This window comes from Croceitalea dokdonensis DOKDO 023 (genome assembly GCF_001306415.1).
GTDB lineage: Bacteria > Bacteroidota > Bacteroidia > Flavobacteriales > Flavobacteriaceae > Croceitalea > Croceitalea dokdonensis.
The window spans coordinates 576,149-691,491 of sequence record NZ_LDJX01000002.1; the positions used below are offsets into that span (position 1 = coordinate 576,149).

Sequence of the window (115,343 nt, forward strand, 5' to 3'; positions counted from 1 at the left end):
AAACCTGTATCAAGGCCCGTATGTGATAAAAACGTAGCTATAGGGTTTTCAAGAATAAAGTTAGTAGCACAAAGTAGCGTGTTGCCCGTTAAAAGCGTATCTGCTTTATCTTCATAATAAAACTCTGTATAAGAGGTAATAGTGCTCCTAACATTGACGCTAATGGTCAAAACGAAAACGATAAGAAATAGTAATTTATATAGTCTCATAATCAAAAAAATAAAAACGCCCAATGTTTTCATAGGGCGTTTTAATAGGTGGCTTACCTGTAATTATCCATGACGGCATCAATGTTTTTTTGATGACTTGCCATTTCATCGGCCGCAAACTTTTTCTTTCTCCATATAGTCTTAGAAAAAATACTTTTGGCCGCCTTCTCATTAACTACGGCAGTTTTAGAGCTTTTATGGACAGCCACGGTTTCTTGCCAACCTTCAACGCCGCGCAAATCTGACAAATCTAGGATTTCACCAGAAAGGTCAATTTTGTTTGCCTTTTTGGAAAAGGCTTTTTTTTCCTTCCAACCTTCAATGTTGATTTTTTTTAACACATCTTCAATGTCCATTTCCAAATTCATTACTTGGTAATTTCCGTCCCTTAATTTTACCACTTTTCCTTGCTGTGTACTTTCAAAAGAAAACAACGTTAAGGATAGGACAATCCCTACTGCTAGAATTACATTTTTCATACTAATATTTGATTTAAACTAAAACGCACCTATGCAATTTTTGGGCTGCTAGATACTTGCAATACGCCAAGAATTCCCATCAATCGGTTTAATTTTTTTTTCTAATGTTGGCTCCATATATTTTTATTCTACCAAAGAGGTGTTCATAGCCATCATTGTTTAAATCTTCCCGAATTTCTTTGGTTCTTTATTTTTTGGGGACAGTTGATTATTAAGACTATTTCCCTAAAAAAGTCTGTTCTACCATTTTCCCAGATTGCTTTAATGCCTTTATGGCCCTATTGATGCTTAAGGTGGCCTTTACCTGTCTTGCTACGGAATGGCTATCTATTTCCTCTAAAATCTGAGGTACGCTCACCATTAAAATTTTAATGTTCTCTTCAAGGATTTTAAATTCATCCTTGGGTTCGGCCGCCGCAATGGAAAGTTCCTCAGCTTCATTTGCGTCTTCAGTTTCCGTTTCACCCTCGCCATCGGCATCGCCTAAAATCTGGTTATCCTCTGCGTTGATTTCCGATACCATACCGTAATGAAAATCGAATGTGGTGTTGTATATCTCAAAAGCAGCGGCCACAAATTGGTCCACACTTTCAATGTTGGATTTGGCCTTTGGTGGGGTCAACCTTTTTTGTGCCTGTACCCAGCCCAAAAAAAATAAGCTGAGACAGCAGATGATGGTATTTTTCATTTTTCTTGATTTTTATAAAAAAATGGGGCGTATCATAGAAAGAATACAGTACGCCCCCGTCTTTGCAGAAACGTGCCTATTTGGCGTTAATTCTATATTTGAACCTATTGGCCACAGATCTGTTCTTCATGGCCACGGTAATCACCTTGCCTTTTACTCCCGTCAACGTAAAGGTCTTTGTTTTTCCGTTCCTATCATTGGGAAAAGTATAGGTCTTAAGGTTCCGGTTAACCCCGTCCCGTCCATGGGAACAGATAACCACTTTGGTCTCTGCCCTACCATCAAACTTGTTGATGGTAATCTTAACCGTATTATTAAATGAAGGTGGGGTTACAAACGTACTTTGGGTTTGGCCGGTAATACTTCCGGTTTCATTTCCCCCATCTATTTCCAAATACCTAGGGCCAATGGTAGCGGAACGGTTGCCTGCAATATAGTTCCAGGCCCGCTTCACTTTCTTTACTTTATTTTTAAAGGGAACTAGAGAAATATTGGGCTGCCAAGGACCAAATTTTTCCCACGTACGATCCGCCATACGCTCCCCATTACTGCAACTTTGCGCTTGCACGTTAGCTACCAAAAAGAATAAAAATACGGTACTTAAAAGAATTGAATTTTTCATGATTTTAATGATTTTAATGATGACCGCAAGGTATAGGAAGCATAGCCACTGAACATCCATCTAATCTGGTACCCATAAAAAATCCATGAATTCTGGTAACAAAAAAACCCGCTGTGAATACAGCGGGTTTTCTTTCTTTGAGTTTAAGTGCATCAATCTGCCAACACAATGATTTTGTTGGCCTTCATCTCAATGGTGCCGCTAGAAATGGCCAAGATGGTCTCCCCGTTATTGCCGATGGTAAACTTGTGTTGAAAATCTTCATCTATTTTAAGGTCTCCCTGAATCTTTACGTCACCTGCCTGTAATAATGAAAGAACGGGGGCGTGGTTCTGTAACATCTGGAACTCACCATTGACTCCAGGAACGGTAACTGAACTTACCTCACCGGAAAATAAAGTGGCTTCTGGGGATACGATTTCTAAATACATATTTTTTATCATTTAGAGTGACGAATTTAGTGTGAGTGGAGTTCCAAAAACCCTGAATTCCAAACCCTATCTTAGATTATGCCTCAGCAAGCATTTTCTCACCTGCTTCAATAGCCTCTTCAATAGTCCCTTTTAGGTTAAAGGCTGATTCTGGCAAGTGGTCCAATTCGCCATCCATAATCATGTTAAACCCTTTAATGGTTTCCTTAATATCCACCAATACCCCGGGGATACCGGTAAACTGCTCTGCCACGTGGAAAGGCTGAGACAAGAAACGCTGTACACGTCTCGCACGGCCTACAGCTAACTTATCTTCTTCAGAAAGTTCCTCCATCCCCAAAATAGCAATGATATCCTGTAGTTCTTTATAACGTTGTAACAACTCTTTTACCCGTTGTGCACAACTATAATGGTCTGCACCCAAGATTTCCGGCGTTAAGATACGGGAAGTGGAATCCAATGGATCTACCGCTGGATAAATCCCTAACTCTGCAATTTTTCTTGAAAGTACGGTAGTGGCATCCAAGTGGGCAAAAGTTGTTGCCGGTGCTGGATCTGTTAAATCATCCGCAGGCACGTAGACCGCTTGTACGGAAGTAATGGAACCTCTTTTGGTGGAGGTAATGCGCTCTTGCATGGCCCCCATCTCGGTTGCCAAGGTTGGCTGGTACCCTACGGCAGAAGGCATACGACCCAATAGCGCCGACACCTCTGAACCTGCTTGGGTAAAACGGAAAATATTGTCCACAAAGAACAGAACGTCCTTTCCTTGTCCGTCTCCAGCACCATCACGGAAATACTCAGCAATGGTCAATCCCGATAGTGCCACTCGTGCACGTGCGCCCGGTGGTTCGTTCATCTGACCGAACACAAAAGTGGCTTTTGATTCTTTCATGGCCGTTTTATCCACTTTGGACAAATCCCAACCACCTTCTTCCATGGAATGCAAGAAGTCGTCCCCGTATTTAATAATACCAGATTCCAACATCTCACGTAGCAGGTCGTTACCTTCCCTGGTGCGTTCACCTACACCTGCAAATACGGAAAGTCCACCATGGCCTTTGGCGATATTATTAATGAGCTCTTGAATCAAAACGGTTTTGCCCACACCGGCTCCACCGAACAATCCAATTTTACCCCCCTTGGCGTAAGGTTCAATAAGGTCTATCACCTTTATTCCTGTAAACAGCACCTCGGTAGAGGTAGAAAGGTCTTCAAATTTTGGGGCCTCGCGGTGAATTGGCAATCCATTTTCACCTGCCTTTGGCAAGTTCTCCATACCGTCTATGGCATCACCGATTACATTGAACAGACGTCCGTAGACCTCTTCCCCAATGGGCATCTGAATGGCGCTACCGGTAGCTACCGCTTCTGCACCCCTGCTAAGACCGTCCGTAGAATCCATAGAAATGGTCCTTACCGTGTTCTCGCCTACATGGGACTGGACCTCAAGTACTAATTTATAACCATCTGCTTTAACGATTTCAAGGGAATCGTAAATCTTAGGAATCTCTGTACCGGATTCAAATTCAACATCAATAACGGGTCCGATGATTTGGGCAACTTTACCTGTAACTTTAGCCATTACTTGCTTATTTCTTTTTATTCGATTTGTTCGCTGGAAAAAGGCTTGTTTTTCCGGCTGCAAAGATAGGTTTTTCGTTTTGTAAATTGAAACTTAGGGTTTGCTTTTTTTCTACAACAAAAAAGGCATCCAAAACTGGACACCTTTTTATACTTAAATATAGTTACGTTTTAAGGATTTATGGTCCAGGAGACATAGTACTGTGCACCAATAAAACCAGTCCCAACGGCGGTAAAGTACTCTTGGTTCAATAGGTTGGCGCCACCTACTTTAAAGATGGAATCTATGCTAGGCACCGCAAAGCTTACTTGGGCATCCAACACGCTGAACGAAGGCACGTCACCATCAGCAAAAGCATTTTGCCAAAGGAAGGTATCCGACCAGCGATAGTTGATATTAAACCCAACGTTTTTAAACACTTGGGTATTCCCAAAGGAGGCTTTTACCTTATGCTCCGGGGTGTTAAACTGTGGTCTAAAATCCGGATCGGCCGCTTGGTCAAATTCAAAATCCGCCCAAGTATAATTAATGCCAAAATCAAAATCACCAAAAACCTTAGCTTCAACCCCGATGGTGGCCCCATAGGACTCCACTTCTGTTAAGGAATTCGTATATACTTGAAAAACCTGCGTGTCTTGGTTACCTAATGCCTGTAAAGAGAGGGAATTATCTCCAACCTGTCCGTAAAGTGGAACAATGACGTTTCGTTGTGAGATAAAATCATTAAACTGGTTGTAATATACATTTCCATCAATGGTCACCTTACCTATTTGGCCTCGATACCCCACCTCTAATGCAACAACCTGCTCAGGCTGAACTAGATTTGTATTTGAAGCTTCTATTCGCCCTTGTTGAAGTGCACTTGCTGAAAAGGCATTTTCATACGCATCCCTACCCGTTAGGGTCACGTTAGACAAACCGGTATCTATTTGGCCTTCTGGAGAAACTGGTAATGTTATGGAATAACGGTCTAAATTGGACGGTGCTGAACCCACCAATATGGCAGCCCCTGCATTTAAACCAATAAACAAATCCTGAGTTGTTGGGTTTCTAAATCCTGTCTGCCATGATGCCCTAAAGTTGTGGTTTCTATTTTCACCTGCGGTATAGGTTAACGAAGCTCTTGGGGAAAAGAAGCCATCAAAAAATTCGTTTTTGTCATAACGTACGGAACCGGTGAATTTTAACCTATCATCCAAAAATTGCTTTTGAATCTGGGTATACAATCCGAATTCGCTGTAGGAAATTGGACCATCAATATCCGTAAAAATAGTTCCTTGGGAATTGAGCTCATATTCCCTAAAAGAACCACCCACCTGAATGTCTGCAAAATCAGCCGTTAAGTGACTAAAGTTGTAATTGGCATCCACATGCCTAAGTTTTGTCCTGTCTATAAATCTAGAGCCTGTGGTCAAATCCCCATCGGAGGTTACCGCGTTAAAAGCACTTTGAAATTCTGGTGTACCAGGCAACAAACGTCCTGTATCAGCGGCAGCTCTTGCAGCAGCATGTGCCTGTTCATCGGTAGCCAAAAGACCACTGCCAATACCTAACTTGGCCCCAATAAAAGTCTGGGCATATTGTTGAAACCATTGTTGATCACCTTTCCATCGTCGGTTGATATTGATGGCCGTAAATCGGGTATCATAGGAATCTCCTGCATTTTCCGAGGTAATATAACCACGGACAAAGAAATTATCGTTTCGTATCTCTAGCTTGTGTTGCTGCAAGGAAAAGTTATCGATATAATAGCGGTTGGCTCCTTGGTAAAGCGTAGAACCCCTTCCAATTCTGCTGTTCCAAACAATTTCCAAATCATCTCCAAAAGGACGATAATGTACAGCACCATCAAATTTAACACTTTGGGCGTCGTAATCGGTCAAATCACTTTCTAAATAACCTGTTCTAGTTACTCTGGCACTCCCAAGCGTTCCGGAAGGAAGCCCTGCCAATGCATCGAAGTTTAAGGGGATGGAGAAGTCATCTCCATAAACATTCAAACCATCATACGCCGGATTGCTGCGATCTGCACCTGGATTGCTTAAATCGGTCTGATTCACCGCAAACCAATCCGTTCCTTGCATGTAAGAGAAGTTTGCTTTTACCGCAAATTTATCGCTAAAGGCATGGGCCGCGCGAATGCCCACATCATAATATGGATTGTCCCCAGCAGCCTCTTGTGAGGTTAATCCGGTTTTAAAATAAGAGCTAATGCCTTGAAAATCAAAAGGGCTCTTACTTCTCATAAATAAAATCCCATTAAAGGCATTGGCCCCGTAAAGCGCGGAAGAAGCACCTGGGAGAATTTCTACGCTCTGAACGTCCAAATCATTCATGCCTACCAAGTTTCCAAGCACAAAATTTAACGCCGGAGAGGAATTATCCATTCCATCTACCAACTGCATAAAACGGGTATTGGCAAAGGATGCAAATCCCCTGGTATTGATGGACTGGAAGGTTAAACTGTTGGTATTGATGTCCACCCCTTTTAAATTTTCAAGTCCGCCATAAAAAGAGGCTGCAGCGGTATTTTGAATTTCCTTGAGTCCAAAACGCTCCACGGAAACGGGGGATTCAAACAGGCGCTCCGGAGTCCTTGAGGCCGAAATCACAATTTCATCAAGCATCGTAGAAGATTCATTTAAAGTAACGGTAAGGGTTTGGTTATTGGCCGTTACGGTGACCTCAGCATCCGTATACCCAAGGCTCGTCACCCGTAAATTAAAAGGAGGTGCCTCATTGGTGGTCAAGGTAAAGTTGCCATCAAAATCTGCAACGGTACCCTCAGATTTGCCCACAACAATGACATTGGCACTTGGGACGGGCTGGCCGCTATCATCGATTACCTTACCGGATACGGTGGTTTGGGCATAGCTAAGCCCCCCTAGCATAACAAAGAATGCTAAAATTAAATTTTTCATTAGACTTGAATTTTGAGTTAAGTTAGTTTTCAGTGAGTCCTGCAATTGAATGGGAAATATACATTTTTTTGACTTTACACACACTAAAATCTACCGCAAATTATGCATGCATAATAGTTTTCACGCAAAAATTACCTTGTAGAAGTATGAAATCAATAAAAAAGTCGCCCTTTTAAGGCGACTTTTATAATATCTACGGCTTGGTTTCTTTATTCTACGGTAACCGATTTTGCCAAATTTCTTGGCTGGTCCACATTACAACCACGCATTAACGCAATATGGTAGGAGAGTAGTTGTAAAGGTATAGTGGTCAACAAGGGCGTAAGCGGTTCTGAGGTTTCTGGTACCTCTACCACATGGTCTGCAAGTTCTTTAACGCTTTCGTCTCCTTCTGTGACCACGGCTATAATACGGCCGCTCCTAGATTTGATCTCTTGGATATTGCTCACCACTTTTTCATAATGGCCCTTTCTTGTGGCAATAACCACCACGGGCATTTCCTCATCAATAAGCGCTATGGGGCCGTGCTTCATCTCTGCGGCAGGATAGCCCTCTGCATGTATATAGCTTATCTCCTTTAATTTTAGTGCACCCTCTAGGGCGACAGGAAAATTATACCCACGACCCAAATATAAACAGTTGGTACTGTCCTTGTATTCTGTGGCAATAGTTTCAATAAGGGCGTTGGATTCCAATGCTTTTTCAACCTTTGCCGGAATACCCTCCAACTCTGTTAGGTAACCGTGAAATTCGGCCTCGGAGAGCGAGCCCTTCTCTTTGGCCAATTTTAGCGCAATGAGCGTTAATACCGTTATCTGTGTAGTAAATGCTTTTGTGGAGGCCACGCCAATTTCTGGACCGGCATGGGTGTATGCCCCAGCATGGGTTTCCCTTGCTATGGAACTACCTACTACATTGCAAACACCAAAGACAAAGGCTCCTTTTTCCTTTGCCATTTTAATAGCGGCCAAGGTATCTGCGGTTTCGCCAGATTGTGAAATGGCGATTAAGACATCATTCTCCGTAATTACCGGGTTTCTATATCTAAATTCCGAGGCATATTCTACCTCCACAGGGATTCTGGCCAAATCTTCAAAGATATACTCTGCCACCAATCCAGCATGCCAAGAAGTACCGCATGCCACAATGATGATACGGTTTGCATTTAAAAACCGTTCCATGTTTTGGTCTATTCCCGCCATTCTAACGATACCCTCATCTGCCAACAATCTACCTCTGTAGGTGTCTTTAATGGCTCTGGGCTGTTCATAGATTTCCTTGAGCATAAAATGGTCATAACCCCCTTTTTCAATTTCTTCAAGATTCAGCTGTAGTTCAAGAATATTGGGGTAGGCAATGGCATCATTCTTTATTTTACGGAGTTTTATTTCCTTGCCTAAGCGGATTATTGCCATTTCCCCGTCTTCCAGATACACGGCATTGTTGGTAAATTCAATAAAGGGTGAGGCATCAGAAGCTATAAAATATTCACCATCCCCGATTCCTATAGCCAATGGGCTGCCCAATTTGGCCACCACAATTTCATCTGGCTTGTTCTTGTCAAAAACCGCAATGGCATATGCTCCCACAACTTGGTTCAAAGCAATTTGGACCGCTTTTCCCAGCATGACACCTTCTTTGTTCTTTACCTCTTCTATAAGATTGACGAGGACTTCTGTATCCGTATCCGAATGAAATTCGTACCCACGGTTAACCAATGCCTTTTTGACGGACTCGTAATTTTCAATGATTCCGTTGTGGATAATGACCAAATCTCCGGAGTTGGAATAATGGGGGTGGGAATTAACGTCATTGGGAACCCCATGGGTGGCCCATCTGGTATGCCCAAGTCCTAATTTGCCATTGGTAGAAATAGAGACTTTACTTTTACGCTTTAAATCTTCTACTTTACCCTTGGTCTTGGATAAGTTGGTATTCTCACCATCGAATAATACAATACCTGCACTATCATATCCCCGGTACTCGAGTCTTTGTAATCCTTTAATAATAATGGGATAGGCTTCCCTATGCCCTATATATCCGACGATGCCGCACATAATCTGTTGTGTTTGTTTGACTTTTGCAAAGGTAACCCCAAATAGAAACTAGCGTTACGTTAACTAGATATGCTAACGTAAAAAATCTATAAGTGGTATTCTGCACATCTAAAATTAGTTGGGTTCCGTGTAGAATAATTGAAGTTTTAGCTTTTTGTCCTCATCTTCAGGGGCCACATTAGCACCAAAAAGCACTGTTCCCAAGGGGTTTATCGTAGAAAACACCGGTAAAAATTGCAGGCCATCCGCTATTTGGGCCTCCAATCGTTGTGGTTGGCCCAAGTTAGAGGTAAGGCTAAGTCCAAGTGTCACATTTGCTTCACCACGCACCACTAAATCATTGATGTACTCTGTAATCCTAACGGAATACTTAAACCCGCGGCCCGCCTCATCCCGCTCCAGCACTCCATCATAAATGGGAAACTGCCTTAGGGTAAAATTAGAATTGGACAGATCATTTGCACTTGTTAATGGTTGGCCTGTTTCCAGTTCAAACAAATACAGTCTTGGAGGCTCATTGAGGGAATTGCTACTTGCAAAGCCCTCTTGATCTACAAAAAACACAAGATTAGCCTCGTTGATGATCCAATTGTTATCCCTGATTTGGGAAATGACAGAAGTGCCGTTTTCATCATCGAACAAATTGAGTTCTGCATAAGCCCCGGAACCGCCTTTTAAATAAATTCTTTCCGCGTTGTTTGATGCATCCAAGGCTGTTTGTATATTGGTTGGATACGGTTGGTCCACAAAGGTATTAACGGCATTGCCTGAAGTAGTCCTGGTTTGATTATTGACCTGCAAAAAGGATAGTACCACATCATCTTCCTCCACCTCTATACTACTGGTATCCGTTTCATTGTCCGTTACAAAATCATCGTACTCATAGGTAACGGTAATTCTTGCCTGCGTTAAATCCAACAAAATCATTAAATCATCCGCTTGGCTTGGGGTCAAGCTTAGGTGAATGCCCCTAAAGAAATTACTAAAATTGGTTTGGCTGAATAATTCTGATTGTCCTTCTTTATCCAACAACTTCTCTTGGAAAAATTGTGGGTCTAACTTAATACGTATACCCGGGTTCAGTCTTTCTACATTTAAGGTAGATTCATCAACATCTTCCGTTTCTGGATCATCTTCCTGTAAAAAAAGGTACTCCTGATTACTGATGGTTACGGTAGTATCTGCAAGTATGGCCCCGGAAAAGCTGGGTATATTCGTGTTGGAAAAATACGCTTGATCTTCAAGAAAGTTGGTGTTGGGGTCCAAATCACGCAGAAAAAAAGTAGATTCTTCCACCCTTATATTTAATTGCGACCCCACAATTTGGTCTGATGGTATGGAACTGGAAAAGATACTATCCAACCCAAAGAGGTTTGGAAAGGGCCTAGGTGAAAAATCTTCCTCTTCACCGGTTTCGTTGGCATCTAGTGGGTTTGAGTTGCGTCTGGTCTCCTCCGCATCACTTACCCCATCATTATCACTGTCACTGTTGGCATCGTTTGGGTCAACGTCCAATTCATCAGCAACGCCATCCCTGTCCCTATCATTAAGCTCATCCGGGACCAATTGGTAGGGCAAGTACAAAATCACTTCCTTTACCCTTTCATTCTCTGGAATGGTATTGTCATTGTCATCCGTGGCAGCGGTAGCTTCCGTTTCTTGTGTAAAACTACCAAATGAGTTCCTAAGGGCGCCGGTGGTTTGGTTGATCGGTAAACTAACTTGGGAAGTAATGGTAGCTTCCCTCCTGCCAAATACAGGGTCATTGTAGACTCCTAATTGATACAACGGCAATTTGTTGGTCTGGACCGCTTCAATATTCTTATTGGCCACAAACACATCAAATTCCGCAACGTTGGTTTGGAAGGGTTGGCCTCCAATTACCCCCGATCCTAATGTTTCCAACTCTTCTTCACAGGCAGACAATGCCGCAACCAGTACCAATGCCTTGACCAGGGTCAATGCATATTTTGTAATAAAACCCATTCGTTTTACTTTAAAACCTCTGTATTATAGAAATTGGTGTAGGCCTCCTCCGTTTCCTGAAAGGAAACATAAGGCAAGGTGGGCTTACCCGCTTTGGAAATGTGTTCTGCCAGTTCTGGTGACACCCCTTCCGAGGCTAAAATAATGGCATCGGAATAATCCACTGCCACCTTTAACAAATTATTATAGTCCGGGTCACTCAATGCTTGGGCTTTGTCCTCTGCGATGCCATCAAATGCTATTTTTCCCAACATTTCTTTGTTAAGGCTGCCTTCGTAGCCTTTTTGGTAAACGGAGGTTACGATCTTGCTGTCCGCAAAGATGGGTTCATCTGCGTAATACTCCCTTAAATAGAGTGGAAGTAAAGAGGACATCCATCCATGGACATGTATAATGTCCGGAGCCCAATTTAATTTTTTAACGGTTTCCACAACGCCTTTTGCAAAAAATATGGCCCGTTCATCATTGTCAGGGAACAAGTTCCCCTCTTTGTCCTTAAAAGTTCCCTTTCTTTTAAAATATTCCTCGTTGTCTATAAAGTATACCTGTATTCTTTCCCTAGGGATTGAAGCTACTTTAATGATCAAGGGCATGTCCATATCATTGATGACCAAATTCATTCCCGAAAGCCTAATCACCTCATGTAATTGATGTCTTCTTTCATTTATGTTGCCATATCTAGGCATAAAAATCCTAATTTGGCCCCCTTTGCTATTGACCATTCTTGGGGATTCATAGGACATTAAAGAGACCTCGTTCTCTGGTAGGTAGGGTACTAATTCTGAAGATACAAACAATATCTTTTTGCCAGTCATAAAAGGTAGTTTAACTTTTAGAAAAAAACGTAGCCGCAAAAATACGAAATTTATACAGATTACCAGTATTTATGGTATTTTTGCACGCTTTTGCAGCTTGATTATGATGGTTTTAAGACAAAAAAGGGGATTACATGGGTTTTTAAACACGCTAGATCCCAATCATTCGCTAGGCCTTGTGCCAACTATGGGCGCATTGCATTTTGGGCATTTGTCGCTTATCAAAAAAGCACTTGTGGAAAATGAGACCGTAATCGTCAGTATCTTTATCAATCCTACCCAATTCGACAACCGGAACGATTTGGAGAAATACCCCGCCGATCTAGAAAAAGACATCGCCCTTTTGGAAGACCTTCCTGGTGATCTAGCTGTATTTGCGCCCCATAAGGATGATATGTACGACGGACAAGTTGCGGCCGCATCCTATAAATTTAACGGTTTGGACAAAGTTATGGAAGGAACGTTCAGGGAAGGCCATTTTCAAGGGGTTGCCACCATAGTAGAACTTTTGCTGCGCACTGTTGCCCCCAAAAGGGCCTATTTTGGGGAAAAGGATTTTCAACAGCTACAAATCATAAAAAATGTGGTTGCACAAAAAAATCTTCCCGTAACCATTGTTGGCTGCCCTATTGTAAGGGAACCCAATGGCCTGGCCATGAGTTCCAGAAACGAAAGGTTGTCTGCAAAGGCTAGGGAGCAAGCGGGTTTCATCCACCAAACGCTGTTGACTGCCAAATTAAAATTTGGCACGGAAAATGCTCAAGAAATAAAGGATTGGGCTTTGGGAGTCTTTAACAAAGCAGAAGGCTTTAGATTGGAATATTTTGAAATTGTGGATGAGACTACCCTAACCCCGATACAAGCAAAACAGAAAAACCTAAAATATAGGGCTTTTGTTGCCGTTTATGTAGAAGACGTTCGGCTCATAGATAACATGGCCCTCAACTAAAAGTCATGTACGTAGAAGTAGTAAAATCAAAAATACACCGGGTAAAGGTCACTGGGGCAGATTTAAATTATATTGGCAGTATAACCATTGATGAGGACTTAATGGATGCTGCAAATATTATTAGGGGAGAAAAGGTGCAAATTGTAAACAACAACAATGGGGAGCGCCTAGAAACCTATGCCATACCCGGACCTAGAAATTCTGGTGAAATTACCTTAAATGGCGCAGCAGCACGTAAAGTTGCCGTGGGTGATGTACTCATTTTAATTACCTACGCACAAATGGATTTTGAGGAGGCAAAGACTTTTAATCCATCATTGGTTTTCCCGAACGAGGAGAATAACCTATTGACCTAGCTTTGAAAAACTCGACCAAAAAAGCCTTAAAAACAATCATCCCCATTGCATTAGGGATTTTTTTGGTTTGGTACTCCTACCAATCCACAACAGTGGAGGACCGTAAACAAATTATAGAAAACATTGGCAATGCCAATCCTTTATGGATAGGCCTTTCTATACTCATTGGGTTTTTAAGCCATCTTTCCAGGGCCATCCGTTGGAACTATGTATTGTTGCCCTTGGGATACAGCCCTCGCATCAGCAACAATTTATTAATTGTTTTTATCTCATATTTTGCCAATCTGGGCATTCCCCGGTCAGGGGAATTTTTACGGGCCACGGCACTTACCAGCTATGAGAAGGTTCCGTTTGAAAAAGGCTTTGGTACCATTGTAACAGAACGTGTCATTGATCTCATTATGCTCCTACTGGTCATCGGCATTACGTTGGCACTGCAAACGGACATCATCGTCTCTTATCTCAATGCAAGTGGATTTGGGCTATTGCTATCAGGTATTGTGTTGTTCCTTGGTATTTTTGGACTGTTCATTGTGGTAAAGCTTATCAGGAAATCAAAATCTGGCCTCGCCATTAAAATCAAATCGTTCTTATCCGGATTGCTAGATGGTGTTTCCAGTATTTTAAAAATGAAGGATAAATGGGCGTTTATAGCGCATACCATATTTATTTGGGCATGTTATGTTGGTATGTTTTGGGTCATAAAATTCACGGTAACGGACACCATCTCCCTAGATTTCTCAGAGCTTTTAGTAGCCTTTGTAGCAGGGGCCTTTGCCATGACCGCCACCAATGGTGGCATTGGAGCCTATCCTATCGCCGTTGCAGCAGCGCTTGCTTTATTTGACATCTCGGACACCTCTGGAAAAGCGTTTGGGTGGATTATGTGGATTTCCCAAACCCTGATGGTGGTGGTTTTTGGGGCAATATCATTCCTACTGTTACCGTTATTGAACAGAAACCGATAACCCTAGACCCATGACCCGTATTTTACTCGTTTTTATTGGTGTGGTATGCCTTAGTGCCAAGGCACAGGTAACCAAAGAAATTTTTGAGTCGTTTAAACTTCAAGAAAGACGGGACGTCTCCTACTATTACCCAGAAGACTACACAGAAGATAAAAAATACCCTCTAATTATTGTTTTGGATGCGGATTACCTTTTTGATATCGTAGTGGCAAACACCAAATTTTATAGTTCACAAGGCAGAATGCCGCAGGCCATTGTGGCTGGCATTCACCAAAGCAAGGAGGAACTTCGGTGGTATGATTGTGCCTTTGATGAAGAAAGTGGCCTACCGGATGAGAAAGCAAAACTATTCTACGAATTTATAGGCACGGAGCTAATTCCTTATCTGGACCTTAACTATAGCACAGCCCCGTTTAAAATGATCGTAGGTTATGATATCACGGCCAACTTTAGCAATTACTTTCTTTTTAAGGAACGTTCACTGTTCAATGCCTATTTAACAATTTCTCCCCTACTCGCACCAGAAATGGAAAATAGGGTGCCATCCAGGTTACTGGACCATGAAAAAGAAATTTTTTACAATTTAGTGTTGGAAAAGGAAACTACGGACCACAGGCAACGTCTGCTTCAAATGAACAACGCGATCGCCTCCATACAAAAAGAGAATATCCATTATTTCTTTGACCAGTATGAAGAACCAGACCATGTGGCCATCGCGGCCTATGGCATCAGCAAGGCCTTTGACAATATTTTTAAAAGTTTTAGACCGATAAGCAAAACGGAATACAAGAAGGAACTCTTACTTTCCCAAGAACCTGCAATAGATTATTTGACCAACAAATACGATATGATCAAAAAACTCTTCGGATTTGAAAAAGAGGTACTTCTTAATGATATCATGGCCATTTATGCAGCATCCTTAAAAAAGGAAGATTATGAATCCATGAAACCCTTGTCCGAAATCTGTAAGGCGCAATTTCCCGAAACCATGTTGGGCTTCTATTTTGAAGGAGAATATTTAGAACTGATCGGGGAGCCCAAAAAAGCTTTTAAAGCTTTTGAAAAAGCGTTTCAAATGAATGAAATTGATTTTTTGACCAAGGACATGGCACTCAATAAAATAGATGCCCTAAAAGCTGACTTCGGCTATTAAAACGCTTTATTTTTAAACATTACACTTATCTTTAGCCAAACTCCAACCAGATAAAATGGCAAAGGTAAAGACCGCTTATTTCTGTCAAAACTGTGGTGCACAACATCCAAAATGGATAGGGCAGTGTTCTTCCTGCAAACAATGGAACACCGTTGTGGAGGAAGTGGTACAAAAAGAGGACAAGAAAGCGTGGAAACCATCTTCCACTGGGCAACAAAAAGTATCTAAACCCTTATTGGTAAAAGACATCAGCAACGATAGGGAAATAAGGCTAAACACCTTAAACCACGAATTTAACCGTGTTCTGGGCGGTGGCCTGGTTCCTGGTTCATTAACCTTGTTGGGCGGGGAACCTGGGATAGGAAAGAGTACGCTCTTGCTCCAAATTGCGCTTAAACTGCAATACAGAACCCTGTACGTTTCTGGAGAGGAAAGTCAAAAACAAATAAAAATGCGGGCAGACCGTATCCATCCCAATGCGGAAAACTGCTTTATCCTTACGGAGACCAAGACCCAAAACATTTTTCAACAGATTTTGGCCCTACAGCCAGATATTGTGGTCATCGATTCCATACAAACACTACATACGGATTATATAGAATCTGCCGCGGGCAGCATATCCCAAATACGGGAATGTACGGCAGAGCTGATCAAATTTGCTAAGGAAAGCGGTATCCCTGTCATTCTTGTTGGGCATATCACCAAGGATGGAACCATTGCAGGTCCAAAAATATTGGAACACATGGTAGATACCGTGCTCCAGTTTGAGGGAGATCGCAATTACGTATACCGCATATTGCGTTCCTTAAAAAACCGCTTTGGTTCCACGGCAGAGCTGGGCATCTATGAAATGCAGGGCAGCGGACTTAGGGAGGTCAACAACCCATCTGAAGTATTGATTTCTAAAAACGACCAGGATTTAAGTGGTACGTCCATTGCAGCCACCGTTGAGGGGATGCGGCCGTTGCTTATAGAAATCCAAGCTCTTGTGAGCACCGCGGTATATGGAACCCCACAACGCTCTGCTACCGGGTTTAATGCCAAACGGTTGAACATGCTATTGGCGGTGCTGGAAAAGCGCGCTGGGTTTAAACTTGCGGCCAAAGATGTTTTTTTAAATATCACGGGAGGAATTTCCATAGATGATCCAGCCACAGACTTGGCCGTTATTGCGGCCATTTTATCCAGCAATAGCGACATCTCCATTGAAAAGGGGGTTTGTTTTGCGGCAGAGGTTGGTCTCGCTGGTGAAATAAGACCAGTGCAACGGGTAGACCAACGTATCATGGAAGCTGAAAAGCTGGGCTTTCACACCATTTATGTTTCCAAAAACAATAAAATAGGTCTTAAAAAAACATCTATCCAAGTGAAATTAGCTTCCAAAATTGAACAGATTGTGATAGAGCTTTTTGGCTGAGTGGCTGGCCTTAAATACCCTTGATTTGAAGATATCAAGGAGACGGGTTGGGAATATTTTCATGGATTTCCTGTATCCCCTTGAGCACCTCATCATTTAATTCCACGTTGATACTTGCTATGTTCTCCTTTAACTGTTCCATGGTGGTGGCGCCAATGATATTACTGGTCACAAACGCCCTACTGTTTACAAAAGCAAGAGCCATTTGCGTGAGGGACAGTCCATGTTTTTGGGCAAGATCAAAATATCTTTCCGTGGCCCTTACCGCATTTTCATTACTATAACGGTTAAAATTTGGAAATAGGGTCACCCTGCCTTTTCTTGGTTTTTTCCCGCCAAGATACTTCCCGCTCAAAACGCCAAAACCTAGTGGAGAATAGGGCAATAAGCCTATTTTTTCACGGATGGCCACTTCTGCCAAGCCAACCTCAAACAAGCGGTTCAATAAACTATAGGGGTTTTGGATAGTGAGCATCCTAGGCAAATCTTGGTGTACTTTGGCCTCTTCCAGATAACGCATGGCTCCCCACGGGGTTTCATTGGATAAGCCTACGTGCCTAATCTTCCCTGCCTGCACCAAATCCCTCAGGGTCTCTAATATCTGGTGGATGTTATCCTCCCAAAAATCAGCTTTATCGGCATTAAAACCCCGTTGACCAAAAAAGTTGGTATTCCGTTCTGGCCAATGTAATTGGTAAAGGTCTATATACTCTGTACGTAGCCGCTTTAAGCTTCCTTCTACCGCAGAAGTGATGGATTCCTTACTGAACCCAGTGGTTCTGATGTGCTTGGTGTAATCACCTGGCCCCGCAATTTTACTGGCCAATACCACTTTTTCCCGGTTTCCAGTTCTTTGGAACCAATTACCAATAATTTCCTCTGTAACGGCATAGAGTTCTTTTTTGGCGGGCACGGGATACAACTCCGCAGTATCAAAAAAATTAACGCCCTGCTCCAAGGCATAATCCATTTGTTGGTGTCCCTCTTCCTCACTGTTCTGCCTACCCCAGGTCATAGTGCCCAAGCAAATTTTACTTACTCTAATATTGGTATTTGGTATGCGGGTATACTTCATAAAAACTGAAAATCTTGCTGTAAAATTAAGGATTTTGATTAGGTCTTTCCCTAATCTCGCGAGTTTATTCCACCTCCAATAAAATAGGACAATGGTCACTGTGCTTTGCATCGGAAAGTATCACGGAACGGTGTAACCGCTCTTTCAAGGAGTCGTTGACCATCCCATAATCCAAGCGCCAGCCCTTATTGTTGTTTCTGGCATTGGCCCTATAGCTCCACCAAGTGTAGTTATGCGGTTCTGGATTAAAGTTTCGGAAACTGTCCACAAACCCGCTTTTAATAAAATTGCCCATCCATTCCCGTTCCACGGGCAAGAAACCGGAAACATTCTTGTTTCTTACGGGATCATGGATATCAATGGCCTCGTGACAGATGTTATAATCTCCGCACACGATAAGATTTTCCCGCTCCTTACGCAACTCGTCAGCATATCTCTGAAAATCGGCCATGTATTTTAGTTTAAACTCCAGCCGGTCCATATTGGTGCCGGATGGTAAGTACATGCTCATGATGGAAATATCACCAAAATCCGCACGGATGTTCCTACCTTCAAAATCCATATACGCTATCCCCGTTCCATATTCCACATGATCGGGTTCCTTTTTACATAAAAGCGCTACCCCGCTATACCCTTTCTTTTGTGCGCTGTACCAGTACGTATGCCCATAGCCGGCCTCGGCAAAAACCCCTAGGTCTAGCTGCTCTTTCATGGCCTTGGTCTCTTGAAGACAAATCACATCTGGCCCAACGGCCTGTAACCATTCTATAAAACCTTTCTTTAGGGCAGCACGTATACCGTTGACATTGTAAGAAGCTATTTTCATTCTTTTTTTGTTAAAAATAGACATTGTTTAGGCTCCAAAGAAACGGTACAACCAAAAAGCATGGCTTACCAAGGCATAGGTATTAAAATTAAATACTACCTTGTACCTAAACTTAAATCCCAAACACAAACTCCAATGGCAACTAAATTTTCTAAATTTTTTATGGCATTTAGCTTACTTATTTCCTTGGCCACTAGCGCACAACAAAACAATATGGATGGGGACTCAGCAAAAAATGAGATTAAGCTCAACGCTTCCAATCTCATTGCTTTTTCATTTTTGGACGGTTCTTATGAATACCTGATCAATGAAGAATCCTCTTTTGGCATTGGTATTTTGGCAAGCTTTTCCGATAGCGAAATCAATGATGAATACCGTACTTTTTCTTTGACTCCTTACTATAGACAATATTTTTCCAAAGGTTATGCCAAAGGCTTTTTTGTCGAAGGTTTTGGCATGCTGAATACCGGCGAGGATGATTTTTTTGATTTTAATGAAGTAACACAAACAGGTACGGAACGCACGGAAACGTATACCGATTTTGCCCTTGGAATTTCCCTTGGGGGGAAGTTTGTGACCAAAAGAGGCTTTGTGGCCGAAGTTTATGGAGGTATCGGCAGAAACTTGCTCGGCAACAGTTCCTTTACGGAAATTGTTGGTAGGGGCGGTATTTCCTTGGGTTATCGGTTCTAAGGTTTACCTTTAAAACAATGAAAAAGCCGCAAAAAACCAGCACGTATAATAAGGGGCGGGCATTTGCCTTTAGTGGTATCCTGTGCACCACCCTTGGCCTTATTACCTATTATCTAAAGGGAGCAATGTTTTACTACGGCATCTTATTTTTAATGGGAATGCTCCTAGGTTTTATAGGAGCGTTTTTTATCCTAATGTCTATCCGTAAAGGTCAAGATTGAATGCACAGACCCACATTCTTACTCCCTTTTTGTTTTATCCTATGCGCACTCTTTTTTGTTCCAAAAACCTACGGCCAGCAAAGAGCTGATAGCATCACCAGCCTGGATGAAGTAATACTGCTAGAACAGTTTATCAAAAAAAAGGCCATTGGTATTACCCCCTCCTCAAGTTTGGGCACTAAAGATCTAGAACAATACAGTCCTATAGATTTTGCGAACGGGTTAAATGAAATTACAGGTCTCTACGTATTGTCAGGGGCACTGAACACCAACCGCATCACCATTAGGGGCGTTGGTGCAAGAACGCCGTTTGGTACGGACAAGTTGCGGATGTATTTCAATGGAATTCCGGTGACCAACGGTACCGGTGTTTCCGCCATAGAAGCCTATGATTTTGAAAATATGGGCCGTATAGAAGTGGTAAAAGGTCCTAAAGGCACCTCATTAGGTGCCAATCTGGGTGGTGCAATCCTATTGAATACCAAGGCCCCCGAGGTGGGCACCACTTTTTTGAACAACACCTTCACCCTTGGTTCTTATCATATGGTCAAGGATAACCTGTCCTTTAGGCATTCTGAACAAGGTTTTAACCTGAATCTAAGCTATAACCATTTGCAGACCAATGGCTTTAGGCAAAACAATAGTTTTGAACGGAACGGACTGTTATTAACCTCATCTGTAAAACTTTATCCAAAAGGAAAACTGGATTTTTTGGTGAACCATATTGGTTATTCCGCGGAAATACCCAGTGCCATCAACGCTACAGATTTTAGGGAAGACCCTAGGCGCGCCGCAGCCAACTGGTTGGCAGCAAGGGGTTTTGAACGCAATGCATATACCTTGGCAGGGGTGTCACATAGCCACTTTTTCAAAAATGGGTTTAAAGCTACGACTGGAATTTTTTACACCTATTTAGACCATTATGAACCAAGGCCGTTCAATATTTTGGACGAATTTACCAATGGTTTTGGGTTCCGTTCCGTACTGGAAGGCAAACTAGGGCAAGGGGACCTCACCCTTGGCACGGAACTCTACCGTGATGAATATAATTGGAGCACCTTTGAAAACGAATTTCGGGACAATAATGGCAACGGGAGTTTGCAAGGCAACCAAATAAGTGATAACAAAGAGTTCCGTAGCCAGTGGAATTTTTTTGCCACCTACACCTTGGCCATCACTAAACGGTTAACGGCCCAAGGTGGTCTGGCTTGGAACACTACCCGTTTTGATTTTAGGGACTTGTTTAACCAAGGAACGGACAATACATCGGCCACAAGGGATTTTGACCCCATTGTCCTACCTAGTTTGGGGTTAGCCTATACCGTTAAAAAAGGGAGTTTATTTGCCAATATTGGGCGTGGATTCTCCAATCCCGGCCTTGAGGAAACGTTGACCCCAGATGGCGTCATCAATCCAGAAATAGAGCAAGAAAAGGGAGTGAACCTTGAATTTGGAGGAGAGTTCACATGGTTTGCAGATAGATTGCATATGGGGATAACTGCGTACCAAATGAATATTAAGGACCTTTTGGTAGCAGAAAGATTGGACCAAGATCAATTTATTGGAAGAAATGCGGGGCAAACCAGACATCAAGGTATTGAACTAGACCTTAGGTACCATCAAAAACTGGGCGCCAACTGGTTGCTTTCGCCAAGGTTTGGCTACAGTTTTAGCAACCATACCTTTATCGATTTTGTAGACGGGGACAACGATTTTTCTGGTAACGCCCTGGCCGGTGTGCCAAGACACCGCTTGAATTCTGGCATTACATTAAGGAAGGCAGACAAATTTGTGATTCACCTTACACATCAATTTGTTGATGCTATGCTGCTGAACGATGCCAACACTTTAAGTAGTGATGCCTTTAACGTTTATAACTTTTTAAGCCGCTATCATTTCACACTTTCCAAACAGCTGGGCATCGGGTTACATGTTGGAATAAACAACCTGTTTAATCTCAACTACGCACAATCGGTGCTGGTCAATGCACGCGGATTCAACGGTGCAGAACCCAGGTTCTTCTATCCTGGCAATGCTCGTAATTTCTTTGCAGGTGTAAGGCTCAACTATATGTTGTAGTTTTTTTATTTTTGAATCTGTTGTGGATTTTGATATGTTTTGTCAGTTGGATAGTCATCGATTGAGGAGGTTGGAACACTAAGTGAATTGATAGTGTATCTTTTCCATTTTTAAGTTCATCCTACTTTAAAACAATTCTAAGGAGGAAATAATACTGATGTAGGAAATAAAATTTTATTTGCTTGCCGGCGGCCAGGTCTAGAGTAAAATTAGGAAGATTAAAAACTGTTTGCCATACTATGTTTCGTTCCTCAAAATAGCACTGATATGTTGTTGTTTAGACCGTTTAAAATGGACAACGAATCTTATTAAGTCAAATCGCACTAAAACAAGGAATAAATGAAAAAATACATTGCTGTACTTATTTTTATGACTGTTTTTATTGGATGCAAACAACCGCCAAAGGAAACCATTGAAAAACAACCACAGGGAGCGGACAACATTGCTTATAAATGGGGTGAAATGGCCTTGGAAGCCACTGCTTTGGACACGGAACGGTTTTCCCCCAGACCAACCATAACCTCGCGCTATCTGGGGCTGATATTTACCGCTGTTTTTGATGCGTGGTCCCGCTATGATGCCAAAGCGACTCCGGTGTATTTATCTGGAGTGGAAAGACGGGCAGCCGCCGAAAGAAGTATAGCAAACAAGGAAGTAGCCATCAGTTACGCGGCTTTGAGAACCCTACAAGAATATTATTACTCAGACAGTGCGCTGTTTAAAAAATTCATGAAAGACGAACTTGGTCTTGACCCCGATGACAACTCATTGGATGCCACCACGGCCGTAGGCATTGGCAACTTAGCTGCAAAGGCTGTCATTGAGGCCAGAAAAAATGATGGTGCCAACCAGTATGGAGAAGAAGAAGGCTCCAATGGTGAGCCATACTTTAACTACGTGGGTTATGAACCGGTAAATTCTGCCGATACCAATGTGGACATTAACCGCTGGCAGCCAAAATACTTTTCTGATGGTAAGGGAGGAAAATTTGCGCCAGGATGTTTGACCCCATTTTGGAACAAGGTAAAACCAATTGCCCTTAAGTCAGGGGACCAGTTTAGACCGGGCCCTCCACCCTTGGTAGGCTCTGAACAATTACAAGAAGAGATTGCCGAGGTTGTGGAACTGCAGGCCAACCTAACGGATAAAGAAAAGGCTTTGGTAGAATTCATGCGCGATGGTCCCCAGTCCGTGCAACAAGCGGGGCATTGGTTAAAGTTTGCCCAAGATGTTTCCCGAAGGGATCACCACACCCTTGACCAAGATGTTAAAATGTACTTTTATAACCAGGTTGTAGCCATGGATGCCTTTATTGCATCCTGGGATTCCAAAATGTTCTATGACTATGCTAGGCCGTATGCCTTGGTACATGAATATTATGGAGGCCAGACCATAACCGCTTGGGGAGGCCCTGGTAAGGGAATGATAGAAATGGACGGTAACCAGTGGCGCCCTTATTCGCCAGATATTTTTTTATGTCCGCCATTCCCAAGCTATACTTCCGGACATAGTACCATTAGTGGAGGCTGTGCGGAAGCCTTAAAACTATGGACGGGCAGTGATGAATTTGGCGAACATGTGGAACTGGTGGCGGGTGCGCTAACAGAGCCAGATGATTTGGGCAAAACAGTGACCATCCACTTCCCTACCTTTACAGAAACGGCTGAAATGGCGGGAATGTCTAGGGTAATGGGCGGTTACCACATACAAGCCGATAATGTTGCGGGGCTAAAATTAGGCCGTGATGTAGCCCATGAAGTCTGGAAATTTTACAAAAAACATGTTGGTGAAGAATAGCGAGCTTGGCTTAGTGACCAAAATAGTGCCTATTTCTGGCCGGGGCTTTTTTAGATCTGAAGGCATAACCCTTCCACCCTGTTTTGCCCTCGGTTCCACCGGTATCACCACACCACAGTCCCTAAATACTATCTGGCGTACATTACCAAAGTTAAACTAAGAAGAATTTATGAGCATCCCTATCAATTATATCGAATTTAAATCCACTGACCTTGACGCTACCAAAGCATTTTATAGTGCTGTTTTTGGCTGGACGTTCACAGATTATGGTGCTACGTATACCGCTTTTACAGATAGTGGTGTTGAGGGTGGTTTTGAATTTACCAACGAACCCATAGTCAATGGAGTCTTAGTGGTGTTGCATCATGATCAGTTGGAAGCTGTTAAAGAGAACGTCCTTAGAGCAGGTGGAACAATATCCGTTGATATTTTCTCTTTTCCGGGAGGAAAACGTTTTCAGTTTTTAGACCCCTCAGGTAATGAACTTGCTGTCTGGTGCAATGCGTCATAAATGTTACAAGGAATCCCCAAGAGGCATGTTTTGACAATAAGGTTCTGTGGCGGGACATGTCCCCAGTTATTTTAATTGTTGGCTAGGGCATGGGCCATAAAAAAAGCATCCTGATTTTCATCAGGATGCCTTCTTTTTCATAGCAACAGTATCGCCTATTTTCTTAAATCAAAGCGGTCTAAATCCATTACCTTGACCCATGCAGCTACAAAATCATGCACAAATTTATCTTTGGCATCATCTGTTCCATATACCTCTGCAATGGCCCTTAACTCTGAGTTAGAACCAAAAATCAAATCGGCACGTGTACCGGTGAATGTTACATTACCTGTAATTCTATGGCTGCCTTCAAAATACCGATCATCTTCAGAAGTGGCCTTCCAAGTGTAGGTCATATCCAAAAGATTGGTAAAAAAATCGTTGGTAAGAGTACCTACATTATCGGTAAACACCCCATGGTTAGAACCATCATAGTTGGCCCCCAATACACGGAGACCTCCCACCAACACGGTCATCTCAGGCACGGTCAAGGTCAACAAGTTGGCCTTATCCACTAAAAGGTCCTCGGCAGCTATTTGCAAATCGGACTTGATGTAATTTCTGAATCCGTCCGCCAAGGGCTCCAAGTAATTAAAAGATTCTATATCCGTCTGTTCTTGGCTGGCATCGCCACGGCCTTGGCTAAATGGAACACGTACCTCGTGTCCCGCCTTTTTGGCCGCCTCTTCCACACCAACATTCCCGGCCAATACAATTAAATCTGCCATGGAAACCTCACCACTAAATTGGTTTTGGATTCCTTCCAAAACATTTAGAACCTTATTTAACTCAGCAGGGTTGTTAACCTCCCAACTGCGTTGAGGCTCTAAACGAATCCGGGCACCATTGGCACCACCACGTTTATCGGAACCTCTAAAGGTTGAAGCAGATGCCCAAGCGGTAGTCACCATTTGGGAAATGCTTAGACCAGATGCCGCAATCATTTTTTTCAACGAGCTGATATCCGCTTCGCTCAGAGTATAGTTTACTTTGGGAACCGGATCTTGCCATAATAATTCCTCACTAGGCACTTCCGGACCTAAATAACGATCAATTGGCCCCATATCCCTATGTGTTAATTTGTACCATGCACGGGCAAAGGCGTCCTCAAAGGCCTTATGGTCTTTATGGAAGCGTTTTGATATTTCTAGATACGCTGGATCTGTCTTCAACGCAATATCCGCAGTTGTCATCATTAAGGCCTGCTTACCGCTGCCGTCTGCAGTAGGTGCCATTTTAGCCTTAGATTCCGCTGTTGGTGTCCATTGGTGTGCACCAGCAGGACTTTTGGTCAATTCCCAGTCATAGTTCAACAATACATCAAAATAATCTGCATCCCATTTCGTAGGATTGGGTGTCCAAGCGCCTTCTATTCCACTGGTAATGGTATCTTGTAGCACTCCTGATTTATAGGTGTTTTTCCATCCAGTACTCATTTCTTCAATAGATGCGCCAGCAGGTTCTGCACCCACATATGTATTTGGATCCGCGGCACCATGTGCTTTACCAAAGGTATGCCCACCAGCAACCAGAGCAACGGTTTCCTCATCATTCATGGCCATACGTCCAAACGTTTCCCTAACATCATGGGCAGAACCCATTGGGTCTGGATTACCGTTGGGTCCTTCTGGGTTTACGTAGATCCAACCCATCATTACAGCTCCAAGGTGACCTTCCAATTCCCCATCAGAATAACGTTCCTCGTTGGCGCCCCATTCCGTTTCGCTACCCCAATATACATCTTGCTCCGGTTCCCAGATATCTTCCCGGCCACCGGCAAAGCCATAGGTTGGGAAGCCCATGGATTCCAAGGCACAGTTTCCGGCGAGAATCATCAAGTCTGCCCAGGAAATTTTACGTCCATATTTCTTTTTGATGGGCCACAGCAATAACCTCGCCTTATCCAAGTTTCCGTTATCTGGCCAACTATTGATCGGCGCAAACCTTTGGTTACCTCCTCCGGCACCACCACGGCCATCACCCACACGATAGGTACCGGCACTATGCCATGCCATCCGTATCATAAAACCACCATAATGCCCATAGTCCGCAGGCCACCAATCTTGGGAATTGGTCATTAAATCTGTGACTTCCTTTTTTAATGTAGCAAAATCAATACTGTTGAATTCCTTCGCATAATCAAAATCTTTCCCCATGGGATTTGAGGCTTCTGAATGTTGGCGTAGAATATTCAGTTTTAACTCATTGGGCCACCAATCACGGTTTTTAACGCCTTGACCAGCCGTTTTTTTGGTTGTACCAGCAAAAAAGGGACATTTATTGATGTCTCCATTTCCATTGTGTGGATCACTCATAGTATATAGATTTTTATTTTGTACAATTAGACCCTTAAAAGTAATGCTCTTATTCATCTAAAAAACCGTTCTTTTATTTTTTTGCGTTATATTAACATTGGTAATGCCTATACTCAGTTCCTTTGAGTATTGTTTTTGATTATATTAGAAGGGTGAAATACCCTTAAAACGACATGTATCTAAAAACTTTCATTCTCCTCTTTCTTTCGGCTTGGGTTAACCAGGTCATCGGACAGGAGAAAACCAACACCATCCCTAAATTTGAATTAGGGAAGGATTTACTATTGGTTCATTACGATTGTAAAACCGATGTAGATGACCTGCACTCCGCTGCGGCATTTGCGACCTTATTAGCAACATCTAAATACAGCAAGCTAAATTATCACGTTGTTGGGGGAACTTATGGGATGCAAAAAGGTCTATACGTTCCGCCTGAAGCACTGTTGGATTTAGCTTTTGGCAGCCAGTGGAGTGATGCCCATAACAACTACGAAGAAGTGTTAAATAGCGTAACGCAACTAGCCACAAAAACGCTTAACGGCAATGGAGCTATTTGGATTGCGGAAGGCGGACAATCAGACTTTACCTTTGATTTGATGAAAGCCCTTAAAAAGAGCACTGCAGCTATTGATACCAAACGCATACATGTTGTACAGCATAGCGATTGGAACGAAAAAGTAACTACACCAAAAAAACTGGACTACGTTAAAGAGGTGGCTTCCTATCACAAAATACCGGATGGGAATACCGCCCACAATGGTACCCCTGGTTTTCGTTCAGAAGAAATTGTGCCTTGGGAAAACAACATTACGGACCCACAATTAACCAAAGTCTGGAAGCTTGCCCTACAACTGGGAAACCAATACAATGGCAAGGAAGGGAGGTACCTAAACAAAGCCATTGAAAAAGGGGGACTAGACTTCTCTGACTTTGCAGAAGTATGCTGGATTCTTGGGCTAGAAAACTTGGAGGACGCCAGCGCTTATTTTCAATTTGTAGCTTACTAAATGTATTTGCGTCATAAATAGGCTAAATCTATAGGCTTTACAACGCACGAATACAGCTAAATGAAGTGGGGCATAAGGTTCAAAACTTTTGTTTTATGAACCCAACCAATAACGGTTTAGCTCCCTTACATACATAATAAAACTATATAATGCGCACCTAAACCCCCTTAAAACCTAAAGCTCATTGTTAAAGGATTTCCGAATCAACTGGGCCTTACTGTTGATCTTTAACGTTTTGTAAATGTTTTTGATATGGCTACGAACAGTATCTAGCGACACACACAAATCATCGGCAATCATTTTATAGCTTTTTCCGTCAACGATGCCGTCCACAATCTCCTTTTGCCTTGGTGTTAGTTGATGCATTGGGCTGCGGTTTGGTGCAAACCTATTTACAATCTTTCTGGCAATCGAAGGCGACATATAGGAGCCACCCTTGTACACCACTTCAACAGCTTCCCGTATTTTTTTTAAGGGTGTTTTTTTGGTTAGGTATGAGCAAGCACCAGCAGACAAGGCACTGAATATTTTGTCGTTGTCCTCAAAGGTGGTCAACATCATAATATCCGTGTCCGGTAACTTTTCCAATAATAAAGGAATACCTTTAATGCCAGAGATTCCCAAAAGATTAATATCCAAAAGAATAACATCCGGTGCCTCAATTTCCGGAATGGATTCTATAAAATCCTCCACGGATGATGCAATCTTTTTTAAGTGGATATGTTTTTGCCCACCAAAGAAGGAGTTCAAGCTTTCTTGAATCAATATATCATCTTCTATGAGTGCTAGTTTAATCATAGTCATTTTCCAAGCCTGGGTGTTTCCAAAACTTAGTTCAATTTACCACTGTATTAGGTTATGCAGGCTGGAAATGACACCACAAAGCAGAAATTTATTTAACTATAGGCTCCAAAATGCCAGAAGATTTCCGTAGTTGAAATTACGCTTTTACATGGTGGCCCCCAATCACATCTACATGTGAAATTATATAGTAAAGGGCAATTCTAGGTGCACACTAAAACCATTGTTGTTTTGAAAGCGCAAGTTACCTTTTAAGTTTTTGGCACGCATGCGCATATTCGATAGGCCCAAGCCAGAGGATTTGTAGGTGGTTTTTTCGCTCCCGTTATCCTGAATACTGAGCTTACATCCATTGAATTGATTGGTTAGACTAATTTCCACAAAAGTAGCATCCGAGTGCCTCACGATATTGGTCAAAGCCTCCTTAAAAATCAAAAAAATGTCTTGCTTGGTCTGTGCCGGTAATTTTTTATCCAAATTTTTGATAGTTGAAGCATCCATCGTGAAGGCAATGTCCTTTGGCAACAACAATTCTTCTACTAACTCTCGCATACGCTCAATTAAATCGGCAATGGTTTCCCGTCTGCTGTCTATGCTCCAGACCAAGTCACGCATTTGGGATACGGCATTTCTGCTGATGGATGCAATTTTTTGCAACCTAGTTTTGTCTGCTTCACTGGCATTGGCTTCCAAAAGTTCTGTTTGCATGGCCAAACCGGATAATAACGAGCCCACCTCATCGTGCAAGTCGCTCGAAATTTTTGTACGTAAGCGTTCCATAGCTAAGACCTGTTGCAATCGGTATCTAAACATCGAATATACCAATGCTGAAATTGCTATGAGAACTAAAGCAATAAACCACCAACGCCTGTAAAAAATCTGCTTAACGGTTATGGGCACAGAAAGCATATTAGCGCTTTCGCTACCCTTGGCATTTGCTCCCTTTACCTTGAGCACATAATTACCTGCGGGCAATTTGTTATATCTTACCGAGGTGGCGTTACCTTGATAAAACCAGCGGTTTTCAAAACCCTCAAGTTTTGTGCTAAATGTATTTTTGGTGTTCTTAAAATAGCTGGGTAACAGCCAACTGACTTCAAAATATTGGTCATAAGGCGAAGCTGTAAACGCCTTTAGGTCTTTTTGGGCATAATCCTTTTTATAGTTTTGCTGTGTTTTGCTGTTATAGCCCGAGATGCCCAAAAGCTGAATATCCGGTGGACTTACCGCTTCTTGCAAGGTTTTTGGATTAAAGACGTTAACACCGTTCATTCCGCCAAAATAATAAAGGCCGTTACTGCCCTTGAAAAATGAGGAATAATTAAACTCATTGTGAGATAGGCCATCCTCGGTATAAAAGTTTTGAAACTCTTTGGTGGTCTTATCGAATAGGGACAGGCCGTTGTAGGTGCTTATCCATAACTTGTTTGGGCCTTGGGGTAAAATCGCTACCACATTATCGTTTGCTAAACCAACTACGGTGGTATAATTTGTTATAGATGTTCCGTCTGCCGAAATATGGCTGAGCCCACCGCCATAAGTACCTATCCACAGGCTACCATCCGTATCTTCCTCAAGGCAGAGGATATGGTGTTTCCCTAACTTTGGTGTTGATGAGGTATTAAAGGTTTGTAACCGAGTTCCGTTCAGGTTTACTTTAAGAATACCATCGTCTCTTGTACCTATCCAAACACAATTTTTATCACGGCTTTCTTCAAAAAACAAAAAGTTTCTTATGTTGGTTTGTTCATTTATGTTATTAAAAACAGTTTGGTGCTCTTTGGTTTTAGGGTTAAACACAGTGAGGTATTCTAATGTAAAACCAAATAGTAGTCGCCCATCATTCAATCCTAAAAGTGGGTTTGGCCCATGGATATTGTTATTAGCCTTAAATTGGTCATAAACCTGTGCGAGCCCTGTTTTTAAGTCTATCTCACAGATGCCATTTCCTATGGCGTAGGCTTTGGTTTTGCTACTGTCGGTTACCATAAAACTGGCATCGTACATTAAGTTCAATGGTTTTCCGGACTTGGTTTTTAAGGATAACGAATCAACTTTTCCCGTTTTAGTTTGGTACCACAATTGATGTTTAGTTTCACAAAGTGAAAATAGGCGTCCCTTGGCATCTTCAAATATACCGCGCATGGAATGGCCCCAACCTTCTTTTTTGGATTTAAAAAGGTTGGCAAACAATTGTTTTTGTGTTCTTATCTTAAACAAACCATTGTCGGTTGCTACCCAAAGCAGACTGCTTTTGTCAATAAAAAGATTATTGATTTTAGAGTAATCCAGTTTTGACTTCAACAGGTTTGTATAATCACTAAAAAGACCATCGGTATTCATACAATAAAGGCCAGTATCACTAGCAAACCAGATGCTACCTTGTTCATCTTCCTTGGCACGGCGTATAATTTCCTTTGTTTTATAAATTGTTTGTGATGCTCTTGTGCTTGCGTCATAAATATCAATACCACCTCGAGAAGGCGGAAAATAATAGTGGGTATTATGACTATCAAAAAATTGTGGTAGGTAATGTATATCATCGCCATTCCAATCATACGTATCTAGTATGTGCTCTTCCAACAATTTGCCTTTGGGACTGTACTTATTTGTGCCTCTGGTAGTGGCCCACCATACAGAGCCATCAGCGGCAAAGCTTAGATTGTTAAAAATATACTTAAAACTATCCACCGTGGTTACGGTATTGAATTTTCCGTTTTCAAATTTCTTTAGGTAAAGTTTTGGATTTTTTTTATTGGATTGCCAATAATCATCCGTTACTGCCCAAATAGCATTGTCTGGTGCCATGTAAATTTCTAGGACCCGATTGTTTTCAAGCCCTTGGTAATCAAAAGCAGTAACGGAATCTTTAGAAATGTCCAGCGCAAATAGTCTGTCATTGGCCAAGAACCATACGTAATTAGCAGCAGCATCATAAAGCATATTGGTCTCTATGAAATCTTCCTCAATAAAAAATGGATTTTGTTTATCATTGGTGTAGGCCTTAAAATTTGTTCCGTCATAGCGGTTAAGGCCTTGTCTTGTACCAATCCATAGTAAGCCTTTGTTGTCCTGGACAATGTCAGACACGTCCCTAAACAACAGACCATCCCCTGTAGTCAACACATCAATTTGTGACGGGTTTTGAGCATTTAGCGCTTTACCTAATAAAAGGAAGCCCAATACTAAAGAATAGGTAATACGTGTGGTCAGAAGCTGCAAAAGTTAGGGTTGTTGATAATAGCCTACTGCTAAATATACGAAAGTCACTGGCAAATACCACATGAAAATGTGATTGAACGCGGCTCACTAATCCACTAATTTGCAAACAATTAAAAGCGTTTAGGTGTTGTATGCCTAGGCTGTAACCGTAAAAACTGGATAGGTTAACATACCCTAGGGCTTTGGATAACGCACAACCAAAACATATGTTTTTAAATCCCTGTACTACGTAATGTAATCAATCCCGATCTAGAATTTTTTTTCCAATGAGAACACTTAATATTCTTTAAATCTACCCTGATTTGTTTAGAGATGTGATGGTAGAATTTCAGCTTTAAACCAATAATTAGGACTTGAGTATAACACAATTCTAAACAAAATCAACAAACAAGAAAACAGAATGAAAAAACAAGTTTCCATACTCCTTGTGCTATTTGCTTGGTCTTTTACCTTTCTAAGTTGCGAACAACAAAAAGGAGAAACCAAAACAATTGAAAAAGAAGCAGTAGTTGAATCCAAAAAACCGGAATACTTCCAGCTTAGACCTGATGTAGAAAGGGCCTATGGCTACAGACATGCCGTAAAGATTGGAAAGAATATCAAAATTTCGGGAGCAGTAAGTATGGATGGTGAAGGCAACCCAACGGCCATTGGTGATATAGAACAACAGATGAAAAACTGTTATGCCGATTTAGAAAAGATTTTAAAGCACTATGGATGCACCTTTGACGATGTGGTTAAGGAGGACATTTTCACTACCGATATGGCTCAAATGTTGGAAAAATCGGCCTACCGGGCAGAGGTTTATAAAAACGGGTTTCCCACCGGTTCTTGGCTTGAGGTAAAAGGGTTGGCACTACCTGAATTTATGGTGGAAATAGAACTTGAAGTACATAAAGCTGAATAAAAGCAGGAACGCTCAAGATGGCGTATTTTACATAGCCCGTTAACCAGGCACATTACTCTTTACGGGTGGCTGTGCTTCATTATAACTACCCTTAAAGCAATGATAAAATTCTTCCGAAAAATCCGGCAAAAACTACTCGCTAAAAACCGTTTCTCAACGTACCTGCCCTACGCCATTGGAGAAATCATCCTAGTGGTTATTGGGATTTTAATTGCGTTGCAAATAGATAGTTGGAACCAAGACAAGAAAGACAAAAAGTTAGAAGCTCAATATTATTGCAGATTATTGGAGGATGTTAATCAAGATTTTACAAATTATAATAATTATATGGCTCTATTAAACGAAAGGATAGACGACAATAACACCTTAATCCAAAGGCTACAAAACCATATAATGCCTTTAGACAGCATTTCACCGCTTATTCTAAAATCTGTAAAATACGCCAATAGAAATATTACTGCCACTACAGATGCTTTTGAAGATATAAAGCACAGTGGAAACTTAAATATTATCAAAGATTTATCCGTAAAAAATCAATTAGCAGACTATTACAAGACTTTAGCAAAAACAAGTGCTGTTATAGAAAGTAACGGTAAGTCAATTACAGATAAACGCTTTTTAGAAATTGAAGATGTCATAAGTTCTGGATGGATAAAACTCCTAGAAAACATTAATGCAATTGACGCGTCAAAAGTTAATCTAAAATCACTGAAATCAAATATAAATTTTACTAATGATGTAAGGTTAAAAATGACAAACGATGCTGTCTTTTATTTAGGAATTAACTCTAGAAACAAACAACTGTTGAAATTACTCGAAACCGAAATTCTATCCATGATTGATTTACTCAATTCAAAATGTCAAAAGCATAGTGATTAAATTCTTCCGAAAAATTAGGCAAAAACTGCTCGCTGAAAATAGGTTCAGCAAATACCTTCTATATGCCATAGGTGAAATCGTTCTCGTAGTCATTGGAATCTTGATTGCACTTCAAATCAATACTTGGAGTGAAAATCAGAAAATAAAACAAGAAGAAAAAATACTCATCACGGGTTTAATACAAAATATAGAAAGTGACATTAGGAGTTTAATAGCAGTGACAAAAAGTGATAGCACTTTAATAGATGCCAATAGAATACTATTGAGCGCATTCAAGAATGATTTGATACGAAGAAATAAACCCTTGCTAAAACAGAGAATTTTAGAAGCCTCAGGTACGAGCAGTTTCATACCCAGTCAAATCACTTTTAATCAAATGCAATTTTCAGGTAAGCTCACTTATATCTTAAACGATTCCATTAAAAATAAAATTCAATCTTATTATGATAATGTTTCAAACGTACTCGACTATCAGGAATCTAACTTAAAATTAATATACGGTACGGCCATTGAACTTGCTCCTTTCCTTGATATCAATTCGGTGTTGCAAATAGCTTTACCGGATTTCGCAAAGATGGAAGTGGACGCCTTTGATAATTCGTTTTTTTATGAAGATATACAATCTGATAGGGTAAAAGAATTTGCCGATAAATCTACTCTCAAACAAGCGTTGATGGTACCAGTGTACAGGACGCACAGTGAATTACTTCAAGAAGGAATAGCATTAAGGGAAAGTTTGATTCAGTATATAGATGAAAAATAACGAACCCACAACAACCAATTCTGCATTATAACCAACCACTAACCAATGATAAAATTCTTTCGAAAGATTAGGCAAAAACTGCTATCTGAAAATAAATTTAAGAAGTATCTAATTTATGCTATTGGAGAAATCATTCTAGTAGTCATTGGAATTTTGATTGCATTGTCAATCAATAATTGGAACCAAAAACGTATTCAGAAACTTGAAGAACAGACTATTGTTAAAAACATTCATATTGAATATTTGCAAAACAAAACGAGGGTAAAAATAAAAATTAAAGAAGCTGAATTATGTGAGGCAGCGCTAAGACAATTAATGAAGATGATAGGTAAAGACGAAGATTATATTAAAAAACAAAATGTCGACAGTTTACTTTTTTATGCCCTTGACCCTCCTATCTTCAGACCTTCGGAAAACACCATTTCTGGTCTCATACAATCTGGGCGTTTGGAATTGCTCCAGAATCAGGAATTGGTTGATTTAATATATGATTGGGGACGAACGATGAAGGCATTGACAGATAGAACAACAAGATTTACCGCAAAATTAGACAACGAGATTTGGCCGTATTTATCAAAAAGATATTCCTTTAAAGATATGGATGCCTATGGCCCATTAAATTGGAAAGAAAAATCGAACCTGAAGGTAAATAAACTTCAAATCTTTAAAGAGATTGAATTCGAAAACAATACTGACGAATTTTTATACTGGATTGCAGATAACAAAAACCTATTGTTAGAATTAGACCTATTGATTGATAAAATTCTTATGGAAACCCAGTATGATTAAATTTTTTAGAAAAATTAGACAAAAATTACTTTCTAAGAATAAGTTCAGCAAGTATCTGATATATGCATTCGGCGAAATTATTCTCGTGGTCATTGGAATCTTGATTGCATTGAGTATCAACAATTGGAACGAAAAACAGAAAGACTTGGTCAAGGAGCAATTAATTTTAAAACAATTATTCAGTGAATATCAAAGTAACCTAAAGCAACTTGATGAAAAAATACTGATGCGCAATCAGGCACTTGAGGCCTGCAATAATTTGCTAAAGCAAATAGATAATCCCACCTCGGCAATTGATGAAAACGCGTTTTATCGATCATTGTGGATCATATTTAGGGACCCGACCTTTGACCCCATAAAAAACGATATCGTTGGTTCAGAAAATCTTCGCCTCATACAGAATGACAGCTTGGTAAGGTTTTTATCCAATTGGTCTTCTGAGGTCTTTCAGGTTCAAGAAATGGAGTTGGAGTACCAAAAATTTCGAACGGAGATCGTAGGGCCGTGTTATTTTCGATTGGGTATTGCGAGAAACGTAAATAATAACTTATGGAAAGACGGATACACGCCCACCGAGGCATTGGACAAAAAATCAAACCGCAAATTCACCATTAAACCAACAAAAAAAAGTGTGGATTTGACAAAGGTTCTTGCCGATGTTGAATTTGAGGGCATTGTGAGCCAAGTAATCACAACGCATCAAGTTACAAACATTCAATCGCAAACGTTGCGCAATAGAATCCTGCACATACTGGACATCATAGCACAAGAAATTGAAGAATAGAAGCCAACACGCAATAGTCAAGCCATGATCAAATTCTTTAGAAAAATCCGTCAAAAACTACTCGCTGAAAATAGGTTTTCAAAATACCTGTTTTATGCTGCAGGCGAAATCATCTTAGTTATGGTAGGTATTCTTTTGGCACTACAAGTAAATGACTGGAATACCAAGCGATTATTAAAGTCCAAAGAGCAAGTCTATTTACAACAAATTAGAATTAGCTTAAACAATGATTTGGAAAACATAAAAGAAACAAAAGAATTTAATGCTTTAAAAGCGTCTTATATAGACTCAACCTTCATTGCATTAGAACAGTCTTCTAATCCTGAAAAATATGTGCCTACAATTACTAATTATATTCCTAGAATGACTGAATTTGCTGTTTTTTATCCTAACAGCATTGCTTTTGAAAATATGACAGCTTCAGAAAATATAGACCTTATTACCAATACGGAGTTAAGAAAAGACCTTTCAATATATTACAAAATAGATTTTGTGAATAGCACCCAAGAGCGTATTAAAGAGCAAACGCGCCAATTTGCAGATGATATCTTTCCAAAATTGGGCAACAAACAAACTTTAAAACAATTTGCACAACACGACTCTCATTTACGCGATATTTCAGAGGTTAGCATACATACTGACGTACAAGTCTATACGCACCTTTTAAATATGGCTTTTATTATGGATAGTCAAAATGAGCTTTTAGATGCTACTATTGAAGACATAAAACGATTACTGGATTTAATTAAAGCTAATCTAAAATCATAAGTATGATTAAATTCTTTCGCCGTATCCGGCAAAACTTGCTCTTGGAAAACAAAACTGGTAAATACCTTAAATACGCCCTTGGCGAAATTGTGCTCGTGGTGATTGGAATTCTCATTGCATTGCAGATTAATAATTGGAACAATACCCAGCAAAACTTAAAAAAGGAACAAGAAGTATTAAAAAATTTAAAAGCTGAAGTCCTACAGAATTTAGAAGAGATTAAAAGAGACCATGAATTTAATGTAGAATGTTTAGATGCTTGTTACACCCTTTTAGAAATCGATAAAGCCAAATCAGTTAATCCTCATAAAATAGATAGCTTAATGGGTACGGCATTAGACTACGCCACTTTCGATGCGCGTTTAGGTGTTGTTAATGATGTTATTTCTTCAGGTAAGCTAGAGCTCATAAAAAACGAAGATTTGAGACTTTTATTAAATCAATGGACTGGCGAATTAGGTGATTATGTAGAGGATGCAATGGTGCGAAGAAATTTTATTTCTAATAATTATGCCATTTTGACTAGGTACATACCTGTAAGAAATGGAGATAAAACACAGGATAGGTCCGATTATCAAAAAACATATAAAATAAAACCCATTAAAGTAGACATTAGTAATTACCAAAAATTCATTAATGATACAGAAGTTGATAATGCTTGGTATAGCCATTATATAAATCAATCTTTTGTCACGATTAACGAGGAAGAAGTTGAGCGTTTTTTGTTGAAAATATTAGATTTAATAGATAAAAATATCGATGATTAAATTCTTTCGCCGCATCCGTCAAGAACTGCTTTCTGATGGCAAGTTCTACAAGTACCTACTCTACGCCGTAGGTGAAATTGTTCTCGTGGTCATTGGTATTTTGATTGCCCTACAAATAGATAGTTGGAACCAAGACAAGAAGAATAGAAAACTAGAACAGCAATATTACTGTAGATTACTGGAAGACGTTAAACAGGACTATAGTAATTATGAATATTCCCTTGAATTGTTAAACGTAAGAATTAACGCGAATAACATTATGATTCAAAAGTTGTTAGACGACACCTTACCTTTAGAAAGCATCACCCCAAATCTTTTAAAATCCGTCAAATTTTCTAACAGAAATTATCGAGCCACAACTGACGCTTTGGAAGACATTAAATCGAGTGGAAATTTAAACATACTAACAGACCTTTCTGTTAAGAACAAGCTGGCCTCTTATTATGAGTCAATGGCTAGAACAAGCTCTATTATAGAAACCAATGGAAAAGCCATAACAGATAAACGTTTTTTTGAAAGCAAGGATTTTGTTAGTTCCGGATGGATAAAGCTTGCTCAGCAATTGAACGGTATCGATACCACAAAAGTGGACCTTGACTTACTAAATTCAAAAGTTAATTTCACAGCTGAAATAAGGGAAATAATGTTAAATGATGCCATGTTTTATTTGGGAATCAATGCTCGCAATAAACAAATTTTGAAATCAGTTGAAAATGAGATTCTATCCATGATCGAATTACTCAATTCCAAATGTCAAAAGCCAAATGATTAAATTCTTTCGCCGTATCCGGCTCACACTAATTGAAAAAAACCAAATGGGAAAGTACTTTAAATATGCAATTGGTGAAATCCTTTTAGTAGTTATAGGAATACTAATTGCATTACAGATTAACAACTGGAATGAAAGCCGAAAAGCATCCAAGCTAGAGCAGTCTTATTACTGTCTTTTGCTGGATGATATAGAACAAGACAAAGTACTAATTAAAGCATTGTTGAAAAACAACGAAAAACGCATAGAAAGTTCTCACAGAGCGATTGCTATAATTCAGAGCGAAAACGCAAACCTGGATGAGCTAGGAAAAGAAACGTTACTCTCAAGAAGAGATTTATTAGAGTCATTCATACCAAATTCTTCTACTTATGAAGACATTAAATCCAGTGGAAACATAAATACGCTTAAAGACAAACAAATTAGGAAATCACTAAATCAATATTTAAAAAAAGTAGAAGGCTTTAACAATACAATGTTAGCAAATGTTACCCTTATAACTGATCGATTGACAAAGTTTGAAGATTGGTTTAGTAATGGGGTAGTACACTCAAGTTATAAAGAAATTTTTCCCAAAGAAATACAAGATCAATTAAGCCGTGATTTACCTGACAATATTCGTGATGAAATAAAATCAAGATTATATGAAGATTTAGTAATTGAAGGTATAATGTTAAGAAGACGTTCAGAGCTATTTGAAACTATGGAAGACGAAGTAGATATAATGAAATCCAAATTAACTAAACGTTGCAAAATTAAAAACAAATTGAATTAAATAACGCAAGCACAACAATGGCTTTGCTTCATTATAATCAACCAATAACCAATGCTGAAATTCTTTCGAAAAATTAGACAAAACTTACTAATGGAAAACAAAACAGGCAAACCTGCCTTACCGGCAGGCAGATACTTTAAATACGCCATTGGGGAAATCATCCTTGTGGTTATTGGAATCCTTATCGCATTACAGATTAACAACTGGAACGACCAACGCAAACTCAAGCAACAAGAGCAAACCTATTATTGTAAAATAAGCGAAGACTTAAAAACAGATTTAGAGAATATTGATCGCGCTCTGGCCTCCCTAAAAGAACGAAAAAAAACCGCGAAGAGATTCCTGATTAACCTATTGAAAATACAGAAAGACAAGACCATTCTTTTACAAAACTATTTGGGTGCTATTCGAGCTTATGACTATATCCCAACAAAAGCAGCCATTGTAGATATTACCTCTTCAGGAAAATTGGAAAACCTAAAAAATAGTGCATTAAAAAATGAAATTCTTAATCATTATTCCCAACAAGATTATGCACTTAAAATAATCGACAAAAATGATGAGCCATTATTTTCGGCAAATATTTAGCTATGGCGATTATACAAGTTTTGGAATACACGAATTGCCTTTATATAAAGATGAATATGGTGATAAACTTAGTTCTCTATTAAAAAGCAGTGAATGGCAAAAAGACCCTGATAACGCACTTTTTAAACATCTTAAAGACCATATGAATATGACTGTAATACTTTGTACAAGAGAACAACAATTGTTGGATGATATCAAAATATCTTCGGAAAAGTTATTTAGTAAGTTATCCCACTATTGCCAATAAGATGATAAAATTCCTTAGAAGGTCGAACAAAAAGTAAAGGTCTGGCAGACCTTTGATAGCGAGGAGCCAGACGTTGCGTAGGCCAAAAAACAACATATATGATTAAGTTCTTTAGACAAATTAGACAAAATTTATTGTCCGACGGAAAAACTGGAAAGTATTTCAAATACGCCATTGGCGAAATCATCCTTGTGGTCATTGGTATTCTCATTGCACTTCAGATTAACAATTGGAATGAGCACTTGAAGGGAAAAAAATCAGCCGAGACCCAATTGCGTCAATTATCTCAAAATGTTTCAGGTGACCTTATATTGTTAAATTCCTTAAAAACCATTGTTACAGGCACCTTAAGGTCGTGTCATAAGCTTTCTGAACAATTTCAACTCATAGAACCCTTTGATTCATTAACCACAAGCTATATCATAGACAATATCTTCGAACGGAATTTTTATGGTAATACTTCAGCTTTTACAAAATTAAATCAAAGTGATGAGTTTTCTATTTTACCCAAAACCTTGCAAAACGATATTACACATTACTACAACTTATTAAATCGTGTAAAGGAGCGGGAAGAGATTTCCAATACCTTCATTAAGAAAGATTATGAGCCATATTATTTTGATAATTACAGTATCTATCACAGAAAAGCTAGCAATCAGCATTCTATTATCACTCAATACTATAAAAACGATAAAAGGAAACCCGTTGCGCTTAACATAGACAAAATCACAAATGACCATAAAATGGCTACATTAATATATGCTAGATACTACCAATTAAAGAACCAACAAAAAACCTACCAAGAGGCTATTGAAAAGGCTGAACAGGTTCAAAAGTCTATTAATGATTATCTAAAATTAAATGAATGATTAAATTCTTTCGCCGTATCCGGCGCACACTAATTGACCAAAACCAAATGGGAAAGTACTTTAAATACGCTATTGGTGAAATACTACTTGTAGTTATCGGAATTTTAATCGCACTGCAGATCAATAACTGGAATGAAGACAGAAAGACCAACAATGTAAGGAACAATTATCTTAACCAAGTAGTCATAGATTTAGAAGCGGACAAAGCCTATTACACCAAGGTTATTAACAGTTTAGAGAAAAATTTGGTGAAATATGAAGGCTATAAATCGTTATACGACACCCCAGATTTAGAGATGTTAGAGGTTCTTTATTATGTAAAAGAGAATTTCACCAATTTTACGCTTCGAATAGAAATCAATACGAGTACCATTAAAACGATGATAAACACAGGCACCATTAACTTGATTGAAAATCCGCTTCGCGATGAGCTATCAAAATATGTAGGCAGACAGACAAGGAGCGTTAATATTTATGAGGGTAATGCAGATGCCTCTCAGTTAATAGGTGTCCAATTAATGAGTAAAGGATACTACCCTCAGATGTTAGAAAGATTAGCTAAACAGCCCAAACTCGCAAGAGCCTTAGGTATTGATGATAATCTTCCAAAAGCCCTACTTGAACTTGATGCTTATTTAGATTTAGTTGAATTTAATGAAGTTAATGTCATCAAAGCCTTCAAGGAGTTAAAAGCAGTTGCAGATGAGTTAATTGTGCAAATAAACAATGAAATCCAATAGCGAAAGCCTACTAATCTAAGTACATACTAATTGACCTGTAAGCAATGATAAAATTCTTTAGAGGGCCAAACAAAAAGCAAAAGTCTGGTAGACCTTTTAAAGCCAGGAGCCAGCAAAAGCACTGGCTTTTAAATAAACAGTATGATTAAATTTTTTAGACTTATCCGACAAAAACTGCTCTCAAACCCGCCCGAACATACCGGTTCCGCACGGGCGGGAAATCGTTTCTCAAAGTACTTGCTCTACGCCATTGGTGAAATTATTTTAGTAGTCATAGGCATTTTGATTGCACTACAAATCAATAATTGGAATCTTACCAAACAAGACAGAAAAACAGAGCAAGAAAACCTTCTAGCGCTTCAAAAGGAGTTCTCTCATAATATCACCATACTTCAAAAAGTTATCCTTCAGAATAATGAGAATATTTACAGCGCAGAAAAGATGATTCAATCGTTTAGCAAAACATCTAAAGACACCATTACAGAGCAAACAATGGCTATTTATGGCAGTAAAACCTTTGGTGTAGAAATAAATTTTGAGCCTGAAACTGGTGTTCTCACTGAGATCATAAGCTCCGGTCAATTAAAAATTATACAAAACAATGAGTTAAAACATAAGTTAGCTGGATTTAAAAGCAAGTTTCATGAAATTGAACAACAAGAAAAAGAAGTTCTAGAGTACCGAAACATGGCTATTAAACAAATGATTAATGAAGCTAATATGGAAAGAGTTTATGCAGATTTAGGATTAAGGAAGACATATATTAATACTGAATTTGAGGTCACCGGAGCCAAGGCTATGTTGAACTCACTACCTTTTTTAAACCAAATAGTTTTATATCAGTCCAGCTCAAATGTCACTAATCAGGCATTCTACGAACCCATGGAAAAAGAAATTGAATTGATACTGGAATTAATAGCTAAGCGAGTAAAGGAATTTTGATAAACACATCAATGATTGTACATCTGTCTCACCAATCCATTAACCTATGATAAAGTTCTTTCGAAAAATCCGCCAAAAACTACTTGCTGAAAACCGATTCAGTAAATACCTTCTTTATGCCATTGGCGAAATCATCTTGGTGGTCATTGGCATCTTGATTGCCCTTCAAATCAATAATTGGAATGAGAACATCAAATCCATAGCACTGGAAAAAGCCTACTACTGTAAAATTGCAGAGGACTTGCAGGTAGATATCAAAAATATAGATAGTTCAATGGTCACTATAGATAAGCGTTTAGAAAGTGCAGAACGGTTTTTAAAAAACCTTTTAAAAATTCAAAAGGATAAACAAGTTATTTTTAAAGACTTTATACCAACATTTAGGTATTATAAATTTATCCCAACTAAAGCAGCTATTGTAGATATTACGTCTTCTGGAAAATTGGAAACGCTGCGCAATCAAACCTTGAAAAAAAGAATATTAAGCCATTACACAGAACAAGATAATGCACTACAAATTATTGATATAAATGACAAAGCGCATAACCAAAAACTTTTTGAAATTGAAAGATTTGCAGATTTTGGATTTCAAGAAGTGCCAGAATATCAAAGCATAATTGATGAAGAATTGCAAGGATTATTGTCTAGTACACAATGGCAACAGAACCCAAATGACGAGCTATTTGTAAAAATTAAGGATGTTATGATTTTAGGTATACTTAGAACTCAACGTGAAAAAGAGCTTCTTACAGCCATTAAAGCTGGTGCCGAAGAATTGAGTGGTTGGTTAGTTGAAAACTGCAATTGATATGATTAAATTCTTCCGCCATATCCGCAAAAGATTAATTAACCACAACCAAACGGGTAAACCTGCCTTGCCGGCAGGCAGGTATTTTAAATACGCTATAGGCGAGATATTCCTTGTAGTTATTGGGATTTTGATTGCGTTACAAATAAATAATCTCAATAACAATAGACAGCAAAGAAAAATAGAGCGCACTTATTTATCATCACTAAAATCTGAATTTAAAACTAACCTAAATAAAATTGATGACTGTCTCACAAAAAATAAAAATCTAATAAATTCGGTTGAGAACATGCTATCATTATTTGATACTACTATTCGGGACACCGTTAGTGAAAAAGTAGTGTCCGACATTATATACTCAGTATTTAAAGGAGATGCAACATACACACCTTCAAAAGGAGTCTTAACTGATATTATTAGCTCTGGGAATCTTAATCTAATTCAAAATGAAGAACTAAGACAAAAAATCGCATCTTTCGAGAGCACATTGGATTATTTAAAAATACAAGAAAACTATACGCTTACAACGAAAGGGATAATGTTACAGCAATTAAATAAATATGGAAGTGTACGGAGAGTTTTAGCAAACAGAGGTCTCAATTTTAAGTATAAATCAATTTCTGACAATTCAAAAAATACAGGGGTTTTTGGTTTAATTGAATTTGAAAACAATCTTTTGGACTACTATCTAACCATTCAGGCGACTAATGGACCAAGATTTTTTGGCGGAATAAAGGAGCAAATAGAGCAAATTTTGGTTGACCTTGAATTGGAGATAAAAAAGTAACGAAAGTGAACCAGCGTTTACATTTGCTTGTAGGTTTAAGGCACACTAAAACAGTAATACTTATCAATGGCCAAAGATTCCACAACGGAATCATACAAAGCAAGATGCTTAAATCCGCTTTAACCATTCCCGCATATCCACCTCTTTGGCAATGATGCCCTTTACCTTATCCAGCTTAACACGCTGCTGTTCCATGCTGTCCCGGTGGCGAATGGTCACTGTTTCATCTTCCAAGGTCTGGTGGTCCACGGTAACGCAAAATGGCGTTCCATTGGCATCCTGCCTGCGGTAACGGCGCCCTACTGCATCCTTTTCATCATACGCAACGTTAAAATCCCACTTTAATTCATCTACCAACTTTTTGGCCACTTCTGGCAAGCCATCACGTTTTAGCAAAGGTAAAATAGCAGCTTTGGTAGGGGCCAATACGGCTGGTAATTTTAACACGGTTCGTGTTGTGTTGTTGTCCAATTCTTCTTCTAGCAGGGAATTGGAAAAAACCGCTAGAAACATGCGGTCCAATCCAATGGAAGTTTCTAACACATAGGGCACATAGCTTTTGTTTTCTTCGGGGTCAAAATATTGCAGTTTTTTACCAGAATGTTTTTCATGTTGACTTAAATCAAAATCCGTTCTGGAATGGATACCTTCCAGCTCCTTAAACCCAAATGGGAACTTGAATTCGATATCCGATGCCGCATCTGCATAATGGGCCAATTTTTCGTGGTCATGAAAGCGGTAGTTATCCGCGCCCATGCCCAATGACAAATGCCAGTTAAGACGTTTTTCTTTCCAAGTATCGTACCACTCCTTTTGCGTACCGGGCTTTATGAAAAATTGCATTTCCATTTGCTCAAACTCACGCATCCTAAAAATAAACTGCCTTGCTACAATTTCATTTCTAAAAGCTTTCCCTGTTTGGGCAATACCAAAGGGAATTTTCATCCTCCCGGACTTCTGCACGTTCAAGAAATTCACAAAAATGCCTTGTGCTGTTTCGGGCCTCAGATACAGGTCCATGGCAGAATCTGCGGAAGCACCCAGCTTGGTGCCAAACATAAGGTTAAACTGTTTTACATCTGTCCAGTTCTTGGAACCTGATAATGGGCATGCGATTTCCAATTCCTCAATCAGCGCTTTGACATCGGCCAAATCTTCATTTTCCAATGATTTCCCCAGACGTTTAAGAATTCCGTCTGCCTTGGCTTGGTAATCCAATACCCGCTGATTGGTTTCCAGAAACTGTTGCTTGTTAAAACTATCACCAAAACGCTTTGCAGCCTTATTTACCTCTTTATCTATCTTGGACTCAATCTTGGCGACATAATCCTCTACCAAAACATCTGCCCTATACCGCTTTTTTGAATCTTTGTTGTCAATCAAAGGGTCATTAAAGGCATCTACGTGACCAGAGGCTTTCCAAGTGGTTGGGTGCATGAATATGGCAGCATCCAACCCAACGATATTATCATTGAGCTGTACCATGGCCTGCCACCAATATTCCCGAATGTTCTTTTTGAGTTCTACCCCATTTTGGGCATAGTCATAGACTGCACTTAAACCGTCATAAATTTCACTGGATTGGAAAACATAGCCGTATTCCTTAGCATGTGAAATTACCTTCTTAAAAATGTCTTCTTGGTTTGCCATGGGGCAAATGTAAAACAATGCCCAAAAAGAGGGAAAGTTATTTTAGCTGAAATTCTGAAGAAGAAAGTAAGCGCTCATCTTCAAAAACATTGAGGGTATATATTCCCGGCTCCAACGAGCCTTCCGGTACCGTGATGGCATCGCAGATGCTTATTTCCTTACCGTCATACATGACCTCGGTACGCTTGCTATAGGTATTACCGGCCACATTGACCACATTGGCGTTATGCTCTATCACCTTCATTTCAGGAGTTAGAAACTGTAAATACAGCACTTTGATGTCACTATCATTGCTTGCATCTCCCAAAATGGTAACGCAACCCCTTAATTTTTCAATGGTAGAGGCCTTATTGGTCTTTAACGGCCTACCAGAGCGTACCCTAAACCCTGAGCCCTCTGGATTTTGTAGTTTTAGGTAGCTCTTTATTTTTAGTTCTTTGGCCAGTTCCTTGTTCTTTAAACGTGCAAGGGCCTCTGCCTCTTGCAAGGAGCTAGTGACCCCTTTTAACTCTTCAATCTGTTTTCTGGTACGTTCGTATTTTTCTGCAAGAAGGGTATTGTTGTATTGTAAAAAGTTATTCTTCACCTTTAGGCTATCAAACTGCATCTCCAATTTCCTGAGTGCCTTTTGGCTGTCCCGGAGTTTGGCAATGCTAAAGTTTAACCTACCCACAGAATCCAACAATTGTTGCACCTCACTTTGGGAATCCCGTAAATCTATTTCATTGATTTCGTTTTCAGCTGATAATCGGTTCAATTCCGTTTTGATCAGGGTCATTTCCTTTACCAACAACTTCTTCTCATCCTCCAGATAATTCAATTCCGTTTTGGATTGCGCATAGCTGTAGTAGAACGCCATGAGCAATGCAATAATCACTGCGGCCAAGGCGGCCACAATAATTTTATAGTTGAAATTGGTATCTTGAGACTGCATTATAGGTTAAAAGTAGGTATAAGATATGTTTGGCACTAAGCTTTCAAAGATAATAAACGCTATAAATAGCATACTATTGCCACCCGCATGTTTTGGATGTAATGTACAATTAATCGGTGGAGAGGAACTGCTCTGCACCACTTGCCGATATGAATTACCACTTACCGAGTACAATTTTAGCCAGGAAAACCATGTAGACCGTATTTTTTATGGTAGGGTACCCATTAAAAAAGCCAGTTCCTTCCTCTATTTTTCTTCCATTGGTATCGTGAAAAACCTGCTGCATCAGTTAAAATATAAAAACCAAAGTCACATTGGGATTTTTTTGGGCTCATGGTATGGTGCGCTGCTGGCAGAAGATGGTTCATTGCCAGAAATAGATTATGTGGTCCCTGTACCATTGCACCCCAAAAAATTAAGAAAACGGGGCTATAACCAAGTTACCGGATTTGGGAAACAAATAGCCACGGCCATTAACGCTACCTTCTTGGAGGATGTGCTTACCAAAACAGCCAATACCAAAACCCAGACCAAAAAAAGCCGTATAGAACGTTGGCAAGAGCAACAAAGCTTATTTAAGGCCAAAAAGACCAACGTACTAACCGGAAAAAAGGTCTTGTTGGTAGATGATGTCATCACTACGGGGGCAACCATTGAAGTCTGCGCAAGGGCCCTTCTGGATGCCCAAGTATCCGAGGTTTATGTGGCCACCATGGCCATAGTTCCATAGCAATGCAATTCGTTAAGAATTGGAAAAAGGTTCCTCGGGTTCCTAGAATAAATTGTTTCTTTGTTCCTTAATTAAGTGAGTATTCTCCATGCGCTCTGTACAACGCGGTCTAAGTTTTGTTTTTCTTATTGTTGCGGTTTTTGCCTTTTGGCAATGCGCCCAAAAGGGGAACCCTACCGGAGGACCAAAAGATGTGACACCCCCTGTGTTGTTAAAATCCGAGCCTGCCAATAGAACCACGAACTTTAAGGCCAAAAAAATAAGATTGTATTTTGATGAGTACATAAAGTTAAAGGACGTACAAAGCCAGCTTATTGTATCGCCGCCCCTAAAATATACCCCACAAATAAAGCCACTTGGTGGTGCCAGTAAATTCATTGAAATTATCTTGAAGGATACCCTGCGAGAAAACACCACCTACACCATTAATTTTGGACAAAGTATTGTAGACCACAATGAGGGCAATCCCGCCAGTTTTTTAAGTTATGTATTCTCTACGGGAGACTATTTGGATAGCCTACAATTGTCCGGAGCGGTAAAGGATGCCTACAACAGAACGGCAGACCAATTTGTGAGCGTCATGCTTTATGCGATGGATACCACTTACACGGACTCCACCATTTACAAGTATCCACCCAACTACATCACCAATACGTTTGACAGTGTCCCCTTTTTTACCTTAAAAAATTTAAAAGCTGGAAAATATGCCCTGTTTGCCATAACGGACAAAGGCAAAAACAATGTATTTGACCAAAGGGTGGACAAGATTGGTTTTTTAAGCGATACCATTTCCCTGCCAACGGATTCTGTGTACTTGCTCAACCAGTTTTTGGAGGAACCAGATTATAAGGTTTCCGTACCCAGTTACGTGGCAAAAAACCATATTCTGTTTGGTTATGCAGGTGATGAAAAAGACTTTAAGATACAGACCCTTACGCAGCTCCCAGATTCCGTAAAGACCTATATAAACAAGGATAGGGAAAAAGACACCATAAATTTTTGGCTGACCCCAACGGATATCGATTCCATCATCTTTACGGTCACCAACGAAAAATTAAAACTGAGGGACACCTTTACCGTAAAAACGAGAAAACTCCCCATGGACACCCTTACCCTGTCCCCTGGGCAAGGCCGTTCTTTGGATTTTAAAAAGCCCTTTTTCATAAACGCCAGTACACCAATTGTGGAAATAGATACCAGTTTGGTATCCGTTATGAAGGAAGATTCTACCATGCTTGGGTTTAAGATGGCCATAGATAGTATAAAAAATATGGTGAACGTTGATTTTGAGAAGGAGGAAAAAACAAAATATTATATTGAGTTGCTCCCAGGTGCCATAAAGGACTTTTTTGGTGAGGAGAACGATACCTTACGCTATAACCCAAGCACAGCGGCATTGGCAGACTTGGGAGACCTCACCATTAATCTGGAAGGCCAAGTGGTATACCCTGTCATTGTGCAGTTAATTGATGATAAGGGGGAAACCCTTGATGAACGCTACACCGATGCTCCCAAACCTATTGAATTCAATAATTTGCAACCCTCCAAATATGGGTTTAGGGTTGTTTTTGATAGCAATGGCAACCAAAAATGGGATACGGGAAACTATTTAAAAAACCGGCAACCAGAAATTGTAAAATACTATCCGGATATGATAGATGTCAGGGCTTTTTCTTTGTACAACGAGACCTTTATTATTCGTGAATAAGGTCAATTGCCATGCAACTGTCAGGTAAATGTAAAGCTATCCCTATCTTCCAAAAACCGTAGTTTCCTTCTTGCCGCTTCCAAAGCGCCCTTTTCCAAACGCACCACCAAAACCTCCTCCGCTACGGAATGGACCATGGAATGGCCATAAACATCATAAACGGCAGAGTGTCCCGGATATTCATGGCCTTCCGCATCATCCCCTATTCTATTGACCCCAACAACATAGCTCATATTCTCTATGGCCCTTGCTTTTAGGAGCGCATCCCAAGCCTTAATCCTTGGTTTTGGCCAATTGGCCACATAGAGCAGGATATCGTAGTTGTCCGTATTCCTTGCCCATACCGGAAAACGAAGGTCATAACAGATCAACGGACAAATACTAAATCCCTTATACGGGATTAAAACACGCTCTTGGCCAGCGGTATAGACCTTGTCTTCCCCTGCCAGGGTAAACGTATGCTTTTTATCATAGGTGATGTAGTTCCCATCTGGGTACACAAAGAAAAGCCTGTTAAACCACTTGCCGTTCTCAAAAAAAACAATGCTTCCTGTGATGGCGGCAAGGTGCTTTTTGGCAAGACCTTGCATCCAGGCAACAGTGATAACACCCTCCTTGGCATCCAAGTTTTTGGGGTGCATGGTAAAACCGGTGGTAAACATTTCGGGGAGGACAAAAAGGTCTACTTGCTGTGCTACCTCAGCTATTTTTCTTTCCAAGACCTTTCGGTTTCCGGCTGGGTCTTCCCAAAGAAGTGGCGTTTGTACCAGGGCTATTTGAATACTGTTGTCCATCTTTTCCGTTTTTAATCCACGTAAGTGGTCTGGACGTTGTTCATCACCAAGTCATACAAATGTCTTAATTGGCTTTCGAGGATACGCTCCTCGGACAGTTCCGGTAAGTTGTCCAAGGGAAAATAGTCTGCCCCGCGCATATCAAAACCTGCTTGCAGTTCTCCGCCCGTTGCTTTGCATAGAAACATCAATTTATAAATATAGTACGGCTCTGCGGGATGCCTGTGCCGTTGCTTGTCATAAATGGCCAGCAAGCGAACCACCTCGGCATCTATTCCCGTTTCTTCCTTAATCTCCTTGATGACCACTTCCTTGGGCGTATTGCCAATGTCTGCCCAGCCGCCCGGGATGGTCCATTTGTTGTCCACGCTCTCCTTGGCCATTAAAATCTCGTGCTTATCATTCATCACAAAACCCCTGACATCTACTTTTGGGGTGGGATAGTCCAATTGAGGGATAAAAAACCCATCTATCTGGGCAAAGGGAACATCGGCTAGATGCGCCATTAATTTTAAACTGATTTCCCTGAGTTCTTGGTATCGTTCTTCATCATAGGGGTCTTCCACATAGACCAAACCCATTTCTGCTATGGCTTTGATTCGTTTTACGACATCTAACTGTTCCTTTGGAGACATAAGCTAGGAATACGAGGTTAACAAGGCGATCATTTCCGTAGCTTCTTGGGACTCCGCATGGTCCAAGGCCTTTTGGCCGCGAGCGTCCTTGGTATGGACATTGGCCCCATGATCCAGCAGCAACCTGGCAATTTCCAGCTTATTAAAGGTTGCGGCATAAATTAAACAGGTACTTCCCATGGCATTTACGACATTAACATTGGCACCAGCACCGACCAAGGTCTTGGCAATTTCGTAGAACCCCTTAAAACATACCCCCATAAGGGCCGTATTTCCAGAACCGTCCGTTGCATCCACGGATGCTCCTTTTTCCAATAAAAGGTTGGCAATAGCTGCATGGCCGTAATAGGTGGCCAAAATCAGGGGGGTTGAGCCACGTTCATCCCTAATCCGAACCAATTGGGCATTTTTTTCCAATAATTCCGATACCTTTTTAAAATTTCCGTTTCGTATTTCAGTGAAAAGAATTTCCTTATCATCCATAAGCGCTACTAAATTTTTGTGAAGCTGAACAGCCTTTAGCCAGTAGAACATGCTCTAATGTCCAAATAAGGCCCAAGTTATAAAAAAGAGCGGTTTCCTTTTTACAAAAACGATGCTAATTAGCGTATCCCTGGTGTAAAATCCTCAGGGGCCATTTGGGGCAAATTGGTAGTTCCTGCGTCTCCAGAGTCATTGAAAATAAGCCATTCACCAAATGTATACAGCGGACTTCCCATAAGAATAGCTTCCCTGCGGTTGGCCCTGCCATCCTCAAATTCATGGTTGGTGCCGGTGCCATCCATACCAATTACCCCAAAAACGTCTATGACCGTTCCAAAAGGGTCTATCAACTCCAAATTATCATCCCCATTGGAATCTGCGGGACTATTGGTACCTACGGCAAGGTCTGGCAAGAATCCATAAACGGTCTCAAATACTCCAGCGTTGGGGGAAATCACCAAAGTGCTCTGGGCGGTAATAATCAAACCAGAAAGGTCAATAGTGGAACTGACCTCCGTATTGGCATTGGTATACCTTCTAATCTGCCAGCCGTTTAAATCAAGATCGGAGTCACCTGCATTGTACAGTTCTAAAAACCTTGCTGAGGCGTTATTATCGGGGTCTGCCAGTTCACTAAAAAAAATGCGGTTGGAGGTAAACTCCGTAACCACATCTTCACAACGTTCTGACTGAAAGTCCATATCCCCTAAGGTGCGTATGGCCAGCTGAAAATCATCGTTTTCTTTTAGCAACACTCCGGTAATACGTCCATTTCCAGAAGGAAGGGCATCTGCCTGAAAATCTGAAAAACCACTGTTGACCAGCAGTAATTCATTGTCCTCGCAATCGGTTAGGGTGCGTTCGGTTTCCGCTGCGGCCGATGCAAAGGGCAGCCCTATTTCAGCTGCGGCAAATTCCAACTGGTCAAAGGTCACCAGGGTGTTTATCTGGCGATCCATTATTGTGGAAATGTTAGTGGGTGTTGGGACTATCCCAGCAGCTTGATCGCATGAGACAAAAATATGCTCTGGCACCTTTAGAGCGGGCAATCTGCCCACAGAGGTGGTGCCAAAGGCGGCAAAGGTTCCACCTAAGCGAAAAACCCCTCTGGTTTGACCAAGATACAGTCCCTTAAGTTTAATGAAAATTTTAGTGCCAACCGGATAAAATAAATGGGTATCGCGCACATCAATGGAAATCTGAAATCCTTCGGTAGGATTGCTAGGGTTATCTTGAAAATGCAAAACGCTAAAAAAATTACTGGCCTCATCCGAGGAAACTACAAAGCCCTCTATAACCCAATCTTCCTGAATCTGAATCAACCCATCCTGATACAGGGATTTAACCTGTGAAAACGTGGCGTTGGATACCAAAGTAGTGGTACAAGCAGCATCTGGTACCTCAAAGGAACGGTCTTCCACACAAGAACACAAAAGGCAAGTGAATGCCAATAGCCAGCCAACTTTACAAAACATAATAACGTTAATGGTAGAATTAAAGATAGTGGAAAATAGCTACTTTACGTAAGTTCATTAAAAAAGCGGACGGCCCGCATTTCTACATAGCTCACATTCCGTTTGCCCCAAAACCCAACATGCCCCCCAAAGTCTGGCATTTCCAAATACAGCTTATCATTGGCAGCGGCCTGCGCTATTGGGTAACAGCTAGGCCCTAGAAAGGAATCATTTTTGGCGTTGATGATTAGGCTGGGAAGCTGTATGTTGTTAAGTACGGGAGCGCAGCTACATTGGGCATAATAATCCAAAGCGTCCCTAAATCCATGTGCAGGACCGGTATAGACGTCATCAAAGTCTTTTAAGGTCGCTATGGATTGGATGGATTCCACTGTTATACGGTCTGGAAATTTCTTTCTTTTTTCATGTAATTTGGCCAAAAGGTGCTTTTTAAACCTTTTGGAATAGAGTACATTTTTAGATTTTAACAGCTCGTCACAGGCACTCTTTAAATCGCAGGGCACGGAAACCCCAACGGCTGCCTTAAGACGGGATGGCAATGTTTTGGTGTCCCCCAGATATTTCATGATCAGGTTTCCTCCCAGGCTAAAACCCATAAGATATAGGGCGTTGTAATTTCCCTGGGCAATAACGTGCGCAATAACAGACTGTAAATCTTCCGTAGCCCCGGAATGATAAGAACGGTACATGTTATTGGGCACTCCACTACAACCCCTAAGATTGATGGCACAGGCATCATAGCCATCTAAATTAAACTGTTTGGCGCTACCCGTTATGTAATGGCGTTGTGCGTCCCCTTCCAGGCCATGCACTAGGATGACGAGTTTTGATGTGGGCCGGGAACTTTCACTCCAATCCAGGTCCAGAAAATCACCATCTGGCAAGACTACCCTTTCCCGCTTTTGCACAAGGCCGTGGATTTTTCTGAACACCCCGGAATAAATGGTGGAAAAGTGCCCATTTCTGAATAGGAAGGGCGGCTGATAATCTGATGGGACGAGCGGCATGCTATGCTTTTATTCTTTGGGGAAACGCTCCAAAAGTTTGGCCTGCTCCTCAATGGCGGCTTTGAACTCCAGCTTTAACTCTGCAACCAGTTCCTTTACCGGCATGGTTTTATCAATAGTGGTTACGCCCTGCCCTGCGGACCAGATGGTCTTCCAAGCCTTTGCCTCGGTATCCAGCTCTTTGCCAAAATCTATTTTGGTATCCTTTTTTAAGTCTTCCTCAGTAATGCCGGCGGCTTTTAAACTGGCCGACAAAAAGTTGGCGTGCACGCCAGAAATAGCTGCGGTATACGTTACGTCACTGGCACCTGCCGCAATGATCATCTGTTTGTATTCCTCGGGGGCCTTACTCTCATTGGCATTGATGAAACGGGTGCCCATATAGGCCAAATCTGCACCCATTTGCATGGCGGAGGCAATGTCCCTGCCCCGAGAGATACAGCCAGAAAGGATGATGGTCTTATGAAAGAATTTTTTGACCTCGGCCACCAAGCTCATCGGGTTTATGGTGCCGGCGTGTCCTCCCGCACCAGCGGCCACAAGGATGAGTCCGTCTACACCGGCCTCGGCCGCTTTTTCCGCATGTCGTTTTTTAATAACATCATGGAAGACTAGGCCACCGTAACTATGTATGGCATCAATCACCATGGAAACCGCACCTAAAGAGGTGATGATCAAGGGCACTTTATGTTTTATACAGAGTTTTACGTCTGCCTCCAACCTGGGATTGGTAGGGTGTACAATGAGGTTAACACCAAAGGGTGCCGCTTTTTTACCCGTTTCCTGTTCCCATTGTTGCAGCGCTGTCTTTATCTCAATGAGCCATGCCTCAAAACCTTCACTGGTACGCTGGTTTAAGGCTGGAAACGTACCTACAATACCATTCTTACAACATTCTACCACCAATTTAGGGCCTGAAATTAGAAACATAGGGGCAGCGATTGCAGGTAGGGAAAGGTCGTTGATAAAAGAAGCTTTTAGACTCATTGTGTTTCACTTAGATTTAGTCAAAGCTAGCGTATTTTTATCAATTGTTATGCGTGCATAATAAACTTAACTTTGACGATATAAATTAGAGCCAAGAGCCAAGAGCCAAGAGCCAAGAGCCAAGAGCCAAGAGCCAAGAGCCAAGAGCCAAGATAAAAAAGTTAATTTTCTTGATTTTCTAAAAACAGCAAGCTAACATCTAAAATCTATGTTTTTAAAAGAATTTGAAATCCGATGGAGTGATATTGATGCCAACCGCCATTTGGCCAATGCAGCTTATTTAAATTACACTGGACATACTCGTATGTCCTACTTGGCGCAGCTGGGTTTTAACCAAAAAACCATGGCCAAGCACCAAATTGGACCCGTGGTGTTTTACGAGCATATCTACTATTTTAAAGAGGTGTTCATTGGCAAGCCCATTAAGGTCTCTTCTGAGTTAAAGGGCATGAGTGAAGATGGGATGTTCTTTGAATTTCATCATGATTTTTATGATGCCGATGGAAAGAATTTTGCCCATTCAGAAATGATGGGGGCTTGGATTGACCTGAAAATACGAAAACTTACGATTCTGCCTGATGAGTTTATGGCAGCGGTTGATAAAATAGAACGGGCAGAAGATTTTAAAATCTTAACCAAAGAAGATACACGAAAATTTAAGAGGGTGCCCAAGGATTTAGTATAAAGAATGGTTCAATATTTGATGACTCAGACTATACGATGACATTTTATGAAAGAATTGAAACACTTACTTTTTATCCTTCTACTTATTATTTGTAGTGGTTGCCTTGAGAAAAAAATCCCGCCAATAAAAAAAATCGCTATAAATGACCCTTTTAAAGCCACAATGGTTAAAAGTCAGTACTTTCAAATATCTGGAGAAAAAGATAATATTATTGAAGGTAAAGAGGGTACTTTATTGATTTTACCAAACGGTTCACTCATTACCGCCAAGGGGAATAAAGCAAACGGAGATATAACTATTGAATTAGCTGAGGGCTTAACTCTAAATACGATGATTCTCTCCAATCTTACAACCACATCTAGAGGTAAATTATTAGAAACCGGTGGTATGATTTATTTGAATGCAACCTCGGACGGGGAGCAATTACAAATCAACCCTGAAAAGCCAATTTATATAGAGATTCCTACAAATCGTGTTGAACCTGACATGATGGTTTATCAAGGAATTCGCGATAGTATGGGAAACATGGATTGGGTCAAACCAAAACCACTTTCAAATTCACTGATTCCCGTTGATATTTTTTCCCTTGATTTTTTACCCAATGGTTTTAGGGAAGAAGTAGAAAAAGGCCTCCCCTTCGGAACTTTTGAAAAACCAACAGATGAAATCGTAGACAGCTTATATTACTTCCAAGATGTATATATGCAAAATCTCGTTTCACAATTAAACGCTATCAACAGACTTACCAATGAATCATCAAAAGATATTTTTTTAAATGCCAATCAAGTAAATTCATTTAACGACGAAGAAAGGAATACTAAAGATTTGGATACCATCTCTTCATCGCCAAAAACAGAATACGGAATCAATCCTTTAAAAATAAAGGCTATTAAGAGCGATGGCTTTCAAAATACCTTAATTGCCACGAGGGAGTTTCAAAGAAGACTGAAAGTTATGTTTAAGATTTGCAGACCAGATGTGCTTGACATCTACATCGACAACTTGGATGAAAATATGTGGGAGTTGGATAGACTTGTAGCCGAGGTTCTAGTTGATAATCGATATCAGGATGACTTCTTGTCATTTCAGAAAGAAAAGAAAACTAAGGTTGCCGGTACTTCCATAAATTCTGAGCTTTTAAAAAAACACTACACTAAAAAAATGGATGAGGCCAAGCGTGATAGGGAAAGACTTAGCAAAAAACTGACCGAAATTCGAAAAATCGAAGAACAGCAATTGGATTCATTAAAAAAAGAATATCAAAAAGTATTGAATAAACGGAAGCGATATCGAATGCAATCCTACGGATTTGAGCAGACACAAATGGGTTGGATTAATATTGACCGGGGCACGGAGGTAAAAGACTGGAACTATCAAAGTCTTGAACTAACGGTACAAGAAGGTGCCAACTACGACAAAATCTTCTCTTATATATTTTACAAATCAACAAATAGCCTGTATCGTTTGAACAGTGCAGACAATATTACATTTTATGCCGGAGATGCTCCGGCAGGCTCTATGCCCATGCCAAAACATAAACCAGCTGTGGCTGTGGTAGTGGGCTACAGGGGGAACAAAAATTTCTTGGCCATTAAGGAGTTTGAAACTACAACCCTGAAAAATTTGAATATTCGACTTAAAGAAACAACTGTAGAGGAGTTGAACCAAAAGCTGTCTGAATTTGAAATCAACGGTTCAGAAAATAGTATTAAGGTTGATTTGAACGATATAAATCAAATAGCTCCCAGTAAAAAAGAAAAACAGAATCTAGATGATTCCTACAAATTTTTAAAGTTATTGAGAGAGAAATCCTTTCCTTCGGATAGTTCTTTTATGAGATTCGATAGGGTTTATCAGATAGAGCTTCAAGTTGATACCTGCGTTTCCAATGTAAGAATCAAAGATGAGATAATGGAAACCTTACCAGAACAGGTGCCAATGCTTTGAGACTAATTTGACCTGAGTATTCTGATTCTGCATAACCACAAAAAAACAAGCCATGAAGTCTGTTCCCCGAAAGCCCTAAATAATATAAAAATCCGTTTCAGATTATGTAACACACTACTTCCCAAAACTTTACTGGTTTTCATTATATAAAAAATACTAGATTTCGGGTATTGATTTGTCCTATTGTCCCATTGTAATTTGGACAACCTTAAAAAACTATTGGTGTAATCCTAAAAATGGTGTCCGATGCATTTTAAACCAACGCTTCGATTAAAAACAATTTTATATTTAATGTTGGTATGTTTAGGGTCTTGTGATAGTGCCCAAAACGACGATGAATTTAGTATTGGACAAAGCAACACACTATCATATCAAGGTAAATCTTTCAGTTATGACAAAGGACTAGTTTTGAATCGGGGAACATCAGGAAATCATTACAATATTGATTTTAAAATTACCGATGGTGTCTTTACAGCTGTTGACATCTATATCGGCTTCATTCCATATACCTACTGGTATTTTGGTGGTGAAACCGTAAGACTTGATTTGGAATTGTATGCCCCGGGTAGGGCTAGGTTCAGTCCTGGCAGCTTTACATATACCCCACTTTCAGAAGACGATATTGGAGATGCCCCAAACTTAGCCGGGGAATTCCTATTCCTTGATAGTGAAATCGGTCTTGATTTAAATGGTGATGGTGAGGTAGATACCGACACGGGTTCGGAACTATTTGATATAACCGATGTTACCATAACGGTAGACGAGGTTTTTCCCAACTTCAAGATTGGTTTTGATTTGGAATTAGAAAATGGGCAATCGGTCAGTGGCAACTATGAAGCTGAATTTACCGTTTGGCCAATTGATTAGAATGAACTAGAGTTAGAAATTAATGGAAAAGGGGAATTGAAGATTCCCAAGGATACGGTGGCTTATCGTTTTGGCTATCCCATTGTTCTTTGCTGTTGAACGCTGGCGGGGCTTGGTAAGAACCTGCACTATTTTTAGGCCCCATTTCTTTGTATACCTTGTTCTTTGGCTATGCTGCCTAAAGTATTATCCAAATAAGGTACGGCGCCAAAGCTTCTTATTCACAGTGCTTATTGTAAAAATCCACCACTTCAAAAACATACTTCATCTCCTTGTCAGTTATTTTACGCTGAAGCTCCGGGCAGTCTGCGAGGTAGTCGCTAACCACTTTTTTTACTACCCTTCCTAGTCTATTCTCTGCGGGAATAAAGAAATTATGTTCGGCTTTTTTAATTAACCCCAAGGATTCCAAATCGTTGTTATCACGGTCTATCCACTCCAGTTCATAATGCGATAGTTTTCCTTTGGAAATAACTTTTAAAAAATGTTGCTCGCCATCTTGGTCTATATAGTATTTGGAATCAAAAAAACGCCCCTTTGCAAACAATTTTGTTACTAAATCCAAGGTATGGCTTTCATAATCGTAACCATTAACGCTGTAAGAAATCACCTTTTTTAGCTTCAACCTCTTTTTTCTTCCCTTTGTATCGGTTAGTCTTAATTTTCTGTAGAATTCACTCCATGCAAACCCCTCTTTAAAGTAATCCACCTTTCCGTACAAGGTGTCCCCTGTTATTAGGACAACCCTGTCCAACGGTTGGTCCTTGGTCATGGGCATTGTTTTGCAAGATGAGAGATATAGTAGTACAACTAAGGAAAAAAGACAGCTTTTAATTTTCATAAAGTAAAGGTATGTATTGTTGATTTTATAGTTGTTGGGATGTGGGGTATCATGTTTGGCGCATCATGATCAAAAGGCATTTTGCATTCCGTTTGGTAGCGGGCAAATAACCTATCATTCCATTTAGTGCTGCGCTTTTGACCGTATCCCAAAGGGTTGTTGTCAACTGCTGGTTTTTCTGGGGGCCTTTAACCTCTTTCCGCACCATATCGCTTGAGTTGGTAAATGGAAAGCAGGCCAATGATACATTCTGCCAGTATCCCAAAAATGTAGCCTCCCGTGGGCAATCCGTCCGTTACCATACTTAAAGCGCGTCCGGTGGCAAGGGAAAGCATAAACACTATATTCAATTGCGTGGCATTTTTCCAATATTCCGTTTTCCAAATCCCCAAAACCCATACCAAACAAATTCCAAGATAAAGGCACATTATTGCCTTTAGCATATTGGAAAGGTCTTTTGTGTTTACCTGAATGTCTAAATGTTGGGGCAGAATGGACGGTGAACCGTAAATTATTGCCGTGGGAACCACAATGGCTAAAGAAATAAGTAAGTGGGCGTTCTTAAAAATCCAGTTCATGTATACATCGTATTTAAAATTTTATAACTCCCATTCCTTAGCCTTTTATTTTTGGTTGGTGTTTAGTTTTCAGATTAGGGTCTCCCCTTATGGAAAGTTACGGGTTACTATCCATTTTTTTTGGATTTGGGGCTAAAGTTCATAGTTCTAGGTGGATTCGTAAGCGTCTTTGAAAGCTTATGGAAGCCTTAATTTGCCGTGAAACCAATTGGCCTTTATTATCTAATTCAGACAACATTTGTTCTATACTAGTATATTAAAAATAACCAAACTTGGCTACTACAATAGGATATTCATTATTTTCCTTTTTTTGATGTAAACTCAAAACAATACTAATAGTTTGTTGAATCTATTTCAGCGAAGCGGACTTTCCCCAATACCGGAATCCAAGAATAATCATTTATTTTTAATAGACGTAGATGGATGTTCATTCATTGAAAGGGTGTAAAAAACTACAATCGCATATAGTAAGCTCGTAAAACTGTTTTTGAGTTAAAAAACTTTTGAAAAAAGGGGGGGTGAGGTAATCATTAATTTCTTTTTAAACGCTACTATTTCCTATTCCTACACAGTGCTTGCAACAGTATTCCCAGTTTTCCATACCTGAAATTCACTCTGACTAGGATTCGACAATTCATTTCATACAAATAAACCTGGCAACGCATTTAAACCTTCAGAAACCCACACGGCAAAATATATATAGCGCTTCTTCATAGCCATCAGTAAGTAAAGCTAAGGTGTTTATCAACCAACAAGTTACCACAATTACGCCATACACATCCTTATGCTACACTAAGGACCCAGAGCCCCACTACGCTTTTTCCCGTACCTTTTTACTGGCCAGGTACACCCCAAACAATACCAATAAGGCCGCCCCCACCTTTACGGTGGTAAGGCTATCCTTTCCGGTAAACAAGGCAAATAAAATACCAAAAAGCGGCTGTACGTAAATAAAGGCCCCAATAGTGCTGGCCTTTAGTTCCGTCATGGCAAAAACATTAAAGAGGTAGGTCATAAAAGTGGTACCAATGATCACAAAGGCAATGATGCCAAGGGCCCACAGGGGCATGGTCTGCCAATCTATCAGTAAAAAATCTGTAATGGTCAAGGGAAAGTTGATGACTACCGCAATGGTGAACAACCACTTCATGAGCGTAAATGGGTGGTATTTGGCTACCAATTTTTTCGCCACGATCAAATAACTCCCGTAGGCGGTGGCATTAACGATAAACAAAAAATTGCCAAACGGGATGTTAGGGGCGTCTTGCCGAAGCTCGGCACCAAAGAGTACCAAGGCCAATGCCCCAATAAAACCCAGCGCAATGCCCAAGCCTTTGTTCCATGTAATCCGTTCCTTTAAGAAAAAGGCGGAAAGCAGCACCACAATAATGGGGCTAATGGTCACCAGTACCGCACTGTTAATGGGTGTGGAGAGTTCCAATCCTTTAAAAAAACTGAGCATGTTGATCACCATCCCAAGCAGTGCCGCAACCAACATACGGCCCCAGTCCTTCCTTTCTATGGTTTCCCTTGGCCCAAATACGGAGATGCCCCAAAACAATAGGGCGGCACCCACCACCCGTAAAAAGATAAACCCAAAGGGCGTCACATAGTGGGGCATGACCCCTTTGGCCAACGTATGGTTAATACCGTAGATGGTAGTTGCCGCAATGGCCGCCAACAAGGCCAGCGTGCGTTTGCTCATCCGTGGAGGGCGGCTTTTCCACCCGCTACCTGCTTTTTGGCGTTGCCAATAAAGATGTCCTTGCCAACAACCACAACAGGTCTTTTGAGAAAGGTATAATGCTCCAATATCAAATTTTTATAATCGGTCTCAGCCAACTCTTGGGTGTTAAGGCCCCTTTGGCGGAAGAGCATCGCCCGGCGACTAAACAGAGATTCATAACTGTCCGTAAGGGCCCGCATTTCCTCCAGTTCCCCCTCAGTTATGCCTTTTGATTTGATTTCCCTAAGTTCAACACCTTCCAGGGGTTCTAGTTCCTTTAAAATTTTTTGGCAGGTCTTACAGGTTTCTAGGTGAAATATTTTTTTCATGGATAGCTGTTTTTAAGATGGGTTCCCATGGAGATGGGTAGCGTTTATTTTGATTCTGGGTACAAAGAAACCCAATTCTGGCAAATTGAACTATTTTTAGCGAAAATCTAAATCCTAGCACGTGGAAACCCAGTTTACCATCATTCAACAGAACAGGAAGCTTTTGTACCATTACCTAAAGAACACGCCTAAAGAGGACTTGTTCCAGATTCCAAAAGGCTTTAACAACAATATTTGGTGGAACATTGCCCATGTGGTGGTCACGGAACAAATATTGGTATACAAACTAAGCGGACTGCCTGTAAACGTTCCCAACCAGGTGTTGGAGCGTTACAAAAAGGGAACTTTTCCAGAGGGCATCCCCCCCAAGGAAGAAGTTGAGGCGGTGACCAAATTGCTTTTTTCCCTTCCCCAAAAAACTAAGGAAGACTATCTAAATGGTGTTTTTACGAATTTTGAACCATATATGACCACGCCCAAAGTTGGGTTGAACTCGGTTGAGGATGCCATTGCGTTTAACGCCTTTCATGAAGGCCTGCACTTGGGCAGCATCATGGCGTTGGCCCGGGCCGTAAAAAACTAATTGGGCGTTATCCGGTACGCTTCTTTAAGAAAGGCATTGACTTCTTTAAATGGAAGGGTAAAGGCAATGGGCCCGTCTGCGTAAGAGGCAATTTCATATTGGTTGTAGTGGAGCTGTAGGCCGGTTGGTGTAAATCCCATATGTTCCGGCAGGTGAAAAGTGTCTTCCTCAAACATAAATCCAGAACTATTTATCGGGGCGTTTTGGGGTATGCCATAGGTGCTCCGGAAGTTGGTTTCTACCATTTTGGCAAAACCTTCAACATCCATAAAAAGTTCGGTGGGGTCTAGTTCTTTCCCGGATACCGCATCAAAATTTAGCCAAATACGTGCCCCATATCCGTGGGCGCCCCCAGTAAAGGAATAGGTATCCAACTTTAAAGAGACCAGTACCGGGCTTTCATAAGCGATTTCCCCCAGCACCTCTGCTTCCCAAGGGGCAGCGGTAGCCCCAAACTCCTTCACCATTTTTTGGTAGCTGTTCCCAAATGAGGCCATTGCCGCCTCCACGGTGTTTACCTCTTCTTCTTCATCGAACTTTAAAAAATAAATCAACTCCTCTGAGATAGCCGTGTTTATGGTCTTGGCAACGGAGGTTTCATCCAGCAATTGCGGAACCAGAATATGCACTTGGGCGCAGGATTCGCAGTCCCCTCCCTCCAGTAACAGCGGTGCGATTGTAAGTTTTGGTTCCTTTTGGCAACTTATCAATGCCAACAGTAAAAATAAGGGGGTAAAGTGTTTCATATTGTTCTAAATGCAGATCAAAAATAGTGTTTGATATGCAATTCTTAGAATTGATAAAGTTTAACGATACCTTTGTAATGAAAATGTGATACCATGAGCAAAACAGATTTAAAATTCAATAGCAAAACCATACATGGCGGCCAAGAACCGGATGCGGCATACGGTGCGGTGATGCCGCCCATTTACCAGACCTCTACCTATGCACAGACCACGCCCGGTGGCCACCAAGGTTTTGAATATAGCAGGAGCGCCAACCCAACCCGTACAGCTTTGGAGAATTCCTTGGCCAGCATAGAAAACGGGCAATATGGCTTGGCTTTTGCCAGTGGATTAGCTGCGATTGACGCGGTCATAAAACTGTTAAACCCTGGCGATGAGGTGGTTTCCACGAACGACCTCTATGGCGGCAGCTATCGTTTGTTTAAACAAGTTTTTGAAAAATTTGGAATCACCTTTCATTTTATTGGCATGCAGTCCTTGGAGACCATAGCCTCCAAAATCAACGACAAAACCAAACTGCTTTGGGTAGAAACACCAACCAACCCCATGATGAACGTTATTGACATCAAGGGTGTGGCCGCATTGGCAAAAAAACACCATCTATTGCTTGCCGTGGACAATACCTTTGCTACGCCCTATTTGCAACGACCATTAGATCTGGGAGCGGATATCGTTATGCATTCTGCCACCAAATACTTGGGCGGCCATAGTGATGTGGTGGTAGGGGCCCTTGTGGTAAAAGACAAGGCATTGGCAGATAAACTCTACTTTATACAGAATGCCAGCGGCGCTGTTTGCGGACCTATGGACAGCTTTTTAACGCTTCGTGGCATAAAGACCCTGCACGTACGTATGCAAAGACATTGTGAAAATGGGAGGCAAATTGCGCAATACTTGGCCCAGCACCCAAAAATTGGCCAAGTGTACTGGCCCGGTTTTGAAAATCACCCAAACCATGATATTGCCAAGGCGCAAATGGATGATTATGGGGGCATGATTTCTTTTGTACCCCATGGTAGCAGCTTTAAGGATGCCATTAAAATCGTAGAGCGCCTTAGGGTATTTACCTTGGCAGAATCTTTGGGAGGGGTAGAAAGCTTGGCGGGCCATCCAGCCAGTATGACACATGCGAGCATCCCTAAGGAAGAACGGGAAAAAAGTGGCGTGGTAGATGCCTTGATTCGCCTGAGCGTGGGCATCGAAGATGCGGAAGACCTCATTGCAGACCTAGAGCAGGCCATTGGCTAGTGGATACCTACAGTCAAGGAATATGATGACCAAGGAGAGGCTTATCTTTAAACCCTATGTTTGTCAAAAGATGCCTTAATGAAATGCCTTGAGGTAATTTCCCTATAATATTTTCAAAATCTTACGATTTGGATTATACAAATAGCATAATTTTGCCGTTATATTCGTAAATCGATAAAAACAGTCATAAAAAAGGGGATGCCCTTAACATATTAGCAATTTCTTTATGGAAGACAAAATCAAAACATTCATGGACGAGGTCATTACCAGAAACGGTCATGAACCCGAGTTTATACAGGCGGTACAAGAAGTTGCCGAAACCGTGATTCCGTACATTGCCAAAAATGAAATCTACAATGGAAAGAACATCCTGTTACGGATGGTAGAACCAGAACGATTGATTTCATTTCGTGTGGCATGGGTAGATGATGAAGGTGAGATCCATGTAAACCGTGGGTACCGCATCCAAATGAACTCTGCCATTGGGCCATATAAGGGCGGGCTGCGTTTTCATCCTACGGTGAATGCGAGTGTGTTAAAATTCCTGGCCTTTGAGCAAGTCTTTAAAAATAGTTTGACCACCCTGCCCATGGGCGGTGGCAAAGGGGGTTCGGATTTTGATCCCAAAGGAAAGTCAGACGATGAGGTCATGCGTTTTTGCCATGCTTTTATGACGGAACTATCTAGGCACATTGGGCCCAATACAGATGTTCCCGCTGGGGATATTGGTGTGGGCGCACGGGAAATTGGTTTCCTTTTTGGTGCCTATAAAAAAATTAGAAATGAATTCACCGGTGTCCTAACCGGCAAGGGAATGTCCTGGGGCGGTTCCTTAATACGGCCAGAAGCTACCGGCTACGGTACAGTGTACTTTGCCGACAGCATGTTAAAGACAGAGGGTAAATCTTTTGAAGGGAAACAGGTCATTATCTCCGGTTCTGGGAACGTAGCGCAGTATGCGGCGGAAAAAGTGCTTCAACTTGGCGGTAAAGTACTCACACTCTCTGATTCTGGTGGTTATATTTATGATAAGGACGGGATTGATGAAGGCAAATTGGCCTTTGTAATGGACTTAAAAAACAAAAGACGTGGGCGTATTTCTGCCTATGTTGATGAATACCCCAATGCAGAATTCCATAAGGGCAAAACCCCATGGGAGGTGCCTTGTGACGTGGCGCTACCTTGTGCCACCCAAAACGAACTGGATGGGGACGATGCCAAGACCTTATTAAAAAATGGGTGTATTGCCGTGGCCGAAGGGGCGAACATGCCATCTACCCCAGAGGCCATCCACGCTTTCCATGACGCGGGCATCCTATTTGCCCCAGGAAAGGCATCCAATGCAGGAGGTGTGGCCACATCTGGTCTGGAAATGTCCCAAAACTCCTTGCGTATTAGCTGGACGCGTGAAGAAGTGGACAAAAGATTAAAGGATATTATGGAAGATATCCATGATTCCTGCGTGGAATATGGAAAAGAGGAAAATGGCTACTGTAATTACGTAAAAGGGGCAAACATCGCTGGCTTTGTTAAAGTTGCGGATGCCATGCTGGCGCAAGGGGTCATTTAAATCCCCTAGGAAATTATACAAAAGTGAACCGTTGGAGTTAGGGGCAATACACCTAACTTTACGGTTCACTTTTTTTGGTTAAACAGCATGCAAGTACGTACCCGGGCTATTGTTCTATCGGCCATAAAATATGGTGATACCAGCCTCATCGTTAGGGCATATACCTACTCGGACGGGCTTAAATCCTACTTGCTCAAGGGAGTGCTCAACTCCAAAAAAGGAAAATTAAAAGCCGCTTATTTTCTACCCCTCACCCAGTTGGACATCAATGCTGTCCATAAAAACCGGGGCACCCTGGAAAGTATACGCGAGGTAAAGGTGATTCACCCCTACAAAACACTCCATACGGATGTTGTCAAAAACAGCTTGGTCCTTTTTTTAAGCGAAATGTTGGGCAATAGCATTCAAGAAGAGGAAAAGGATGAACGGTTATTTAACTATCTTATCAATGCCTTTAACTGGCTGGATGCCCAAGAACATATGGCCAACTTTCACTTGGCATTCCTGTTGAACCTAAGCAGCTTTTTGGGCTTCTACCCAGATGTATCGGACACCTCCGGAACGTATTTTGACCTGCTGGAAGGAAATTTTATCCATAGCCCGTCCTTAAACCCCCTTATCCAGCCAGAACATATTTCTGGATTCAAACAGTTGTTGGGCATAAAATTTGATGCATTAAAAAAGGTAAGAATCAGTAAGAAAAGCCGTGACGCCCTGCTCAAATCCATGATTTTGTATTTTGAGCTACATTTGCACGGTTTTAGAAAACCTAAATCCTTGGCAGTATTGCATGCGGTATTCGATGAATGATAAAAGGCTGTTGCCCCTCTTTTTTTTGTTATTGATATCCATGGCGATAAGAGGCCAAACCGTTACGGTGCTAGATGCGGAAACGGGAAAGGGAATTGCCAATGTTGCCGTCTATAATTCGGATAAGACAAAAACTACCATAACCGATAATGAAGGCCAGTGCGATCTTGCTCCCTTTGGCACCAACCAACGCATTACCTTTAAGCATATTAGTTATGAAACCTTCGTGACCAGCAAGGCACAGCTCCGCAAAAAAGGAAACCGGGTCTACCTATTTACCAAAGCGGAACAGCTAGATGAGGTGGTTATGTCCGTTTCTAAATGGGAACAACAGCGTAAGGACATTCCCCAAAAAATAGCGAGCATTGATGCCAAGTCCATAGCGTTTGCAAATCCGCAGACCTCCGCAGACCTTTTACAGCAAAGCGGTAAGGTATACGTCCAAAAAAGCCAGTTGGGTGGCGGTAGCCCAATGATACGGGGTTTTGCCACCAATAGGCTATTACTTTCCGTGGATGGGGTACGGATGAACAACGCCATTTTTAGGGGAGGGAACGTCCAAAACGTCATTTCCATAGACCCGTTCACCGTTAAGAACACCGAAGTCATCTTTGGTCCGGGTTCTGTTATTTACGGTAGTGATGCCATTGGTGGTGTCATGAACTTTTTTACCCAGGACCCAAGATTTTCCTACACGGATAGCCTCTCGGTATCTGGGAGTGCCAACTATCGTTTTTCCTCTGCAAATACAGAAAACACCACCCATATAGACCTTAACTTAGGACATGAACATTGGGCCTCCTTTACTAGCCTTACCTACAACAGTTTTGGTGATTTACGGATGGGCGCCCACGGTAGGGATTCCTATTTGCGAAACAACTTTGTGGTACGGGAAAATGGGCAGGATGTCTTGGTAGCCAACCAGGACCCCAGAAAACAAGTGGGCTCTGCCTATGAGCAAATTAACCTGCTACAAAAAATTAGGTTTCAACCCAACAATATGTACTCCTATAATGTAGGCCTGTATTATTCAGAAACCTCTGATTATGGCAGGTATGACAGGCTCATCCGGCCAAATAGTGCAGGTGATGGCCTACGTTCTGCCGATTGGTTCTACGGCCCCCAAAAGTGGTTTATGGGTAATCTTCAGATGACCAAAAAAGGAAATAATAAGTTTTATGACGGGGTAAAACTGACCACGGCCTACCAATTTTTTGAGGAAAGTAGAAATGTCCGTGATTTTGGTGAAGAAGTGCTCAACAATACAACGGAAAAAGTGGATGCCCTTTCTTTTAACCTTGATTTTGAGAATAAAAAAATAGGCGATCTGCAGCTCTATTATGGAGCGGAATATATCTTTAACCATGTTGGCTCCACAGGGGAGAACAGGAACATAAGCACGGGTGAAAGCTTTAGGGCAGTTTCCAGACATCCAGATGGGTCCCAGTGGCAGACCCTTGCAGGATATATTAATGGGGAGTATCGGGCAAAGCCCAACTTTACGGTACTCTCTGGCCTTCGGTATAGCAACGTATGGGTGAATGCAGATTTTGATACCACCCTATTTCCATTCCCTTTTGAAGAGGCTAATTTAAACACGGGAGCGCTTACCGGCAGTATCGGGATGAGTTGGTTTGCCAAGGAAGACCTGCAAATTACCCTAAATGGGTCAACCGGTTTCCGTGCCCCAAATATTGATGACATCGGTAAGGTGTTCGACTCTGAACCTGGTTCCGTAATAGTGCCAAATCCGGACTTGGAACCGGAATACGCCTACAATGTTGATATTGGTATCCGTAAGAATTTTAACGATAAGCTTATCCTTACCACGGCCGCCTACTATACCTATCTGGTAGATGCTTTGGTGCGTAGGGATTTTTCACTGGGTGGACTACGGGAAATTGAGTACTTGGGAGAGCCCAGTAACGTACAGGCCATACAAAACGCGGCCAACGCCTATGTTTATGGCTTGGAATTTGGCCTAGAAACTTATTTTAACGAGAATTGGTCCTTTGTTGGGAACCTCACCGTGACACAAGGTATTGAGGAAGATGATAACGGGGATGAGTCTGCGGCCCGGCATGCTGCACCAACCTTTAGTGATGCCCACATCATCTACAAGAACCAAAAGTTAAAAGCAGATTTTTTTCTGAACTACAATGGCGAGATTGCCTTTGAGGATTTGGCCTTATCCGAGAGAAGCAAGGATTTTATTTATGCAAGTGACGCCAACGGCAATCCGTTTTCACCCTCATGGTACACCCTAAATTTTAGGGCGCAATATCAAATCACCAATGCCCTTAATGCAAATTTGGCGCTGGAAAACCTTACGGACCAGCGGTACCGCACCTATTCCTCTGGGATTGTGGCACCGGGTTTTAACATGGTGGTGGGTTTAGGATATTCCTTCTAAGCGATTCCAAAAACAAAAAAATCCCGATCCATAATGGTCGGGATTTTATGTTAAGTGGGGAGAAATCTAATTGCTATCCACTTTCTTTTTAAGGTCTGTTGCTGTTTTCTCTACGGCTTCTTTAGCATCCGTTCCCATTTCCTTGGCTTTGTCCATGGCATCTTTTCCAGCTTCTTTGGCATCTTCGCCCATTTCTTTGGCCTTGTCCATGGCTCCTTCTCCAGCAGCTTTTATGCTATCCATTGCTTTGGTCCCAGCTTCTTTCATGTCATCCCCAGCTTCCTTTACTTTATCCATAGCGTTTTCGCCAGCTTCTTTAAGGTCGTTACCAGCCTCTTGTAGGCCATCACCAGCTTCTTCCAACGCATTTTCAGTAGCGTTTGCAGCGTCTTCCGCTTTTTTTGCGGCATCCTTACAGGAGGTCAATGTTGCTGAACTGATGCTCAATGCCAATACGGCCAATAGTACTTTTTTCATTGTAATAGGTTTTTAAGTGTTTGTTTACTGTATTTACGGCAAATATCATCTTTTAGATGTTATTACAATCATTGGACACCATAAAATCTTTTAGGTCACTGAATTATCCCGTTTTCCATCTAAATTTTTATTTTTGCAAACTTGGAAATCTAGGAGCTGGCGTCCATTATCTGGACAACCAACAAGGAGGTGGTAAGGTTGGATCAGATTTTTGGAAGGGACATTACAACAGCCCACCATAAAAGCCTTACGTTTTGCCCCTAGATCAAGGAATACCAAATGATATGAAGTTTGCAGAATATAAGGGATTGGACCTGCCCAAAGTGGCTGATGAAATTTTAGCCTATTGGAAGGAAAACAACATCTTTGAAAAAAGTGTTGCTACAAGGGAAGGCCAAGAGCCCTATGTGTTTTTTGAAGGCCCTCCATCTGCCAATGGAATGCCGGGAATACACCACGTTATGGCCCGGACTATCAAGGATATTTTCCCCAGGTACAAAACCATGAAAGGCTTTCAGGTCAAAAGAAAGGCCGGTTGGGACACCCATGGACTACCCATTGAATTAGGGGTGGAAAAAGAGCTTGGCATTACCAAAGAGGACATTGGTACCAAAATATCCGTGGAAGAATATAATGCGGCCTGCAAAAAAGCCGTAATGCGCTATACGGATGTTTGGAATGAAATGACCGAAAAAGTGGGCTATTGGGTAGATATGGACGATCCTTATATCACCTACAAGTCCAAGTACATGGAATCTGTCTGGTGGCTTCTAAAACAGATTTATGACAAGGGGTTGATATGTAAGGGCTACACCATACAGCCCTATTCCCCAAAAGCCGGTACGGGACTAAGCTCGCATGAGCTTAACCAACCTGGCACCTACCAAGATGTTACGGATACCACGGTAACCGCGCAGTTTAAAGCGGTGACTAACACCTTGCCAGAATTCCTAAAAAGGTTTAAAACGGATATTTACTTTTTGGCCTGGACCACTACCCCATGGACATTGCCCTCTAACACCGCTTTAACGGTTGGGCCAAAGATAGATTACGTACTGGTAAGAACCTATAACCAATATACCTACCAACCCACTAATGTGGTACTCGCTAAAAACTTGGTAAGCAAACAGTTTTCTGGTCGCTTCTTTCAGGCCCAAACAGAAGAAGCGTTTGCCAATTTTAACGTAGGCGATAAAAAAATACCTTTTGCCATACTGGCCGAATGTAAAGGTGCCGACTTAGTGGACATTCGTTATGAGCAATTGATTGATTATGTGCAGCCCTACCAAAATGCAGAACATGCCTTTCGTGTCATCCCAGGTGACTTTGTCACTACGGAAGATGGTACCGGTATTGTGCACACCGCACCAACCTTTGGCGCAGATGATGCCTTTGTGGCCAAGCAGGCGACACCAGAAATCCCACCTATGCTGGTGCTTGACGAGAACCATAATCCCGTTCCTTTGGTAGACCTACAGGGTAAATTTAGACCAGAGCTCAAAGAATTCGCTGGCAAGTACGTTAAAAACGAATATTACGAGGCTGGCACGGCGCCGGACCGTTCCGTTGATGTGGAAATCGCCATTAAACTAAAAGAAGAGAATAAAGCCTTTAAGGTTGAAAAGTATGTTCACAGTTATCCCAACTGCTGGCGTACGGACAAACCTATTTTATATTACCCCCTAGACTCTTGGTTCATAAAGGTCACCGCTATTAAAGACCGGATGTTTAAACTCAACCAGACCATTAATTGGAAACCAAAATCCACCGGTGAAGGCAGGTTTGGCAACTGGTTGGCCAATGCCAACGACTGGAACCTGTCCCGTTCTAGATACTGGGGCATCCCATTGCCCATATGGCGCACAGAGGATGGGAGCGAGCAACTCATGATCGGTTCTGTGGCAGAATTAAAGGCAGAGATGGCAAAAGCCATCAATGCCGGGCTTATGGATCATGATATTTTTGGGGATTTTGTGGTGGGAGACATGAGCGAAGCCAATTATGATAAGATAGACCTCCATAAAAATATCGTAGATCAAATTACCTTGGTCTCGCCCAATGGCAAACCCATGAAAAGGGAAACGGACCTTATTGACGTTTGGTTTGATAGTGGCTCCATGCCCTATGCCCAATGGCATTATCCCTTTGAAAACAAGGAATTTATTGACAGTAATGAGCGGTTTCCCGCAGACTTTATAGCAGAGGGCGTAGACCAAACCCGTGGCTGGTTTTATACCTTACACGCCATTGCCACTATGGTTTTTGATTCCGTTGCCTATAAAAATGTGGTTTCTAACGGGCTGGTACTGGACAAGGAGGGCAAAAAAATGTCCAAACGCCTAGGGAACGCGGTAGACCCCTTTGTGACCCTTCCAGAACATGGGGCAGATGCCACTAGGTGGTATATGATTTCCAACGCCAACCCTTGGGACAACCTTAAGTTTGATATTGATGGGGTAATAGAGGTGAAAAGGAAATTTTTTGGAACCCTGTACAACACCTATTCCTTCTTTGCGCTTTACGCCAATATAGATGGCTTTACCTACCAAGAAGAAGAAATCCCCTTAAACCAAAGACCGGAACTGGACCAATGGATCCTGTCAGAACTACATACCGTCATTAACCAAGTAGATGAGGCCTTTAACGACTATGAACCCACCAAGGCCGCAAGGGCACTATCCTATTTTGTGCAGGAAAACCTAAGCAACTGGTATGTACGGTTAAGTAGAAGGCGGTTTTGGAAGGGAGATTATCAACATGATAAAATTTCGGCATACCAAACCTTGTATACCTGCTTACAGAGCATCGCCAAATTATCTGCCCCAATAGCGCCCTTTTTTATGGATCGTTTATACACGGATTTGGACGCGGTCACCAAAAAAGAAGGTTTTGAAAGCGTGCACCTTGCCCATTTTCCCGTTTTTGATGTTGCCATGGTAAACCCAGCACTGGAAGGTAAAATGCAAACGGCGCAAAAAATCTCCTCGCTGGTGTTATCCATCCGCCAGAAAGAAAAAATAAAGGTGAGACAGCCGCTCCAAAAAATCATGGTACCGGTTTTAAACCAGAGCCAAAAGAAAGAAATTGAAGCCGTTGCAGACCTTATAAAATCAGAAGTAAACGTAAAGACCATTGAACTTATGGACGATGCTTCGGATATTTTAGTCAAACAAATAAAACCAAATTTTAAGGTATTGGGACCAAAATTTGGAAAAGAGATGAAGACCATTGCGCAGGCAATCAATGGATTAAATCAAGAAGACATCCAAAAAATAGAGCAAGAGGGCGAATTAACGGTTGAACTGAATACTAAAAGTATTATTTTACAGTTGTCTGATGTAGAAATCAGTTCTCAGGATATTGAAGGGTGGTTGGTGGCCAGTTCTGGCCCTTTGACCGTTGCACTGGATATTACCATTGATGAAAATTTAAAAAATGAAGGCATTGCAAGGGAATTGGTGAACAGGATACAAAACCTCCGTAAAGATTCTGGATTAGAGGTTACCGATAAAATTGACCTGAGCATCCAAAAGGACGGTATTATAGAAAATGCCATTGCCAATAACGAAACGTATTTAAAAAGCGAAACACTGACCGCGGAGCTTACATATAAAGATAGTCTGGAAGAAGGCACGGAAATTGCGTTCGACGACGTGAACACTAAATTGTTTATCCAAAAACACTAAACATGGGACAAGATTTAAAAATTAGATATTCGGACAAGGACCTTGCAGAATTCAAGGTGTTGATAGAAGAAAAAATTGAAAAGGCAAAAAGCCATTTGGAGCTTTTGAAAAGTGCTTACATGAACGATGGCAACAACGGCACGGATGATACCTCTCCCACCTTTAAGGCATTCGAAGAAGGGTCCGAAACTATGAGCAAAGAGGCAAATACGCAATTGGCAATTAGGCAGGAAAAGTTTATCCGGGACCTAAAGAACGCCTTACTGCGCATTGAAAACAAAACCTACGGTATTTGCCGTGTGACCGGTAAACTCATTAACAAGGAACGACTTAAATTGGTGCCGCATGCAACCTTGAGCATTGAGGCAAAAAACATGCAAAAATAATGAAACGCCCACGGGCGTTTTTTTGATGAAACAATTCTTGGCACTTATTCTTTTTGCCCATGGGGCCACCGCACAAAAGGTGGTACGCAAAACCTTGCCATACAACAGCCTAAAGTATCTCCAAATAGATGCTAAAAACTGTTACACCACAAGCGTAACCGCGACCCATATAGAAGAACTCCAAATTGAGGCTACTTTAGAAGGGGAATATACGGAAGACCTGGCCATACGTATTACTGAAAATGGGAACAACATCTTGGTGAGCCCAGATTTTCTTCCAAATTTTAAAAACCCCAACGATAAGTTGAGTGCCCACAAGGTGATCTCCATTGCATTGCACGTTCGTGTGCCTTTACGTAGTGATGTCACCGTTTACGGCACCAGTACAGCATTTGTGGGAAGTGGTCCGTTTAAACATCTAAAAGTGGTCCTTTCAGATGGCGATTGTTCCTTGAACCGTACCTCTGGGAACATAGCGGTGAAAACCCAAAACGGAAATATTAGCGCCATGGGCCTGCCCGGAAACATAACTGCAACCTCTACTTACGGCAAGCTGCACTTAGGGGAACTTGGGCAAGGCTTTTATGAGGTAAACCTGGAATCCGTAACTGGAAATATTAGCGTGAACAATACCAAATAATATAACTATTTTTGCCCTTTGTGGTGTAAGAAATGAGTTTAAAGAAATCCCTGCTGATCATTATTGTAATTCTTCTGATTGACCAAATCAGTAAGGTGTACGTAAAAACCCATTTTGTCTACCAAGAATCCGTTGAGGTTTTTAGCTGGTTTAAACTATTGTTCATAGAAAACGAAGGTGCCGCATGGGGAACCAAACTGAGCGATATCCTGCCCATTTCAGATAGTACCGGGAAACTGTTCCTGACCATTTTTAGACTTTTTGCCATTTGCGGTATTGGGTATTGGCTTTTTGATATCATCAAGAAACAATCCCCAAAAGTATTGATACTGGCCGTATCCTTAATTTTTGCCGGCGCCTTTGGCAATATTATCGATTCTATTTTTTACGGGGTCCTTTTCAACGATAGTTATGGGGAAGTGGCCACCCTTTTCTCAGAAGAACCTTACGGAAAACTATTTTATGGTAAAGTAGTGGACATGCTGTACTTTCCCATTATCCAAAACGCCACTTGGCCTTCTTGGCTACCTATTATCGGAGGGGACAGCTTTTCATTCTTTGACCCCATTTTTAATGTAGCGGACACCGCCATCAGTACTGGTGTTGGTATTCTTATCTTCTTCAATAAAAAGGCATTTGCCAAAGAAGGCGCCTAAAACCTATATACCTTATTTGGCGTCACGGCATAATTGAGTGCTACATCATATGGGCCTACATCCGTGATAAGCGCTTCCGCCTCAAAAAGAGACAGGCCAATTTTAAGACATTCCGGCCTACATTCTGATAAAAAGGCATCATAAAACCCACCTCCGTAACCCACCCGATGACCTCGAACATCAAAAGCGAGTAAGGGCACAAACACTACGTCCAGTTTATTGGGTGGTACCACCACCCCATCTACAGGTTCAGGAATTTTCCATGCATTGGTCACCAAGCGTGTATTGTCCGTCAATAAAAAATGGGTAAGGCGGCCTGGGCCTTCTACCTTGGGCACAACTACATTCTTATCCTTGCCCAGAAGTATACTTAAAATGGGATTGGTATGGATTTCTTTACTATCTGTAATGGATAAAAAAAGGTGGTAAAAAGAAAAATTCCAAATAGGCAGCGAAAGCAGCCTATTTGAAATTTCTAAACTTTGTTGTTCTAAAGATTCATCTTGCAGATGACCTCTTTTTTTTTTGTATTCCTTTCTGAGTGTTTCTTTAAGCACTTCTCAAAGAATAAAGTTGGTTTGTTTGGGAGAACTATATGCTATGCCATAACTACTCTTTGGTAGCTACGGTAAAATATATTTTGAAGAACAACATCAAAATAAGATACATGCCCAAAAGAATGATATAATTTTCCATTGTTACATTTACTTCGGATAAATATAATGTAAAATTTGTGTAAAATCCTATGAACTGTATTTTTTTATCGACGAAATACCATTTTTTGATAATAATTTAACAATTGCCGCCCTGTAGAATTACCAATTTCATAATTGCTTTAGATAAAATATAGACGTATCATCCACCTTAAAAATAGCTAAATTGTTGTTTTTGATGTAGTTACCAATTTACACTATGCTGGGTTGGTCTTATCTCGCTAAGGGTTTACAGTTTAACCTAACTGCCCAACACAAAAAAGAAAATTACAAGTTCTGCCTTAATTGCTTCGTCACTTGTAAAAAAGCTTTTACCTTAACTGTTGTTTCTTAACCTGTAGTATCCATACCTGTCATGTCTACCATTCCCATTTCGGTACAGCTTGCATCCCTGCCCAACCAGCCTGGGGTATACCAATACTATGATGATGAAGGTAAAATTCTTTATGTAGGAAAGGCCAAAAACCTCAAAAAAAGGGTAGGTTCTTATTTTACCAAAAAACATGAATACGGTAAAACCAAAGTACTGGTCAAAAAGATCAGGACCATTAAGCATATTGTGGTTGCTACGGAGTCCGATGCATTACTGTTGGAAAACAGCCTGATAAAAAAGTACCAACCTAGATACAACGTCCTTTTACGTGATGATAAAACCTATCCATGGATCTGCATCAAAAAAGAGCGTTTCCCCAGAATTTTTCCCACCAGGAGGCTCATTAAGGACGGATCTGAATATTTTGGGCCTTACACCAGCATGAAAACGGTAAAAACCCTTTTAGAACTCATTAAAAGCGTATATCCTTTGAGAACCTGCAACTATGACCTTTCCGAAGAAAAAATAGCGTCGGGAAAATACAAACGTTGCCTGGAATATCATTTGGGCAATTGCAAGGCGCCTTGTGAAGACTTGCAGTCCGCAACGGACTATCACCAGCACATTGAGGATATCAGGCAAATCATCAAAGGGAATTTTAAAAGCTCTATCCGGTATTTTAAGCACCAAATGCAATACTATGCAGAACAGATGGAGTTTGAAAAAGCCCAGCGTATCAAAGAGAAAATACAAGTATTGGAAAATTACCAAGTTAAATCTACCATCGTAAACCCTAAAATAAGTGATGTAGATGTTTTTTCCATTTTTTCTGACGAAAGCCACGCGTACATCAACTTTTTACAAGTGGCCCACGGCTCCATTATACGGTCTCATACCATGGAAATCAAGAAGAAGTTGGACGAAAGCGATGAAGATTTGTTACAAATTGGCGTCATTGAACTAAGGCAACGCTTTAAAAGTGAATCCAAAGAACTGTACCTGCCCTTTCCCGTGGCCCTATCAAATGATGTAAAACTAACGGTTCCCAAACTCGGTGATAAAAAACGCTTGCTGGACCTCTCTACCCGAAATGCCAAATTTTACCGTCAAGAACGCTTTAAGCAAATGAAGATTACCGATCCTGATAGGCACGCCAACAGGATCATGGCACAGATGAAAGCAGATTTAAGGTTGTCCGAGGAACCTAGGCATATTGAATGTTTTGATAACTCCAACATGCAAGGCAGTAATCCAGTGGCCGCATGCGTGGTATTTAAAAATGGGAAACCCTCCAAGAAAGAATACCGCCATTTTAACATTAAGACCGTGGAAGGCCCAGATGATTTTGCCTCTATGGAAGAGGTAGTCTTTAGGCGATACAAGCGCTTGCTTAACGAGGATGAGCCCCTGCCACAGCTTATTGTCATTGACGGTGGCAAAGGCCAACTCTCTTCTGCATTAAAAAGTTTGGACATTTTGGGGCTAAGGGGAAAAATAGCCATTATAGGAATTGCCAAACGCTTGGAGGAAATCTATTTTCCAGAGGATCCCATTCCGTTGTATTTGGATAAAAAATCCGAATCCTTAAAAATAATCCAACAATTACGCAACGAGGCCCATAGGTTTGGCATCACTTTTCATAGAAACAAGCGCAGTACCGCGGCCATTAACTCAGAATTGGAAACAATAGAGGGGATTGGGGAAAAAACGGTAGCCCAGCTTCTCAAAGAGTTTAAGAGCGTAAAAAGAATTAAAGAGGCCCCCGTGGAAACTTTGGCGAAAGCCATAGGAATGGCAAAGGCAAAAAAAATATATGAATCTTTTCATTAATTAGATGACCCATGCATAAACTTCTTTTGGGCATATGGTTTACACTTGGTTTAGCTACGGCATTAGCGCAGGACAGCCCCAAAATAGGCTTGGTGCTTAGTGGTGGCGGGGCAAAGGGGCTAGCGCATATTGGGGCTCTAAAGGTGATCGAAGCCTCCGGAGTGAAGGTAGATTACATAGGGGGCACTAGTATGGGTGCCATTGTTGGGGCGCTCTATTCCGCAGGGTATTCACCGGAGCAGTTAGAAGCTTTTTTTAACACAATGAACGTTTCCGATTTAATCCAGGACGAATTTCCAAGAAGCTCAAAAAGTTTTTATGACAAACGCGATGCGGAACGTTATGCCCTAAGTCTGCCTTTTGACAATTTTAACGTTAATTTTCCAGAAGCCATCTCTGGCGGCCAAAATGTATATCATGAGCTGGTGCGCTTGCTGTACCATGTTAAGGATGTCCAAGATTTTAATAAGCTTCCCATTCCTTTTTTGGCCATAGCCACCAATGTGGAAACTGGGGAGCCCGTGGTATTGAACAGCGGCTTCCTGCCTGAGGCCGTTATGGCAAGTGGTACGTTTCCCTCCCTTTTTGAGCCAACTGAAATTAATGGGGATATCCTTATAGACGGTGGGGTTGTGAACAATTATCCCGTACAGGAAATCAGGGATTTGGGCGCGGATATTATCATTGGCGTAGATGTTCAGGACGATCTGGCCACCCGGGAAGGTTTACTTTCCGGAACCGAGGTGTTGTTTCAAATCAACAATTACAGAACGGTAAAGGATATGGTTGGCAAAAGAAAACAAACAGATATCTACATTAAACCAAATATTACCAATTTCAATATCGTGGATTTTGAAAAAGGGAGGGCCATTATTGATAGTGGTGCCGTGGCGGCCAAAAAGCTTATGGGCTCTCTGCAGGACGTGGCAAATAGACAAAGTCCTTCAGATAAAAGCACCAAAGAAATACACAGGCCAGATAGCTTGGTCATCAATAGACTACTAATACAAGGTAATGAACGGTATACCCGTGGGTACATTAAGGGCAAACTAAGGCTCAAACTTTCCGAGAAAACTTCCTTTGATAAACTAAAACAAGGGTTGAACAATCTTGCTGCAACGGAAAACTTTAAGGCCATTAGGTATCACCTTACAGATAATGGTCTGGGCACGGACCTGCTCATCAAACTCAAAGAAAAGCCCAATAAAATGTTCTTAAAAATGAGCGCACACTATGACGACCTCTACAAGAGTTCCGCACTCATTAATATTACCCGTAAAAACTGGTTCTTAAACGATGATGTGGCTGCATTTGACTTTATCGTAGGGGACAACCTAAGATATCACCTGGATTACTATGTGGACAAGGGTTCCTATTGGAGCTTTGGGTTAAATTCTACCTTCAACAGCTTTAATAGGCAGGTTGATTTTGATGTTATCCGAAGTAATTTTGCAGTGGTGAACGATCCCAATATTGGAGAAATAAACTTAGACGTTACGGATTTAACCAATAAGGTTTATTTGGAAACCCTTCTAAGGGAAGAGTTTTCTTTTAGGTTGGGTGCAGAACATAAATTATTACGGTACAGCACCCGCACCATAAACGAGCTGGCACCAGCTACCGATGCAAATTTGGCAAGTGCCAATGCACCTCCTGAACGAACCTTCTTTGAGGACAGTAATTATTTTAGCGCATTTGGCAGGTTGGTTTTTGACACGTATGACGATAACTACTTCCCCACTAAAGGCTTATTTTTTGACGGTAATTTTAACGTCTATTTATTTTCATCGGATTTTAATGACAATTTCAGGGAATTCTCCGTGGGCAAAGCGCGCATGGGTGCCGCATTTGAAGTGCTCCCCAACTTATCCATAAATTTTGAAACCGAGGGCGGGTTTAAATTAGGCACGTCGCCCGTTACTTCCTTTGACTTTGTTTTGGGCGGATTTGGAAACGCCCCACTACTGAACATTATTCCGTTTTTTGGATATGACTTTTTAAGCCTCCCCGGCAATAGCTACGTTAAATCCTCTATACGGATGGATTACCTTATGGCACCAAAAAGCCATCTTATGTTCGTGGCAAACGCAGCCAATGTGGATGATGACCTATTTAGGACCGGAGAGTGGTTCACTGCGCCCACCTTTTCTGGATATGCCATAGGTTACGGTCTAGAATCCTTTCTAGGCCCGGTACAGGTGTATTATTCTTGGTCCCCCCAACAAGAACAAAACAACCTATACTTTAGTATTGGGTATTGGTTTTAGAAAACTAAATGGCCCATCAGTTCACAAAAATTCTTAAAACCGATCGTGAATTTTGTAATAAAATCTAAATATTCCCCTCGCTAAGTTAAAGTTGGTTAAAAACCCTTGTAGCCTTTGTATGCTGTACTATCTTTACTGTGTATTAGGGGTGGTTCCCTAGTGCAACTTTAAGTATTGGTTTTTCATAATTTAAAGTTTGGTTGGTTATTTAGGAAAAGCCCTAGTGTTTAACACTGGGGCTTTTTTTTGGACAATACTTTGGAATAACTTTTGTTTAAGTTATGTAGTGGTTTAGGTTTTTTGGACGTAAGCAAAAGATGCCCAAATGATGCCCAGATGAAGACTTTTGTGAGCTGTAGCGCAAAGATACGGAACAAGAAAAAGCTGAAATATGGGTGTAAATCTGTCATTTTTTGGCCCATTTAAAAAAGTTTGATCGACTACTATACCAAAACGTTTGGTCTTGGCCAAGCACGCCCTACAATAGAAGTCTTTTTGTGTGCTTCCATGTTAGGGAGGTGATAATGGTGATTAAGCGGTTAAGGAATGTGAATTCCTTTGATATTTTAATAATTTTACCACAGCTTATCAGCCTATGATACTAAAAAAATTGCTTATCGTGAGTTGCCTGGTTTTTTTTGGCGCCAATGCACAACAAGATAGACCATTCCAATCTGGCGAATGGTTAAAATTCCGTATCCATTATGGCATCTTTAACGCAAGTTATGCCACCTTAAAGTTGGAGGCCAAAAAGCTGGACGGAAAACCGGTATATCATGTGGTAGGTAAAGGCAGCACCACAGGCCTGGCCAGGCTATTCTTTAAAGTGGATGATACGTATGAGACCTATTTTGGACGTGATGATCATAGGCCTTACAAATTTATCCGCAATATAGATGAAGGCGGCTACACCAAGGATATGGAAATCAATTTTGACTATACCAAAAAAAGAGCCGTACTTCTAGATAAGAAAAACGATAAAAGCTTTGATTTTGAGATTGATAATGATGTTCAAGATCTCATTTCTGCGGCTTACTACCTACGCAGTAATTATCATGCCAAGGACCTCACGGTAGGAAAAAGTATCACCATGGATATGTTGTATGATGATGATGGTGTCTATCAATTTAAATTAAAATATCTGGGAACGGAAACCCTAAAAACCAAATATGGCAAGGTAGAGTGCCTTAAGTTCAGGCCTTATGTACAATCTGGCCGGGTATTTAAAGAGCAAGAAAGCTTAACTTTGTGGGTGTCCAATGATCTAAACAAAATTCCTATTAGAATCAAGGCAGATTTGGCCGTAGGTTCCATAAAAGCAGACCTTGATGGATACAACGCTTTAAAACATCAGTTTAAGATACTAATGGATTGATATCCCACAATGAAGAAAGACGAGCAGATTGCCTCCCAAATCAACAAGCTTGAAGAAAAATTTAAAGATTCTGGGCAAGACCTTAGTGCTTACCTGGACGGCCTCCTTTACCAACGTTACCTTACCTACTGGGATTACATCCATTTAGACACCTTATTAAGTCTGCAGGTGCCCAGGACCCACTTCCCGGACGAGGAAATTTTTATCATGTACCACCAAATAACGGAGCTGTACTTTAAGCTTATCCTGCATGAACAAAAGCAATTGGTAGAGGACAACACTAACGATGTGGATTTTTTTATTCAACGATCAGAACGTATCAATGGGTATTTTAAAGCCCTGACCTCATCATTTGGCATCATGATCAACGGAATGCAACGGGAACAATTCTTGAGGTATCGGATGGCCTTGTTGCCCGCAAGCGGATTTCAATCCGTTCAATACCGAATGATTGAAATATACGCCTGCCCTTTACAACACCTGGTGCACCATACGGAAAGGGATATCGTTTCTGCCAACACCCCAATAGAAGAACTTTTTGAGCATGTATATTGGAAAAAAGGGGCAACGGACGTCAAAACAGGGGAAAAAACCCTTACCCTAAAACAATTTGAACAAAGGTATACCCCAAGACTGCTTAGGATTGCAAATCAGGTAAAGGGCCGTACCATTGCAGATAAATACGACGGCTTGCCAAAACAGGCTCAACAAAATCCCATACTGATCAAAACCTTAAAAGAGCTGGACCTCAATGCCAATGTCAATTGGCCCTTAATGCACATGGGGTCTGCCTACAGGTATTTGGCTAAGGATAAAACAGCTGTTAACGCTACCGGAGGAACCAACTGGAAACAGTACTTACCCCCAAGTTTTCAGAAAATAATATTTTTCCCAACTTTGCACTCCAAGAAGGAGCAGGAAGAATGGGGCAAGGAATGGGTAAGCCATATTTTTAATCCAAAAAAGGTATAGAAAAAAATGAAGAACATTGGGGTATTACTTGTTTTGATGTTTGTATGGGGAGCTTGCAAAGAAAAACCAACGCAAATTGTGGAGCAGACCAAGTCCATAAGTATGGAGAAGCCCATTAGCACGGAATACGGTTTTAACCTAGAAGACTTTGGTGTACTGCGGGATACTATCAAAAATGGGGATAGTTTTGGAGAGCTGCTACTCAAAAATCATGTAGACTACCCCAAAATTGTAAAAATAGCCACGGAATATAAGGATACTTTTGATGTTAAACGGATTAAAATAGGGAAGCCCTATCTGCTATTGACCTCTAAAGATTCGCTGGAACGGGCAGAAGTTTTTATCTATGAAAATGACCGCATCAATTACACCGTTGTAGACCTAAGGGATTCTGTGCGGGCCTATACGGGCAAAAAACAAGTGACCTATGTGGAACGGGAGGTTGCAGGTATTATTAAAAACTCCCTGTCCGTAGATATGGACTCTTTAGGGGTGGATTACGCGGTTACCCATAATTTGGCACAAATCTATGCTTGGACCATCGATTTTTCCCGGTTGCAGAAAAATGATAAATTCAAGGTGATTTTCAAGGAAAAATACATCAATGACTCCATTTATGCCGGGGTGGAAGACATTAAAACCGCTTTTTTTGAACATAATGGCAAACCCATATACGCCTTTGCCTATGAAAATGATTCCTTAAAAAGTCTAACGGACTACTATGACGAAAAGGCCAATAATTTAAGACGCACTTTTCTAAGAATGCCCGTGGAGTTTGGTCGCTTGTCCTCACGCTACAACCTAAAAAGACGGATAAAATATTATGGGTACAAAGTAAGGCCACATAAGGGAACGGATTATGCGGCCCCTATTGGAACACCCATTTTGGCGACTGCCGATGGCACCGTTACCGAATCTACCCGAAGGGGCGGTAATGGGCGGTACGTTAAAATTAGGCACAATGAGACCTACAGCACCCAATACCTTCATATGAAAAAGCAAAAGGTAAAAAAAGGGGAGTTTGTGCGTCAGGGAGATGTTATTGGATGGGTTGGAATGACCGGTAATACGGGAGGTCCCCACGTATGTTATAGGTTTTGGAAAAACGGTAGACAAGTGGACCCATTGCGGGAAGAATTACCTAGGGCAGAACCCTTGCACGAAACGTTAAGGCCAGATTATTTTGCCTACATCAACCCATTAAAAGCACAATTGGATTGTATCCCGTATCCAATTCTTGAAGAACCGGTCCAAGAGGACCTTGTAACCATGAACCCATAATATGAGCTTACCTAAAATAGACCCAACCACTACCAAAGCATGGCCCAAACTAGAGGCACATTTTAAAACAACCAAAGAAATACACTTAAAAGACCTGTTTGCAGAAGATGCAGATAGGGGTAGGACATTTAGCATACAATGGAAAGACTTTTTAGTGGATTTTTCCAAAAACAGAATTACAACAGAAACCTTTTCACTCTTGCAGGAACTCGCCCAAGAGGTAGGCCTGCAGCAAGCCATTTCTTCCTATTTTAAAGGTGAACCCATAAATGAGACAGAAGGGCGTGCAGTCTTACATACCGCTCTGCGTGCAAAAAAAACAGACCGCATCATGTTGGGCGGTAGCAACGTGGTGGACGAGGTTTATGCCGTAAAAAAAGATATTAAAAGCTTCACAGATGCCATTATTTCCGGAACCAAAACAGGGTTTACGGGCAAAGCCTTTACAGATGTGGTCAACATAGGCATTGGTGGTTCCGATCTAGGTCCTGCCATGGTAGTGGAATCCTTGAAGTTTTACAAAAATCACTTAAGGACCCACTTTGTGAGCAATGTAGATGGTGACCATGTACATGAAACCCTAAAGGAACTGAATCCAGAAACTACCTTATTTGTAGTGGTTTCCAAAACCTTTACCACCCAAGAAACGCTCAGCAATGCCACCACCATTAAAAAATGGTTCTTACAACATGCAACCCAGCAAGATATTGCCAAGCACTTTGCCGCTGTTTCCACCAACACGGAAAAAATTGCCGAATTTGGCATTAGCGATTCCCATGTTTTTCCGATGTGGGATTGGGTAGGCGGCCGTTTTTCCCTTTGGAGTGCGGTAGGCCTTACCATTGCCTTGGCCATTGGGTTTGAAAAGTACGACCAACTTTTACAAGGCGCCAATGAGATGGACACCCATTTTAAGGAAACCGATTTTTCTGGGAACATTCCTGTTGTACTAGCTTTGATCAGTGTTTGGTACAACAATTTTTATGGTGCGGAAACCGAGGCCATCATCCCTTATACCCAGTACTTGGGGCGTTTTTCAGCCTATTTACAGCAAGGTATTATGGAGAGCAACGGTAAAAGTGTGGATCGTAACGGTAAAATTACCCCTTACCAAACAGGCACCATTATCTGGGGAGAACCTGGCACCAATTCCCAGCACGCCTTTTTTCAGTTGATACACCAGGGCACCAAGTTGATTCCTAGCGATTTTATTGGGTTTAAAAACTCACTCCACGGGGATAGTGATCACCACAACAAACTCATGGCCAACTTTTTTGCCCAGACAGAAGCCCTTATGAACGGTAAAACGCAACAAGAGGTGATTGCCGAATTCAAGGAATCAGGAAAATCTGAGAAAGAAGTAAACGCATTGGTACCTTTCAAAGTATTTGAAGGGAATAAGCCCACAAACACCTTACTCATTGATCGGTTAACACCTAAATCTTTAGGATCACTCATTGCGTTATATGAACACAAAATATTTGTCCAAGGGGTACTCTGGAATATTTTTAGCTATGACCAATGGGGGGTAGAATTGGGCAAGCAACTTGCCAAAAAAACCCTGTCTGACATTGAAAATTCTGAAATCAGCAAACATGATAGCTCTACTATGAGGCTTTTACAATATTTTAAGAAATAATTAAAGCTCCCTTAATTTAACTATAGATGTAAACCCTTGTAAATGCTCAATTTATAAGAGTTCTGAATTGTCTCTTGAAATTCATTCTTAACCTTTACTTAACCTTTCTGTTTAAGTAAAATATGACTTTTGCCGAACAATTCAAACACTCTAGAACATGAAAAAAATCTATTTATCGGTCATTGCAATCCTTGTTTCTGCAATGGCTTTTTCACAAGGGGTTACCACTTCTGCAATTGGAGGTAAAGTAACTGATAATACAGGTGAGCCTTTGCCGGGAGCAAGCGTCGTTGCTGTTCACACGCCCTCAGGAACTACCTATGGTGCCGCAACGGATTTTGATGGTTTCTACCGTATAGCCGGTATGCGTACAGGTGGTCCGTACACAGTGACTATTTCCTATGTTGGTTTCGAAAATTTCGAAAGTGATAACATTTACCTTCAGCTTGGTGATTCTCGCAGAATAAGTGCTGAATTAGGAGAGCAAGCGAATGCACTTGACGAAGTAATTGTTGTAGCCCAATCAAACGGCGTATTTGATGCTGGTAAAACCGGTGCTGAAACTAATGTTAGTCAACGTCAAGTTAACTCTTTACCAACAATATCAAGGGACATCTCCGATTTCGCGAGATTAACCCCACAAGCTAGGGTAACAGGGGATAACGTAGTTTCTATTGCTGGTCAAAATAATAGGTTTAATGCTATCTATATCGATGGTGCCGTAAACAATGATGTTTTTGGTCTCGCCGCTTCAGGCACCAATGGAGGTCAAACCGGTGTTAGTCCAATCTCTCTGGATGCTATTGAATCTTTCCAAATTAACGTAGCCCCTTTTGATGTAAAACAGTCTGGTTTTGCAGGAGGTAGTATAAATGCCATAACAAAATCTGGAACAAATACTACACAGGGTTCTGTTTACGGTTTTTACAGAGACCAAAGTTTAGCAGGAAAAACGCCTGTGGGTATAGCAGGTGATAACGAAAGAACTCCTTTAGCAGATTTTACCGCCCAAACGTATGGGGTAAGAGTAGGTGGAGCAATCAAAGAAGATAAACTCTTCTATTTCGTTAATTACGAAAGACAGAACAATGAAACGCCACAACCTTTTGACATTGGAACATACAGAGGGCAAGCAACAGCTGCCGATTTAGATCAATTGACAGGCGTTTTAAATAGTAGATACGGTTATGATCCCGGCACTTTTGACAATAATACCTCTTCATTAACAAGTGACAAGTTGATTGCCAAAATTGACTGGAACATCAATGAAAGTAATAAATTGTCTTTAAAGCATAGTTATGTGAGGGCAGTAGAAATTGACCCTGGCTCTTCAAATCAAGGACGAATTGGCTTTTTTAACAATGGGAGGGATTTCACATCTATCACAAATTCAACAGCTTTGGAGTTGAATTCCCAGATTGGGGATAATATGGCTAATAATTTAGTGATAGGCTACACGACCGTCAATGACGATAGAGAAATATTGGGAACACCTTTTCCTGCGGTTGAAATAAACGATAGAGATACAAATGATAGAATCTTTTTTGGTTCTGAACCTTTCTCTACCGCAAATTTGCTGGAACAGAGTGTCCTTACCCTAACAAATAATTTTGAAATTTACTCAGGAGCGCACAACATAACCATAGGTACAAACAACGAATTTTCATCTGTAAAAAACGTGTTCTTTGGACGTAATTTTGGTTATTACAGATTCGATAGTCTTTCTGACTTTATTAATGAAGAACCAGCTAACAGATACCGTTACGGCTATTCGCTTCTAGGTGGTTTTGGTGACGATTCCCAAGGTGCTGCCGAATTCGATATTTTTCAATTTGGTTTATATGTGCAAGACCAAGTCAATATAACGGATGATTTTAAATTTACCATGGGTGTAAGGGTAGATATTCCTTACTGGGCAGACGGTGCAGAAAATGAAGATTTCAACACAAGAGGTGTCGCATTACTTGAGGCTAATGGAAAAAATCTCAGAGGAGCGCGTGTTGGTCAAGGAATAAACGCAACGGCTCATTTTTCTCCACGTGTAGGATTTAATTGGGATGTTAAAGGTGATAGGTCAACGCAATTAAGAGGTGGTTTAGGAGTATTTACTTCCAGACTTCCATTGGTCTGGCCAGGTGGCGCATACAATAACAATGGAATAACTTCAGGTAGGTTGGATATAAGAGATCGAAGTGTTGCGTTTAATCCTGATGTTACGGCACAGTTTGCTGATCCAGCTCCTGGTACTGGTGCGCTTGGTGGAAATGTTGATTTATTTGAGGAAGATTTTAAACTGCCTCAAACATTTAAAGCTAATATTGCTATTGACCAAAAACTTCCTGCTGGATTCGTGTTTTCCGCAGATTTTCTTTGGAATGACAATATAACAGCAGTAGCGTACGAGAACTTGAATTTAGCAGGGCCTCAGTTTACAACTACGGGAGCAGGTTCAAGACCCAATTATGGAAATGAAATTATTGACGACACCTATAATCTTATCCTTTTGGGTTACAATACAGGAGCGGGAAGTTCCTATAATGTAAGCGGTACTTTGACCAAAAATATTTTTTCAGAAAAAGTTGATATTAGAACTTCGGCTACCTATTCTTATGGAGATTCTGACGCCCTATTTGATGCTACTTCATCACAGAATAGTTCACAATGGCAAAATTTAGAATCGGTCAATGGTTCTAACAGGCCTGACCTTTCTAGATCTGATTTTTCTCCTGGAAGTAGGATTATTGCCAATTCAACCGTGGAGTTCAAATGGACGGATAAAGTAAGAACAAGAATAGGTCTATTCTATGAAGGTGCAGCTGGTAGTCCTTTTAGTTACGTAGTAGTAGGGGATGGTTTATTAGATGATACTGGTGGTTTTGCTACAGCTTTGCCATTTATTCCGGCTACCGAAGCAGAAGCTAATTTTGTAGACATAACTGATCGCAATACCGGAGCTATTATTACATCTGCTGCAGAGCAGTGGCAAGCATTTGATGCTTTTATAGAAGGTGATGATTACCTAAGAACAAGAAGAGGACAGTTTGCTGAAAGGAATGCAAGTCGCTCAGATTGGTTCCATATAGTAGATTTAAAATTCGCTCAGGAATTCCGTTTTAATTTTGGGGGGAATACTACTCATAAATTTGAGTTAACTGCTGATATCTTTAACTTTACCAACCTTTTGAACAAAGAATGGGGAGTGAGAACATTTACAAACTTTAATCAAGCACAGTTATTGAGTTTTAGAGGATTTGAAGCAGATGGAACTACTCCAACATATACTTTTAATGATAGAGCAGACGAAAACAGGAATGTTATTGATGACGCAGGATTGAATTCTTCAAGATGGCAAATGCAAGTTGGACTTAGATATAGCTTCTAAAGATAGCTTCCTTAATAATTACAAAACCCCTGCAGTCGCAGGGGTTTTTTTATGCCCTAAAATCACTATTTTTAAAGCTTAAAACAAACACTATGGAAATCGTAAAAAACCTACACTCCTATTTTGCATATGTTGTTTTGCTTATTCTCCTACTTGCCGTAGTGAATGCGGTTAGCGGGTGGTTGGGCAAACGGGAATTTCGGTTTGATAAGGACTTAAGGGTGAGTTTGTTTGCTTTGATTCTTAGCCATATCCAGCTCTTAATTGGTCTTGCCGTCTTTTTTATTTCCGCCAATGGCCTCAAGGCCATCCAAACCTTGGGCATGGGGGGCATGAACGCTGCTGCGCGCTTATTGGCAGTAGAACATCCTTTTACCAATATCATTGCCATTGCTTTGATCACTATAGGGTGGTCCCGTCATAAAAAGAAAACAGAGGATACCGCAAAGTTTAAGAGTATCGCCATTTTTTATGGTTTGGGACTTTTATTGATACTCTTAAGAATTCCATGGGGACAATGGTTGTAAAAAGCTCCCTACCCCAAAAGGCGAATTTCACTCTTGTGTTAAGGCCCTTTGTTGTTCTATACTAGAAATGGAGGAATTTGCAAGTCTAAGCTAATTCCCGCGTCCGGAGGAAGGTATAATCCCACAGCTTAAGAAGTGGGTATTGCCATCATCATCAGTAATTAAAACTAGTTTCCTTGGCCATACCTCTGCCTACTTCAGAAGGTTAAGGGGAAAAAAGCCCATTTTTAACCACAAATTTGGCTTAAAAAGTGAAATCATAAGACCTCATCACCGCCGTCTTTCAGAAACAACTGGCACGGCCTTTCTGATTAAGTACATATACACCGGAAAATGGTCTGCGTAACCGCCTTGATAGGTGGTCCCCACATAGGTGCGGAACGGATAACCCTTATAACGACCAGATGGATTTTTAAGATATTTGGGCGCGTACACACCGGCCTTCCAAAAATGGTATTTCCCTTTGGTATCCAACACCAGGTTTGCCGTCATATAAAACTGGTCAAACAGGTTCCACTTGTCCCTGTAGGCTAGTGAACCCACCCCTTTTTTGTATAATTTTTCCATAGGGTTAAAAAGGCTGGTACTGTCTAACTGCTGTACCTTTCCTTTGGTTTTCAGCACTTTTTTAAAACTCACGTCCCTTGGGTCATCATTAAAATCGCCCATACTGATAATACGGGCATCCGGTTCAAAACGCCGGATAGAATCCAATATGCGTTTATTTAACTCCGCCGCCTTAATGCGATTGGGCCTGCTTCTAGCTTCACCACCACTTCTGGACGGCCAGTGATTTACCATAAAAAAAAGCCGTTGTCCGTCCAAAAGTCCAGAGACTACCAACTGGTCACGGGTATAGTTTATAAAGCCCTCTTCATCAAAAAGCAACAAACGATGCTTCTTAAAGGTATCAGGTATAAATACATCCTTTTTATACAGTAAGGCCACATCTATGCCTCGTTCATCGGGGGAATCAAAATGCACAATACCATAATTTTTATCTTTTAGGTTGGGGTGGGAAACCATAGCTTGGATTACTTCCCTATTTTCTAGCTCACAGAGTCCTACGATATCTGGAGCGTTTTTGGTGACTTCTTTCCCAATGGCCGAAATGACGCCAGTAATGCGTTCTATTTTTTGTTGAAACCTGGAGGCATCCCAACGGTAGGCACCTTCTGGGGTTCGGTCATCGTCAAAGATTAAGGTATCATTTTTAGTGTCGAAGAGGTTTTCCACATTGTAAAACGCTACCGTTCGCACCTGATACTTATCCGAGGATTGGCCAAAACATAGCCCAGACAATAGCAATAAGATTGGCGTGATGCGCTCCATGGCCATCAAATTAAAACAGAAAATCGGCTTATTCCACCAAAAACATATCTTTTTGTATTTTTTCTTACTTTGTAGGTATAATCACTAACCATGGTTTTTTTTATAAGGGCATTCCTTGTGCTCTTTTCCTTATCACTCGTTGGACAAAACGCCCAGACCATTACAGGAAAGGTGGTTGATGGTTTTGGTAACCCGATACCTGACGTCCTCGTTGGTATTGAGGCAACCAATTCCTCTACCTTTACCGATTCCTTAGGGGATTTCCAACTCTCTGCCCAAGTGAAAAGCGTTATCATCCTCAACCTTTCCAAACAGGACTATATCACCCAACGGATTCCCATTGAGCCCTCCACCACATCCAGCTTCATAGCCTTGGAAACCATTGTCTTGGAAAAAGATATCACTTTTGAGAAAACGGATAACCTCATCACCCTTACCGATGGGGACCTGTCCGACGACAGCGAATCCACCTCCGTATCGGCAGGACTGCTACAGGCAACCCGTGATGTCTTTTTAAACCGTGCTGCCTTTGATTTTGGGCAGGCTTTCTTTAGGGTTAAAGGCTACGATTCCAGAAATGGACAAGTGCTCATTAACGGCATGCGCATGAACAAGTTTTTTGACGGTAGGCCCCAGTGGAACAACTGGGGCGGACTAAATGACGTAATCAGAAACCAAGAATTTAGCAATGGCCTAGAGGCTTCTAGCTATGGGTTTGGAGGAATCCTTGGCACTACCAATATAGATTTGAGGCCTTCTGGTCTGCGCTCCGGCACCCGCATTTCCAGCTCCTTCTCCAACCGCACTTACGCAGCTAGGCTTATGGCAACCCATACCTCGGCACTCTCCAAACAAGGGTTGGCCTATACACTATCCGCCTCCAGAAGATGGGCCAACCAAGGGTACATCAATGGCACCTTATATGATGCCTATTCCCTTTACGGTTCCTTGGAATATCAATTGACCGATGCCCACACCCTTAATGCTACTGCGATACTGGCACGAAATAGGAGAGGGAGGTCCTCTGCGGTTACGGAGGAGGTGGTGGCATTGGCCGGAAAACGCTATAACCCCTCTTGGGGCCGGCAAGAAGGCGGCATCAGAAACGCAAGGGAACGAGAGGTTTTTGAGCCTTTGTTTATGGTAAACCATTTTTTTAAGGGCGATACATGGAGCATAACCTCCGGAATGGCATACCAATTTGGACAAAATAGTAGAAGTAGATTGGGCTATTTTAATGCCCCAAACCCAGACCCTACCTATTTTAGATATTTGCCAAGTTTTTACATCAATAACTCCATTGGGGCAGATTTTACCAACGCAAATTTGGCACGTGAGGGTTTTAGGGCCAATCCACAGATCAACTGGCAACAGCTGTACACGGCCAACCAAAATCAGGAAAAAGCCGCTTATCTAGTAAGTGATGATGTTAACCAAGACAAACTGCTGCACATCAATTCCACGGCCAACCTTACCATATCACCAAAAACACAGCTTGACCTAGGAGTGGCGTACCGAAGCCTGCTCTCTAAGAATTTTGCAGAAATAAAGGACTTACTGGGTGCCCAGTTCCATGAGGACATAGACCCTTTTTCCGATACCAGGAACGATATATCCGGTTCCCTGAACAAATTGGAGGGAGATACGTTCAATTACCACTATAACCTAAGGGCCAGTGATGTGGATGCTTTTGCACAACTATCCTATAATACGGATAGATGGAATGCCTTTACCGCCGTAAACTATGCCCGGACCCAATACCAACGGGAAGGGATATTCCAGAACCAACGCTATCTGGACAATTCTTTGGGAAAGGGGAGATTGCTACAGTTCAATACCCTTGGCCTTAAAACAGGTGGCACCTATTCCCTTAGCGGGAGGCATGCCATACGGGCCCATTTTGCATACCTGCAGCGGCCGCCCTTATCCCAAAATACGTTTATTAACCCTAGGGAAAACAACGATATCGTGCAAAATGTACAAAGCGAAACCGTCACCTCCGTAGACCTCAACTACTTTTTAAGGTTGCCAGACCTTACGGCCAGGGTAACGGGATTTTATACCCGTTTCCAAAACGGTACGGACGTAAATTTCTTTTTTGTGGACGCAGGGGTAGGCTCAGACTTTGTGCAAGAGGTCCTTACCCAATTGGACCAGCTCCATAAGGGGGTGGAACTGGGCCTGGAATATCAAGCTTCGGCCACGGTAAAGCTTTCCTTTGTGGGTAATTTAGGGAGCTACGTTTTTGCCAGTAACCCCAATGTATCCATAAATTTTGATACCGCAGGTGCAGAAGAGGACCTTATTAACCTAGAGGGAAGTATTGATTTGGGCGCTGCAAACATTAAAGGGTTACGGTTGGCACAGGGGCCACAGCAGGCCTATGCACTGGGCGTGGAATACCGCGACCCCAAATACTGGTGGATTGCCGGCACGGCAAACTATCTAACGGACAATTACGCCAATATCTCTACCATTACCAGAACGCAAAGCTTTTTTCTAAACCCAGAAACGGGAGCGCGTTTTCCAGAGGCCACGCCAGACAATGTGGCCAAATTGTTACAACAACGACCCTTGGACAGTTTTTATCTTTTAAATCTTGTAGGTGGCAAATCATGGCTTAAAGACGGGAGATACATCAGCATTTTTGCAAGTATCAATAATCTTTTTGATACCAGCTTTAGAACGGGCGGATTTGAACAGAGCAGGAACGGAAACTTTGGCCAATTACAGCAAGACAACCTTAGGAACGACCCTTCTTTTGCGCCTAGATATTGGTACGGGTTTGGGCGTACCTTTTTCTTGAATTTCGCCATTAGTTTTTAAGGACGTCACATATTTTGGAAAAATGGACAGGTCCCTTTTCTGGTGTTTTGCAGACTCGTAGGTTTCTTGTGGGCCATATTGCCGGAAACGATATGGTCAAAAACTTCATCGTATACGTAAACCAAGCGGTATTATGCCATATAGCGTTGCCAATACATCTAACTTTTATTTATCTTAGGGGTTCAATTGATGACTTATGAAAAAAATAGTATTGTGCATGGCCCTAGGGGCTTTTATAGCGAGTTGTGGCGGTAAAAAAGAAGAAAAGAAATCTGGTTTTGAAGTCAACAGAACCAAAAAAACGGAAAAAACGGTCACTGAAAATGAAGGTGTCCCAATAGACCTCAACAATAAAGGCATAGGACCTATTAAAAATGTGGATTTTGCCGATGAAATTGATACGGAGATGGCGGCACGCGGTGAGGCTAAATTCAATGCTATTTGTACGGCTTGCCATATGCCCAACCAGCGGATGATTGGACCGGCAATGGCGGGAGTGTACGAGCGTAGAAGTCCGGAATGGGTCATGAACATGATTCTCAATCCTGACGGAATGTTAAAGGAAGACCCTATAGCCAAAGCGCTACTTAAAGAGTATAACAATGCCATAATGTTAAATCAAAACTTAACAGAGGCAGAAGCACGTGACTTAGCGGAATACTTAAGAACGTTGTAAAAGTGTTCGCTGTACCAGCATAGAAAGCGTTACCATCCTGTCATAGGATATGTAACGCTTTTATGTTTTCAAAGAACTTATAAAAATAAAATCTATGTTGAAAAATCTCCTCCTATGTTTTGCAATCATCAGTGCTGGTTCGGTTAGAAGTCAATCCTTGCTTGGTGCTTGGCAAGCGGAATATTCGGAGAACGGAAAACCAATGAAAAGTGTCTTGATTTTTGCCGATGGATACCAAGTGGCCACGCAATACAGTGCAGTAACTGGGGCTTTTTTAGCTACAAACGGCGGATATTGGAGCTTGGAGGGTTCAAAAATGACGGAAAAGGTGGAATTTGATTCTGAATATCCTGAACATGTAGGCAACACCAACAGTTTTGAAATTTCCCTGACCGATGATACCTTAAGCATCATTGGCCAAAAGATACTTTGGAAACGAGTGGATGATGGAACACCCGGTGCCTTGCAGGGGGCATGGCTCATGTCCGGGAGAAAACGGGATGGAGAAATTCAGGCCAGGGATACCAACCGGCCAAGAAAAACCATGAAAATACTATCTGGCACCCGTTTTCAATGGATCGCTTACAACACAGAAACAAAAGAGTTTAAAGGAACCGGTGGAGGTACCTACACCACAGTTGATGGCAAATACACGGAAACTATCGAATTCTTTTCCAGAGATGATTCCCGGGTTGGGGCAAGTCTACCCTTTACTTTTGAATTAATAGATGGCGACTGGCACCATTCTGGATTTAGCAGTAAAGGTGTGCCGTTATATGAAATTTGGAGCCTTAGAAAAGAATAGCATTCTATCGAAACCTTACATCAATGTTAAAATTCATAGGACTCTGTTGCCTGTTGGCATCATGGAATCTACAAGCCCAAAACATGGAACTACCCTATCGCCAAATTCCTGATTATCCACAAGATTATGGTTCCGGCAACATCGTTGGGCGAATGATCGACGGTTTGGGCTATCGGTATTATTGGGCTACAGAAGGCCTCACAGCATCGGATTTAGAATATAAACCCTCTATAAATGCACGTTCCATTTTAGAAACCCTACAACATATCTACGGAATGTCTGAAATGATACTGGAATCGCCCAAAGGGGAACCCAGTATTCGCCCCAAAGATTTTTCCATCTACCGTTTTGAGGAATTACGTTCTAAAACCTTACAACATCTAGATGCTGCCAGCAAACTCCTCAAAGGTAAAACCGCTGAGGAAATAGGGGAATTTAACGTAACCTTTCAACGTGGAGAAAAGCAAACGGAATTTCCGTATTGGAATATGGTAAACGGAATGCTATCGGACTGCATATACCATACCGGCCAGATCGTGGTGATGCGAAGGAGCAATGGAAACCCCCAAAACCCAAATGTGAATGTTTTTCTCGGAAAAACAAGAGACAACTAAGGTGTAGTCCCTAAGGTTGTAACAAAATTACCGGTTTTACTACCCATAAGTAAAGGGAAAGATTATGGGGTCAGCTAGTCAACCAATGTTAGTCGTTAAATACAACCGAAGTCTGTTAAGAAAACGACGGAGTCATAAAGAAATAAAAGAATCATATATCGGTTACGTTCGGCAAGCCGAACTAGAATTTAAAGAGCTGACCCCTTTTGAACAAAAGAAAATCCGGGACAAAATCATGAAACAGGCAAAAGCGGATCGTCTGCACGATATTACCATGTCCTTAGTAGCACTTTTAATCTTGGGCGCGATACTCTTTGGAATCTATATGCTTTTTAAATAGCTATACTACGTTTTACCCCTAACCTTGTCTGTTACCACTTTATAGGTTGGGTCTTCCAAAACATTGACCTCAATGATGTCTTTTGCATTTTCTAACAGTAGGATGCAGTCCTTGCTCAAATGCCTCAGGTGGATTTTCTTGCCGGCTTTTCGGTACCTTTCGGTAAGCTTGTTCAGGGCCTCAATACCGGACATATCTGCAACACGGCTTTCTTGAAAATCAACGATCACCTCTTCGGGGTCGTTTTGAACATCAAACTTTTCCGCAAACAAGGTGGTTGAACCAAAAAAGAGGGGGCCGTAAATTTCGTAATGTTTTATCCCGTCTTGATCAACATACTTTCTGGCGCGGATACGTTTGGCATTTTCCCAGGAATAGGCCAATGCAGAAATGACCACCCCCAATAAAACGGCAATGGCCAAATTATGGGTAATGGCCGTTATCAAGGTCACCAATATCATGACAATAACGTCTGAGTTTGGCATTTTGCGAAAGGTTTTAAAACTGGCCCATTCAAAGGTGCCTATAGCTACCATAAACATTAATCCAATCAAGGCGGCCATGGGCAAACGTTCAATTAAGCTGCTGCCAAACATAATGAAGACCAAGAGCATTACGGCCGCGGTAATACCGGAAAGCCTGGCCCTTGCTCCAGAGGAGGTGTTGATCAAACTTTGGCCGATCATGGCGCAACCGCCCATACCGGATAAAAACCCGGACAGAATATTGGCCGTTCCCTGCGCTACGCACTCTTTGTTGCTCCTGCCCCTGGTTTCGGTGATTTCATCAATAATATTTAAGGTAAGTAAACTTTCTATGAGCCCCACCCCTGCCACGATTGCCGCATAGGGCAGCACTATTTTTAAACTGGCCAGGTTCAACGGAATGTTGGGAATGGAAATTGGCGGGAAGCCACCAGCAATGGTCTGCCCCTCCTCCATAGTGTCCTTTACGGTAATGGTATCAATGTCAAAGCCCAAGACCAAGGCAGATACCACTAAGATGGCCACCAAGGAAGATGGTATGGCCTTGGTGAGTTTTGGAAGTCCCCAAATAATCAACATGGTCAATAGCACTAAGCTACCCATGATCATTAGCGGTGTTTGTGGAATCAAATCCTCCGTTCCACGGACATAGAAGGTTTTAAACTGCGCCATAAAAATAATAATGGCCAATCCGTTGACAAAGCCAAAAATAACGGGTTGTGGCACCAGTCTAATAAACTTCCCCAATCGTAGGACACCGGCCAAAATTTGGATGACACCGGCCACGATCACCACGGCAAAAACATAGTTCAAAATCCCCTGGGTGGTGATGTCCGGAAAAGCTTCTTTTAATTCTAGGGTCATACCAATAAAAATGGCGGCAACAGCACCGGTAGCCCCGGAAATCATCCCTGGCCTCCCACCCAAAATGGCCGTGACCAGACATAGTATAAATGCAGCGTACAAACCTGTAAGTGGGGAAAAATCTGGGATTAGGGCAAAGGCAATGGCCTCTGGCACCAAGGCCAAGGCCACGGTGAGCCCAGATAGCACTTCGGTTTTATAGTCTACTTTTTGTTTAAAATTGAACAGGTTCAGGTATTTGCGCATGTGGTGCTCTTTGAAGCTGGCAAAAATAGAACTATTGCCCCAACATCCCGAATTAATACGGATTTTTAGGGATTCCACGTTTTTCTTGCCTTGAAATGCAGGCTTTCTAATCATTATCCCGTACTGCTGCCCATCCCATAACCCAACTATGGGACGGGGAAGCCACAATTGCGGTGCTCGGTTACCGGGGAAGAGCTGCTAGGTAGTTTCCAAATACCAAAAAACACCATCGCTTCGCTTTAATTAGTGGGGGTTCTAGATGCCTAGGTGATAAGTGGAAGCATTAAACCCAAGGCATGTTTGCCATACTTTAGGTAGCTACCCTTACAGCCTTGCACCAAGCACGTTGGGTTGGCTTGCTTGGGCGGGTTTTATCACATAAAAAAATCGCCCTGAGGATATTGCCCCAGGACGATTACTAACTAAATAACCAACCAAAACTTTTTTTAAAGAGTCGGCCTCTAAGGCCAAACCTTACATCTTGCGCTTTCTTGTCACGTCCATTTTTCTGTTGGAGTGCTTCACCCTTTTTTTGCCCACCTTGTCATCAGACTTTAAGAATTGTATAAAGCCCCTGCCCCCAAACTCATAGACTGTTTCGCTGGCTACGTGGTACAGCTCAATGGTGCTGTCATCTATCACGTACAGTTCAAAATAATCGTCCCCAAGAAAATCATAGTTTAGGGTCAATGTTTTTAGGGTGGGGTCATTGGTGTCAAAAACTTCGTACAGGCCTTCAAAATCCCATTGAAGGTTCACCAATGGCGTTCCCGGCGCGTCTATAGAAGATCTAAAAACACCTCCGTTGTCCCCAAAAAACTGAAGAAAATTCTCTTCATCAAAATCATTTAAGGCACCGGCTGCACTGGTAAACGTTTTTTGCCAAGCATCATACTCCTGCAAGAAATAGGTGATATTATCATAGAATACACGATCATAATCAAAATTTCTTCGCTGGTACCCAATCAAAAGGTACGAGGTGTTAGACCTGGGGTCTACCAATTCTATGGTGTTCTGGTTTACCGCAAAAACGTCCAAGGTCCAGAATCCATCAATATCATGGTTAATTTCTACAACGCCCGGAAGGGTGCGGTACTCGCCCACGTCCAACCCAAACCCACGGCCACTTTTACCAATACCTACAATATTGTTGTTGGCCAATAGTACGCCGTTGTCAAACGTAAGGGTAAACGCACGCTGTACAAATGGTATTTCGCCAGCGCCCCTTGTGGCATTGATGTCTACGTACCACAAATCAAACGATTGCAGCACCTGCTCGGTATTAAAGGCAGATTCCACAATAAAATCGTCTTCAACAATGACCTCCGTATAGCAAGAACTTGCCAACAATGCCACTCCCAGTACTCCAAATAGTAGTTTTCTTGATTTCATATCGCTGTGGTTTTATGGTTCTCCATATACAGAACAAGCAGCGTGCCAAAAAATATAAATAGCTGTTTATCAAATTATTACTACTTATCCTAGTGGTGTTACCTTGGCAAATGATTATACCGAACAACGGTATATCAGCAGAAAAAGATGTTTCTTTGCATTGTAGACCATTAAAAGCCATCTGTATTGAAATTTGCCGTTTTAGGGGGAGGAAGCTGGGCCACGGCCATCGTAAAAATGTTGACCGAAAACTTGGATACGGTACACTGGTACATGCGCAATAATACCGCAATAGACCATATAAGGGCAGAGGGGAACAATCCCAATTATTTAAGTTCCGTGGACCTAAAGGTAAACTCCCTGCAGCTTAGCTGTGATATCAACGAAGCCATCGCCGGGTCCGATTTTTTGATTTTTGCCATTCCGTCCGCTTTTCTCAGCAAGGAGCTGGAAAAAATGACGGTTCCCCTAGCTAATAAAACCATTTTTTCTGCCATTAAGGGCATTGTTCCAGAAACAGGGCTGATCGTGGGCGAACATTTTCACAAAACCTATGATGTACCTTTTGAAAACATTGGTGTGATTACCGGGCCCTGCCATGCAGAAGAGGTGGCCCTGGAACGGTTGTCCTACCTTACCCTAGCCTGCGCAGATGCCTCTAAGGCAGAACTTTTGGCAGACCATTTAAAAAGCCATTACATTAACACCAAGATTTCTGATGATATCATTGGTACGGAATATGCTGCCATGCTCAAGAACATTTATGCCCTTGCGGCCGGTATTGCCCATGGCCTGGGCTATGGAGACAATTTCCAAAGCGTGTTGATGAGCAATGCCATCCGTGAAATGAAACGCTTTATTGGCAAGGTGCATAAGATGAAGCGCAACATTAATGACTCTGCCTATTTGGGCGATCTGTTGGTCACCGGCTATTCTACCTTTAGCCGTAACCGTATGTTTGGCAATATGATCGGTAAAGGCTATACCGTACAGAGTGCGATGATGGAGATGAATATGGTGGCAGAAGGGTATTATGCGACCAAAAGTGCGCACCAATTAATGGCAAGACTGGAAAAAAAATCCAAGACCCCCATTATCAACGCGGTGCATGCCATTCTATACGAAGGCAAAAATCCCAAAAAGACCTTTAAAAAGTTAACGGAGAGGTTGGATTAGGATACCAAAAAATTCTTAAGACTTCTACTATTTTTGGTTGAGGGAAGACACAGCAATCGTTAATTAAAATGAGTCTCTTCTGAAGTGGTCGTTTGCTATTTCTTGATTTGCTCCAGAATCCAATCTGGCAATGGAACAAAGGTTTCATAATCCCAATAGCTTACATTTAAATCATTGGTGAATTCAAGTACACTTTCTGGCATCTTAATATTCTCAAATTCTTCCCTTGGTACCTGATTTTCAAATTTTGGAGTAAATAGGGTAATCCGCTCGTTGATTTTGTTGGTCTTATATCCTTGGTGGTAGTTATAAGCATAACTCTGGTACCATTTAGCTCCAATTTGTTTAAAACCAACCTCGTTTAGTACCTTATCATTTTTATTGTCAAGGATTATTTTTTTTACAATGGCTTTAGTCTCTTTATCTACAAACAAATAGCCTGTACTATAATAACTCGGTTTTTCAGTGCTAAACTTAATTTTAAATACTTTTCTTTTATTGACAAGAGTTACACCTTCAAGCATATAATCGTAACTTTTGGATTTTCCTCTCTTTAAAAAATCTTCACGATACTTAAGAATATTATCGAAATCCAGTTTTTTGGACGCCATAAAACTGTGTTCCTTTAAATCTTCCCTGCCTTTGTTCGTGTACGCTCCTGCCCTTAACTTATTCATTTTATAGCGCGTGGCCAATAACTTGTTTTGAAAAATCTCCGCCGAAAATTCAATGATATGATGTAGCGTGCTATCCGTATCAAACATTACAACCCGATTAAAGATATCAAAGTGCATGGGTTCTACCGCATGGTTTTCCTTAAGCTTTTCAATTGCTTCCAGTATCAGTCCACGACCTGTAATTTCCTTGGCCCCAACGGTAACTTCTTCTAGGGCAAAAGGTGTCGGTTCAATGGCAATTACCATATTATTGCCTGCTTTTGGGATTATTTGTTTGGTTTGGTACCCTACAAAGGAGATGGTAAGGTCACAAGTAGCATCCGCCCAAAAAATAAAACGTCCACTGGAATTACTCATAGTGCCTATAGTAGGCTGATTAGCACAATAGATATTGGCAAAGGCTATGGGGTCTTTTGTTTGTATATCAATGATTTGCCCTTCAAATTTATATTTTTGAGATATCATTGAATTAACGCAAAAAAATAGAAGTAAAAACTCTTTGGGAATAATCATATCAAATCTTTTAAAAAGCTAATCCAAATTTTTTTACAATTTGGATTAGCTAATTTAACTAGGCAGCGATAATAGCCGCTACCACAACAGCAACAGCAGCAGCCCAACATTGTGCCTTACACCAACCTCTTCCTTTAATCTTATTCCCTTCGTCATCAGTAAATTCATCATGACACGAAGCAACACAACTTGATTTATTAGCTAAGCCTATGTTAGCAGACATAGTGGTCTCCCAAAAGTCAGAATTCAGTTGTAAATCATTCATAATATTAACAGTGAATTCAGCTTTAACCAATTGTTCATCACTATTAGATGGCATTGTAAATCTAGCATATCCTATGATTTCATTACCGTTCTCGTCAGTAAAGGTCAACTTAACCGTTTCAACTTCTAGCTCAGCTGTTCCTTTACTGGAGGACTCCGGAGTATAAATGTATTCCTTAGGAATAGTAAACTCCATAAAACTTAGTTCCGCTACTTCTTCCAATGATTCTTGTTTCTCTTCAGTACAAGAAATCCCAAACAGGATAATAAACGACAAACAAATTGGAATAATTACTTTTTTCATTTTCTAAAATTTTAAAGTTAATACTTAGTGTTTTTCTTACTATCAATTAGCGCTAAAATTGAAAAAAAAAAAAGGAAAACCCCCGAATAAAAACCTTAGAATTTCTGGGGTTTTCCTTGAAAATAGGCAGTTTTAACACTATAGTGGCTAGTGGCCAAGTGAGGTTGGGTTCAGTGCCATGGTATGCCTATCATACCAGCTCCCTTTCCAATGAAAAATTGGAATAATCCAAGACCCCCATTATTAACGCGGTACATGCCATTCTCTACGAAGGCAAAAACCCCAAAAAGACCTTTAAAAAGTTAACGGAGAAGTTGGATTAGGCCCCTGCCAACCTCAAAAATGGGTAGAAGCAGAATTTGTGTTGAAACTAGCCCAAGGCACTTATAGTTTATAGGATATTTTAAGAAGTACGATTCTGGGGATGATAAATGTAGTTTGATCACTAATCAGAAAGTCAGAGAAGGAATTTTGCCGTTTGAATTGGGTATTGAAAAGGTTGGTGGACGAAACCTCAAAACCCCAAGGACTATCCTCCTTTTGGTAGAACAGTGAGGCATTGGCCAAATCAAAGGTATTTTGGGTATTTTGGGCAATGTTCTGATAATCTACCCGCCTAAAATCGGCCTTTAATTGAAAGTCTTCCAAAAAATCATAACTCAAGTTGGCAAAAAGCTCACGATTGGTCAATTCATTGGTAAAGGATACCGTAGTGAATATTGAAGGCTGATAGGTGTAACCCATTTCCAGATTTGGGGCTTTTTCAAAAAAAGTTTCCACTTTTCCCGTTAGCGTCAAAGAGCGTGAAATATTCTTGGAAACGTTGTCGTTCACCAATTGAAAAAACTCATTATAGTTTCCCCGTGATTCAACACCTAGTTTTATGGCACCCATTTTTTTACTGAAATTAAAATTACCGCTCCAGCTATTTTCTGGCTCGTTGAACATGGTGTACTGTACAAATTGGTCTATACCGGCCAATAGGGTGGTATTCTTAATGGTCTGTGTCTTTTTGTTGTAAAAAATGCCTGCATTTAGATTCAACCCACGAAAGAGACTAAATTTATAGTAAGAGAGCGAATAAGAATGAAACCGCTCATTAGAAAGGTTTGGGTTGCCCAATAAGACCGTATTAAAAGAGTTGAGCAAAAAATTGCCCATAAGACGATTTGCCCGAGGAAAACGCAGTTGTTGACGGTATCTAAAACGAAGTTTCTGACTGGTATTGAACTCGGCCTCGGCATTTAATTCTGGCAATAATGCCGACGTAGCATTCGTGATCCTGTTGCCCTCCTGAGTATTCCTCCATTGGTAGCTGTGATAGAAAAGTCCTGATTTGACCGTAAATATGCCCGTCAAAAACTTGTACTCCAACCCTAAAAAAGCATCGCTCAACCGATAATCTAAATCATTCCCAAAACCATTGTTTGAAAAATCGTTTATCTCGCCATTGCCCAATACCTGTTCTTCTGCCGTGGTAAAGTCTTCCAATAATACATTGGCACCTACTGTAGTGTAGATGTGGTTAAAGTTGTTGAGCACCCAATAGTCTTTCAATAAAAAATCAAAAGCAGTAGTTTGGGTCCGTTTTTGTTGGCGCACATCAAAAAGGTCAGCATCTTGTAATGGAATTAATCCGGATAAAAAGGCTTGGTCAGTTACCCAATTGGTATTGGGTGTATTTTTTTGGTATGACAAAGTTGTCTCTATGCTAATGGTCTGGCTTTTTGAAAAACGTTTGCTATACTCCACGTTCTGTTTTAGGTCTATGGCGTCCAACTCGGTAACCGTATTAAAGGTATTATCTTGGGTTGGGCTTTGGGTACCAATAGTACCAGTATTATCATTATTGGTCAGTTTCACAAAAGTGTTTGCAGCGAGGTCAGTATCACGATTGGGTTCATGTTCCAATGAGAATTTCCCCAAGACAAAAAAGGTGCCCAAGCTGTTGGTCACCCTTCTATTCTCATCAAAAGGGGCGTTGTCATTGTTGTAGGTGTTTAAAGTCTGCTCTTCGGTCTGTGTATCACTGCTATTGACTATGACAAAGCTGTTGATATCGGTTTTTTTATCAAAGGATTGCCTAAGGTTGAATGCCCCAAAACGATTAATGTTTGCCGTAAAATCATTGTTGCCCAGAAACTGGGCGAAACCGTCGTTGCTGAGTGAAAGATAACCCCTTATGTCGCCCATAAGTTTGCCAAAACCGCCATTGAACTCCAAATAATCGCTCAAGGTAAAAGACTTGACCCCAATATTATTTAGGTCTCCTATAAAATTGACTGTGGTCTTGGGGCTATAATAAAACAAGTTTGGATGAACGATATAGCGGTCTGTTGCACCGCCGCCCACTTCAACGTCTCCAAAGGCAAACTTCTTTTTATCTTCTTTGAGTTTAATATTTAGGGCAAGGTCATCAGAATCTTGCAATCCTTTTAAAAAGCCGATTTTATTGTAATTGTCCAATACCTGTACCTGGTCTACTGCGTCAGCGGGTATATTGTTGACCGCCAGTTTGCTGTTGCCCGTAAAAAAGACTTTGTCCTCTACAAGCACCTTGGTTACTTTTCTGCCCTGTGAAGTTACGTTGCCCTCACGGTCCACTTCAATTCCCGGCAGTTTTTTAAGCACCTCCCGAAGCTTACGTTCTTGTCCGTTGACAAAAGCGTCTGTTTGGTAGGTGATAGTATCATCTTTGACCTCAATGGGAATCTTATATTCCAAGACTACCTCGTCAAGTTCATTGGTCTTTGGGACAAGAACGATGTCTTTGGTCTCGTTTTTTAGGGCGGTATGCTCAAAGACCTGTTTTTCGTAACCTAAATAGCTTACCTCAATACTGTAGGTTTCACCTTGTTGAAGTTTTAAGGCATATGCTCCATCATTATTGGAAATAGAGAACCTCGTATTATTATTATTGGATTTCGGAAATGCCAAAATATTGGAATTGAATAGCCTTCTACTGTTGCTATCAATAATATTGCCTTTTAAAACAACCGTGTATTGCGCTTGGCTAGAGGTAAGGATAAATAAAAACCAAACTAGCTTGAAATAAGGTTTGCTTTGGTACAAATAGGTTTTATAAAAATTCTCTCGATGAATAGGGTTAAAATTGCGTAGCATCCTTAGGTAGCTAGATAATGTTTTTAATCAACTGCACTTGCTCCATGTTTCTTGTAAAACCTTTTCAATTGTGAACTTTGTGCCAAGAGTCTTTACCTTAACAACATCAACCAACCAGTGTCAAGAGGGGCTGCCCTACTTATTTGCTTTTACAAGATGGGTTTTAATTTTGAAATTTGAAATATTCTTTTGCCTTGTTCAAAGCATACTCGTTTAGTTTCTTTTCTGTAATCTTAATGCCCTTTTGGGGAACCTTGATTTTTTGATTGCCAAATTTAATGCTGTAAAGTTGAAATTTTAGGTCATCTTCAAATAATTGGACTATTAATCCGGGAAGGCCAACATATTTCTTTGGCCCAAAGGGTAAATTAATGGATGGAGCAAACCATGCAACGACCTTTTTATTGTTGGTTTGTTCAATTGAAAAAACGGTTGCTGTACCAATTGCTTTTACACATTCAAAATCCCCAATCTTCTTCCTATCTGTAGTTAGCTCCCATTTTAAATCGTTCAAATCATATTCTATTAAAAACAAATCCCCTAAAGTCTGTTTTTGGTTAAGAAGTAAGGTGTTTTTCTTGTAGTAATATTTGCCTTTACCTACAGCTATTATTGCTGGAGTCAAGGTATTGTCAAAATCAGAAATCAAAGATTTGTCTAATTCAAAAGTTGATTCTTGTCCACTAAAAATCAAATGATATTCTAATCTGTCAAGATTTTTGTCAATATTTTCAAAAAGGTAGTTAACCCTACCATTATCTAGTACGGATTTATTCCCTTGCTCTACTTTGTAGATGACTATTCCATTATTTTTTTGAGCAATTATTGAAAAGCTAACAAGAAATAATGTATTAAGTAAAAATCTAATTTTCATAATCATAAAATTTAAATAGGGACTCCCAGAAGTTTTAAGGAATCCCTATTTATTGCATTATGTCCTACTCTTCCATACTTTCACAATCGTTCTTTGCCCAAAGAGCCAAATCAAATGCTTCTTCACAACTCTTACCTCATTGGAGTGTCCCAACAAAAACCAAAGCGGCAAATTCATCACAGTCTTCACTTGGAAGAACAGGACTGTTTTCTAGATTGGCGTTTAAATTTATAACAACCAACATACACGAGAGAAAACTTAAAAAATGTTTCATAATTAAATCTTTAAATTAATAATTAGTGTTTTCCTTACCATCATTTAGCGCTAAAAAGTAAGATTGGTATAAAAATGAAAAAAAAAAAAAGGAAAACCCCCGATTAAAAACCTTAGAATTTCTGGGGTTTTCCTTTAAAATAGGCAGTTTTAACACTATTGTGGCTAGTGGGCAGGTAAGGTTGGGTTCAGTGCCATGGTATGCCGATCATACCAGCTCCCTTTCCAATGAAAAATGTTAAAATCCAAGACCCCATCATCAACGTAGCGCATGCCATTCTATACGAAGGTAAAAATGCCATTAGAATTTTTGAAAAGCCAATGTAAACGTTAGATTGGGGTCCTCATCTTATTTTCAACCTCTCTTTTTAATTTCTGCCATATTAGCATCCAATATTTTGTAATAATCTTCAAAAGTCATTTCCTTAGAACCTTTGGGAAATTTAATAGAAATTTTTTTTTCTTCTACTTCTTTGAATTTATAAACTATATTATCCCGATGCATTTCAAGGATAAGACCAGGAAGACCATTGTAACCTAGAGGTCCAAAAGAATAAGGAAGTTCTGGCGCGAACCATACATCAATCTTTTCAACATAATTACTCCCCAATTTTCTCGTGGTCGTTGCTTTTATAACCTTGAACTTACCAATATATTTAGTCTTGTTCAATATTTCCCATTTCACTTCTTCATTTAAAATTAATATTGTCAAAGGGTTTGAGTCAAGTAAAGCAACTCTTTTAATAGTATCTCCTTTTTTTGTGTGCCAAACCTCATTACCAGAGCAAAAGCCTGTTGCCAATTTATACGATAGAGGGTTTATATCATCTCTAACCAATTGCTCAGATTGCTTAAAAATGGACTCACCACCGTCAATCATCAATTGAAATTCAAAATCCGACATAATATCGGAAACCATCATAGACATTTCTTGGGCCTCAGTGTCCCTCATTTCTTCTAAATCAAACTTTGTCTCAATAGTATACGTTATGCTTAAAGATTTTTGACTAAAAACAGTTTTAAATGAGATTAAGAAAAAAAAAGTTAAGATGATCTTGTATTCAGGCAATTTCATATAAGTTCTTTAAAAGGAAGACCAAATGGCCTTCCCGTTTTAATTCATTTTATTCCACAACCACATCTTTCGTAAATGCACCAGTTATAAGCTAATGCAAACAGATCAGGTCTACCTTTGGTCAATTTAGCTGCTATGCTCACACAAGATTCAAAAGGTAAATCCTCTTTTTCATTGACATTGGTTCCGGCGTTAACGCTAGCCGAAAAAGTTAAAAACAATACAACCACTCCAAAAATTCTTTTCATTTTCTCAAAATTTGAAAGTTAATAATTAGTGTTTTCCTTACCATCATTTAGCGCTAAAAAGTAAGATTGGTGTAAAGTTGAAAAAAAAAAAAGGAAAACCCCCGATTAAAAACCTTAGAATTTCTGGGGTTTTCCTTTAAAATAGGCAGTTTTAACACTATTGTGGCTAGTGGGCAGGTGAGGTTGGGTTAAGTGCCATGGTATGCCGATCATACCAGCTCCCTTTCCAATGAAAAATTGGAATGCATCTCCAGCTCATGTTCCATCTGTTGTTTAAAGGCCAATAGCTGGGCATCATCATACCCAAATGCGGTTTTAAAATCTAACAGCAAAGCATCTAAGTATTCCCTAACACTTTCTATATTAAAATACAACCTACCGGTTCTGCGGATAAAGAAATCCATTGGGTTGGTCACCATCTCATGTGCAATGCCAAATTGGAGTTCTGCACGGATCATCGCCAAATACAACTCTTGGTCCTTAAAGCCTTGGTAAAGCTCAAGAATCTGCTCTGTCTGCTTACCATAATTGGTCACCAAAAACCAGGCATCGTATTCGGTAAAGCCGTCTGGTTGCAAACGGTCGTAAATTTCCTTAATGTATTTTTTAACGTGTTTAAACTTTTTAAAATCGCTTCCGCAAAGCGGGATGGTATCCGTTATGCAAGGGTTTACCTTCTTGCCCTGTTCTTCCATCTGCTTGGTAATACGATTGACCACCCGCTCTGCCATTTTGCGGTACCCGGTAAGTTTGCCTCCGGCAATACTGATCAATCCTGTATCCGAGGTAAAAATTTCATCCTTACGGGACAGTTCTGAGGCAGATTTTCCTTCTTCATGGATCAAGGGCCGTACCCCCGCCCAGGAGGAGATGATATCTTCCATCTCTAGCTCAATGTCGGGAAACATATTGTTAACGGCCGATATTAAGTAAATGGCATCGGCCAGATCGGTCCTGATGTCATCCTTGTCCAAATTATAATTGGTGTCCGTGGTGCCCACATAGGTGACTTTTCCCCTTGGGATAGCGAACATCATTCGCCCATCCGGGATATCAAAATAGACAGATTGCTTTACGGGAAGTTTTTCATAGGGGAATACCAGATGCACCCCCTTGGTAAGATGCAGGCGTTTTCCCTTCTTGGAATTGTTGGTGCTTCTAAGTTCATCTACCCAGGGTCCTGCGGCACTAATCACGTAATTTGCTTGTATGGTAAAGGTTTCACCACCCAATTGATCTTCAACCGTTACGCCGGCCACCTTGTCATCGGTATACAAAAAATCGGTGACTTTGGCATAATTCAGGGCTTTTGCCCCATAGGCCAAACTGGTTTTGATGTTCTCTATGGTCAAACGGGCATCATCTGTGCGGTATTCCGCATAAAAACCGGCCCCATTGAGTATTTTCTTGGGCAACAGCGGTTCTAATTTTAACGCTTCCTTCTTGCCCAACATCTGCCGTTTGTCCTCCCCGGTGACCTGTGCCAAGATATCGTACACCTTAAGCCCAATACTGGTTAGCCACTTGCCGTAAGAGCCTCCCTCAATGAGCGGAAGCAGCATTTTTTCCGGCAATACCAAATGGGGCGCCAATTTGTGCACAATGGCACGTTCCGAACCTACTTCTTTTACCAGCCAAAAATCGAACTGTTTTAGGTACCTGAGCCCACCATGTATCAACTTGGTGGACTTGCTGCTGGTGCCCGATGCAAAATCTCCCTTTTCCAATAAGGCTACCTTTAAACCGCGCGAAGCTGCATCCAGGGCAATGCCCCCGCCTGTGATGCCCCCTCCAATGACAACAAGGTCAAAGGTTTCTTTTGAAAGCTCTTTAATGGTTTTGGACCGGTCTAGACCAGAAAAACGGACGGGTGTAATCATATGGCAATTTTTAATGCAAATTTACAAAATAGCTGAAGGTGTGGCAATCTGTTGGCATTATGGTTGTGTAAACTCGTACTCCCTTTCTACCCTACATATCCTTACTTTATACCAGCTATACCAAACGTTTTTGCCCTGTTGTTGCGCAAATTGGTGGTCTGCTTGGGATTTCCATTGGGCCATGGCTTCCAGGTTCTCCCAGTAACTTACCGTAATGCCCATCTGCTCTTGGGCGGTTTCCATCCCCAAAAATCCGGGCTGCTTCTTCGCCAGCTCCTCCATGGCCTTGGCCATTGCGGCATAACCGCTGCGGTTGCCCGTTTTGGTACTGGTAAAGATTGCGGCGTAATAGGGCGGTTTAGGGGACATTAATCAATATACTTCTTATCCAAAAAATAGCTTACCAAGGCTTCTTTCATAAGCACAGACTGTTCCCCGGCCTTTAAGGGGGGTAATTCTTCCTTTACCTTGTAGTGGGGCCAACCTTCGTCATCAAAAAACTCAAACTCATAAAACCCATAGGGTTCCAATAATTTGCAAATGGCAATGTGCATAAGGTTAACCTTCTCATCCTTTTTAAATTTACGGTTAAGTTGTCCCAGTTCCTGTACCCCTACCAGATAAATTATAGCGTCCAGCTCTAGGTGGTCCCCATCGGCAAATTGTGCAGATAATTTATCTACCAACAGCTGCCAGCGTTCTTTTAGGATGATGTCTCTTGCCATAGTGCAAAGGTACAATCCTATGGCTTATATTTGTTTAAAACCACCGTATGAGTTTTATAGACATTGTACTGGGAATCTTACTGGCCTTAGGTCTATATAAGGGCCTCAAAAATGGCCTGTTTGTAGAACTGGCCTCATTGGTTGCCCTTATTGCAGGTATTTATGGTGCCATTCACTTCTCCTACATTGCCGGCGACTACATGGCAGCGCAAATGGATTGGGACCAAAAATATATTAAGATTACCGCTTTTCTCATCACGTTTGTCGCCATTATCCTATTGGTACATTTTGCCGGAAAACTTTTGACAAAAATTGCCGACTTTGCCATGCTGGGCATTTTAAACAAAATTGCCGGCGGTATCTTTGGAACCTTAAAGGTGGCCATTATCCTAGGCGCATTGCTCCTGTTTTTTGAAAAGGCCACGGCCTCCTTTGATTTTGTCAGTAAAGACACCCAAGAGGCCTCTATTTTCTACACGCCTGTCCGTGATATTGGCGCCTTTGTTTTTAGCCTTGTCTTTAAGGACGCACCAGAGAATCTACTGGACCCAGAAAACCAAACACAGGCAGACCCGTTGTAACATGCGCCATTCTTCGGGAAAAAACAACTTTTTGCCGAAAAACATAAAAAGAAAGTGCCCTCTACAAAAAATTGGATTATTATGCATGTGCAAAGGATTTAGAACACCCTTTGCCGTCCCCAATCCATTACCTGGACTGCCCAAAAAGAACACTATATGAAAAAGGCAGTTTCACTACTAAAATTGACTGTAGTAGCTATGTTGCTATGTACAGCTTGCTCCCAAGAATCCGTTGGTGAGTTATCCACTATTGAAAGTATTAGCGTGCCAGAATTTGAGGCCCAATTGTTGGTTAAGGTCAATGAACACCGTGCATCCCTAGGCCTGTCACCGCTCCAAAATAACGCTGCTGCCTACCAAGAGGCCAGTAGCCATAACGACTATATGATCGGCAGGGGAAATATTAGCCATGATAATTTTGAGCAACGCGCATCGCGCATCGTATTGGAAACATTTGCCAAAGAAGTGGGCGAGAACGTGGCTTGGAACCATGCAACCGTTAATCTTGCCTTGGAAGGCTGGCTAAAAAGTCCTCCGCACAAATCCACACTTGAAGGGGCATATACCCACACGGCCATTAGCATCAAAAAGGATAGCAATGGCACCCTGTATTACACACAGATTTTTATACAGCAGTAAATACCTCCTTTCATCGATATTCCTATCCGTTGGTCCGTTTATCGATACCTTTCCCCGGAGCAATGGTCCAAATGCGTCGGTGAAACGCCTTTTTTTCCATAAACTGACCTATAATTTCGATGTTCCTAAAGGTGCAGTTCGTCGAATGACCCAATAATGACGCCTGCTTACCAGTCAACGAAGTTTTTGTAAAATCAAGGGGTTTTACTCTGGGCAACACCTTCCTTCATCTACTTTTATCCCCAGAACGTATTAAAAGAGTCCCCTAAAATGAAAATAAAAAATATATGTACTGTATTTGTAATTCTCTTATTGTGGAGTTGTAGTGAGGGAGGTACGGAAACCGATGCCTTGTACGCAGAGGTACAACTACAGGAATTGAATATATCTGTTGAAGAACAAGAATTGTTTGATTTAGTAAACGAATACCGGATAGCCAACGGACTAAATGCCCTAGGCTATGAACCTGAGGTGTATTCCATAGCGGAAGAACATACCAATTTTATGATTGGGGAAAACAAGGTAAGCCACAGTGGTTTTGAGCAGAGGGCAACAGAAGTTGCAGCGGCCACAAATGCCGTATTTGTAGGTGAAAATGTAGCCAAAAACTTTCCTGAACCGCAACAGGCATTAAACGGATGGTTAAAAAGTAACAGCCACAAAAAAACCTTGACAGGGCAATATACCCACACCACTATCTGTATTAAGGCCAATGACCAAGGAAAGCTTTTTTATACGCAGCTTTTCATTAGAAAATAATATTTAGGACCTATTTAAATTGTTTTGGAGTATTTTGAGTTATCATTTTAAATTGATTTTTGGTTAAGAAAAGCCCATGAAAATGGGCTTTTTCTTTTTTGAACTTGTGGGTTTGTTTTTTGTAACTTTCGAGAAAAAACAATGGGCATTACACCACCATTTAACCTTAACCAATGGATCGATGAACATAGGCATTTATTAAAACCGCCCGTTGGCAATAAAAACCTATATAAAGATGCTGGGGATTATATTGTAATGATTGTTGCGGGACCCAATGCCAGAAAAGACTATCACTATAATGAGACAGAGGAGCTGTTCTACCAACTTGAAGGGCATATTGAGGTACATGTTCAAGAAAATGGACAAAAGAAAACCATGAAATTGGGGCCTGGGGATATGTACCTACATCCAGCCAAGATTCCCCATTCTCCGGTGCGTCATAAAGGTTCCATTGGACTGGTCATAGAGCGCAAACGAAATCACATGAATGTGGATGATGGGCTTTTGTGGTTCTGCGACAACTGCAACCATAAACTCTACGAGGCTTATTTTACCTTAAACGATATTGAAAAGGATTTTTTGGCCCATTTTAAGCATTTTTATAGCTCTCAGGAACTAAGAACCTGTGCCAAGTGCGGGACAGAAATGCCGGCAGACGAAAGATTTATTTCAACAGAAAGTTAAATGGGGTTTACACTGCAATTGCTTATTGGTTTGGTGGCAATGCTTCATTTTTACTTTATGTACCTAGAAATGTTTGCTTGGACCACCAAGGCCAAAAAAATATTTCGCAAATTCCCCAAAGACCTTTTTGAGCCTACAAAGGTTCTTGCGGCAAATCAAGGCCTCTACAATGGGTTCTTGGCCGCAGGTCTGGTTTGCTCCCTTTTCATTACGGATTTGGAATGGCAACAGAACAGTGCCCTCTTCTTTCTTAGCTGTGTTGCCATAGCAGGGATTTATGGTGGGCTCTCCGTTTCCAAAAAAATCTTTTTTATTCAAGGGGTTCCTGCCCTAGTTGGCGTTCTTATGCTTCTTATCACAATTTATTCTTCGTAAATTTGTGAAAATCACAACAATATTCATCTTTAAAGTTATAAAATGTCAGAAATAGCAAAAAGCTTCGGAATTCATGGTGCGCTGCAACAACTGGGGGTACGGTTGGAAAACCCTGGAACATCCACAGGTTCCAAGACCTTTGGTTCAGGAGAATACTTTAGTTCACATTCACCAGTGGATGGGCAACTTATTGGTAAGGTCACCCAAACCACGGTAGATGAATATGCAAAGGTGATGGAAAAGGCAAGCAGCGCATTTTTGGAATGGAGACTGCTGCCTGCGCCACAACGAGGGGAAATCGTAAGACGATTTGGGGAAAAACTAAGGGAGCTAAAAGAGCCTTTAGGGAAACTGGTTTCTTATGAGATGGGAAAATCATACCAAGAAGGGTTGGGAGAAGTCCAAGAAATGATTGATATCTGCGATTTTGCGGTAGGACTTTCCAGGCAATTACATGGACTTACCATGCATTCCGAAAGACCGGGCCACCGTATGTACGAACAGTACCATCCATTGGGTATTGTTGGTATTATTTCCGCTTTTAATTTTCCTGTGGCCGTTTGGGCATGGAATACCGCGCTCGCTTGGGTCTGTGGTGATGTTTGTGTTTGGAAACCATCGGAAAAAACACCGCTTTGCGGTATCGCCTGCCAAAACATTATAGCGGATGTACTTAAAAAAAACAACCTTCCGGAAGGAATTTCCTGCTTGATCAACGGCGATTATAAAGTGGGTGAAATGATGACCGCGGACCAACATATTCCATTGGTCTCCGCAACCGGATCTATTAGAATGGGCAAAATTGTTGCCCAAGCTGTAGCTGCCCGTTTGGGCAAATCCTTATTGGAACTTGGAGGCAACAATGCCATCATCGTTACCCCGGACGCAGACATTAAGATGACCGTCATTGGGGCTGTCTTTGGCGCTGTGGGCACTGCAGGTCAGCGGTGTACTTCAACAAGGCGTTTAATTGTGCACGAATCTATGTATGACCGAGTAAAAAACGCCATAGTTGATGCCTATAAACAGTTAAAAATTGGGAATCCTTTAGATGAAAACATGCATGTAGGGCCGCTAATTGATACTGATGCCGTGGCCATGTACGAAGCTTCCCTAAGAAAAGTGGTACAGGAAGGGGGGAAGGTCCTTGTTGAAGGCGAGGTTCTTAACGGTGCTGGTTTTGAAAGTGGTTGTTACGTAAAACCTGCTATTGTGGAGGCAGAAAATTCCTATGAAACGGTTCAGGAGGAGACCTTTGCTCCCATACTCTATCTACTAAAATATTCAGGAAACGTAGAAAATGCCATCGCACAACAAAATGGGGTGGTTCAGGGATTATCCTCCGCAATAATGACCAACAACCTTAGGGAGGCAGAACGTTTTCTCTCCGTGGCCGGAAGTGACTGTGGCATTGCCAACGTGAACATAGGAACCTCCGGTGCGGAAATCGGCGGTGCCTTTGGTGGTGAAAAAGAAACCGGCGGAGGTCGGGAGAGTGGTTCAGATGCTTGGAAAATCTATATGCGCCGCCAGACCAATACCATCAACTACACTACGGAACTTCCATTGGCACAGGGCATTAAGTTTAATTTATAAGCTTTAGCCCATTGCTTTAAGGTTATTGTATGAATTTCTTAAAGTTTCCTTGGGATCAGGCGCTAGGTCACGTTCTAAATAATAGTGTTCTACGCCTGTTTTTTTGGCCGTTTGGATAATTGCTTTGATATCATATACCCCATCCCCTGGATCGCTCATCAATGGAAAGCCCGCCATCCACTGGTCAGAAGTTTGCCCGTCACCAGAAAACCGAAAAGGCTTGGCAGCGTCTTTTAGGTGCAACAACTTGTACTTTTCTGGATATTTTTCCAAATAACGAACAGGGTCTGCGCCTGCCGCTTGCATCCAAAAGATATCTAACTCAAAGGCAACCTTACCGTTTTCCGTGTTTTCCAACAAATAATCCATGGGTACCTGCCCATCCAAAACCATATGTTCATAACCATGGTTGTGATAAACAAATTGTATGTCGTACCCTGCCATCTTTTCTCCGAAACCATTAAATTCTTCTGCGTATCTTTTGTAATGATCTAAGCTATGTTTATCCCCCTGTATTGCGGGTAGTACCAGATACTTTGTTTTTAACTCTGAAACCTTATCAAGCATATGATCAAGGCCATTTCTTAAGGTGTCTAAATCTGTATGCATGGAAGGTGCGATAAGACCATAATCCGCCAACATGTTCTTCACCTCTTTAATTTGATAGCCATAAAAGGCATCATTTTTTATACCGAGCATGGGTTTTATCTGGTTCCATCTATCTTTGGCAAACTGGGTGCTAAAATCATAGGGGCCAAAGAATTCCACTTCGCGATAGCCAAGTTCTGAAATTAGCGCCAAAGCACTTTTTAAATCATCGTCCACCCATTTGGCAATGGTAAACAACTGTACCCCTAAGGTGATGTTAGATTCAAGAAAACTGCTGGCCCGTAAAGGATGTGATAGTAAAGCCGCACCGGTCCCAAGTCCAATTGTCTTTATGTACGATCTTCTGTTCATGATTGTTTTTGTTGAATATACGACAGCGGAACTCCAAAAACAAAAAACCGATATCCTTACGGAATACCGGTTTTCAAACCAACTTAACTAACTCAAACTTCAGGATTTTGAGATGTATTGCAATGCCGTGACTTTGCCGGGAGCAATATTTTTCGAAGTAAAATTCCTAAAATTTACGGGCAACTATGGTTGCTAACGTATAATTGGTACCAATAGCTGTATAAATGGTACTTTGGCTAGTGGTGTTTCCTTTAAGATTTATGGTGCATGTACATTTAGCAATAAACTGCGCCAACAACATACAACTAAGTTTTGGGTGGACTCAAAAACAGTTAAACCAACCCTATAGTGAGGTTGAAGTGGCTCCAAAAACCAGGCTAAAACCCCTTGTTCATTTTTACCTGCGTAGACAACGAATTAGCGCGTTGATTTTCAGGAACTAAAAGTGGTACCAAGAACGGGTAAAAAAGCCAACGTTTTAATTCCAACAGTGAATACGTGCTTTCCATTGAGTTTAAATGTTACTTCTTATCTCTATATCCTACACTCCAATTGACAACATTTTTAAAAATGCACAATGGGTTAACCTAAAAAGGCAATCCTCCTTATGATTGTTGGTCTGTATATATTGACAATTGGTAAACTATTGATTTACAATTATTTCATACCTATTCTACAGTCTTTTAACATTTTTTTTATATTTTGCCCATCGAACACTAATGAATAAGTAATATGTCTAGAAA

The 115,343-nt window shown here is 41.2% G+C and carries 104 protein-coding genes (1 of these 104 cut by a window edge); 61 read left to right on the forward strand and 43 right to left on the reverse strand.

The annotated features are described in order from the left end of the window. The 10 genes from I595_RS06070 to I595_RS06115 form a co-directional block, all read right to left on the reverse strand. On the reverse strand, window positions 1-209 hold the start of the coding sequence (locus tag I595_RS06070) for a hypothetical protein (RefSeq protein ID WP_157449660.1). The gene continues 394 nt to the left of window position 1, outside the view; the window shows 209 of its 603 coding nt (coding positions 1-209); its start codon is at window positions 207-209; its stop codon lies off the left edge, out of view. Window positions 210-262: 53 nt separating this feature from the next. After that, window positions 263-688: a hypothetical protein gene (locus I595_RS06075; RefSeq protein WP_054558482.1), complete on the reverse strand. Its 426-nt coding sequence runs from the start codon at window positions 686-688 to the stop codon at window positions 263-265. A gap of 217 nt (window positions 689-905) precedes the next feature. Further along, complete coding sequence (locus tag I595_RS06080; RefSeq protein ID WP_054558483.1) at window positions 906-1,376, reverse strand: hypothetical protein; 471 nt, start codon at window positions 1,374-1,376, stop codon at window positions 906-908. Between the two features lie 76 nt (window positions 1,377-1,452). Then, window positions 1,453-1,998, reverse strand: a complete 546-nt coding sequence (locus I595_RS06085; RefSeq protein WP_157449661.1) for a hypothetical protein — start codon at window positions 1,996-1,998, stop codon at window positions 1,453-1,455. 152 nt (window positions 1,999-2,150) lie between these two features. Continuing rightward, window positions 2,151-2,429, reverse strand: coding sequence for a F0F1 ATP synthase subunit delta/epsilon (locus I595_RS06090; protein WP_054558704.1), 279 nt, complete (start codon window positions 2,427-2,429; stop codon window positions 2,151-2,153). 76 nt (window positions 2,430-2,505) lie between these two features. Then, window positions 2,506-4,014 carry a F0F1 ATP synthase subunit beta gene (gene atpD, locus I595_RS06095; RefSeq protein ID WP_054558705.1) on the reverse strand — a complete coding sequence of 503 codons (1,509 nt, stop codon included), beginning with the start codon at window positions 4,012-4,014 and terminating at the stop codon, window positions 2,506-2,508. A 170-nt stretch (window positions 4,015-4,184) separates the two neighbouring features. After that, window positions 4,185-6,935, reverse strand: coding sequence for a TonB-dependent receptor (locus tag I595_RS06100; protein WP_054558485.1), 2,751 nt, complete (start codon window positions 6,933-6,935; stop codon window positions 4,185-4,187). 209 nt (window positions 6,936-7,144) lie between these two features. Further along, window positions 7,145-8,992 carry a glutamine--fructose-6-phosphate transaminase (isomerizing) gene (glmS, locus tag I595_RS06105; RefSeq protein WP_054558486.1) on the reverse strand — a complete coding sequence of 616 codons (1,848 nt, stop codon included), beginning with the start codon at window positions 8,990-8,992 and terminating at the stop codon, window positions 7,145-7,147. 114 nt (window positions 8,993-9,106) lie between these two features. Continuing rightward, window positions 9,107-10,978, reverse strand: coding sequence for a DUF4270 family protein (locus I595_RS06110; protein ID WP_054558487.1), 1,872 nt, complete (start codon window positions 10,976-10,978; stop codon window positions 9,107-9,109). Between the two features lie 5 nt (window positions 10,979-10,983). Next, entirely contained in the window at window positions 10,984-11,793 is an 810-nt protein-coding gene (locus tag I595_RS06115) for a glycogen/starch synthase (RefSeq protein WP_054558488.1), read from the reverse strand. 106 nt (window positions 11,794-11,899) lie between these two features. Here I595_RS06115 and panC point away from each other — a divergent pair, with 106 nt between their 5' ends. The 5 genes from panC to radA are packed head-to-tail and all read left to right on the forward strand — an operon-like array spanning window position 11,900 to window position 16,636. Further along, window positions 11,900-12,742, forward strand: coding sequence for a pantoate--beta-alanine ligase (gene panC / locus I595_RS06120; RefSeq protein ID WP_245628245.1), 843 nt, complete (start codon window positions 11,900-11,902; stop codon window positions 12,740-12,742). Between the two features lie 5 nt (window positions 12,743-12,747). After that, window positions 12,748-13,098, forward strand: a complete 351-nt coding sequence (panD, locus tag I595_RS06125; protein WP_054558490.1) for an aspartate 1-decarboxylase — start codon at window positions 12,748-12,750, stop codon at window positions 13,096-13,098. A 2-nt stretch (window positions 13,099-13,100) separates the two neighbouring features. Further along, window positions 13,101-14,066, forward strand: a complete 966-nt coding sequence (locus I595_RS06130) for a lysylphosphatidylglycerol synthase transmembrane domain-containing protein (RefSeq protein ID WP_054558491.1) — start codon at window positions 13,101-13,103, stop codon at window positions 14,064-14,066. Window positions 14,067-14,076: 10 nt separating this feature from the next. Further along, window positions 14,077-15,219: an alpha/beta hydrolase gene (locus tag I595_RS06135; protein ID WP_054558492.1), complete on the forward strand. Its 1,143-nt coding sequence runs from the start codon at window positions 14,077-14,079 to the stop codon at window positions 15,217-15,219. Window positions 15,220-15,274: 55 nt separating this feature from the next. Beyond that, window positions 15,275-16,636: a DNA repair protein RadA gene (gene radA / locus I595_RS06140; protein ID WP_054558493.1), complete on the forward strand. Its 1,362-nt coding sequence runs from the start codon at window positions 15,275-15,277 to the stop codon at window positions 16,634-16,636. A gap of 34 nt (window positions 16,637-16,670) precedes the next feature. Here radA and I595_RS06145 read toward each other — a convergent pair whose 3' ends face one another. Beyond that, the gene (locus tag I595_RS06145) at window positions 16,671-17,711 is read right to left on the reverse strand and encodes an NADP(H)-dependent aldo-keto reductase (protein ID WP_054558494.1); all 1,041 of its coding nucleotides are present in this window, start codon (window positions 17,709-17,711) and stop codon (window positions 16,671-16,673) included. A gap of 64 nt (window positions 17,712-17,775) precedes the next feature. Beyond that, window positions 17,776-18,537, reverse strand: a complete 762-nt coding sequence (locus I595_RS06150) for an exodeoxyribonuclease III (protein WP_054558706.1) — start codon at window positions 18,535-18,537, stop codon at window positions 17,776-17,778. 135 nt (window positions 18,538-18,672) lie between these two features. Here I595_RS06150 and I595_RS06155 point away from each other — a divergent pair, with 135 nt between their 5' ends. The 5 genes from I595_RS06155 (at window position 18,673) to I595_RS06175 (ending at window position 23,838) form a co-directional block, all read left to right on the forward strand. Then, entirely contained in the window at window positions 18,673-19,230 is a 558-nt protein-coding gene (locus I595_RS06155) for a DUF3575 domain-containing protein (protein WP_157449662.1), read from the forward strand. 17 nt (window positions 19,231-19,247) lie between these two features. Then, complete coding sequence (locus I595_RS06160; RefSeq protein ID WP_054558495.1) at window positions 19,248-19,451, forward strand: hypothetical protein; 204 nt, start codon at window positions 19,248-19,250, stop codon at window positions 19,449-19,451. Continuing rightward, window positions 19,452-21,530 (forward strand): TonB-dependent receptor family protein, encoded by a 2,079-nt coding sequence (locus tag I595_RS06165; protein WP_054558496.1) that lies wholly within the window; start codon window positions 19,452-19,454, stop codon window positions 21,528-21,530. A 339-nt stretch (window positions 21,531-21,869) separates the two neighbouring features. Further along, the gene (locus I595_RS06170) at window positions 21,870-23,327 is read left to right on the forward strand and encodes a vanadium-dependent haloperoxidase (protein WP_054558497.1); all 1,458 of its coding nucleotides are present in this window, start codon (window positions 21,870-21,872) and stop codon (window positions 23,325-23,327) included. A 169-nt stretch (window positions 23,328-23,496) separates the two neighbouring features. After that, complete coding sequence (locus I595_RS06175) at window positions 23,497-23,838, forward strand: VOC family protein (protein ID WP_054558498.1); 342 nt, start codon at window positions 23,497-23,499, stop codon at window positions 23,836-23,838. A 155-nt stretch (window positions 23,839-23,993) separates the two neighbouring features. Here I595_RS06175 and katG read toward each other — a convergent pair whose 3' ends face one another. Then, on the reverse strand, window positions 23,994-26,192 hold the full coding sequence (katG, locus tag I595_RS06180; protein ID WP_054558708.1) for a catalase/peroxidase HPI: 2,199 nt from the start codon (window positions 26,190-26,192) through the stop codon (window positions 23,994-23,996). A gap of 173 nt (window positions 26,193-26,365) precedes the next feature. On the opposite strand from katG, the gene I595_RS06185 reads away from it, so the two are divergent. Then, entirely contained in the window at window positions 26,366-27,199 is an 834-nt protein-coding gene (locus I595_RS06185; protein ID WP_054558499.1) for a hypothetical protein, read from the forward strand. A 174-nt stretch (window positions 27,200-27,373) separates the two neighbouring features. Here the strand turns inward: I595_RS06185 and I595_RS06190 are convergent, their stop codons facing one another. Then, window positions 27,374-27,997, reverse strand: a complete 624-nt coding sequence (locus I595_RS06190; protein WP_245628235.1) for a response regulator — start codon at window positions 27,995-27,997, stop codon at window positions 27,374-27,376. Between the two features lie 186 nt (window positions 27,998-28,183). Then, window positions 28,184-31,222 (reverse strand): ligand-binding sensor domain-containing protein, encoded by a 3,039-nt coding sequence (locus I595_RS06195; protein ID WP_157449663.1) that lies wholly within the window; start codon window positions 31,220-31,222, stop codon window positions 28,184-28,186. 400 nt (window positions 31,223-31,622) lie between these two features. On the opposite strand from I595_RS06195, the gene I595_RS06200 reads away from it, so the two are divergent. The 16 genes from I595_RS06200 to I595_RS06275 all read left to right on the forward strand — a co-directional run bounded on the left by I595_RS06200 (window position 31,623) and on the right by I595_RS06275 (window position 43,404). Then, the gene (locus tag I595_RS06200; protein WP_054558501.1) at window positions 31,623-32,129 is read left to right on the forward strand and encodes a RidA family protein; all 507 of its coding nucleotides are present in this window, start codon (window positions 31,623-31,625) and stop codon (window positions 32,127-32,129) included. Between the two features lie 99 nt (window positions 32,130-32,228). Beyond that, window positions 32,229-33,008 carry a DUF6090 family protein gene (locus I595_RS06205; RefSeq protein WP_054558502.1) on the forward strand — a complete coding sequence of 260 codons (780 nt, stop codon included), beginning with the start codon at window positions 32,229-32,231 and terminating at the stop codon, window positions 33,006-33,008. Next, window positions 33,001-33,771, forward strand: a complete 771-nt coding sequence (locus tag I595_RS06210) for a DUF6090 family protein (RefSeq protein ID WP_054558503.1) — start codon at window positions 33,001-33,003, stop codon at window positions 33,769-33,771. The genes I595_RS06205 and I595_RS06210 overlap by 8 nt, the downstream gene beginning before the upstream one ends. Window positions 33,772-33,816: 45 nt before the next feature. Continuing rightward, complete coding sequence (locus I595_RS06215) at window positions 33,817-34,560, forward strand: DUF6090 family protein (protein WP_054558504.1); 744 nt, start codon at window positions 33,817-33,819, stop codon at window positions 34,558-34,560. Further along, on the forward strand, window positions 34,553-35,344 hold the full coding sequence (locus I595_RS06220) for a DUF6090 family protein (RefSeq protein WP_054558505.1): 792 nt from the start codon (window positions 34,553-34,555) through the stop codon (window positions 35,342-35,344). The genes I595_RS06215 and I595_RS06220 overlap by 8 nt, the downstream gene beginning before the upstream one ends. 24 nt (window positions 35,345-35,368) lie before the next feature. Then, window positions 35,369-36,112: a hypothetical protein gene (locus tag I595_RS06225; RefSeq protein WP_054558506.1), complete on the forward strand. Its 744-nt coding sequence runs from the start codon at window positions 35,369-35,371 to the stop codon at window positions 36,110-36,112. A 2-nt stretch (window positions 36,113-36,114) separates the two neighbouring features. Then, a complete protein-coding gene (locus I595_RS06230) occupies window positions 36,115-36,879 on the forward strand; it encodes a DUF6090 family protein (RefSeq protein ID WP_054558507.1) in 765 nt (254 codons plus the stop codon). Beyond that, entirely contained in the window at window positions 36,872-37,651 is a 780-nt protein-coding gene (locus tag I595_RS06235; RefSeq protein WP_054558508.1) for a DUF6090 family protein, read from the forward strand. The genes I595_RS06230 and I595_RS06235 overlap by 8 nt, the downstream gene beginning before the upstream one ends. A gap of 43 nt (window positions 37,652-37,694) precedes the next feature. Next, on the forward strand, window positions 37,695-38,423 hold the full coding sequence (locus tag I595_RS06240) for a DUF6090 family protein (RefSeq protein ID WP_172675904.1): 729 nt from the start codon (window positions 37,695-37,697) through the stop codon (window positions 38,421-38,423). Window positions 38,424-38,513: 90 nt separating this feature from the next. Next, on the forward strand, window positions 38,514-39,011 hold the full coding sequence (locus tag I595_RS06245; RefSeq protein ID WP_172675905.1) for a DUF6090 family protein: 498 nt from the start codon (window positions 38,514-38,516) through the stop codon (window positions 39,009-39,011). Continuing rightward, window positions 38,983-39,258 carry a hypothetical protein gene (locus I595_RS17515; protein ID WP_054558511.1) on the forward strand — a complete coding sequence of 92 codons (276 nt, stop codon included), beginning with the start codon at window positions 38,983-38,985 and terminating at the stop codon, window positions 39,256-39,258. The genes I595_RS06245 and I595_RS17515 overlap by 29 nt, the downstream gene beginning before the upstream one ends. A gap of 98 nt (window positions 39,259-39,356) precedes the next feature. Continuing rightward, window positions 39,357-40,127 (forward strand): DUF6090 family protein, encoded by a 771-nt coding sequence (locus tag I595_RS06255; protein ID WP_054558512.1) that lies wholly within the window; start codon window positions 39,357-39,359, stop codon window positions 40,125-40,127. Next, window positions 40,124-40,867 carry a DUF6090 family protein gene (locus tag I595_RS06260; protein ID WP_054558513.1) on the forward strand — a complete coding sequence of 248 codons (744 nt, stop codon included), beginning with the start codon at window positions 40,124-40,126 and terminating at the stop codon, window positions 40,865-40,867. Before I595_RS06255 ends, I595_RS06260 begins: the two co-directional genes overlap by 4 nt. 141 nt (window positions 40,868-41,008) lie before the next feature. Continuing rightward, on the forward strand, window positions 41,009-41,809 hold the full coding sequence (locus I595_RS06265) for a DUF6090 family protein (protein ID WP_054558514.1): 801 nt from the start codon (window positions 41,009-41,011) through the stop codon (window positions 41,807-41,809). A 46-nt stretch (window positions 41,810-41,855) separates the two neighbouring features. Then, complete coding sequence (locus I595_RS06270; RefSeq protein WP_054558515.1) at window positions 41,856-42,617, forward strand: DUF6090 family protein; 762 nt, start codon at window positions 41,856-41,858, stop codon at window positions 42,615-42,617. Between the two features lies 1 nt (window position 42,618). Then, window positions 42,619-43,404: a DUF6090 family protein gene (locus I595_RS06275; RefSeq protein WP_054558516.1), complete on the forward strand. Its 786-nt coding sequence runs from the start codon at window positions 42,619-42,621 to the stop codon at window positions 43,402-43,404. 108 nt (window positions 43,405-43,512) lie between these two features. Here the strand turns inward: I595_RS06275 and I595_RS06280 are convergent, their stop codons facing one another. Next, complete coding sequence (locus I595_RS06280; RefSeq protein WP_054558517.1) at window positions 43,513-45,054, reverse strand: glycine--tRNA ligase; 1,542 nt, start codon at window positions 45,052-45,054, stop codon at window positions 43,513-43,515. Between the two features lie 37 nt (window positions 45,055-45,091). Continuing rightward, window positions 45,092-45,988, reverse strand: a complete 897-nt coding sequence (locus I595_RS06285) for a hypothetical protein (RefSeq protein ID WP_054558518.1) — start codon at window positions 45,986-45,988, stop codon at window positions 45,092-45,094. Between the two features lie 76 nt (window positions 45,989-46,064). Here I595_RS06285 and I595_RS06290 point away from each other — a divergent pair, with 76 nt between their 5' ends. Further along, a complete protein-coding gene (locus I595_RS06290; protein WP_245628236.1) occupies window positions 46,065-46,718 on the forward strand; it encodes a ComF family protein in 654 nt (217 codons plus the stop codon). Window positions 46,719-46,806: 88 nt separating this feature from the next. Beyond that, window positions 46,807-48,426: an Ig-like domain-containing domain gene (locus tag I595_RS06295; protein WP_054558520.1), complete on the forward strand. Its 1,620-nt coding sequence runs from the start codon at window positions 46,807-46,809 to the stop codon at window positions 48,424-48,426. 20 nt (window positions 48,427-48,446) lie between these two features. Here I595_RS06295 and I595_RS06300 read toward each other — a convergent pair whose 3' ends face one another. The 6 genes from I595_RS06300 to I595_RS06325 all read right to left on the reverse strand — a co-directional run bounded on the left by I595_RS06300 (window position 48,447) and on the right by I595_RS06325 (window position 53,807). Then, complete coding sequence (locus I595_RS06300) at window positions 48,447-49,220, reverse strand: nitrilase family protein (RefSeq protein WP_054558521.1); 774 nt, start codon at window positions 49,218-49,220, stop codon at window positions 48,447-48,449. Between the two features lie 11 nt (window positions 49,221-49,231). Continuing rightward, complete coding sequence (locus I595_RS06305; protein WP_054558522.1) at window positions 49,232-49,855, reverse strand: NUDIX hydrolase; 624 nt, start codon at window positions 49,853-49,855, stop codon at window positions 49,232-49,234. A 3-nt stretch (window positions 49,856-49,858) separates the two neighbouring features. Then, window positions 49,859-50,338, reverse strand: a complete 480-nt coding sequence (locus tag I595_RS06310; RefSeq protein WP_054558710.1) for an ankyrin repeat domain-containing protein — start codon at window positions 50,336-50,338, stop codon at window positions 49,859-49,861. 119 nt (window positions 50,339-50,457) lie between these two features. After that, the gene (locus I595_RS06315) at window positions 50,458-51,813 is read right to left on the reverse strand and encodes a DUF5689 domain-containing protein (RefSeq protein WP_054558523.1); all 1,356 of its coding nucleotides are present in this window, start codon (window positions 51,811-51,813) and stop codon (window positions 50,458-50,460) included. 44 nt (window positions 51,814-51,857) lie between these two features. After that, the gene (locus I595_RS06320) at window positions 51,858-52,820 is read right to left on the reverse strand and encodes a YheT family hydrolase (protein WP_054558524.1); all 963 of its coding nucleotides are present in this window, start codon (window positions 52,818-52,820) and stop codon (window positions 51,858-51,860) included. Window positions 52,821-52,829: 9 nt separating this feature from the next. Beyond that, on the reverse strand, window positions 52,830-53,807 hold the full coding sequence (locus tag I595_RS06325) for an NAD(P)H-dependent flavin oxidoreductase (protein WP_054558525.1): 978 nt from the start codon (window positions 53,805-53,807) through the stop codon (window positions 52,830-52,832). A gap of 208 nt (window positions 53,808-54,015) precedes the next feature. On the opposite strand from I595_RS06325, the gene I595_RS06330 reads away from it, so the two are divergent. The 3 genes from I595_RS06330 to I595_RS06340 all read left to right on the forward strand — a co-directional run bounded on the left by I595_RS06330 (window position 54,016) and on the right by I595_RS06340 (window position 57,306). Further along, complete coding sequence (locus I595_RS06330) at window positions 54,016-54,492, forward strand: acyl-CoA thioesterase (RefSeq protein WP_054558526.1); 477 nt, start codon at window positions 54,016-54,018, stop codon at window positions 54,490-54,492. Window positions 54,493-54,537: 45 nt separating this feature from the next. Next, window positions 54,538-56,439 (forward strand): hypothetical protein, encoded by a 1,902-nt coding sequence (locus I595_RS06335; RefSeq protein ID WP_054558527.1) that lies wholly within the window; start codon window positions 54,538-54,540, stop codon window positions 56,437-56,439. A gap of 291 nt (window positions 56,440-56,730) precedes the next feature. Further along, complete coding sequence (locus I595_RS06340) at window positions 56,731-57,306, forward strand: hypothetical protein (RefSeq protein ID WP_054558528.1); 576 nt, start codon at window positions 56,731-56,733, stop codon at window positions 57,304-57,306. 217 nt (window positions 57,307-57,523) lie between these two features. On the opposite strand, the gene I595_RS06345 is transcribed toward I595_RS06340, so the two are convergent. The 4 genes from I595_RS06345 to I595_RS06360 form a co-directional block, all read right to left on the reverse strand. Next, complete coding sequence (locus I595_RS06345) at window positions 57,524-58,078, reverse strand: hypothetical protein (protein ID WP_157449664.1); 555 nt, start codon at window positions 58,076-58,078, stop codon at window positions 57,524-57,526. A 257-nt stretch (window positions 58,079-58,335) separates the two neighbouring features. Next, window positions 58,336-58,725, reverse strand: a complete 390-nt coding sequence (locus I595_RS06350; protein ID WP_054558530.1) for a DUF4345 domain-containing protein — start codon at window positions 58,723-58,725, stop codon at window positions 58,336-58,338. A gap of 811 nt (window positions 58,726-59,536) precedes the next feature. Beyond that, on the reverse strand, window positions 59,537-60,430 hold the full coding sequence (locus tag I595_RS06355; protein ID WP_054558531.1) for a DMT family transporter: 894 nt from the start codon (window positions 60,428-60,430) through the stop codon (window positions 59,537-59,539). Next, complete coding sequence (locus tag I595_RS06360) at window positions 60,427-60,780, reverse strand: arsenate reductase family protein (RefSeq protein WP_054558532.1); 354 nt, start codon at window positions 60,778-60,780, stop codon at window positions 60,427-60,429. The genes I595_RS06355 and I595_RS06360 overlap by 4 nt, the downstream gene beginning before the upstream one ends. 121 nt (window positions 60,781-60,901) lie before the next feature. Between I595_RS06360 and I595_RS06365 the strand changes: the two genes are divergently transcribed. Beyond that, window positions 60,902-61,363 carry a DinB family protein gene (locus I595_RS06365; RefSeq protein WP_054558533.1) on the forward strand — a complete coding sequence of 154 codons (462 nt, stop codon included), beginning with the start codon at window positions 60,902-60,904 and terminating at the stop codon, window positions 61,361-61,363. Here I595_RS06365 and I595_RS06370 read toward each other — a convergent pair. Next, a complete protein-coding gene (locus I595_RS06370; protein ID WP_054558534.1) occupies window positions 61,360-62,109 on the reverse strand; it encodes a DUF3298 and DUF4163 domain-containing protein in 750 nt (249 codons plus the stop codon). The genes I595_RS06365 and I595_RS06370 overlap by 4 nt on opposite strands. A 93-nt stretch (window positions 62,110-62,202) precedes the next feature. Here I595_RS06370 and I595_RS06375 point away from each other — a divergent pair, with 93 nt between their 5' ends. The 4 genes from I595_RS06375 to I595_RS06390 all read left to right on the forward strand — a co-directional run bounded on the left by I595_RS06375 (window position 62,203) and on the right by I595_RS06390 (window position 68,150). After that, on the forward strand, window positions 62,203-63,357 hold the full coding sequence (locus I595_RS06375) for a cystathionine gamma-synthase (RefSeq protein WP_054558535.1): 1,155 nt from the start codon (window positions 62,203-62,205) through the stop codon (window positions 63,355-63,357). A 226-nt stretch (window positions 63,358-63,583) separates the two neighbouring features. Continuing rightward, window positions 63,584-64,927, forward strand: a complete 1,344-nt coding sequence (gene gdhA, locus I595_RS06380; protein WP_054558536.1) for an NADP-specific glutamate dehydrogenase — start codon at window positions 63,584-63,586, stop codon at window positions 64,925-64,927. 87 nt (window positions 64,928-65,014) lie between these two features. Then, on the forward strand, window positions 65,015-65,737 hold the full coding sequence (gene recO / locus I595_RS06385; RefSeq protein WP_054558537.1) for a DNA repair protein RecO: 723 nt from the start codon (window positions 65,015-65,017) through the stop codon (window positions 65,735-65,737). A gap of 40 nt (window positions 65,738-65,777) precedes the next feature. Then, window positions 65,778-68,150 (forward strand): TonB-dependent receptor, encoded by a 2,373-nt coding sequence (locus I595_RS06390; protein WP_245628237.1) that lies wholly within the window; start codon window positions 65,778-65,780, stop codon window positions 68,148-68,150. Window positions 68,151-68,216: 66 nt separating this feature from the next. On the opposite strand, the gene I595_RS06395 is transcribed toward I595_RS06390, so the two are convergent. Next, a complete protein-coding gene (locus I595_RS06395; RefSeq protein ID WP_054558539.1) occupies window positions 68,217-68,627 on the reverse strand; it encodes a hypothetical protein in 411 nt (136 codons plus the stop codon). A gap of 284 nt (window positions 68,628-68,911) precedes the next feature. On the opposite strand from I595_RS06395, the gene ileS reads away from it, so the two are divergent. From ileS to I595_RS06420, 4 genes are read left to right on the forward strand one after another with little or no spacing between them, the layout of a single operon-like run. Continuing rightward, the gene (ileS, locus tag I595_RS06405) at window positions 68,912-72,313 is read left to right on the forward strand and encodes an isoleucine--tRNA ligase (RefSeq protein WP_054558541.1); all 3,402 of its coding nucleotides are present in this window, start codon (window positions 68,912-68,914) and stop codon (window positions 72,311-72,313) included. Window positions 72,314-72,315: 2 nt separating this feature from the next. Beyond that, entirely contained in the window at window positions 72,316-72,699 is a 384-nt protein-coding gene (locus tag I595_RS06410; RefSeq protein WP_054558542.1) for a TraR/DksA family transcriptional regulator, read from the forward strand. Between the two features lie 25 nt (window positions 72,700-72,724). Next, window positions 72,725-73,339, forward strand: a complete 615-nt coding sequence (locus I595_RS06415) for a DUF4097 family beta strand repeat-containing protein (RefSeq protein ID WP_054558543.1) — start codon at window positions 72,725-72,727, stop codon at window positions 73,337-73,339. A gap of 32 nt (window positions 73,340-73,371) precedes the next feature. Beyond that, complete coding sequence (locus tag I595_RS06420; protein WP_054558544.1) at window positions 73,372-73,995, forward strand: lipoprotein signal peptidase; 624 nt, start codon at window positions 73,372-73,374, stop codon at window positions 73,993-73,995. On the opposite strand, the gene I595_RS06425 is transcribed toward I595_RS06420, so the two are convergent. Further along, on the reverse strand, window positions 73,992-74,552 hold the full coding sequence (locus I595_RS06425) for a 5-formyltetrahydrofolate cyclo-ligase (protein WP_054558545.1): 561 nt from the start codon (window positions 74,550-74,552) through the stop codon (window positions 73,992-73,994). The two genes, I595_RS06420 and I595_RS06425, sit on opposite strands and share 4 nt — an antisense overlap. A gap of 511 nt (window positions 74,553-75,063) precedes the next feature. Here I595_RS06425 and uvrC point away from each other — a divergent pair. The 8 genes from uvrC (at window position 75,064) to I595_RS06470 (ending at window position 88,294) form a co-directional block, all read left to right on the forward strand. Further along, window positions 75,064-76,851: an excinuclease ABC subunit UvrC gene (gene uvrC, locus I595_RS06430; protein ID WP_054558546.1), complete on the forward strand. Its 1,788-nt coding sequence runs from the start codon at window positions 75,064-75,066 to the stop codon at window positions 76,849-76,851. An 11-nt stretch (window positions 76,852-76,862) separates the two neighbouring features. After that, window positions 76,863-79,118, forward strand: coding sequence for a patatin-like phospholipase family protein (locus I595_RS06435; RefSeq protein WP_054558547.1), 2,256 nt, complete (start codon window positions 76,863-76,865; stop codon window positions 79,116-79,118). A 595-nt stretch (window positions 79,119-79,713) separates the two neighbouring features. After that, window positions 79,714-80,493, forward strand: coding sequence for a DUF3108 domain-containing protein (locus tag I595_RS06445; protein WP_054558549.1), 780 nt, complete (start codon window positions 79,714-79,716; stop codon window positions 80,491-80,493). A 9-nt stretch (window positions 80,494-80,502) separates the two neighbouring features. After that, window positions 80,503-81,465: a tryptophan 2,3-dioxygenase family protein gene (locus tag I595_RS06450; RefSeq protein ID WP_054558550.1), complete on the forward strand. Its 963-nt coding sequence runs from the start codon at window positions 80,503-80,505 to the stop codon at window positions 81,463-81,465. A 6-nt stretch (window positions 81,466-81,471) separates the two neighbouring features. Continuing rightward, a complete protein-coding gene (locus I595_RS06455; RefSeq protein WP_054558551.1) occupies window positions 81,472-82,746 on the forward strand; it encodes a peptidoglycan DD-metalloendopeptidase family protein in 1,275 nt (424 codons plus the stop codon). A gap of 1 nt (window position 82,747) precedes the next feature. Continuing rightward, on the forward strand, window positions 82,748-84,385 hold the full coding sequence (gene pgi, locus I595_RS06460) for a glucose-6-phosphate isomerase (RefSeq protein WP_054558552.1): 1,638 nt from the start codon (window positions 82,748-82,750) through the stop codon (window positions 84,383-84,385). A gap of 157 nt (window positions 84,386-84,542) precedes the next feature. Beyond that, on the forward strand, window positions 84,543-87,767 hold the full coding sequence (locus I595_RS06465; protein WP_054558553.1) for a TonB-dependent receptor: 3,225 nt from the start codon (window positions 84,543-84,545) through the stop codon (window positions 87,765-87,767). Between the two features lie 92 nt (window positions 87,768-87,859). Next, entirely contained in the window at window positions 87,860-88,294 is a 435-nt protein-coding gene (locus tag I595_RS06470; RefSeq protein WP_054558554.1) for a hypothetical protein, read from the forward strand. Window positions 88,295-88,564: 270 nt separating this feature from the next. On the opposite strand, the gene I595_RS06475 is transcribed toward I595_RS06470, so the two are convergent. Beyond that, the gene (locus I595_RS06475) at window positions 88,565-89,626 is read right to left on the reverse strand and encodes an endonuclease/exonuclease/phosphatase family protein (protein ID WP_054558711.1); all 1,062 of its coding nucleotides are present in this window, start codon (window positions 89,624-89,626) and stop codon (window positions 88,565-88,567) included. 90 nt (window positions 89,627-89,716) lie between these two features. On the opposite strand from I595_RS06475, the gene I595_RS06480 reads away from it, so the two are divergent. From I595_RS06480 to I595_RS06505, 5 genes are all read left to right on the forward strand, one after another. After that, on the forward strand, window positions 89,717-92,452 hold the full coding sequence (locus I595_RS06480; RefSeq protein ID WP_054558555.1) for a TonB-dependent receptor: 2,736 nt from the start codon (window positions 89,717-89,719) through the stop codon (window positions 92,450-92,452). 196 nt (window positions 92,453-92,648) lie between these two features. Further along, window positions 92,649-93,128: a c-type cytochrome gene (locus I595_RS06490; RefSeq protein ID WP_054558557.1), complete on the forward strand. Its 480-nt coding sequence runs from the start codon at window positions 92,649-92,651 to the stop codon at window positions 93,126-93,128. Between the two features lie 94 nt (window positions 93,129-93,222). Then, window positions 93,223-93,933, forward strand: a complete 711-nt coding sequence (locus I595_RS06495; protein ID WP_054558558.1) for a hypothetical protein — start codon at window positions 93,223-93,225, stop codon at window positions 93,931-93,933. 23 nt (window positions 93,934-93,956) lie between these two features. Beyond that, window positions 93,957-94,547: a DinB family protein gene (locus I595_RS06500; RefSeq protein ID WP_083467506.1), complete on the forward strand. Its 591-nt coding sequence runs from the start codon at window positions 93,957-93,959 to the stop codon at window positions 94,545-94,547. Window positions 94,548-94,611: 64 nt separating this feature from the next. Next, the gene (locus I595_RS06505; protein WP_054558560.1) at window positions 94,612-94,887 is read left to right on the forward strand and encodes a hypothetical protein; all 276 of its coding nucleotides are present in this window, start codon (window positions 94,612-94,614) and stop codon (window positions 94,885-94,887) included. 5 nt (window positions 94,888-94,892) lie between these two features. Here the strand turns inward: I595_RS06505 and I595_RS06510 are convergent, their stop codons facing one another. Together I595_RS06510 and I595_RS06515 are read right to left on the reverse strand one after the other, a co-directional pair. Further along, a complete protein-coding gene (locus I595_RS06510) occupies window positions 94,893-96,482 on the reverse strand; it encodes a SulP family inorganic anion transporter (RefSeq protein ID WP_054558712.1) in 1,590 nt (529 codons plus the stop codon). Window positions 96,483-96,956: 474 nt separating this feature from the next. Further along, the gene (locus tag I595_RS06515) at window positions 96,957-97,874 is read right to left on the reverse strand and encodes a hypothetical protein (RefSeq protein WP_054558561.1); all 918 of its coding nucleotides are present in this window, start codon (window positions 97,872-97,874) and stop codon (window positions 96,957-96,959) included. Between the two features lie 186 nt (window positions 97,875-98,060). On the opposite strand from I595_RS06515, the gene I595_RS06520 reads away from it, so the two are divergent. Further along, window positions 98,061-99,050 carry an NAD(P)H-dependent glycerol-3-phosphate dehydrogenase gene (locus I595_RS06520; protein ID WP_054558562.1) on the forward strand — a complete coding sequence of 330 codons (990 nt, stop codon included), beginning with the start codon at window positions 98,061-98,063 and terminating at the stop codon, window positions 99,048-99,050. Between the two features lie 95 nt (window positions 99,051-99,145). On the opposite strand, the gene I595_RS06525 is transcribed toward I595_RS06520, so the two are convergent. The 9 genes from I595_RS06525 to I595_RS06565 all read right to left on the reverse strand — a co-directional run bounded on the left by I595_RS06525 (window position 99,146) and on the right by I595_RS06565 (window position 109,006). Then, entirely contained in the window at window positions 99,146-100,192 is a 1,047-nt protein-coding gene (locus tag I595_RS06525) for a carboxypeptidase-like regulatory domain-containing protein (RefSeq protein ID WP_172675912.1), read from the reverse strand. 106 nt (window positions 100,193-100,298) lie between these two features. Continuing rightward, window positions 100,299-100,808: a hypothetical protein gene (locus I595_RS06530; RefSeq protein WP_054558564.1), complete on the reverse strand. Its 510-nt coding sequence runs from the start codon at window positions 100,806-100,808 to the stop codon at window positions 100,299-100,301. Window positions 100,809-101,192: 384 nt separating this feature from the next. Continuing rightward, window positions 101,193-103,931, reverse strand: coding sequence for a carboxypeptidase-like regulatory domain-containing protein (locus tag I595_RS06535; protein ID WP_083467507.1), 2,739 nt, complete (start codon window positions 103,929-103,931; stop codon window positions 101,193-101,195). Window positions 103,932-104,094: 163 nt separating this feature from the next. Beyond that, a complete protein-coding gene (locus tag I595_RS06540) occupies window positions 104,095-104,805 on the reverse strand; it encodes a GLPGLI family protein (protein ID WP_054558565.1) in 711 nt (236 codons plus the stop codon). Between the two features lie 628 nt (window positions 104,806-105,433). Continuing rightward, window positions 105,434-106,153 carry a GLPGLI family protein gene (locus I595_RS06545; RefSeq protein WP_054558566.1) on the reverse strand — a complete coding sequence of 240 codons (720 nt, stop codon included), beginning with the start codon at window positions 106,151-106,153 and terminating at the stop codon, window positions 105,434-105,436. 44 nt (window positions 106,154-106,197) lie between these two features. Further along, window positions 106,198-106,401 carry a hypothetical protein gene (locus I595_RS06550; protein WP_054558567.1) on the reverse strand — a complete coding sequence of 68 codons (204 nt, stop codon included), beginning with the start codon at window positions 106,399-106,401 and terminating at the stop codon, window positions 106,198-106,200. A 209-nt stretch (window positions 106,402-106,610) separates the two neighbouring features. Further along, on the reverse strand, window positions 106,611-108,281 hold the full coding sequence (locus tag I595_RS06555) for a glycerol-3-phosphate dehydrogenase/oxidase (protein ID WP_054558568.1): 1,671 nt from the start codon (window positions 108,279-108,281) through the stop codon (window positions 106,611-106,613). Between the two features lie 57 nt (window positions 108,282-108,338). Beyond that, on the reverse strand, window positions 108,339-108,650 hold the full coding sequence (locus I595_RS06560; protein ID WP_054558569.1) for an antibiotic biosynthesis monooxygenase family protein: 312 nt from the start codon (window positions 108,648-108,650) through the stop codon (window positions 108,339-108,341). Continuing rightward, window positions 108,650-109,006, reverse strand: coding sequence for a hypothetical protein (locus I595_RS06565; RefSeq protein WP_054558570.1), 357 nt, complete (start codon window positions 109,004-109,006; stop codon window positions 108,650-108,652). The genes I595_RS06560 and I595_RS06565 overlap by 1 nt, the downstream gene beginning before the upstream one ends. A gap of 47 nt (window positions 109,007-109,053) precedes the next feature. Here I595_RS06565 and I595_RS06570 point away from each other — a divergent pair, with 47 nt between their 5' ends. The 6 genes from I595_RS06570 to amaB all read left to right on the forward strand — a co-directional run bounded on the left by I595_RS06570 (window position 109,054) and on the right by amaB (window position 113,640). Continuing rightward, complete coding sequence (locus I595_RS06570; RefSeq protein ID WP_054558571.1) at window positions 109,054-109,587, forward strand: CvpA family protein; 534 nt, start codon at window positions 109,054-109,056, stop codon at window positions 109,585-109,587. Window positions 109,588-109,743: 156 nt separating this feature from the next. After that, the gene (locus tag I595_RS06575) at window positions 109,744-110,226 is read left to right on the forward strand and encodes a CAP domain-containing protein (RefSeq protein ID WP_054558572.1); all 483 of its coding nucleotides are present in this window, start codon (window positions 109,744-109,746) and stop codon (window positions 110,224-110,226) included. Window positions 110,227-110,496: 270 nt separating this feature from the next. Further along, a complete protein-coding gene (locus I595_RS06580) occupies window positions 110,497-110,985 on the forward strand; it encodes a CAP domain-containing protein (protein WP_054558573.1) in 489 nt (162 codons plus the stop codon). Between the two features lie 141 nt (window positions 110,986-111,126). Then, window positions 111,127-111,669: a 3-hydroxyanthranilate 3,4-dioxygenase gene (locus tag I595_RS06585; RefSeq protein ID WP_054558574.1), complete on the forward strand. Its 543-nt coding sequence runs from the start codon at window positions 111,127-111,129 to the stop codon at window positions 111,667-111,669. After that, on the forward strand, window positions 111,670-112,044 hold the full coding sequence (locus I595_RS06590) for a DUF1304 domain-containing protein (protein WP_054558575.1): 375 nt from the start codon (window positions 111,670-111,672) through the stop codon (window positions 112,042-112,044). Between the two features lie 42 nt (window positions 112,045-112,086). After that, a complete protein-coding gene (gene amaB, locus I595_RS06595; RefSeq protein WP_054558576.1) occupies window positions 112,087-113,640 on the forward strand; it encodes an L-piperidine-6-carboxylate dehydrogenase in 1,554 nt (517 codons plus the stop codon). A gap of 3 nt (window positions 113,641-113,643) precedes the next feature. On the opposite strand, the gene I595_RS06600 is transcribed toward amaB, so the two are convergent. Beyond that, the gene (locus I595_RS06600; RefSeq protein ID WP_054558577.1) at window positions 113,644-114,600 is read right to left on the reverse strand and encodes a sugar phosphate isomerase/epimerase family protein; all 957 of its coding nucleotides are present in this window, start codon (window positions 114,598-114,600) and stop codon (window positions 113,644-113,646) included. Between the last annotated feature and the right edge of the window lie 743 nt (window positions 114,601-115,343).

What these genes read in the sequence shown, in the direction of transcription:
- I595_RS06390 (WP_245628237.1), top strand. Translation starts at nt 65,778, where the DNA reads ATGGCGATAAGAGGCCAAACCGTTACGGTGCTAGATGCGGAAACGGGA.
- I595_RS06580 (WP_054558573.1), top strand. Translation starts at nt 110,497, where the DNA reads ATGAAAATAAAAAATATATGTACTGTATTTGTAATTCTCTTATTGTGG.
- uvrC (WP_054558546.1), top strand. Translation starts at nt 75,064, where the DNA reads ATGTCTACCATTCCCATTTCGGTACAGCTTGCATCCCTGCCCAACCAG.
- I595_RS06420 (WP_054558544.1), top strand. Translation starts at nt 73,372, where the DNA reads ATGAGTTTAAAGAAATCCCTGCTGATCATTATTGTAATTCTTCTGATT.
- radA (WP_054558493.1), top strand. Translation starts at nt 15,275, where the DNA reads ATGGCAAAGGTAAAGACCGCTTATTTCTGTCAAAACTGTGGTGCACAA.
- I595_RS06480 (WP_054558555.1), top strand. Translation starts at nt 89,717, where the DNA reads ATGGTTTTTTTTATAAGGGCATTCCTTGTGCTCTTTTCCTTATCACTC.
- I595_RS06220 (WP_054558505.1), top strand. Translation starts at nt 34,553, where the DNA reads ATGATTAAATTTTTTAGAAAAATTAGACAAAAATTACTTTCTAAGAAT.
- I595_RS06165 (WP_054558496.1), top strand. Translation starts at nt 19,452, where the DNA reads ATGCACAGACCCACATTCTTACTCCCTTTTTGTTTTATCCTATGCGCA.
- I595_RS06110 (WP_054558487.1), bottom strand. Translation starts at nt 10,978, where the DNA reads ATGGGTTTTATTACAAAATATGCATTGACCCTGGTCAAGGCATTGGTA.
- I595_RS06435 (WP_054558547.1), top strand. Translation starts at nt 76,863, where the DNA reads ATGCATAAACTTCTTTTGGGCATATGGTTTACACTTGGTTTAGCTACG.
- I595_RS06575 (WP_054558572.1), top strand. Translation starts at nt 109,744, where the DNA reads ATGAAAAAGGCAGTTTCACTACTAAAATTGACTGTAGTAGCTATGTTG.
- katG (WP_054558708.1), bottom strand. Translation starts at nt 26,192, where the DNA reads ATGAGTGATCCACACAATGGAAATGGAGACATCAATAAATGTCCCTTT.
- I595_RS06555 (WP_054558568.1), bottom strand. Translation starts at nt 108,281, where the DNA reads ATGATTACACCCGTCCGTTTTTCTGGTCTAGACCGGTCCAAAACCATT.
- I595_RS06560 (WP_054558569.1), bottom strand. Translation starts at nt 108,650, where the DNA reads ATGTCCCCTAAACCGCCCTATTACGCCGCAATCTTTACCAGTACCAAA.
- glmS (WP_054558486.1), bottom strand. Translation starts at nt 8,992, where the DNA reads ATGTGCGGCATCGTCGGATATATAGGGCATAGGGAAGCCTATCCCATT.
- I595_RS06225 (WP_054558506.1), top strand. Translation starts at nt 35,369, where the DNA reads ATGATCAAATTCTTTAGAAAAATCCGTCAAAAACTACTCGCTGAAAAT.
- I595_RS06545 (WP_054558566.1), bottom strand. Translation starts at nt 106,153, where the DNA reads ATGAAATTGCCTGAATACAAGATCATCTTAACTTTTTTTTTCTTAATC.
- I595_RS06350 (WP_054558530.1), bottom strand. Translation starts at nt 58,725, where the DNA reads ATGAACTGGATTTTTAAGAACGCCCACTTACTTATTTCTTTAGCCATT.
- I595_RS06090 (WP_054558704.1), bottom strand. Translation starts at nt 2,429, where the DNA reads ATGTATTTAGAAATCGTATCCCCAGAAGCCACTTTATTTTCCGGTGAG.
- I595_RS06260 (WP_054558513.1), top strand. Translation starts at nt 40,124, where the DNA reads ATGATTAAATTCTTTCGCCGTATCCGGCGCACACTAATTGACCAAAAC.
- ileS (WP_054558541.1), top strand. Translation starts at nt 68,912, where the DNA reads ATGAAGTTTGCAGAATATAAGGGATTGGACCTGCCCAAAGTGGCTGAT.
- I595_RS06235 (WP_054558508.1), top strand. Translation starts at nt 36,872, where the DNA reads ATGATTAAATTCTTTCGCCGCATCCGTCAAGAACTGCTTTCTGATGGC.
- I595_RS06570 (WP_054558571.1), top strand. Translation starts at nt 109,054, where the DNA reads ATGAGTTTTATAGACATTGTACTGGGAATCTTACTGGCCTTAGGTCTA.
- I595_RS06505 (WP_054558560.1), top strand. Translation starts at nt 94,612, where the DNA reads ATGGGGTCAGCTAGTCAACCAATGTTAGTCGTTAAATACAACCGAAGT.
- I595_RS06550 (WP_054558567.1), bottom strand. Translation starts at nt 106,401, where the DNA reads ATGAAAAGAATTTTTGGAGTGGTTGTATTGTTTTTAACTTTTTCGGCT.
- I595_RS06310 (WP_054558710.1), bottom strand. Translation starts at nt 50,338, where the DNA reads ATGGATGATAAGGAAATTCTTTTCACTGAAATACGAAACGGAAATTTT.
- I595_RS06335 (WP_054558527.1), top strand. Translation starts at nt 54,538, where the DNA reads ATGAAAGAATTGAAACACTTACTTTTTATCCTTCTACTTATTATTTGT.
- I595_RS06255 (WP_054558512.1), top strand. Translation starts at nt 39,357, where the DNA reads ATGATTAAGTTCTTTAGACAAATTAGACAAAATTTATTGTCCGACGGA.
- I595_RS06170 (WP_054558497.1), top strand. Translation starts at nt 21,870, where the DNA reads ATGAAAAAATACATTGCTGTACTTATTTTTATGACTGTTTTTATTGGA.
- I595_RS06600 (WP_054558577.1), bottom strand. Translation starts at nt 114,600, where the DNA reads ATGAACAGAAGATCGTACATAAAGACAATTGGACTTGGGACCGGTGCG.
- I595_RS06155 (WP_157449662.1), top strand. Translation starts at nt 18,673, where the DNA reads ATGGCAACTAAATTTTCTAAATTTTTTATGGCATTTAGCTTACTTATT.
- I595_RS06345 (WP_157449664.1), bottom strand. Translation starts at nt 58,078, where the DNA reads ATGACCAAGGACCAACCGTTGGACAGGGTTGTCCTAATAACAGGGGAC.
- I595_RS06395 (WP_054558539.1), bottom strand. Translation starts at nt 68,627, where the DNA reads ATGAAAAAAGTACTATTGGCCGTATTGGCATTGAGCATCAGTTCAGCA.
- I595_RS06265 (WP_054558514.1), top strand. Translation starts at nt 41,009, where the DNA reads ATGATTAAATTTTTTAGACTTATCCGACAAAAACTGCTCTCAAACCCG.
- I595_RS06325 (WP_054558525.1), bottom strand. Translation starts at nt 53,807, where the DNA reads ATGAGTCTAAAAGCTTCTTTTATCAACGACCTTTCCCTACCTGCAATC.
- gdhA (WP_054558536.1), top strand. Translation starts at nt 63,584, where the DNA reads ATGGAAGACAAAATCAAAACATTCATGGACGAGGTCATTACCAGAAAC.
- I595_RS06515 (WP_054558561.1), bottom strand. Translation starts at nt 97,874, where the DNA reads ATGAAATCAAGAAAACTACTATTTGGAGTACTGGGAGTGGCATTGTTG.
- amaB (WP_054558576.1), top strand. Translation starts at nt 112,087, where the DNA reads ATGTCAGAAATAGCAAAAAGCTTCGGAATTCATGGTGCGCTGCAACAA.
- I595_RS06410 (WP_054558542.1), top strand. Translation starts at nt 72,316, where the DNA reads ATGGGACAAGATTTAAAAATTAGATATTCGGACAAGGACCTTGCAGAA.
- I595_RS06300 (WP_054558521.1), bottom strand. Translation starts at nt 49,220, where the DNA reads ATGGACAACAGTATTCAAATAGCCCTGGTACAAACGCCACTTCTTTGG.
- I595_RS06305 (WP_054558522.1), bottom strand. Translation starts at nt 49,855, where the DNA reads ATGTCTCCAAAGGAACAGTTAGATGTCGTAAAACGAATCAAAGCCATA.
- I595_RS06115 (WP_054558488.1), bottom strand. Translation starts at nt 11,793, where the DNA reads ATGACTGGCAAAAAGATATTGTTTGTATCTTCAGAATTAGTACCCTAC.
- I595_RS06465 (WP_054558553.1), top strand. Translation starts at nt 84,543, where the DNA reads ATGAAAAAAATCTATTTATCGGTCATTGCAATCCTTGTTTCTGCAATG.
- I595_RS06475 (WP_054558711.1), bottom strand. Translation starts at nt 89,626, where the DNA reads ATGGAGCGCATCACGCCAATCTTATTGCTATTGTCTGGGCTATGTTTT.
- I595_RS06280 (WP_054558517.1), bottom strand. Translation starts at nt 45,054, where the DNA reads ATGGCAAACCAAGAAGACATTTTTAAGAAGGTAATTTCACATGCTAAG.
- I595_RS06200 (WP_054558501.1), top strand. Translation starts at nt 31,623, where the DNA reads ATGAAAAAACAAGTTTCCATACTCCTTGTGCTATTTGCTTGGTCTTTT.
- I595_RS06215 (WP_054558504.1), top strand. Translation starts at nt 33,817, where the DNA reads ATGATAAAATTCTTTCGAAAGATTAGGCAAAAACTGCTATCTGAAAAT.
- I595_RS06530 (WP_054558564.1), bottom strand. Translation starts at nt 100,808, where the DNA reads ATGAAAAAAGTAATTATTCCAATTTGTTTGTCGTTTATTATCCTGTTT.
- I595_RS06085 (WP_157449661.1), bottom strand. Translation starts at nt 1,998, where the DNA reads ATGAAAAATTCAATTCTTTTAAGTACCGTATTTTTATTCTTTTTGGTA.
- I595_RS06320 (WP_054558524.1), bottom strand. Translation starts at nt 52,820, where the DNA reads ATGCCGCTCGTCCCATCAGATTATCAGCCGCCCTTCCTATTCAGAAAT.
- I595_RS06330 (WP_054558526.1), top strand. Translation starts at nt 54,016, where the DNA reads ATGTTTTTAAAAGAATTTGAAATCCGATGGAGTGATATTGATGCCAAC.
- I595_RS06230 (WP_054558507.1), top strand. Translation starts at nt 36,115, where the DNA reads ATGATTAAATTCTTTCGCCGTATCCGGCAAAACTTGCTCTTGGAAAAC.
- I595_RS06240 (WP_172675904.1), top strand. Translation starts at nt 37,695, where the DNA reads ATGGGAAAGTACTTTAAATATGCAATTGGTGAAATCCTTTTAGTAGTT.
- I595_RS06355 (WP_054558531.1), bottom strand. Translation starts at nt 60,430, where the DNA reads ATGAGCAAACGCACGCTGGCCTTGTTGGCGGCCATTGCGGCAACTACC.
- I595_RS06370 (WP_054558534.1), bottom strand. Translation starts at nt 62,109, where the DNA reads ATGAAACACTTTACCCCCTTATTTTTACTGTTGGCATTGATAAGTTGC.
- I595_RS06415 (WP_054558543.1), top strand. Translation starts at nt 72,725, where the DNA reads ATGAAACAATTCTTGGCACTTATTCTTTTTGCCCATGGGGCCACCGCA.
- panC (WP_245628245.1), top strand. Translation starts at nt 11,900, where the DNA reads ATGGTTTTAAGACAAAAAAGGGGATTACATGGGTTTTTAAACACGCTA.
- I595_RS06245 (WP_172675905.1), top strand. Translation starts at nt 38,514, where the DNA reads ATGGAAAACAAAACAGGCAAACCTGCCTTACCGGCAGGCAGATACTTT.
- I595_RS06160 (WP_054558495.1), top strand. Translation starts at nt 19,248, where the DNA reads ATGAAAAAGCCGCAAAAAACCAGCACGTATAATAAGGGGCGGGCATTT.
- I595_RS06495 (WP_054558558.1), top strand. Translation starts at nt 93,223, where the DNA reads ATGTTGAAAAATCTCCTCCTATGTTTTGCAATCATCAGTGCTGGTTCG.
- I595_RS06490 (WP_054558557.1), top strand. Translation starts at nt 92,649, where the DNA reads ATGAAAAAAATAGTATTGTGCATGGCCCTAGGGGCTTTTATAGCGAGT.
- I595_RS06510 (WP_054558712.1), bottom strand. Translation starts at nt 96,482, where the DNA reads ATGCGCAAATACCTGAACCTGTTCAATTTTAAACAAAAAGTAGACTAT.
- I595_RS06190 (WP_245628235.1), bottom strand. Translation starts at nt 27,997, where the DNA reads ATGATTAAACTAGCACTCATAGAAGATGATATATTGATTCAAGAAAGC.
- I595_RS06455 (WP_054558551.1), top strand. Translation starts at nt 81,472, where the DNA reads ATGAAGAACATTGGGGTATTACTTGTTTTGATGTTTGTATGGGGAGCT.
- I595_RS06135 (WP_054558492.1), top strand. Translation starts at nt 14,077, where the DNA reads ATGACCCGTATTTTACTCGTTTTTATTGGTGTGGTATGCCTTAGTGCC.
- I595_RS06450 (WP_054558550.1), top strand. Translation starts at nt 80,503, where the DNA reads ATGAAGAAAGACGAGCAGATTGCCTCCCAAATCAACAAGCTTGAAGAA.
- I595_RS06360 (WP_054558532.1), bottom strand. Translation starts at nt 60,780, where the DNA reads ATGAAAAAAATATTTCACCTAGAAACCTGTAAGACCTGCCAAAAAATT.
- I595_RS06340 (WP_054558528.1), top strand. Translation starts at nt 56,731, where the DNA reads ATGTTGGTATGTTTAGGGTCTTGTGATAGTGCCCAAAACGACGATGAA.
- I595_RS06145 (WP_054558494.1), bottom strand. Translation starts at nt 17,711, where the DNA reads ATGAAGTATACCCGCATACCAAATACCAATATTAGAGTAAGTAAAATT.
- I595_RS06295 (WP_054558520.1), top strand. Translation starts at nt 46,807, where the DNA reads ATGCGCTCTGTACAACGCGGTCTAAGTTTTGTTTTTCTTATTGTTGCG.
- I595_RS06445 (WP_054558549.1), top strand. Translation starts at nt 79,714, where the DNA reads ATGATACTAAAAAAATTGCTTATCGTGAGTTGCCTGGTTTTTTTTGGC.
- I595_RS06540 (WP_054558565.1), bottom strand. Translation starts at nt 104,805, where the DNA reads ATGAAAATTAGATTTTTACTTAATACATTATTTCTTGTTAGCTTTTCA.
- I595_RS06285 (WP_054558518.1), bottom strand. Translation starts at nt 45,988, where the DNA reads ATGCAGTCTCAAGATACCAATTTCAACTATAAAATTATTGTGGCCGCC.
- I595_RS06100 (WP_054558485.1), bottom strand. Translation starts at nt 6,935, where the DNA reads ATGAAAAATTTAATTTTAGCATTCTTTGTTATGCTAGGGGGGCTTAGC.
- panD (WP_054558490.1), top strand. Translation starts at nt 12,748, where the DNA reads ATGTACGTAGAAGTAGTAAAATCAAAAATACACCGGGTAAAGGTCACT.
- I595_RS06080 (WP_054558483.1), bottom strand. Translation starts at nt 1,376, where the DNA reads ATGAAAAATACCATCATCTGCTGTCTCAGCTTATTTTTTTTGGGCTGG.
- I595_RS06565 (WP_054558570.1), bottom strand. Translation starts at nt 109,006, where the DNA reads ATGGCAAGAGACATCATCCTAAAAGAACGCTGGCAGCTGTTGGTAGAT.
- I595_RS06275 (WP_054558516.1), top strand. Translation starts at nt 42,619, where the DNA reads ATGATTAAATTCTTCCGCCATATCCGCAAAAGATTAATTAACCACAAC.
- I595_RS06470 (WP_054558554.1), top strand. Translation starts at nt 87,860, where the DNA reads ATGGAAATCGTAAAAAACCTACACTCCTATTTTGCATATGTTGTTTTG.
- I595_RS06500 (WP_083467506.1), top strand. Translation starts at nt 93,957, where the DNA reads ATGTTAAAATTCATAGGACTCTGTTGCCTGTTGGCATCATGGAATCTA.
- I595_RS06185 (WP_054558499.1), top strand. Translation starts at nt 26,366, where the DNA reads ATGTATCTAAAAACTTTCATTCTCCTCTTTCTTTCGGCTTGGGTTAAC.
- I595_RS17515 (WP_054558511.1), top strand. Translation starts at nt 38,983, where the DNA reads ATGAGCCATTATTTTCGGCAAATATTTAGCTATGGCGATTATACAAGT.
- recO (WP_054558537.1), top strand. Translation starts at nt 65,015, where the DNA reads ATGCAAGTACGTACCCGGGCTATTGTTCTATCGGCCATAAAATATGGT.
- I595_RS06535 (WP_083467507.1), bottom strand. Translation starts at nt 103,931, where the DNA reads ATGCTACGCAATTTTAACCCTATTCATCGAGAGAATTTTTATAAAACC.
- I595_RS06315 (WP_054558523.1), bottom strand. Translation starts at nt 51,813, where the DNA reads ATGTTTTGTAAAGTTGGCTGGCTATTGGCATTCACTTGCCTTTTGTGT.
- I595_RS06075 (WP_054558482.1), bottom strand. Translation starts at nt 688, where the DNA reads ATGAAAAATGTAATTCTAGCAGTAGGGATTGTCCTATCCTTAACGTTG.
- I595_RS06590 (WP_054558575.1), top strand. Translation starts at nt 111,670, where the DNA reads ATGGGGTTTACACTGCAATTGCTTATTGGTTTGGTGGCAATGCTTCAT.
- I595_RS06175 (WP_054558498.1), top strand. Translation starts at nt 23,497, where the DNA reads ATGAGCATCCCTATCAATTATATCGAATTTAAATCCACTGACCTTGAC.
- I595_RS06525 (WP_172675912.1), bottom strand. Translation starts at nt 100,192, where the DNA reads ATGATATCTCAAAAATATAAATTTGAAGGGCAAATCATTGATATACAA.
- I595_RS06150 (WP_054558706.1), bottom strand. Translation starts at nt 18,537, where the DNA reads ATGAAAATAGCTTCTTACAATGTCAACGGTATACGTGCTGCCCTAAAG.
- atpD (WP_054558705.1), bottom strand. Translation starts at nt 4,014, where the DNA reads ATGGCTAAAGTTACAGGTAAAGTTGCCCAAATCATCGGACCCGTTATT.
- I595_RS06270 (WP_054558515.1), top strand. Translation starts at nt 41,856, where the DNA reads ATGATAAAGTTCTTTCGAAAAATCCGCCAAAAACTACTTGCTGAAAAC.
- I595_RS06585 (WP_054558574.1), top strand. Translation starts at nt 111,127, where the DNA reads ATGGGCATTACACCACCATTTAACCTTAACCAATGGATCGATGAACAT.
- I595_RS06375 (WP_054558535.1), top strand. Translation starts at nt 62,203, where the DNA reads ATGAGCAAAACAGATTTAAAATTCAATAGCAAAACCATACATGGCGGC.
- I595_RS06205 (WP_054558502.1), top strand. Translation starts at nt 32,229, where the DNA reads ATGATAAAATTCTTCCGAAAAATCCGGCAAAAACTACTCGCTAAAAAC.
- pgi (WP_054558552.1), top strand. Translation starts at nt 82,748, where the DNA reads ATGAGCTTACCTAAAATAGACCCAACCACTACCAAAGCATGGCCCAAA.